This window comes from Kaistia dalseonensis, from assembly GCF_030814715.1.
Lineage (GTDB): Bacteria > Pseudomonadota > Alphaproteobacteria > Rhizobiales > Kaistiaceae > Kaistia > Kaistia dalseonensis.
In genome coordinates, this window is sequence record NZ_JAUSVO010000004.1 from 229,033 (window position 1) to 343,436 (window position 114,404).

104 protein-coding genes, 1 tRNA gene and 1 pseudogene (2 of these 106 only partly in view) are annotated in these 114,404 nt (G+C 64.8%); 48 read left to right on the forward strand and 58 right to left on the reverse strand.

The features are described 5' to 3' along the window. The 5 genes in view from QO014_RS14900 to QO014_RS14920 are tightly spaced (at most 52 nt apart) and all read right to left on the reverse strand, a layout consistent with a single transcriptional unit that may run on beyond the window. Positions 1-1,017 carry the 5' portion of a Gfo/Idh/MocA family protein gene (locus QO014_RS14900; RefSeq protein WP_266349516.1) on the reverse strand. It extends 405 nt beyond the left edge of the window, so 1,017 of the gene's 1,422 nt are visible here — the first part of the coding sequence; the start codon lies at positions 1,015-1,017; its stop codon lies beyond the left edge, outside the window. Positions 1,018-1,042: 25 nt separating this feature from the next. Beyond that, the gene (locus QO014_RS14905; RefSeq protein WP_266349517.1) at positions 1,043-2,089 is read right to left on the reverse strand and encodes a sugar phosphate isomerase/epimerase family protein; all 1,047 of its coding nucleotides are present in this window, start codon (positions 2,087-2,089) and stop codon (positions 1,043-1,045) included. A 52-nt stretch (positions 2,090-2,141) separates the two neighbouring features. Next, entirely contained in the window at positions 2,142-2,543 is a 402-nt protein-coding gene (locus QO014_RS14910; RefSeq protein WP_266349518.1) for a cupin domain-containing protein, read from the reverse strand. 47 nt (positions 2,544-2,590) lie between these two features. Further along, the gene (locus QO014_RS14915) at positions 2,591-3,421 is read right to left on the reverse strand and encodes a phosphoenolpyruvate hydrolase family protein (protein WP_266349519.1); all 831 of its coding nucleotides are present in this window, start codon (positions 3,419-3,421) and stop codon (positions 2,591-2,593) included. A gap of 11 nt (positions 3,422-3,432) precedes the next feature. Further along, complete coding sequence (locus tag QO014_RS14920; protein WP_266349520.1) at positions 3,433-4,626, reverse strand: Tm-1-like ATP-binding domain-containing protein; 1,194 nt, start codon at positions 4,624-4,626, stop codon at positions 3,433-3,435. A gap of 196 nt (positions 4,627-4,822) precedes the next feature. On the opposite strand from QO014_RS14920, the gene QO014_RS14925 reads away from it, so the two are divergent. From QO014_RS14925 to QO014_RS14955, 7 genes are all read left to right on the forward strand, one after another. Next, the gene (locus tag QO014_RS14925; RefSeq protein WP_266349925.1) at positions 4,823-5,539 is read left to right on the forward strand and encodes a TetR/AcrR family transcriptional regulator; all 717 of its coding nucleotides are present in this window, start codon (positions 4,823-4,825) and stop codon (positions 5,537-5,539) included. 70 nt (positions 5,540-5,609) lie between these two features. Further along, complete coding sequence (locus tag QO014_RS14930; protein WP_266349926.1) at positions 5,610-6,923, forward strand: ABC transporter substrate-binding protein; 1,314 nt, start codon at positions 5,610-5,612, stop codon at positions 6,921-6,923. A gap of 289 nt (positions 6,924-7,212) precedes the next feature. Then, positions 7,213-8,118: a carbohydrate ABC transporter permease gene (locus QO014_RS14935; RefSeq protein WP_266349521.1), complete on the forward strand. Its 906-nt coding sequence runs from the start codon at positions 7,213-7,215 to the stop codon at positions 8,116-8,118. 1 nt (position 8,119) lies between these two features. Further along, positions 8,120-9,076, forward strand: coding sequence for a carbohydrate ABC transporter permease (locus QO014_RS14940; protein WP_266349522.1), 957 nt, complete (start codon positions 8,120-8,122; stop codon positions 9,074-9,076). 12 nt (positions 9,077-9,088) lie between these two features. After that, a complete protein-coding gene (locus tag QO014_RS14945) occupies positions 9,089-9,277 on the forward strand; it encodes a hypothetical protein (RefSeq protein ID WP_266349523.1) in 189 nt (62 codons plus the stop codon). A 4-nt stretch (positions 9,278-9,281) separates the two neighbouring features. Then, complete coding sequence (locus QO014_RS14950) at positions 9,282-10,397, forward strand: ABC transporter ATP-binding protein (RefSeq protein WP_266349524.1); 1,116 nt, start codon at positions 9,282-9,284, stop codon at positions 10,395-10,397. 10 nt (positions 10,398-10,407) lie between these two features. Next, positions 10,408-11,514, forward strand: a complete 1,107-nt coding sequence (locus tag QO014_RS14955) for an ABC transporter ATP-binding protein (RefSeq protein ID WP_266349525.1) — start codon at positions 10,408-10,410, stop codon at positions 11,512-11,514. A 929-nt stretch (positions 11,515-12,443) separates the two neighbouring features. Here the strand turns inward: QO014_RS14955 and QO014_RS14960 are convergent. From QO014_RS14960 to QO014_RS15005, 10 genes are all read right to left on the reverse strand, one after another. Continuing rightward, positions 12,444-13,193 carry an SDR family NAD(P)-dependent oxidoreductase gene (locus tag QO014_RS14960; RefSeq protein ID WP_266349526.1) on the reverse strand — a complete coding sequence of 250 codons (750 nt, stop codon included), beginning with the start codon at positions 13,191-13,193 and terminating at the stop codon, positions 12,444-12,446. A 2-nt stretch (positions 13,194-13,195) separates the two neighbouring features. After that, positions 13,196-13,510 (reverse strand): L-rhamnose mutarotase, encoded by a 315-nt coding sequence (locus QO014_RS14965; RefSeq protein ID WP_266349527.1) that lies wholly within the window; start codon positions 13,508-13,510, stop codon positions 13,196-13,198. A 9-nt stretch (positions 13,511-13,519) separates the two neighbouring features. After that, positions 13,520-14,299 carry an acetoacetate decarboxylase family protein gene (locus QO014_RS14970; protein WP_266349528.1) on the reverse strand — a complete coding sequence of 260 codons (780 nt, stop codon included), beginning with the start codon at positions 14,297-14,299 and terminating at the stop codon, positions 13,520-13,522. After that, entirely contained in the window at positions 14,296-15,102 is an 807-nt protein-coding gene (locus tag QO014_RS14975; RefSeq protein ID WP_266349529.1) for an SDR family NAD(P)-dependent oxidoreductase, read from the reverse strand. Before QO014_RS14975 ends, QO014_RS14970 begins: the two co-directional genes overlap by 4 nt. Then, a complete protein-coding gene (locus QO014_RS14980) occupies positions 15,099-15,911 on the reverse strand; it encodes a sugar phosphate isomerase/epimerase family protein (RefSeq protein ID WP_266349927.1) in 813 nt (270 codons plus the stop codon). The genes QO014_RS14975 and QO014_RS14980 overlap by 4 nt, the downstream gene beginning before the upstream one ends. 6 nt (positions 15,912-15,917) lie before the next feature. Next, entirely contained in the window at positions 15,918-16,961 is a 1,044-nt protein-coding gene (locus QO014_RS14985) for a Gfo/Idh/MocA family protein (protein ID WP_266349530.1), read from the reverse strand. Continuing rightward, complete coding sequence (locus QO014_RS14990) at positions 16,958-17,671, reverse strand: FadR/GntR family transcriptional regulator (RefSeq protein WP_266349531.1); 714 nt, start codon at positions 17,669-17,671, stop codon at positions 16,958-16,960. The genes QO014_RS14985 and QO014_RS14990 overlap by 4 nt, the downstream gene beginning before the upstream one ends. Before the next feature lie 27 nt (positions 17,672-17,698). Next, the gene (locus tag QO014_RS14995) at positions 17,699-18,694 is read right to left on the reverse strand and encodes an ABC transporter permease (protein ID WP_266349532.1); all 996 of its coding nucleotides are present in this window, start codon (positions 18,692-18,694) and stop codon (positions 17,699-17,701) included. A gap of 13 nt (positions 18,695-18,707) precedes the next feature. Next, a complete protein-coding gene (locus tag QO014_RS15000) occupies positions 18,708-20,234 on the reverse strand; it encodes a sugar ABC transporter ATP-binding protein (protein WP_266349533.1) in 1,527 nt (508 codons plus the stop codon). A gap of 71 nt (positions 20,235-20,305) precedes the next feature. Beyond that, the gene (locus QO014_RS15005) at positions 20,306-21,505 is read right to left on the reverse strand and encodes a sugar ABC transporter substrate-binding protein (protein WP_266349534.1); all 1,200 of its coding nucleotides are present in this window, start codon (positions 21,503-21,505) and stop codon (positions 20,306-20,308) included. Positions 21,506-21,715: 210 nt separating this feature from the next. Here QO014_RS15005 and QO014_RS15010 point away from each other — a divergent pair, with 210 nt between their 5' ends. The 3 genes from QO014_RS15010 to QO014_RS15020 are packed head-to-tail and all read left to right on the forward strand — an operon-like array spanning position 21,716 to position 24,982. Beyond that, a complete protein-coding gene (locus QO014_RS15010) occupies positions 21,716-22,837 on the forward strand; it encodes a mandelate racemase/muconate lactonizing enzyme family protein (RefSeq protein ID WP_266349535.1) in 1,122 nt (373 codons plus the stop codon). A gap of 11 nt (positions 22,838-22,848) precedes the next feature. After that, entirely contained in the window at positions 22,849-23,499 is a 651-nt protein-coding gene (locus QO014_RS15015) for an SGNH/GDSL hydrolase family protein (protein WP_266349536.1), read from the forward strand. A 37-nt stretch (positions 23,500-23,536) separates the two neighbouring features. Beyond that, complete coding sequence (locus tag QO014_RS15020; protein WP_266349537.1) at positions 23,537-24,982, forward strand: arabinose isomerase; 1,446 nt, start codon at positions 23,537-23,539, stop codon at positions 24,980-24,982. Positions 24,983-25,048: 66 nt separating this feature from the next. On the opposite strand, the gene QO014_RS15025 is transcribed toward QO014_RS15020, so the two are convergent. Then, entirely contained in the window at positions 25,049-25,324 is a 276-nt protein-coding gene (locus QO014_RS15025; RefSeq protein WP_266349538.1) for a hypothetical protein, read from the reverse strand. 425 nt (positions 25,325-25,749) lie between these two features. Here QO014_RS15025 and QO014_RS15030 point away from each other — a divergent pair, with 425 nt between their 5' ends. From QO014_RS15030 to QO014_RS15050, 5 genes are all read left to right on the forward strand, one after another. Next, entirely contained in the window at positions 25,750-27,348 is a 1,599-nt protein-coding gene (locus QO014_RS15030) for an ABC transporter substrate-binding protein (RefSeq protein WP_266349539.1), read from the forward strand. Positions 27,349-27,423: 75 nt separating this feature from the next. After that, positions 27,424-28,428, forward strand: a complete 1,005-nt coding sequence (locus QO014_RS15035) for an ABC transporter permease (protein WP_266349540.1) — start codon at positions 27,424-27,426, stop codon at positions 28,426-28,428. Beyond that, a complete protein-coding gene (locus QO014_RS15040) occupies positions 28,425-29,279 on the forward strand; it encodes an ABC transporter permease (protein WP_370877151.1) in 855 nt (284 codons plus the stop codon). Before QO014_RS15035 ends, QO014_RS15040 begins: the two co-directional genes overlap by 4 nt. After that, the gene (locus QO014_RS15045; RefSeq protein WP_266349541.1) at positions 29,272-30,126 is read left to right on the forward strand and encodes an ABC transporter ATP-binding protein; all 855 of its coding nucleotides are present in this window, start codon (positions 29,272-29,274) and stop codon (positions 30,124-30,126) included. Before QO014_RS15040 ends, QO014_RS15045 begins: the two co-directional genes overlap by 8 nt. Next, a complete protein-coding gene (locus tag QO014_RS15050; protein ID WP_266349542.1) occupies positions 30,123-30,830 on the forward strand; it encodes an ABC transporter ATP-binding protein in 708 nt (235 codons plus the stop codon). The genes QO014_RS15045 and QO014_RS15050 overlap by 4 nt, the downstream gene beginning before the upstream one ends. 107 nt (positions 30,831-30,937) lie before the next feature. Here QO014_RS15050 and QO014_RS15055 read toward each other — a convergent pair whose 3' ends face one another. After that, complete coding sequence (locus QO014_RS15055; RefSeq protein WP_266349543.1) at positions 30,938-31,354, reverse strand: OsmC family protein; 417 nt, start codon at positions 31,352-31,354, stop codon at positions 30,938-30,940. A 320-nt stretch (positions 31,355-31,674) separates the two neighbouring features. Here QO014_RS15055 and QO014_RS15060 point away from each other — a divergent pair, with 320 nt between their 5' ends. Both QO014_RS15060 and QO014_RS15065 read left to right on the forward strand, forming a co-directional pair. Then, positions 31,675-33,648, forward strand: a complete 1,974-nt coding sequence (locus tag QO014_RS15060) for a phospholipase D-like domain-containing protein (protein ID WP_266349544.1) — start codon at positions 31,675-31,677, stop codon at positions 33,646-33,648. Between the two features lie 20 nt (positions 33,649-33,668). Beyond that, positions 33,669-34,565, forward strand: a complete 897-nt coding sequence (locus QO014_RS15065; RefSeq protein ID WP_266349545.1) for a hypothetical protein — start codon at positions 33,669-33,671, stop codon at positions 34,563-34,565. 133 nt (positions 34,566-34,698) lie between these two features. Here the strand turns inward: QO014_RS15065 and QO014_RS15070 are convergent, their stop codons facing one another. The 6 genes from QO014_RS15070 to QO014_RS15095 all read right to left on the reverse strand — a co-directional run bounded on the left by QO014_RS15070 (position 34,699) and on the right by QO014_RS15095 (position 40,496). Beyond that, the gene (locus QO014_RS15070; RefSeq protein ID WP_266349929.1) at positions 34,699-35,397 is read right to left on the reverse strand and encodes a DUF2161 domain-containing phosphodiesterase; all 699 of its coding nucleotides are present in this window, start codon (positions 35,395-35,397) and stop codon (positions 34,699-34,701) included. 52 nt (positions 35,398-35,449) lie between these two features. Beyond that, positions 35,450-36,127 (reverse strand): spermine/spermidine synthase domain-containing protein, encoded by a 678-nt coding sequence (locus QO014_RS15075; RefSeq protein ID WP_266349546.1) that lies wholly within the window; start codon positions 36,125-36,127, stop codon positions 35,450-35,452. A 168-nt stretch (positions 36,128-36,295) separates the two neighbouring features. After that, positions 36,296-37,384 (reverse strand): Gfo/Idh/MocA family protein, encoded by a 1,089-nt coding sequence (locus tag QO014_RS15080; RefSeq protein ID WP_266349547.1) that lies wholly within the window; start codon positions 37,382-37,384, stop codon positions 36,296-36,298. A 204-nt stretch (positions 37,385-37,588) separates the two neighbouring features. After that, positions 37,589-38,743: an ABC transporter substrate-binding protein gene (locus tag QO014_RS15085; protein WP_266349548.1), complete on the reverse strand. Its 1,155-nt coding sequence runs from the start codon at positions 38,741-38,743 to the stop codon at positions 37,589-37,591. Between the two features lie 78 nt (positions 38,744-38,821). After that, positions 38,822-39,667: an ABC transporter permease gene (locus QO014_RS15090; protein ID WP_266349549.1), complete on the reverse strand. Its 846-nt coding sequence runs from the start codon at positions 39,665-39,667 to the stop codon at positions 38,822-38,824. Between the two features lie 7 nt (positions 39,668-39,674). After that, a complete protein-coding gene (locus QO014_RS15095; protein WP_266349550.1) occupies positions 39,675-40,496 on the reverse strand; it encodes an ABC transporter ATP-binding protein in 822 nt (273 codons plus the stop codon). 311 nt (positions 40,497-40,807) lie between these two features. Here QO014_RS15095 and QO014_RS15100 point away from each other — a divergent pair, with 311 nt between their 5' ends. After that, complete coding sequence (locus QO014_RS15100) at positions 40,808-41,737, forward strand: MurR/RpiR family transcriptional regulator (RefSeq protein ID WP_266349551.1); 930 nt, start codon at positions 40,808-40,810, stop codon at positions 41,735-41,737. A gap of 78 nt (positions 41,738-41,815) precedes the next feature. Further along, positions 41,816-43,594, forward strand: coding sequence for an NAD(P)/FAD-dependent oxidoreductase (locus QO014_RS15105; RefSeq protein ID WP_266349552.1), 1,779 nt, complete (start codon positions 41,816-41,818; stop codon positions 43,592-43,594). 35 nt (positions 43,595-43,629) lie between these two features. On the opposite strand, the gene QO014_RS15110 is transcribed toward QO014_RS15105, so the two are convergent. The 3 genes from QO014_RS15110 to QO014_RS15120 are packed head-to-tail and all read right to left on the reverse strand — an operon-like array spanning position 43,630 to position 48,518. Beyond that, a complete protein-coding gene (locus QO014_RS15110) occupies positions 43,630-44,187 on the reverse strand; it encodes a TetR/AcrR family transcriptional regulator (RefSeq protein ID WP_266349553.1) in 558 nt (185 codons plus the stop codon). A 36-nt stretch (positions 44,188-44,223) separates the two neighbouring features. Then, complete coding sequence (locus QO014_RS15115; protein WP_266349930.1) at positions 44,224-47,370, reverse strand: efflux RND transporter permease subunit; 3,147 nt, start codon at positions 47,368-47,370, stop codon at positions 44,224-44,226. Then, complete coding sequence (locus tag QO014_RS15120) at positions 47,370-48,518, reverse strand: efflux RND transporter periplasmic adaptor subunit (RefSeq protein ID WP_266349554.1); 1,149 nt, start codon at positions 48,516-48,518, stop codon at positions 47,370-47,372. The genes QO014_RS15115 and QO014_RS15120 overlap by 1 nt, the downstream gene beginning before the upstream one ends. An 88-nt stretch (positions 48,519-48,606) precedes the next feature. Here QO014_RS15120 and QO014_RS15125 point away from each other — a divergent pair, with 88 nt between their 5' ends. Then, entirely contained in the window at positions 48,607-49,299 is a 693-nt protein-coding gene (locus tag QO014_RS15125; RefSeq protein WP_266349555.1) for a TetR family transcriptional regulator, read from the forward strand. Between the two features lie 34 nt (positions 49,300-49,333). On the opposite strand, the gene pobA is transcribed toward QO014_RS15125, so the two are convergent. Continuing rightward, the gene (pobA, locus tag QO014_RS15130; protein WP_266349556.1) at positions 49,334-50,506 is read right to left on the reverse strand and encodes a 4-hydroxybenzoate 3-monooxygenase; all 1,173 of its coding nucleotides are present in this window, start codon (positions 50,504-50,506) and stop codon (positions 49,334-49,336) included. 126 nt (positions 50,507-50,632) lie between these two features. Here pobA and QO014_RS15135 point away from each other — a divergent pair, with 126 nt between their 5' ends. After that, a complete protein-coding gene (locus tag QO014_RS15135; RefSeq protein ID WP_266349557.1) occupies positions 50,633-51,508 on the forward strand; it encodes a helix-turn-helix domain-containing protein in 876 nt (291 codons plus the stop codon). Here the strand turns inward: QO014_RS15135 and QO014_RS15140 are convergent. The 5 genes from QO014_RS15140 to pcaD form a co-directional block, all read right to left on the reverse strand. Then, on the reverse strand, positions 51,490-52,557 hold the full coding sequence (locus QO014_RS15140; protein ID WP_266349558.1) for a 3-carboxy-cis,cis-muconate cycloisomerase: 1,068 nt from the start codon (positions 52,555-52,557) through the stop codon (positions 51,490-51,492). The genes QO014_RS15135 and QO014_RS15140 overlap by 19 nt on opposite strands. An 88-nt stretch (positions 52,558-52,645) precedes the next feature. Then, positions 52,646-53,272, reverse strand: coding sequence for a protocatechuate 3,4-dioxygenase subunit alpha (pcaG, locus tag QO014_RS15145; RefSeq protein ID WP_266349559.1), 627 nt, complete (start codon positions 53,270-53,272; stop codon positions 52,646-52,648). Continuing rightward, positions 53,272-54,015, reverse strand: coding sequence for a protocatechuate 3,4-dioxygenase subunit beta (gene pcaH / locus QO014_RS15150; RefSeq protein ID WP_266349560.1), 744 nt, complete (start codon positions 54,013-54,015; stop codon positions 53,272-53,274). The genes pcaG and pcaH overlap by 1 nt, the downstream gene beginning before the upstream one ends. A 28-nt stretch (positions 54,016-54,043) precedes the next feature. Continuing rightward, positions 54,044-54,445, reverse strand: a complete 402-nt coding sequence (gene pcaC, locus QO014_RS15155; protein ID WP_266349561.1) for a 4-carboxymuconolactone decarboxylase — start codon at positions 54,443-54,445, stop codon at positions 54,044-54,046. Beyond that, entirely contained in the window at positions 54,438-55,232 is a 795-nt protein-coding gene (gene pcaD / locus QO014_RS15160; RefSeq protein WP_266349562.1) for a 3-oxoadipate enol-lactonase, read from the reverse strand. The genes pcaC and pcaD overlap by 8 nt, the downstream gene beginning before the upstream one ends. Positions 55,233-55,358: 126 nt before the next feature. On the opposite strand from pcaD, the gene pcaQ reads away from it, so the two are divergent. Next, entirely contained in the window at positions 55,359-56,279 is a 921-nt protein-coding gene (pcaQ, locus tag QO014_RS15165; protein ID WP_266349931.1) for a pca operon transcription factor PcaQ, read from the forward strand. Between the two features lie 24 nt (positions 56,280-56,303). On the opposite strand, the gene QO014_RS15170 is transcribed toward pcaQ, so the two are convergent. From QO014_RS15170 to QO014_RS15205, 8 genes are all read right to left on the reverse strand, one after another. Continuing rightward, positions 56,304-57,746 carry an aldehyde dehydrogenase gene (locus QO014_RS15170; RefSeq protein WP_266349563.1) on the reverse strand — a complete coding sequence of 481 codons (1,443 nt, stop codon included), beginning with the start codon at positions 57,744-57,746 and terminating at the stop codon, positions 56,304-56,306. 57 nt (positions 57,747-57,803) lie between these two features. Next, positions 57,804-58,589: a coniferyl-alcohol dehydrogenase gene (locus QO014_RS15175; RefSeq protein ID WP_266349564.1), complete on the reverse strand. Its 786-nt coding sequence runs from the start codon at positions 58,587-58,589 to the stop codon at positions 57,804-57,806. Between the two features lie 36 nt (positions 58,590-58,625). Beyond that, positions 58,626-59,681, reverse strand: a complete 1,056-nt coding sequence (locus QO014_RS15180; RefSeq protein ID WP_266349565.1) for a branched-chain amino acid ABC transporter permease — start codon at positions 59,679-59,681, stop codon at positions 58,626-58,628. Then, positions 59,678-60,574, reverse strand: a complete 897-nt coding sequence (locus QO014_RS15185; protein ID WP_266349932.1) for a branched-chain amino acid ABC transporter permease — start codon at positions 60,572-60,574, stop codon at positions 59,678-59,680. Before QO014_RS15185 ends, QO014_RS15180 begins: the two co-directional genes overlap by 4 nt. After that, on the reverse strand, positions 60,574-61,299 hold the full coding sequence (locus tag QO014_RS15190; protein ID WP_266349566.1) for an ABC transporter ATP-binding protein: 726 nt from the start codon (positions 61,297-61,299) through the stop codon (positions 60,574-60,576). Before QO014_RS15190 ends, QO014_RS15185 begins: the two co-directional genes overlap by 1 nt. Further along, the gene (locus tag QO014_RS15195; RefSeq protein ID WP_370877152.1) at positions 61,296-62,048 is read right to left on the reverse strand and encodes an ABC transporter ATP-binding protein; all 753 of its coding nucleotides are present in this window, start codon (positions 62,046-62,048) and stop codon (positions 61,296-61,298) included. The genes QO014_RS15190 and QO014_RS15195 overlap by 4 nt, the downstream gene beginning before the upstream one ends. 74 nt (positions 62,049-62,122) lie before the next feature. Then, a complete protein-coding gene (locus tag QO014_RS15200) occupies positions 62,123-63,382 on the reverse strand; it encodes an ABC transporter substrate-binding protein (protein WP_266349933.1) in 1,260 nt (419 codons plus the stop codon). A gap of 96 nt (positions 63,383-63,478) precedes the next feature. Then, positions 63,479-64,930, reverse strand: coding sequence for an aldehyde dehydrogenase (locus QO014_RS15205; RefSeq protein WP_266349568.1), 1,452 nt, complete (start codon positions 64,928-64,930; stop codon positions 63,479-63,481). A gap of 324 nt (positions 64,931-65,254) precedes the next feature. On the opposite strand from QO014_RS15205, the gene QO014_RS15210 reads away from it, so the two are divergent. The 14 genes from QO014_RS15210 to QO014_RS15275 all read left to right on the forward strand — a co-directional run bounded on the left by QO014_RS15210 (position 65,255) and on the right by QO014_RS15275 (position 79,125). After that, positions 65,255-66,184 (forward strand): helix-turn-helix transcriptional regulator, encoded by a 930-nt coding sequence (locus QO014_RS15210; RefSeq protein ID WP_266349569.1) that lies wholly within the window; start codon positions 65,255-65,257, stop codon positions 66,182-66,184. A 76-nt stretch (positions 66,185-66,260) separates the two neighbouring features. Then, positions 66,261-67,748 (forward strand): AfsR/SARP family transcriptional regulator, encoded by a 1,488-nt coding sequence (locus QO014_RS15215; protein ID WP_266349570.1) that lies wholly within the window; start codon positions 66,261-66,263, stop codon positions 67,746-67,748. Positions 67,749-67,872: 124 nt separating this feature from the next. After that, a complete protein-coding gene (locus tag QO014_RS15220; RefSeq protein WP_266349571.1) occupies positions 67,873-69,159 on the forward strand; it encodes a cytochrome P450 in 1,287 nt (428 codons plus the stop codon). Between the two features lie 69 nt (positions 69,160-69,228). Continuing rightward, a complete protein-coding gene (locus tag QO014_RS15225; RefSeq protein WP_266349572.1) occupies positions 69,229-70,332 on the forward strand; it encodes a PEP/pyruvate-binding domain-containing protein in 1,104 nt (367 codons plus the stop codon). A gap of 34 nt (positions 70,333-70,366) precedes the next feature. Beyond that, positions 70,367-72,175 carry a PEP-utilizing enzyme gene (locus QO014_RS15230; protein WP_266349573.1) on the forward strand — a complete coding sequence of 603 codons (1,809 nt, stop codon included), beginning with the start codon at positions 70,367-70,369 and terminating at the stop codon, positions 72,173-72,175. Positions 72,176-72,233: 58 nt separating this feature from the next. Continuing rightward, a complete protein-coding gene (locus QO014_RS15235) occupies positions 72,234-72,839 on the forward strand; it encodes an HD domain-containing protein (RefSeq protein ID WP_266349574.1) in 606 nt (201 codons plus the stop codon). A gap of 16 nt (positions 72,840-72,855) precedes the next feature. Next, positions 72,856-74,301 carry an aldehyde dehydrogenase family protein gene (locus tag QO014_RS15240; protein WP_266349575.1) on the forward strand — a complete coding sequence of 482 codons (1,446 nt, stop codon included), beginning with the start codon at positions 72,856-72,858 and terminating at the stop codon, positions 74,299-74,301. Next, entirely contained in the window at positions 74,298-74,912 is a 615-nt protein-coding gene (locus tag QO014_RS15245; RefSeq protein WP_266349576.1) for an HD domain-containing protein, read from the forward strand. Before QO014_RS15240 ends, QO014_RS15245 begins: the two co-directional genes overlap by 4 nt. Continuing rightward, positions 74,909-75,670, forward strand: coding sequence for an SDR family NAD(P)-dependent oxidoreductase (locus tag QO014_RS15250; protein ID WP_266349577.1), 762 nt, complete (start codon positions 74,909-74,911; stop codon positions 75,668-75,670). Before QO014_RS15245 ends, QO014_RS15250 begins: the two co-directional genes overlap by 4 nt. 13 nt (positions 75,671-75,683) lie before the next feature. Then, complete coding sequence (locus tag QO014_RS15255) at positions 75,684-76,007, forward strand: 2Fe-2S iron-sulfur cluster-binding protein (RefSeq protein WP_266349578.1); 324 nt, start codon at positions 75,684-75,686, stop codon at positions 76,005-76,007. Then, positions 76,004-77,266: an NAD(P)/FAD-dependent oxidoreductase gene (locus tag QO014_RS15260; protein WP_266349579.1), complete on the forward strand. Its 1,263-nt coding sequence runs from the start codon at positions 76,004-76,006 to the stop codon at positions 77,264-77,266. The genes QO014_RS15255 and QO014_RS15260 overlap by 4 nt, the downstream gene beginning before the upstream one ends. A gap of 307 nt (positions 77,267-77,573) precedes the next feature. Beyond that, the gene (locus QO014_RS15265; protein WP_266349580.1) at positions 77,574-78,191 is read left to right on the forward strand and encodes a uracil-DNA glycosylase family protein; all 618 of its coding nucleotides are present in this window, start codon (positions 77,574-77,576) and stop codon (positions 78,189-78,191) included. Between the two features lie 145 nt (positions 78,192-78,336). Continuing rightward, positions 78,337-78,723: a CrcB family protein gene (locus QO014_RS15270; protein ID WP_266349581.1), complete on the forward strand. Its 387-nt coding sequence runs from the start codon at positions 78,337-78,339 to the stop codon at positions 78,721-78,723. 12 nt (positions 78,724-78,735) lie between these two features. Then, positions 78,736-79,125 carry a CrcB family protein gene (locus QO014_RS15275; protein WP_266349582.1) on the forward strand — a complete coding sequence of 130 codons (390 nt, stop codon included), beginning with the start codon at positions 78,736-78,738 and terminating at the stop codon, positions 79,123-79,125. Positions 79,126-79,410: 285 nt separating this feature from the next. On the opposite strand, the gene QO014_RS15280 is transcribed toward QO014_RS15275, so the two are convergent. Together QO014_RS15280 and QO014_RS15285 are read right to left on the reverse strand one after the other, a co-directional pair. Beyond that, complete coding sequence (locus tag QO014_RS15280) at positions 79,411-80,325, reverse strand: CDP-diacylglycerol diphosphatase (RefSeq protein ID WP_266349583.1); 915 nt, start codon at positions 80,323-80,325, stop codon at positions 79,411-79,413. Positions 80,326-80,460: 135 nt separating this feature from the next. Next, positions 80,461-81,025: pseudogene (locus QO014_RS15285) on the reverse strand (transposase); the annotation flags it as partial. Between the two features lie 170 nt (positions 81,026-81,195). Between QO014_RS15285 and QO014_RS15290 the strand changes: the two are divergent. From QO014_RS15290 to QO014_RS15300, 3 genes are all read left to right on the forward strand, one after another. After that, positions 81,196-82,854, forward strand: coding sequence for a Na+/H+ antiporter (locus tag QO014_RS15290; protein ID WP_266349584.1), 1,659 nt, complete (start codon positions 81,196-81,198; stop codon positions 82,852-82,854). 220 nt (positions 82,855-83,074) lie between these two features. Then, positions 83,075-83,593: a redoxin domain-containing protein gene (locus QO014_RS15295; protein ID WP_266349585.1), complete on the forward strand. Its 519-nt coding sequence runs from the start codon at positions 83,075-83,077 to the stop codon at positions 83,591-83,593. Then, a complete protein-coding gene (locus tag QO014_RS15300) occupies positions 83,590-84,111 on the forward strand; it encodes a DsbA family protein (RefSeq protein ID WP_266349586.1) in 522 nt (173 codons plus the stop codon). Before QO014_RS15295 ends, QO014_RS15300 begins: the two co-directional genes overlap by 4 nt. Before the next feature lie 122 nt (positions 84,112-84,233). Here the strand turns inward: QO014_RS15300 and QO014_RS15305 are convergent, their stop codons facing one another. Further along, the gene (locus tag QO014_RS15305) at positions 84,234-84,929 is read right to left on the reverse strand and encodes a response regulator transcription factor (RefSeq protein WP_266349587.1); all 696 of its coding nucleotides are present in this window, start codon (positions 84,927-84,929) and stop codon (positions 84,234-84,236) included. Positions 84,930-85,066: 137 nt separating this feature from the next. Here QO014_RS15305 and QO014_RS15310 point away from each other — a divergent pair, with 137 nt between their 5' ends. Both QO014_RS15310 and QO014_RS15315 read left to right on the forward strand, forming a co-directional pair. Next, a complete protein-coding gene (locus QO014_RS15310; RefSeq protein WP_266349588.1) occupies positions 85,067-87,118 on the forward strand; it encodes a sensor histidine kinase in 2,052 nt (683 codons plus the stop codon). A gap of 470 nt (positions 87,119-87,588) precedes the next feature. Beyond that, complete coding sequence (locus QO014_RS15315) at positions 87,589-95,952, forward strand: cadherin-like beta sandwich domain-containing protein (protein WP_266349589.1); 8,364 nt, start codon at positions 87,589-87,591, stop codon at positions 95,950-95,952. Between the two features lie 252 nt (positions 95,953-96,204). Here the strand turns inward: QO014_RS15315 and QO014_RS15320 are convergent. Beyond that, positions 96,205-96,280: transfer RNA gene (locus tag QO014_RS15320), tRNA-Ala, on the reverse strand. A gap of 157 nt (positions 96,281-96,437) precedes the next feature. On the opposite strand from QO014_RS15320, the gene QO014_RS15325 reads away from it, so the two are divergent. Together QO014_RS15325 and QO014_RS15330 are read left to right on the forward strand one after the other, a co-directional pair. Continuing rightward, the gene (locus tag QO014_RS15325) at positions 96,438-96,728 is read left to right on the forward strand and encodes a YggT family protein (protein ID WP_266349590.1); all 291 of its coding nucleotides are present in this window, start codon (positions 96,438-96,440) and stop codon (positions 96,726-96,728) included. Positions 96,729-96,748: 20 nt separating this feature from the next. Further along, positions 96,749-97,045, forward strand: coding sequence for a DUF167 family protein (locus tag QO014_RS15330; protein ID WP_266349591.1), 297 nt, complete (start codon positions 96,749-96,751; stop codon positions 97,043-97,045). A gap of 4 nt (positions 97,046-97,049) precedes the next feature. Here the strand turns inward: QO014_RS15330 and QO014_RS15335 are convergent, their stop codons facing one another. The 4 genes from QO014_RS15335 to typA all read right to left on the reverse strand — a co-directional run bounded on the left by QO014_RS15335 (position 97,050) and on the right by typA (position 100,638). Continuing rightward, positions 97,050-97,517, reverse strand: a complete 468-nt coding sequence (locus tag QO014_RS15335) for a DUF3828 domain-containing protein (RefSeq protein ID WP_266349592.1) — start codon at positions 97,515-97,517, stop codon at positions 97,050-97,052. 5 nt (positions 97,518-97,522) lie between these two features. Next, the gene (gene ppa / locus QO014_RS15340; protein WP_266349593.1) at positions 97,523-98,053 is read right to left on the reverse strand and encodes an inorganic diphosphatase; all 531 of its coding nucleotides are present in this window, start codon (positions 98,051-98,053) and stop codon (positions 97,523-97,525) included. 114 nt (positions 98,054-98,167) lie between these two features. Further along, complete coding sequence (locus QO014_RS15345) at positions 98,168-98,680, reverse strand: GNAT family N-acetyltransferase (protein ID WP_266349594.1); 513 nt, start codon at positions 98,678-98,680, stop codon at positions 98,168-98,170. Between the two features lie 137 nt (positions 98,681-98,817). After that, a complete protein-coding gene (typA, locus tag QO014_RS15350; protein ID WP_266349595.1) occupies positions 98,818-100,638 on the reverse strand; it encodes a translational GTPase TypA in 1,821 nt (606 codons plus the stop codon). A 308-nt stretch (positions 100,639-100,946) separates the two neighbouring features. Between typA and QO014_RS15355 the strand changes: the two genes are divergently transcribed. Continuing rightward, positions 100,947-101,342 (forward strand): MarR family winged helix-turn-helix transcriptional regulator, encoded by a 396-nt coding sequence (locus QO014_RS15355; RefSeq protein WP_266349596.1) that lies wholly within the window; start codon positions 100,947-100,949, stop codon positions 101,340-101,342. Positions 101,343-101,391: 49 nt separating this feature from the next. On the opposite strand, the gene phnD is transcribed toward QO014_RS15355, so the two are convergent. Both phnD and QO014_RS15365 read right to left on the reverse strand, forming a co-directional pair. After that, a complete protein-coding gene (gene phnD / locus QO014_RS15360; protein WP_266349597.1) occupies positions 101,392-102,333 on the reverse strand; it encodes a phosphate/phosphite/phosphonate ABC transporter substrate-binding protein in 942 nt (313 codons plus the stop codon). Between the two features lie 9 nt (positions 102,334-102,342). Further along, positions 102,343-103,320, reverse strand: a complete 978-nt coding sequence (locus QO014_RS15365; RefSeq protein ID WP_266349598.1) for an adenosine deaminase — start codon at positions 103,318-103,320, stop codon at positions 102,343-102,345. Positions 103,321-103,585: 265 nt separating this feature from the next. Between QO014_RS15365 and upp the strand changes: the two genes are divergently transcribed. Continuing rightward, positions 103,586-104,215, forward strand: coding sequence for a uracil phosphoribosyltransferase (upp, locus tag QO014_RS15370; protein WP_266349599.1), 630 nt, complete (start codon positions 103,586-103,588; stop codon positions 104,213-104,215). Between the two features lie 40 nt (positions 104,216-104,255). Here upp and QO014_RS15375 read toward each other — a convergent pair whose 3' ends face one another. Further along, positions 104,256-105,077, reverse strand: coding sequence for a transglutaminase-like domain-containing protein (locus QO014_RS15375; RefSeq protein ID WP_266349600.1), 822 nt, complete (start codon positions 105,075-105,077; stop codon positions 104,256-104,258). A 114-nt stretch (positions 105,078-105,191) separates the two neighbouring features. Between QO014_RS15375 and moeB the strand changes: the two genes are divergently transcribed. Further along, positions 105,192-105,935 (forward strand): molybdopterin-synthase adenylyltransferase MoeB, encoded by a 744-nt coding sequence (gene moeB, locus QO014_RS15380; protein ID WP_266349601.1) that lies wholly within the window; start codon positions 105,192-105,194, stop codon positions 105,933-105,935. Here the strand turns inward: moeB and QO014_RS15385 are convergent. Continuing rightward, on the reverse strand, positions 105,920-106,114 hold the full coding sequence (locus tag QO014_RS15385; protein WP_266349602.1) for a hypothetical protein: 195 nt from the start codon (positions 106,112-106,114) through the stop codon (positions 105,920-105,922). The two genes, moeB and QO014_RS15385, sit on opposite strands and share 16 nt — an antisense overlap. A gap of 165 nt (positions 106,115-106,279) precedes the next feature. Between QO014_RS15385 and QO014_RS15390 the strand changes: the two genes are divergently transcribed. Further along, the gene (locus tag QO014_RS15390) at positions 106,280-107,338 is read left to right on the forward strand and encodes a LacI family DNA-binding transcriptional regulator (RefSeq protein WP_266349603.1); all 1,059 of its coding nucleotides are present in this window, start codon (positions 106,280-106,282) and stop codon (positions 107,336-107,338) included. Here the strand turns inward: QO014_RS15390 and QO014_RS15395 are convergent, their stop codons facing one another. Beyond that, positions 107,339-108,334 (reverse strand): 2-hydroxyacid dehydrogenase, encoded by a 996-nt coding sequence (locus QO014_RS15395; RefSeq protein WP_266349604.1) that lies wholly within the window; start codon positions 108,332-108,334, stop codon positions 107,339-107,341. A gap of 210 nt (positions 108,335-108,544) precedes the next feature. Between QO014_RS15395 and QO014_RS15400 the strand changes: the two genes are divergently transcribed. Continuing rightward, the gene (locus QO014_RS15400; RefSeq protein WP_370877153.1) at positions 108,545-109,117 is read left to right on the forward strand and encodes an SH3 domain-containing protein; all 573 of its coding nucleotides are present in this window, start codon (positions 108,545-108,547) and stop codon (positions 109,115-109,117) included. A 78-nt stretch (positions 109,118-109,195) separates the two neighbouring features. Here the strand turns inward: QO014_RS15400 and irrA are convergent, their stop codons facing one another. The 5 genes from irrA to QO014_RS15425 form a co-directional block, all read right to left on the reverse strand. Continuing rightward, positions 109,196-109,648, reverse strand: coding sequence for an iron response transcriptional regulator IrrA (gene irrA / locus QO014_RS15405; RefSeq protein ID WP_370877161.1), 453 nt, complete (start codon positions 109,646-109,648; stop codon positions 109,196-109,198). 207 nt (positions 109,649-109,855) lie between these two features. After that, the gene (locus QO014_RS15410) at positions 109,856-111,442 is read right to left on the reverse strand and encodes an alkaline phosphatase D family protein (protein ID WP_266349605.1); all 1,587 of its coding nucleotides are present in this window, start codon (positions 111,440-111,442) and stop codon (positions 109,856-109,858) included. A gap of 106 nt (positions 111,443-111,548) precedes the next feature. Beyond that, a complete protein-coding gene (locus QO014_RS15415) occupies positions 111,549-112,769 on the reverse strand; it encodes an argininosuccinate synthase (protein ID WP_266349606.1) in 1,221 nt (406 codons plus the stop codon). Positions 112,770-112,843: 74 nt separating this feature from the next. Then, complete coding sequence (locus tag QO014_RS15420; RefSeq protein ID WP_266349607.1) at positions 112,844-114,373, reverse strand: ArnT family glycosyltransferase; 1,530 nt, start codon at positions 114,371-114,373, stop codon at positions 112,844-112,846. Next, positions 114,370-114,404, reverse strand: partial view of a phosphatase PAP2 family protein gene (locus QO014_RS15425; protein WP_266349608.1) — the 3' end only. The gene runs 820 nt beyond the window's last position; only the last 35 of its 855 coding nucleotides appear in the window; its start codon lies off the right edge, out of view; the stop codon is at positions 114,370-114,372. The genes QO014_RS15420 and QO014_RS15425 overlap by 4 nt, the downstream gene beginning before the upstream one ends.

Here is a 114,404-nt window from a genome sequence, read left to right on the forward strand (position 1 = left end):
CAGGAAATCGGCGACCTGATGCACGAAGGAGTGCTCGTAGCCGAGTATCAGCCCCGGCACCCACCATTTGCCGAGATAGGGATGCTCACCATCGGTGACGAGGATCGACGTCCAGCCGCGCAGTGCGCCGGGGGTGCGATGGTCGAACCAGGAAACGCGGTTCAGATCGTGCAGATCCCAGGCAAACGAGCCGTTTTCGCCATTGATTTCAAGCGTATAGGCCGCCTTGTGGCCGCGGGCGTAGCGGGTCGATTCAAAGGTGCCGAGCGAGCCGTTCGAAAAATGCGTGAGCACCGCCGCCGCATCGTCGATGCCGACCTTCTGCATCTTGCCGGTCAGCGCGTTCTTCCGCTCCTTGACGAAGGTCTCCGTCATGGCGGTCAGGTTCTTGATGTCACCATTGATCCAAAGCGCGGTATCGATGCAATGGGCGAGCAGGTCGCCGGTGACGCCCGAGCCGGCGGCGTCGACATCGAGCCGCCACGTCGCGGCGCCGCCTTGCGGCACATCGGGCGAAATCGTCCAGTCCTGCAAGAACTTGGCGCGATAGTGATAGATCTTGCCGAGCAGGCCCTGGTCGACGACCTGCTTGATCAGGCTGACCGCCGGGACGCGGCGGTAATTGTACCAGACCATGTTCGGCACGCCGGCCTTCTCGACGGCTTCCACCATCGGCAGGCCTTCTGCGGTGGAGCGGGCGAGCGGCTTTTCGCAGGTCACCATCTTGCCGGCCTTGGCGGCGGCGATCGCGATCTCGGCATGGCTGTCGTTCGGCGTGCAGATATCGATGACGTCGATGTCTTTGCGCTCGATCAGCTTTTTCCAGTCGCTCTCGACGCTTTCATAGCCCCACATGGCAGCGAAGGCGTTGGCCTTCTCGTTATTGCGGGCGGCGACCGCCTTCAGGACCGGGCGATAGCCGGTGTCGAAGAAGTGCGAAACCTTGCTCCAGGCGTTGGAATGGGCGCGCGCCATGAAGCCATAGCCGACCATGCCGACGTTCAATGTTGTTGCCATTTTGTTGCCTCCCCGGCCGCTTTTGTTAGTCTTCGCGCCAGCCATGCGCCTCGCGCACCTTGATCATGGCGCCGAGCACATTGTTCCAGGTCTGCTGGTCCTCCATCACGCTGTTGGGGAACATGCAGCCGTCCCAGGCGATGTGGCGCATGCGGCGGGTGAGGTTGCCCTCGCGGTCGCGCAGCCAGTATCCGGCGTGCTTCGGGATATCGAGTCGGCCGTTCGGATCGGTGACCTGGCAGTGGCGGCCGGTCTTCTCATGGTCGCCGGAGCCGAAGACGGTGCCGTCATTCTGCGCGACGTGGAAATCCATCGTCCAGGGCCTGAGCGCATCGGCGACCTTGCGATAGGCAGCGTCGAGCGTGGCCTTGTCGGACCAGTCGTAATCCTTGGGCAGGATGCGATCGGCCTCGGCATTGTAGCCGAGCGTGTAAAGCATGGAGTGGGCCATGTCGGCCTGGAAGCCGACGACGCCGGGGCGATCGACGAGCTCGAGCAGCTTCACCATTTCGCGCCAGGAATGCATGCCGCCCCAGCAGATCTCGCCTTCCGCCACGAGATACTCGTCATAATCCTCGGCGACGTCGGCGGCCTCCGAGAAGGTCTGGGCGATCAGCCTGGTATTGCCGACCGGATCCTTGTCCCAGGCCTCGACGCCGACGGAGGAATCGATCCGGATGCCGCCGGTCGGGCGGATGCCGAGGTCGCGCATCTGCCGGCCGATGGCGCAGGCCTTGCGGACCTGTTCGACGAAGCGCTTGCGATCATCGGCCGAGCCCATCGCCGAGCCGCCGCCCGCGCCGCCCCAGATCGGCGCCACGAAGGAGCCGACCTTGAGGCCATAGCTCGCAATATGGTCGCTCATCCGCTTGACCGCGTCGGGATCGCTGTCGATGTCGAAATGCGGCGCGGTGATGAAGAGGTCGATGCCGTCGAACTTGACGCCGTCCACCTCTGCATTGGCGGTCAGGCGAAGCAGCGTGTCCAAGGGAATGATCGGCTCGGAATCGCCGCCCTTGCCGACGACGCCCGGCCAGGCGGCATTATGCAGCTTCGGATAGTTGTTGGTCATCGGATCCTCCCAGATCGCTCTGTCTCGGGCGGATGTTTCTCCGCCCCGGCTCTTACGGCCTCAGTTCATTCCACGGCGCTTCCGCCGCCACGTCAACGAGTTCGTAACCGGTGGGGCCGACGCAGGGACCGAGGATCGCCACGATGCGGGCGTCGCCGGCCCCGACATTGAACGAGGCGTGGACCATGTCGGCCGGGATAAAGGCGGCGTCGCCCGCGCCCAGCACGCGCTTGTCGCGGTCGATCCACTGCTCGACCGAGCCGGCGACGACGTAGATCACTTCCTCCTGGTCGGGATGCTTGTGGAAGTTATGACCCTTTCCCGGCGCGAGCGTCACATCGATGACGGTCAACTGGCCGGCGCCGGTCGTCGGCGGATGGCTCATCCAGCGCAGCTTGCCCCAGTCGAGTACTTCCTGCGCTGTATCCTTCGCGATGACGAACGTGCCGGCCATGTCTTCCTCCCTCTGGCGTCCTTTTGGCGGCGGACGGGCGTTCCTCCCTAGAACGCCAGCCCCTTGAACCGCCGCGTCTGTTCGGTCAGCGCATCCTCGACCGGGATGCGCTCCATGCTCGATGCGCCATAGAAGCCGTGGCAGCGGGCGCAGTTCTGCAGGATGAACTCGGCGTGCTCGGGAAGCGCGATCGGGCCGCCATGGCAGAGCACGATGATATCGGGGCGCACCTTGAGCGCGGCCTCCGCGATCGCATCGATCTCGCCGACGCAGCTCTCGAGCGTCTTTGCGGATGTCACGCCGATCGAGCCGCCGACGGTGACGCCCATATGCGCGACGATCACGTCGGCGCCGGCCTCCGCCATGGCGCGCGACTCGTCGGGATTGAACACATAGGGCGTTGTGAGGAGGTCGAGCTGGTGCGCCGCGGCGATCATGTCGACCTCGAGCCCGTAGCCCATGCCGGTCTCCTCGAAGCTTTGCCGCATCACGCCGTCGAAGAGCCCGATGGTCGGGAAGTTCTGCACGCCGGAAAAGCCCATATGCTTCAGCTCGGCCAGGAATTGCGGCATCAGCACGAAGGGGTCGGTGCCGTTGACGCCGGCGAGCACGGGGGTGCGCTTCACCACCGGCAGCACCTCATGCGCCATGTCCTTGACGATCTCATTGGCATTGCCATAGGCGAGCAGGCCCGCGGCTGAGCCGCGCCCGGCCATGCGGTAGCGGCCGGAATTATAGATGATGATCAGGTCGATGCCGCCGGCTTCCTCGCATTTGGCCGAAAGGCCCGTGCCGGCGCCGCCACCTATGATCGGCACGCGCCGGCGCACCATGTCGTGGAATTTCGCGAGGATGTCCTGGCGGGGAATGAGAGGCATCCGCCTTCCTTTCAAATCGCTATGTCACGAAAATGCCGGACGATCGCATCGGCGAAGTCCGGCTCATTGATGTGCAGCGGGAGGCGCTGCACAATGCGGTTGCCCGTCTGGTTCACGGTCTCTTCGATCGTCGCGAACAGGATCCGGTCCGCCTCGGGATCGTGGAAGGCACCGCCCTCGATATCGAGCGCGGAGACGCCTTTTTCCGGGATCAGGAAACGAACGGGACCCTGGCAGGCATTGAGTTTTTCCCCGATGAAGAGGCCGAGCTGGCGGTTTTCCTCCGCCGTCGTGCGCATCAGCGTGATGTTCGGGTTGTGCCGGTAGAGGTTGCGGCCGCGATAGCGCTCGGGCACCTGGTCGAAGGCCCAGAAATTGACCATGTCGAGCGCGCCGACGGAGCCGACATAGGGAATGCCCGTCCGCGCGATCGCGCCGAGCCGATCGGCGCCAGCCGATAATACGCCGCCGAACAGATGATCCGCGATCTCGGTCGTCGTGACGTCGACCACGCCGACGAGCATGGCGCTGTCGACCAGCTTCTCCATGGCGCGCCCGCCTGTTCCCGTCGCATGGAAGACAAGGCAGTCATGATCGGTGCGCAGCTTCTCGACCACGCGCGTGACGCAGGGTGTCGTGACGCCGAACATGGTGAGGCCGATCGCCGGCTTGCCGCTCGCCTCCGTCACGGCCTGGCCCACCATGCCGACGATGGCGTGGGCGGCATTCTGCAGCACGACACGGGAGATCCGGTTCAGTCCCGCCAGATCGGTGACCGACGGCATCATGACGATGTCGGAAACGCCGACAAAGGGGCCGACATCGCCGGCGGCGAGCGTCGAGACCATCAGCTTCGGCAGCCCGATCGGGAGCCCCCGCATGCCCGCCGTCACGATCGACGTGCCGCCGCCGCCGCCAATGCCGATGATGCCGCCAATATCCTCGCGCGAGGCGATGAAGCGCGCGAAGGCCACGCCCATGGCCTCAACCGCGACGCCGCGATCCTCTGAGCTGAGCACGCCCGCGGCGCCATCGGGATGAAAGGCCGCGACTTCGGCGGCGGGAATATCGACCGCCGTGGTCGGAGGCCGCGTGCCGACATCGACGACCGTGACCGGGGCGCCAACCGCCACGATCGCCTCGCGCAGAAAGGCCAGTTCCTCGCCCTTCGTATCCGCCGTGCCGACCAGATAGATCCGCCGCATCGCATCTCCGCGACATTGTCGCTCGTCGAGGGGGAGAGCTGCGCGAGGCCAAGCGAAACCGGTGGCCGAAGCGGTGGCTACGGCGTGCGAAACCAAGGAATTTGCTGGCCTTTTAGCCCTTCGATCGTCCTCCCCGGCCGTCGAAAGACTGGAATTTGTCTTTGCTTTTATTTTGAGACATGCGTATCGTATTGGTATGGCAATCTCAGGTCAAGAGCCCCTTCTCAAGCCGTCCGCCAAGCCCCCGATGGAGAAGGGGCCGCGCGGCCGCATGAAGAGGCTCATGCTCGATACGGCCATCCGGTTGATGCAGCAGGGCGGTTCGCCCTCGGTCAGCGAGGTTGCGGAGGCCGCCCAGGTCTCGCGTGCCACCGCCTATCGGTACTTTCCGAGCCAGGCGGCGATGATCCAGGCGGCCGTCGATGACGCGCTCGGCCCGGTGCTCGACTGGACGACGGTGGAACGGGACGCGGAAAAGCGGGTCGCGGATCTGTTCGGTTTCGCCTATCATAGGATGCAGGCCTTCGAGGCGACCCACCGGGCCGCGCTGCTTCTGGCGCTCGATCAGTGGCAGCGGCGTCAGGCGGGAACTCTGGGCGACGAACCGCGCGTCGTGCGCGGCAATCGCAAGGGCCTGCTCAAGGCCGCGGTCGAACCGCTCGCCGCCGAGATCGGCAGGCCGGCGACCGACCGCGTGACACAGGCGCTCTCGCTCCTGTTCGGGATCGAGGCGATCATCATCTTGAAGGACATCTGGGGCCTATCCGCCAAAGAAGCGGAAGACGTCGCCAGTTGGGCCGCCAAGGCTTTGATAAAGACAGCGGTCGAGGAGGCGGGAGAGGAGCCCGCCCCCGAAGCGCCCAGAGAGAAGAAGGACCAGAAGAAACCGCGCAAGAAGGGCGCCCAGGCCTAGGGAACGGGCCGGGCATGCTGCCAACCCTGCGGAATTGCGGCAGCGGAGGAACAGGGAGGAGAAGAGCATGTTGAGGAAATCCTTGGCAGGATTGCTCGCGGGCGTGGGCATGACCCTCGCCGGAGCCGCCACAGCGCATGCGGAAGATCTGACGATCTTCTGGGCCGAATGGGACCCGGCCAATTACCTTCAGGAACTGGTGAACGAATATGCCGCCGAATCCGGCGACACGATCACGGTCGAGACCACGCCCTGGTCCGACTTCCAGACCAAGGCCTTCACCGAATTCAACGCCAAGGGTGACGCCTACGACATGGTGGTGGGCGACAGCCAATGGCTCGGCGCGGGCTCGACCGGCGGGCACTATGTCGACCTGACCGAGTTCTTCAAGAAGAACAAGCTCGACGAGGTCATGGCACCGGCGACGGTCAAGTACTACGCCGAATATCCCGGCAATAGCGGCAAGTACTGGGCCGTGCCGCTCGAGGGCGACGCCGTCGGCTGGGCCTATCGCAAGGACTGGTTCGAGGATCCGAAGGAGAAGGAGGCGTTCAAGGCCAAATATGGCTACGAACTCGACGTTCCCAAGGATTTCAAGCAGCTGCGCGACATCGCCGAGTTCTTCTATCGGCCGGACGAGAAGCGCTACGGCATCGCGATCTATACCCAGACCACCTATGACGCGCTCGCCATGGGCTTCGAGAACGCGCTGTTCTCCTATGGCGGCGAGCTCGGCGACTACACGACCTACAAGGTGAAGGACATCATCAATTCACCGGTCGCGATCGAGGCGCTCGAGGCCTACAAGGAGCTCTACAAGTTCACGCCGCCGAACTGGGGCAACACCTTCTTCCAGGAAGACAATCAGGCCATCACCGAGGGCCTGGCGGCGATGAGCATGAACTATTTCGCCTTCTTCCCCTCGCTCCTGAACGAGGCGACCAATCCGAACGCCAAGGTCACGGGCTTCTTCGCCAATCCGGCCGGACCGCGCGGCGACCAGTTCGCGGCACTCGGCGGCCAGGGCATCTCGATCGTTTCTTATTCGAAGAAGCAGGATGCGTCGATGAAGTTCCTGGAATGGTTCATCAAGGATTCGACCCAGAAGCGCTGGGCCGAGCTTGGTGGCTACACGGCGAGCCAGGCGGTGCTGAAGTCGCCCGAATTCCAGAACGCCACGCCCTATAACAAGGCCTTCTACGAGACCATGTTCAAGGTGAAGGACTTCTGGGCGGTGCCGGAATATGCGGAGCTCCTGACCCAGCTCAACAACCGGCTCGGACCCTATGTCGTCGGCGACAAGGGCACCGCGAAGGAAGCGCTCGACGGCCTCGCGGACGACTGGACCGCGACCTTCACGAAATACGGCCGCTACACCAACTGACGATACGCACAGGTCCGGGCGCCGCGGCGCCCGGATCGCCTTCGCTCTGTCGGAAGGCTTCCTCGCGAAGCGCCGGCTGCCGACCTGTTCCGTCATCCCCGCGAAAGCGGGGACCCATCCAGCCTGAGGCGGCCGCGCGATCGGTGCTCCGGCTGGATGGATCCCGGGTCTCCGCTTCGCTGCGCCCGGGATGACGGAGGGTGGCGAGGGGCGGTCAGGAGAACGGCCGCGATCATCGAAGAATCGCGCCGCAACCAAAAGAATGTCGTCTTCTCGGGAGGAGCCATCCGTGGCAACTGCAGTCATGACCAGGCTGGATCCGCAGTCACGCGCCGCGGCGCGCGGATGGAGCGATCTGTCGATCCGCAATCTCTTCATCCTGCCGACGATCGCCTTCCTGATCGTCTTCAACATCTTTCCGCTGATCTATTCGCTCGGCTATTCCTTCACCGATTATCGCGCATCGACCAATGCGCCGGCGAATTTCATCGGACTTGCCAATTATCGCGACCTGCTGAACGACGATTTCATCTGGAACAACTTCATCGTGACGGCGAAATACGTGCTTGTCTCGGTGTCGGGGCAGGTGATCGTCGGCTTCGGCATCGCGCTGCTTCTGAACCGCGCCATTCCCTTCAAGGGCCTGATCACCACGCTGCTCCTGCTGCCGATGATGATGTCGATGGCGGTGGTGGGCCTGTTCTGGAAACTGCTCTACGATCCGTCCTGGGGCATCATCAACTATGTGTTCCGCCTCGGCGATTTCGCCTGGCTGTCGAACCGCGATGCGGCGCTCTATGCGGTCGCCATTACCGATATCTGGATGTGGTCGCCCTTCGTGATGCTGCTTTCGCTCGCCGGCCTCTCCGCCGTGCCGAAGCATCTCTATGAGGCTGCCGCGATCGACCGCGCCGGCACATGGTACACCTTCACGCGGATCACGCTGCCGCTGGTCGCCCCGATCCTGCTGATCGCGATCATCTTCCGCACCATGGAAGCGTTCAAGACCTTCGACCTCGCCTACATCATGTCGAGCCAGGACACGACCGAGCTGATCTCGATCAAGCTCTACAAGATGGCGTTTCAGGAATGGCAGACCGGAAAGTCTTCCGCGCTCGCCTATATCGTCCTGATCATGGTGCTGGCGATCACCAACATCTACGTGAAATACCTGAACCGCGTGAAGGAGCGCTGAGATGGCCGCCGTCAAATCATCCGGCGCGCTCGTCGGCAACCGCCTCGCGATCACCGCCATACTGGTGATCACCATCGTCTTCCTTGCACCGATCTACTGGATCGCCTCCACCGCCTTCAAGCCGCGGGCGCTCGCGACCACCGTGCCGCCGACCGTGTTCTTCCAGCCCGAGATCACACCCTTCATCAAGCTGTTCGTGAAGCGCGTGCAATTGACCAAGCCGGTCGATCCGGCCGTCTATGAGGCGGCGCCCTGGTGGGAGAAGCGCATCTTCGACAATGGCGAGCGCGTGCTCCGCACCGGGCCGAATGTGCAGCTTTCGGCCTATCCGAGCCGCTTCATGAACAGCCTGATCATCGCCATCACCTCCACGGTGCTGGCGGTGGGAATGGGCACGTTCACCGCCTATGGCTTTTCGCGCTTCAAGATCAAGGGCGAGCAGGACCTGCTCTTCTTCATCCTCTCGACGCGCATGCTGCCGCCCGTCGTGGTCGCGATCCCGATGTTCCTGATGTATCGCGCCGTCGGCATGACCGACACGCATATCGGCCTCATCGTTCTCTATACCGCCTTCAACCTCTCCTTCTCGGTCTGGCTCATGAAAGGGTTCATGGACGAGATCCCGAAGGAATATGAGGAGGCGGCGCTGGTCGATGGCTATACGCGCATGCAGGCCTTCTTCAAGATCGTGCTGCCCGAGGCCGCGACCGGCATCGCCGCCACCGCCGTGTTCTGCTTCATCACGGCGTGGAACGAATATGCCTTCGCGCTGATCATGACCAACCGCCGCGCCCAGACGGCGCCGCCCTTCATTCCCTCGCAGCTCGGCTCCGGCGTCATCGACTGGACCGTCATCGCGGCCGGAACCTTCCTGTTCCTGCTGCCCGTCGCGATCTTCACCTTCGCGCTCCGTGGACACCTCCTGCGTGGTGTCACCTTCGGCGCGATCCGCAAATAGGGGGAGGGCAGCATGACGCTTCAGCGCCTCAGCGCCCGCTATATCGAACCGATCTCCATCGCGCTGATGGTGATCGGCATCATCGCCCTCTGCCAGCCCTGGCACAGGGGCCTGCACAGCTATGGCGCGACCATCACGCTGGTCGGGCTGATCGGCTTCTCGGTCTTTTCCCGCTTCAGTCCCGGCGCGGCGAAGGAGTAGCCCCATGGCAGAGATCGTGCTCCGCGACGTGCAGAAATATTTCGGCGCCGTCCACATCATCAAGGACCTGAACCTCACCATCGCCGACCGCGAATTCGTCGTGCTGCTCGGACCATCGGGCTGCGGCAAGACGACGACGCTCCGGGCGATCGCGGGGCTCGAGGAGATCAGCTCCGGCGAGATCCTGATCGACGGCAGGCCGGTCCATGACCTCGAGGCCTCCAACCGCGACATCGCCTTCGTCTTCCAGCTCTACGCGCTCTATCCGCATCTGACCGTGTTCGAGAACATCGCCTTTCCGCTCCGCGCCACCGGCGAGAAGCGGTCCGAGGTCGAGAAACAGGTGCGCGAGGTCGCCCGCGCGCTCGATATCGTGCATCTGCTCAAGAAGCGGCCCTCCGCGCTTTCCGGCGGCGACATGCAGCGCGTCGCCATCGGGCGGGCGCTGGTCCGCCGGCCGAAGGCGATCCTGATGGACGAGCCGATCGGCGCGCTCGACGCCAAGCTGCGCGAGGACATGCGCACCGAGCTGAAGCGTCTCCACATCGAGAACAAGGCGACTTCGGTCTATGTCACGCATGACCAGGTCGAGGCGATGTCGCTCGCCGACCGCATCGTCGTCATGAATGAGGGCATCCTGCAGCAGGTCGGGACGCCGACCGACGTCTACCAGAATCCGGCCAATCTCTTCGTGGCGCAGTTCATCGGCAGCCCCGTCATGAACATCGCCAAGGCGACGCTGGCGACCGAAGGCGAGCGTTCGGCGCTGGTGCTGGGCGAGAACGGCGACGCCTTCCCCATGCCGGCGGAGCTGAAAGGCCGCCTGACCGCGCGGGGCGGTCCCTTCGGCGATCTCAAGATCGGCATCCGCCCCGAGGGGGTGCTCGTCGCGCATGAGGCGGGGGAAGGCTTCGTGCCGCTCGAGGCGCATCTGATCGAGCCGCTCGGCGCCTATGACATCGTCGATCTCAAGGTCGGCGGCTCGTTCCTGCGCGCACGCACGCGCTCCGGCTTCGTGTCCGGGCCGGGCGAGCGTGTCTTCGCCCGGCTCGACGAGACGCAGACGCATTTCTTCGACACCAAATCGGGGCAATCGCTCCAGATCCGGCTGGGAGCGTGAGGAAACCGACATGGCCCATGTGAAGCTCTCCCGCATCACCAAGACCTTCGGCGCGCATACGGCACTGCGCGATCTCGACCTCGAGATCCGGGACGGCGAGTTCTTCGTGCTGCTCGGGCCGACCGGCGCCGGCAAGACGACAACGCTCAGGCTGATCGCCGGCCTCGACAAGCCGACCTCCGGCCGTGTCGAGATCGGCGGCGTCGATGTCGGCGAATGGGGCGCGGCCGAGCGCGACGTCGCGCTGGTGCTGCAGCAATATTCGCTCTATCCCCGCTATACGGTGCGGCAGAACCTCGAATTCCCGCTGAAATCGAATGTTCGCCGTCTGCCGCAGTCCGAGATCAACGACCGCGTCGCCCGCGCGGCCAAGACGCTGCGCATCGAGCATCTGCTCGATCGCAAGGTCGACCGGCTCTCGGGTGGCGAGATGCAGCGTGTCTCGATCGGCCGCGCCATCGTGCGCTCGCCGCGCATCTTCCTGATGGACGAGCCGCTTTCGAACCTCGACGCCAAACTGCGCGAGGCGCTTCGGTCCGAGCTCAAGGACCTGCAGATGAAGCTCGGCGCAACCTTCCTGTTCGTGACGCACGACCAGATCGAGGCGATGTCGATGGGCGACCAGGTGGGCGTGCTCAATGGCGGCAAGCTCGTCCAGGTCGGCACACCCTATGAGATCTACCATCATCCGCGCGACATCTTCGTCGCCGGCTTCGTCGGCTCGCCGGCGATGAACCTCGTCGATGCCGAGATCGACGACCGCCGCATCCGCATCCCGTCCGCCCGGCTCGACCTGCCGCTCGACGCGCGCGGCGACGGGCGGCTCGGCCATGTCCGTGGCCCGGTAACGCTCGGCATGCGCGCGGAAGATATCCACGTCGATCCGAGCGGCCCGATCGAGGCGCGGATCTACGGCGTGGAAAATCACGGCGTCGAGAAGATCGTGACGCTCAAGACGGGCGAACTGATCTTCAAGGCGACGACCTCGGCCGCGACGCCGACAGAAATCGACGCCCCGCTGCGCCTCGCCTGGGACCAGGGCCGCATGCACGCCTTCGACCGCGCAACCGGCACCAGCGTCTCCGAACGCGCGGCAAGGCTGCCGGAACTGGCTTAGGACGCACGCGCCTGACGGCATCGGAAGAGATTTCGATCCTGCTGGCTCGGGGTCTGGGACGCTGACAGAGCGATGACGGAAAGAGGGCCCGATCTCGTCTGAACGACCCGCGGGGCGTGTCGTCGCGCCAAGCCTTGCCTGTACAGCGTGGGGCTGCGGCCGGCTTGGAGCGATGGCGATCTCGACTGCAACGAAGGAACAGCAGTGGTCGCACCTGCCGGCCGCTGGCTTCGGCATGGGAGTCATTGGACTGCCCGCACCTTCATCACGAAGCGCTTCGCACAAGCTCCGGATCACATGCCGCCATCCCCGGTGCAGAACTCTGGGCATTGGGGTGGCTATATCTCGGTGTGCGATCCGGCGTTTCCGGTGCCGCCTTGAGAAGCGAAATGCAAGCTCGGCAACCGGGCGACAACGTTGGAGCCGGATCACATCGGCTTCTTCGGTCTGCCGAGGCCTGCCAGTGTGAGTGGTATCGCCGATGTATGAGTTTGCAATTCAACAATTAATAGTTGATCGGATTGATTGATTCTTGTCAAAGACATCCCACAATCTGCAACTCAAGGACGATTTTCTACTCCTGTTCTTGTTCGGATCGGCAATTAAGGATTGCTTTTCCTGTCATTGCATACTAATTGGAGTAGGGGCGGGATTTTGTTAACCATTGGCGTTAGTCAACTTGGTGGTCGCAACGCAAGATGCTCTTGATTCTGTTTCCGTCGCTGAAGTGGCCCCTCTTCTGGCTTGGGGAACGCGAGGCTGTTGATCAGGACCTTTCGTTCAGGCGGAACGTCTGGGTCGGCGCGGTGCTGATAAGCGTCCTCGCCTGGATCGGAATCATCTGGAGCGTCATCGCGTTCTTCAGCTGATAGCCGGTGATCTGGTCCGACTGAGCGGCCCCGAACCGGGAGCGGTCGGTCGCTTGGTGATCAGCCGGCCAAGCCGACGCGCTTTCTGAAGTCCTGGTCGCGAATGTCGATCTCGCGTCCTGCCAGATCGTCGGCCTCCTCAGTGCAGAGATAGGCGATTGCGCGGGCCGGATCTGCCGGGTTCGCCAGTGATTCACGCGGCAGCCGGCTCACCGGATTGATGCCCGATGCGCGGATTTCCGCCTGCATGCCCGTATCAACCACTCCCGGCGCGAAGCCGAAGGAGCGGATGCCGCGTCCGCCATATTCAAGCGCGATCGAGCGGGTCAGCATGGCGAGGCCGGCCTTGGCGGCACAATAGGCGCTCCAGCCTTCGAGCGGCTGATGCGCGGCGCCGGAGGAGAGATTGACGATCCGGCCGCCGCTCCGCCTCAGCATGCCCGGCAGCACGGCGCGCGTGACCGCCGCGGCGCCGACCAGCGTCGTCGATATGTTCGCCGCCCATGCGGCGGGATCGGTCTCGTGCAGCAGACCGATCGGCTGGACCATCCCCGCATTGTTGACGAGGATCGTGACCGGGCCGAGAGCAGCCTCGACGCTGGCGATGGCCTGCTCGACCGACGCCTGATCGGCGACATCGCAGGCAACGGCATGCGCGCTCCCGCCGATCTGCCGCGCGATCGCTTCCGCGTCGGCCAGATGCCGTGCCGACACCGCAACGCGGTAGCCCCGGCCTGCGAGATGCAGGGCGGTTGCAGCGCCGATGCCGCGCGCCGCGCCCGTTACGAGGACGATCTCTCCATCCGACATGATCAATCCATGTGCCATTGCAGCGGCAGCAGGAAGGGAAAGCCCGTCCGCTCGTCGCTCTCGATTTTCATGATCGGCGCCATCGAGGCGCCCCAGCGCGCATTGACCGGGTCATCCTTCAGGATGGCGATGGTCTTTTGCAGATCGTCGGTCTCGAAATAGCCGATGAGCTTCAGGCCGAGGCGGAAGATCGAATAGTTGCGGATGCCGGCGGCCTTGAGCGCCTCGGTCATCTCCGGCCAGATTTCGTCGTGACGCTGTTTGTATTCGTCCTCATAGCCCGGTCGGACTTCCAGCACCCAAGCATAATGTCCCATGGTCGCTCCTCAGGCGAGATAATCGTGAACGATGCGGCCGGGCACGAGCGTGAAATCGGCACGCCAATGCATGCCGTCCAGCATGTCGACCACGGGCAGGCGATGGATCGGCGCCTGCGCGTTCGGGCGAAGCTCGACGGTACACGGGCCGCTCCAGCATTCGTGCACTACGACCTCGGCCAGTCGCCGCGCCGTCAGCTGGCGGATCGCCGGGCGGGCGTCGATATGGTCCACGACCTTCAGGTTGATGTTCTCGGCAAAGTCGAAATGGCGCGTCAGGCTTGCCAGCGTATCGCGGCGCTGCTTGTAGGGCAGGGTGCCCGTCAGAATGTCGATGCCATTGCGGGCGACCGTTCCGACCACCAGATCGCCGCGCATCTCGAGCTTCGGTTCGCCGAGCTTCTTGGGCTGGCCGTGCATTTCGCGGCCATGCACGACGCCGACATCGGAAGAAAGGAACAGATAGGGCGAATAGGAGCCCTCGACCACGCCGGGCAGGCGGCAGCCGATCGATACATTGCTCTCGCCATAGGGGCCGAGCCACTCCGTATCGTTCATCTTGTAGACATGGGCGAGGACGATGTCGCTCGTCGGCTCCAGTGGCGGCGGCAGAAGGCGGGCAACCGCTTCCTCCGTGGTGCGCCACACCAGAGTCAGCACCTCGACATTGCGGAATGTGAAGGGGAAGGGCGGCACCGTCGGCGCATCCCAAGGCGTCGAGAAGCCGGGCGAGAGGATGTCATCGATCGTCAGGCGGTCGAGCCCGCCATTCCGCAGATCCTTGCTCATGCCGTCGGCTCCTTGGCGAAGCGCGCCTCCTTGGGCGGCGCCACGCCATAGCCGACGAAACCGCCGGTCACATTGATCAGTTCGCCCGTGACGAAGGAGGCCCCCGGCGAGACGACGTAGGAAACGGCGGCCGCGACATCGGCCGGCCGGCACCAGCGCCCGACCGGAATGGTCTTCAGGACCTGTGCTTCGAAGGCCTCCCAGCTGAGGCCGAGCTTTTCCGCCTTCTCGCGAAACTGCTTCTCCATGCCCGTGCCCGGCCCGACATGGCCTGGCGCGACGCCATTGACGGTGACGCCATAGGCCGCTAGTTCGACGGCGAGGCACTGGGTCAGGCCCCAGAGCGCGTTCTTCGAGGCGATGTAGGCGCTCGAATAGGGATTGCCGAAATTGAGCCGGGTGATGATGTTGACGATGCGGCCACGCTCGGCCGCCATCATGGCGCGCGCCGCGGCGCGGCAGGCGAGAAACGGTCCGCGCGTATTGACGCGCTGGATGCGGTCCCATTCCTCGGGCGTCGTATCGACGACAAGCTTCTGCAGATGGATGCCTGCCGCATTGACGAGCGCGTCCAGGCGGCCATGGCGCGCGAGCACACCCTCGAAAGCGGCCTCGACCGAGGCCTCGTCGGTAATGTCGAGGCCCACGGCCTCGCCACCGATTTCGGCGGCGACCGTTCCGGCCTTCGCCATGTCATGGTCGGCGGCGATGACGTGGAAGCCATCGGCCGCGAGGCGGCGCGCGATCTCCGCGCCGATGCCGCCGGCCCCGCCCGTCACGAGCGCAATGGCGCGGTCCGTCATGAAAGCCACTCCCAAACAAGGTCCCTGAGGTCGATCGTCTCGGTCAGCACGTCGTCGTGCAGCCCGTCCATATAGTCCTGATGCACATATTCGAGCGTCAGATAGCCGTCATAGCCGGCCGCCCGCAGCGTCCCGAGCATGGCGCCCATATTGATGGTGCCGAGCGAAAGCTTGCTTTGCAGCACGCCCGGCCGCGCCTGCCGCAGATGCACATGGGCGGCATGCGGCGCGAGGACGTCGATTTCCTCCTGCCGATAGCCGAGGCAGACGAAGTGGGCATAGTCGAGCGTCAGCTTCAGTCCCGGCACGCGGTCGAGCAGGTCGAGCACGAGTGTCGGCGTCTCGATATAGGAATGGACATGCGGCTCGATGGTGAGCGTGATGCCGCCGTCGCCGGCAATGTCGACGAGATGGCGGAGGCTCTCGGCCGAAGCGGCGAGCGCATCGGCGCGGTTCTGCCCGCGATTGATCACGCCCGGCAGCACGAACACCGTAGGCACGCCGGCCTGCTTGGCGAAGCGGACGACCTGGCGGAAATCGGCTTCATTGGCGGCGCGATGCGTGGGGTCGGCCAGGTTCCGGTCGGCCAGGTTGTCGCCGAACAGATGATAGAGGTTCGGCAATTCGACGCCGAGGCCGAGCACCTTGTCCGCGACGCGCTGCGGATCGGCGACCAGCGCCGCCTTGTCGAGCGCCGGGCGAAAGAAATAGCCGAGGTCGAGCGCGCCAATGCCGAGCACGGAGGAGAGCCCGGCGGCCTCCTTGAGCGTGCAGCCGCGCAGCGACCATGAGGCGAGCGAGAGCTTCATCACCGGTCAGACCTTCTCCATGCGGCCGCTGGCGGCCGAACGGTACATGGCATCGAGCACCTCGACCGCCCGCATGCCGACAAGGCCGGGGGAGGGATTGGGCGGGGTGCGGCCCAGGCAATAATCGACCAGCAATCCCACCGGCCGGGTGCAGCTATAGGCGCCATCGCCGGGCTGCATCGGGACGATGACATCCGTGCCGTCGCGGCGGCTCACCTCCAGCCGCTCGCGCTCGATATCGAGCAGCAGCATGCCTTCGGTTCCGAAGATGCGCAGGTCGATCTGGAAGCTGCGATGCTTCGGGACCGTGGACGCGCCGGAGAGCGACGCAGTCGCGCCATTGGCGAAGCGCACGACGGCCGCGTCGTAATAATCGACACCGGCTGGCGAACGGCCGACCGCCGCGAAGACTTCGGCCGGATCCAGATCGGCGATCTTGAACAGCAGCCCGAGCGCATGGACAAGCTGGCCCCAGCCATAGCCACCGGCCCGTTTCGGATCGGCCCAGGTGGAGGCCGGCGGGCGGAACATCGCCCCTTCCGTCTCCTTCATCGGCTGGCCGGCCATCAGGTCGTCGAGCGCCGAAGCCATCTGCAGCACGACATGCTCGACCCGGCCGATCCTGCCCTCGACAATGAGCTCGGCCGCGCGATCGCTGTAATCCTTGAAGTTCCAGCCATAGGGCACGATCACTTCGCGCCCATGGGCCTTGGCCTCGGCGACGATGTCGCGGGCGTCCGAGGCCGTGGTCGCGAGCGGCTTTTCGACCAGCACGTGACAGCCGGAGCGGATCGCGGCGATCGCATGCTCATGATGCAGGACATGCGGGGAGGCGATGATGACGCCGTCGAGCTCGACGGCCCCGAGCATCTCGCGATAGTCCTCGAAGCCATGCGGAATGTCGAAGCGGGCCTGCAATTGCGCGAGTTCGTCGGCGCCCAGCCGGTTGACCGCGACGAGTTCGCAATCGGGATTGCTCTTCAGGAGCGGAATGTGGTTTTCGACTGCCCACCAGCCGGCGCCGATAATGCCGATCCGTGCGGGTCTCATGGCTTCATTTCCATAGCGGCAACCGTCGATTGATGAACATTGGCCATGTGGCGGATCATGCCTTCCTGCGCCGCGTCGGGATCGCGCGCCGCGAGCGCCGACACGATGATCTCGTGATCGGCAAAGGACTGAGACAGGACGCCCGGTGTCTCCGCCGCGATCCGCCTATATTCCATGCCGAGCACGTAGAGCGAGGTCGAGACACGCACGAGGAACGGATTGCCCGTCGCTTCGGAGATGGTGCGGTGAAACTCGACATCCGAGACACGAAAGCCGATCGGGTCGGCGAGCAGGTCGCGCTGCACGATCAGCAGGTTCTTCAGCCGGTCAATATCGGCATCGGAAATCCGCTCCGCCGCCATGCGGCCGATGGCGCCGTCGATCAGGCGGCGCGACTCGTAGAGCGCGTTGACGTTCTCTTCGTTGAGGGTGATCAGAAGCTGCAGCGGGCCGAGCAGGTCGGAGGCCTCGAGCGAGGTGACATAGATGCCGCCACCCTGCCGCACCTTGAGCACGCCCAGGATCTGGAGCCCGCGCAGCGCCTCCCTGACACTCGGGCGGCTGACCTGCATCAAGGTCGCGAGCTCGCGCTCGGGCGGGAGCTGGTCACCCGGCTTCAGATTCTTGGTCCGCACCAGGTCGAGCAACTTCTTGGCCACCTGCTCGGCGACGGAACTGCGTTCGATGGGTGCGAAATCCGATGAGCTCACGTCCGATATCCTTCTCGCCCCATTCAATTATTCGCCCAGGGCGCGGGTGCGGATCTGGTCGAGGCTGACAGCCAGCATGAGCACGACGCCGCGTGTGACGTCCTGCCAGAAGCTCGATACGTTGAGAAGGGTAAGGCCGTTATTGAGCGTGCCGAGGATCAGCACGGCAACCAGCGTGCCCCAGACGCTGCCCCGGCCGCCATTGAGGCTCGTGCCGCCCAGGATGATCGCGGCGATCACGGTGAGGAGTTGCGCGCCGGCAGCGTTCGGGCCGGCGGCACCCAGCATGGCGCCGAGCACCGTGCCGGCGATCGCGCCGGAGACGGCCGATATCACATAGAGGCTGATCAGCGTCTTCTCGAGCGGGATGCCGATCAGGCGCGCCGCTTCGGCGTTGCCGCCGGCGGCATAGATGAAGCGGCCGAAGCGCATGCGCGTCATCACCACCCAGAGGACGAGGAACATCGCCATCATCAGGATGAACGGGACGGGAACGCCGAAGACGCGCCCCGCGCCGATCCAGTTGAAGCCCGGGACGCTCAGCGGACGGGTCAGGCCGCCGGTGAGCACCAGCGCGATGCCGGAAATGATGCTCATCATGCCGAGCGTCACGATCAGCGGGTTGAGCCGGAGGCGCGTCGTGAACAGGCCGTTGATGACACCGATGATGGCGGCGACGACGAGCGCGATCGCAACGGCAATCCAGATCGGGATGCCGGCCGTGTAGAGCATCGAAATCACGACGCCCGTCAGCCCAGCGATCGCGGCGACCGAGAGATCGAGCCCGCCGGCGATGATGAGCGGCGTCCCGGCTGCTGCCATCAGGCCGATATAGGCGACGTTGCCGCCGATCTGCAGCATGTTCCTGAGCGTCATGAAGAAGGGCGACAGCACGGAAAAGATCAGGACGAGCAACAGATAGAACACGCCGAGCATGGCGACGCCGGACCAAGGCCGCCCAAAGAGCGCGGCCATGCGCTGCCTGGTGCTGGTGGCGGGGGAGGTATCGAGAGCACGGGCCATCAGTTGAAATCCCTCAGGCTGCCGAAAAGGCAGGATCATTGCCGGTTGCGGCCATCAGCTCGGCCGGCTTGGCGCCGCGCGTGAACTGGCCGACGATGCGTCCGCGGTCGAGCACGAGGGAGCGGTCGCTGACGCCCGCCACCTCCTCGACATCGGAGGAAAGGATGAGGACGGCATAGCCGCGATTGGCGAGCTCGCGCAGCTTGCCGTAGATCTCGCGCCGCGCGCCGACATCGACGCCGCGGGTCGGCTCCTCCAGGATCAGGAGCTTGACGCCCTCGACGAGCCAGCGTGCGATGCAAACCTTCTGCTGGTTGCCGCCGGAGAGCGTGCGGAGCGTCTGCTCGGGCCCACGCGTGCGGATGCCGAGATCCTCGATCCAGCGTTTGGCGTGGCGCGATTCATCGCTTTGCGAGACGAAAAGGCCGCGCTCGAAACGCTCCTGGAAGGAGAGGGCGATGTTCTCGCGCACGGTCAGATCGGCGATGATGCCTTCCTTCTTGCGCTCTGCGGCGACGAAGCCGATGCCGGCGAGCTTGCCGGCGCGCGCCGAGCGCGGCCTGTAGACCTGCCCGCCGAGGCGAACCTCCGAACCCTTGACCGGTCCGAGCGCGCCATAGAGCGCGCGGCCCAGCACCTCAACGCCCGAGCCGACGAGGCCGAATATGCCGAGGATCTCGCCCTGGCGGACGGTGAAACCGACCTCCTCGATCTTGCCGGGAATGGAGAGGCGGTCGACATGCAGGATTTCTTCGCCGGCCGCGATCGATGCGCCGACGTCATAAAGGTCGTCGACCGTGTTGCCGAGCATGGCGGCGAGCACATCGGCGCGGCTGGTCCGGGCGGTCGCGAAATTGCCGGCATTGCGGCCATCGCGCAGCACGACGATGCGGTCCGAGATTTCGAAGACCTCGTTCAGATAATGCGAGATGTAGATGACGGAGACCTGGCTCGCCTGCAGGCGGCGGATGATCTTGAAGATCATCTTGGCTTCCTGCTCGGTCAACGCGGCCGTCGGCTCGTCCATGACGAGGATGCGCGCCTTGCCGGCGAGCGCGCGCGCGATCTCCACGATGCGCTGCTCCGCCACTGGCAGGTTCTTGACCAGTTCGTCCGGCGCGATGCTGGGAAAACCGAGCTGGTCGAGAAGTTCGCGCGAACGCCGCCGCATTGCATCGCCATCGACCTGGTTGAGGCCGAACCTGCGCCGTATCGGCATGTCGCCGAGGAAGATGTTCTCCGCAACCGTCATGTCCGGCATGACGGAAATTTCCTGCGGCAGGAGCTTCACGCCGGCAGCGACCGCTTCGCTCGGCGAGCCGAACACGACCTCCTCGCCGTCGATCCGGATCGAGCCCGCGTCGCGATTATAGAGGCCGGTCAATATCTTCATCAGGGTGGACTTGCCGGCGCCGTTGGAGCCGAGCAGCGCAACCACTTCGCCCGGGTCGACGGTCAGGTCGACATCGGCGAGGACGGGAACATTGCCGAAAGACTTGCCGATGCCATGCATACCGAGGCGCGGAATCGTGGTCGCCATCAGTCTCACCTTGAGAATTCGGGAAATGGTCCGGCGGGACCTTGCTGTCCCGCCGGCTCGTCGAATGCCGATCAGTTGGTCGGGATCAGGTTCTGGTAATCGGCGAGATCGGGCAGCTTGCGGATCTCGGCCAGATGCTGCTCGAACGCGGGCTGCGGGAACTCGAACTTGATCGGATCCTTGCCTTCGGTGCAGGCAAACTTGTCATAGAACTTGCAGATATTGTCCTTTGTTACCATGACGTGGTTCACGAGGACGGTGTCCGGCACCGACTTGCCGGCGAGTTCCATCAGCGCGAGCGGGATCAGGTAGTTGCCATAGCGCTCGGGGAAGTAGCCGACCGATGCGACGAAGCTGGGCTCGTCGACCATGGTCTGGAGTTCGTCGGCGCCCATGCCCACCACGATCAGGTCAGCCTCGCGGCCGGCCTGCTTCACGGCGCGCATCATGCCGGTGGCAGCCTGGTCGTTGATCGCCGTCACCATGATCGGCGCGCCATCGGGAATACGGCCGATGACGTTGTTCATCTGGGTGAAGCTCTCTTCGAGCGTGTTCTTGGTGTCGATCTTGATGATGTGATCGGCCGGGAAGCCCGGTACGGCGGCTTCGAAGCCGGCAACCTGGCCACCGGTACGCATGGCCGGGATCGCGCCCGACTGCGGCAGTTCGCCGACGACGAAATAGCCGGTCTTGACCTTGTCGGCACCGAACTTGGCGATTGCGGCCTGACCGAGATAGGCGCCGCCCATGAAGCCGGAGCGGGGATTGTTGGCGCCGAAGAAGGTCGCGCCCGGCATCGGAATGTCGATCGCGACGACCTTGGTGCTGGCGTCGTTCATCTTCTGCATGATCGTGGCGCCGAAATTGGCGTCGGTCTGGAATTCGATCACATAGTCCACCTGCCGCTGCAGGAAGCTCTCGGCATTGGCGAGCGCGGTCGCGCCGTCGAGGCGGTTGTCGGCGACCTGCATCTCGACGCCGGCAGCCTTGGCGTTGTCGAGAATGCCGTTCTCGACCTTGAGGCAGAACGACACGTCGCGCTGCAGATTGGCGAAGCCGATGACGAGGTCCTTGCCATTGTTCGGCTTATGGGCGGCCGTGGCGTCGGCGACCATCGCCTTCAACTGATCGGCGCTGAGCATCGCGCCATCGAAATTGGCAGGATCGAAGCCGTGGAAATCCTCGGCATAGGCGGCACTGGCGAGCAAGGCGGTGAGCGCCGCCGCCCCCAGGGCGCGGCGCAGGAATGCGGACGGAATCCGAGCGTTCATTGGCAAATTCTCCTCCCTCAAAGAGCCTTTACAATTGGTAAGGCCAATTTCTTATTGTGTTTAGACTGGCACGACTTTTCCACTGCCGCAAGCGGGTCAGATTAAAAATTGGCCTTACCAATTCGGTTGACGCGACGCGTCCGCTGCGTCTAGCCTTTCGACAAATCGGACCGCGCGGAACAAGCGCGGCGGAGGGAGGACGAGAACGCCATGCAGATGAGCGGCGCCGAATGTTTCGTGCTGCGCTGGCCCGAGCCGAATGATTTCGGCCATGAGCGCATGACGCTGCTGCTGCGCATCGACGGCGCCGCGGGCCTGTCGGGCTGGGGCGAGGCCATCGCCATGTGGCCGGAAGCGATCAAGGCAACTCAGATCCTGATCGAGCAGGGCTTCCTGCCTCTGCTCAGGGATCGCGACATTGGCGATGTCGAAGCCTGCTGGCAGGCGATGAAGGCGCAGAGCTGGTGGTATGGCGAGGGCGGTATCGCCTCGATCGCCATATCGGCGGTCGACATGGCGCTCTGGGATCTGAAGGCGAAGGAAGCCGGCAAGCCGCTGGTCGCGCTATTCGGCGCGGTGCATGAAAGCCTGCCCGCCTGCGCCAGCCTGCACGTCAACCAGGCGACGATCGAGGCGAGCGTCGCCGAGATTTCTGGCCATATCACGGCGGGCTTCAGATCGACCAAGCTCGGCCTCGGCAAGCGTGGCCTCTCGCGGGCCGGTCGCGATCCCGATTACGACGTTGCGCTCGTGGCGGCACTCCGCGCCGCGGTCGGTCCCGATGCGGGCATCATGGTGGATGCCGGCAACGGCACGAAATGGGACGTCGATACCGCGATCCGCACCGTCCGGCGCATGGAGGAACAGGCGATCGCCTGGATCGAGGAGCCGTTCAATCCGATCGACGTTGAGGCCCACAAGGCCCTGGCGGCGGCAATTTCCACGCCGTTGGCCGTTGGCGAGCGCGAATACACGCTGGCCGGTTATCGCCGCTGGCTCGACACGGGCATTGTCGATGTGTTCGGGCTCGACCCGGCGCGCATCGAGGGCGTGACGGGTTTCCGCCGTGCGGCCGCCGCGATCGAGGCCGAGGGCAAGGTCGTCAACGCCCATGCCTGGAGCACGGCCGTGCTGACGGGCGCGAGCCTGCATTTGTCGCTCGCCTCGAAGACAGCCGAACTCTTCGAGTTGAAGCCCCTGCCGGGTCCGATGCAGTTCGATCTCGTCGAGGACCCGTTCTGGCATGTAAACGGCCTCGTTTCCGCGCCTGATCGTCCTGGCCACGGCGCCGAGCCGCGCACCGCCATTCTCGAACGATACCGCCTTTCCTAGGAGCGTCGCCGATGAAGACCATTCTCGCCTATGGCGATTCCAATACATGGGGCGCGGAACCGCAGCCCTATCGCGGCGGCGGTGGGCGTTTCGCGCCGGACAAGCGCTGGCCCGGCATCGTTCGCAAAGCGCTCGGCGCGGACATCATCGTTGCCGAGGAAGGCCTGAACGGCCGCACCACCTGCCTCGATGATCCGGTCGAGGGCGCGCACAAGAACGGCAAGACCTTCCTGCCCGTGGCGCTCGAAACCCATGCGCCGATCGATCTCGTCGTCATCAAGCTCGGCACCAACGATCTGAAGGCGCGGCTTTCCATGCAGGCCGGCGATATTGCCGACGGCGCGGGCAAGCTCGTCGATATGGTGCTGCAATCGGCGGCCGGGCCGGGCGGCCGCGCGCCGGCCGTGCTGCTCGTCGCGCCGGCGCCGCTGTCGAGACTGTCCTGGCTGGCCGAGATGTTCTCCGGCGGCGCCGAGAAATCCCAGAGGCTCGCGGCCGAGTTCGATCGCGTCGCCAAGGCGCGAAGCGTCGCCCTTCTCGATGCCGGATCGATCGTCACCTCGAGCGAGATCGACGGCATTCATCTGGACGAGGAGGGCCAGCGCGTCCTCGGCCTTGCGATCGCGGAGCGCGCTCGCGCGCTGCTCGGTCTCGGCGACTGAAGCCAGAAGGCCGCAAAGGCCCAGCGGGAGCATGCTCATGACGGATCAGAATGTGGGATATGACAGGCTGAAGGTCGGCTTGTTCGGCATCGGACTCGATACTTACTGGCCGCAATTTGCCGGGCTCGAGGACCGGCTGAAGGGCTATGTCGATCGGGTGGCCGACAAGCTCGCCCGGCCGGGCGTCGACGTCGTCAATCTGGGGCTGATCGACAATCCCGAAAAGGCGATGGTGGCGGGGCATCGGTTCCGCGCGGCCGATGTCGACGTGATTTTTCTCTATGTCACGACTTATGCGCTCTCCTCGACGGTGCTGCCGGTCGTGCAGCGTGCCAAGGTTCCCGTCATCATCCTGAACCTGCAGCCGGAAGCGGCGATCGATTACGCGACCTTCAACGCGATGGGCGACAGGACGAAGATGACGGGCGAATGGCTCGCCTATTGCGCCGCCTGTCCCGTCCCCGAGATCGCCAACGTCTTCCGCCGCGCGGGAGTCGATTTTCACCAGGTCACCGGTGTCCTCGACGGTGATCCGATCGTCGAGCGCGAGATCGAGGCCTGGATCGAGGCGGCCCGCGTCGCCCATGTCATGACGCACAACCGGCTCGGCCTGATGGGCCGGTACTATAACGGCATGCTCGACATCTATTCCGACACGACGGCCCAGGTGGCGACCTTTGGCGGCCACCTCGAGATCGTCGAGATCGACGAACTGGCGTCGCTCAGGAAGCTGGTCACCGAAACCGAGACGGCGGAGCGGGTCGCGGCTTTTCAGGCTGAGTTCGCGATCCAGCCCGATTGCGACCCGGCCGAAATCGCCCGCGCCGCGCGCACCTCGGTGGCGCTCGACCGGCTCGTCGAGAAGCACAAGCTCGGTTCACTCGCCTATTATTATGAATCGGTGGCCGATCACGACCACCAGGACGTGATCGCCTCGGTCATCCTCGGCTGTTCCTACCTCACCGCGCGCGGCGTTCCGGTTGCGGGCGAATATGAGGTCAAGAACGCGCAGGCGATGAAGATCATGGATGCCTTCGGCGCCGGCGGGTCCTTCACCGAATATTACGGCATCGATTTCAACGACGACATCGTGCTGATGGGCCATGACGGGCCGGCGCATATTCGCATCGGCGAAGGCAGGACCAAGGTCCGCCCGCTCAAGGTCTATCATGGCAAGGTCGGCGCCGGCGTCAGCGTGGAGATGTCGGTCAAGCACGGCCCGGTCACGCTGCTATCGGTGGTCGAGGATGGCCATGGGCGCATGAAGCTTCTCACCGCGGAGGCCGAGTCGGTGCCTGGCCCGATCCTTGAGATCGGCAACACCAACAGCCGCTATCGCTTCGCGATCGGCGCCCGCGCCTTCGTGGAACGCTGGAACGCCGAGGGGCCCGCGCATCACTGCGCCGTCGGCATCGGCCATATCGCCGACAAGATCGAGAAACTCGGCCATCTGCTCGATCTGCAGACGATCCGGATCGGCTGATCCAAAGGCGCGGAAAGCGCCCGGGAGATTGGCTCCCGGGCGTCCCGCGCCGGTGTCATCCGTCGATCAGTAGGACGACGAATTATCGTCGGACTCGGGATGCGGGTTGAAGGCGCCGATGCCGTGCGAGCCGCTATAGGTGACGCCGACCTGCTGGCCGGGAAGCAGGCCATAGAGAACGGCGCCATTGGAGAACTGGAATGTCTCGCCGGTCTGGAGCTGGAGCATGCCGGTCGCCGGGCTCACACGCAGGACGGTTCCCTCGATCTGGTCGGCAGCGAATGCGGGCGTGACCTGGGCGATCAGGGCCAGCGCGGCAGCCGTCATGAGAAGATTGCGCATTGCTTTTCCCCTATCTGGTTGGAGCCGAAAGGCCATCGTCACCGGATCGGACAAGAGCTCCGTTCAGAGGCCCTCGGGTGATAGTGAGCTGGCGCCGCAGCTTCCGATTGCCAATCACGGATGTGTCATCTGGGGATGACAAGGCGAACGGGTATCGCGGTGGCATTGACGATCGCCCCGGGCTCTGTTCCGATCGTCGCCTGCGCTGCACGCTCTACGATGAAGTCGTCGCGCGCTCGCCTTTTCGTCGATCGAACATTGCTGCGCTAGTCGGATAAATTGAAATGCTTTACCTCTCGCAGTGATGGACGAAATCTTATCGTGTTGCCTGTTCCGCTCGGCCCTGGTCTGCCGACCTCTGATCGATACCGATCGGTGGGCGCTCGCCATGTTGAATGCGGATCGCCAGATTGCGGAGAGATAGAATGAATTTACGAGCCCTGCGGACTCTCGCGACCGCCGGCGCGCTGGTCGCCCTGACGGTCGGCATGCTGCCCGCAAAGGCCGCGACGCCGGCCGACGTCCTTGTCGTGGCGCAGTCCATCGACGATGCGGTGAGCTTCGACCCGGCCGAAGGCTATGAGCTGACGCCGTTCCACACCTTCAACAATGTCTACCAGCGCCTGGTGCAGACCAATCCGACCGACGGCAGCAAGCTCGAGGGCGGTCTCGCCGAGAGCTGGGAGCAGGCAGCGGACGGCAAGAGCATCACCTTCAAGCTGAAGGATGGCGCCAAGTTCGCATCCGGCAATCCGGTCCGTCCGGAGGATGTCGTCTATTCCTTCGTCCGCGCGACCAAGCTCGGCAAGACGCCGGTCTTCATCCTGCAGGAGCTTGGCTGGAAGCCCGAGAATATCGAGAGCCTCGTCTCCAAGGTCGACGACAGCCACGTCAAGGTCGGCTGGGCGGCCGATATCGGCTCCAATTTCGCGCTCGCCATCCTGACCGCGCCGATCGCCTCCGTCGTCGACGAGAAGGAAGTCGCGAGCCACGCCACGGGCGATGATTTCGGCAATGCATGGCTGAAGACGAATTCGGCCGGCAGCGGCCAGTTCTCGATCAAGGCCTACCAGCCGCACGAGGCGCTGGTGCTTGCCGCCAACCCGACTTCGCCGGCCGGCGCGCCGAAGGTGAAGAGCGTCATCTTCAAGAATGTGGCCGACGCCTCCGCCCGCCGCCTGCTGATCGAGCAGGGCGACGCTGATATCGCGCGCGATCTCGGCGCCGACCAGATCGCCTCGCTCGCCGGCAAGCCCGGCATAGTCGTCGAGGCGACGCCCTCGGCGCAGCAGGACTATGTCATCATCAACAGCGCCAACAAGGACGTGCCGGCGCTCGGCAATCCGGCGTTCTGGGAAGCCTCGCGCTATCTCGTCGATTATGACGGCATCGCCAACAAGCTGCTGAAGGGCCAGTACATCGTCCACCAGACCTTCCTGCCGGAAGGCTTCCCGGGCGCGATCTCGGAGAACCCCTTTACGCTCGATCCGGCCAAGGCCAAGGCGATCCTCGAGAAGGCCGGCCTCAAGGACGTCAAATTCAAGCTCACCGTCTCCAACCAGCCGCCCTTCACCGACATCGCGCAGTCGCTGCAGGCAAGCTTCGCGCAGGGTGGCGTGACGCTGGAGATCGAGCCGGTCGTGGCGAGCGAGCTCTATGGCAAGCTGCGTGCGCGCAACTATGAGGCTGCCGCGCTCTACTGGTTCCCGGACTATTTCGACGCGAACTCCAATGCCGCCGCCTTCGCCTATGGCCGTGGCGATGAGGGCCCGCATACGGTTGCCTGGCGCGCCGGCTGGAATATCCCCGAGATCAGCGACCAGACGCACGCCGCCGTTGTCGAGCAGGATCCGGCCAAGCGCGCTGCGCTCTATGGCGAGATCCAGCGCGAAGTGCAGAAGAGCTCGCCGCTCGTCTTCATCCTGCAGGCGAAGGACCAGATCGTGCTGCGCGACAACGTCAAGGGTTATGTCCAGGGCATCAATGCCGACCAGGTCTTCTTCGGTCAGGTCGAGAAGCACTAATTGTCCGACGCGACCGTCCAACCGGACTCCCGCTCTGCTTCCCGCCGGCGCACGCGCCGGCGGGAAGTTCGTTTTGTGCTGGGTTTCATCAACTGGATCGCCTCGCTGCTGATCGGGCTGCTGGCCCTGTTGCTCGTCACCTTCGCTTTCACCCACATTGCGAGCATCGATCCGGTCATCCGCATTGTCGGCGACAAGGCGAGCCAAGCGACCTATGACGCCAAGCGGGCCGAGCTCGGCCTCGACAAGCCGCTGCCGCAACAGTTCCTCGTCTATGCGGGCCAGGTTCTCCGCGGCGATCTGGGCACCTCCTGGTCGACAGGGCAGCCCGTCGCCAGCGATCTCGTCCGCGTCTTCCCCGCCACTTTCGAGCTCGCGACGGTCGCCATCATCATCGGCGGCACGCTCGGCGTCGGCCTCGGCCTGCTCGCCGGCCTCTGGCCGGGCGGATGGCGCGATTCGCTCGTGCGCGTGATCTCGCTGCTCGGCTATTCCGTGCCGATCTTCTGGCTCGGCCTTCTGTCGCTGCTGCTCTTCTATGCCCGGTTGCACTGGTTCGGCGGTCCGGGCCGGCAGGATGTCGCCTTTGAATTCACGACCGAGCGGCGGACCGGCATGGTCCTGATCGATACCTGGCTCTCCGGCGATATGGGCGCGTTTCGCGACGCCATCTCGCATATCGCGCTGCCGGCGCTGGTGCTGGCCTTCTATTCGCTGGCCGGTATTTCGCGCCTGACGCGCACGGCCGTTCTGGAGGAACTGGGCAAGGAATATGTCGTGACGGCCCGCGCCAAGGGCGCCGGGCAGTTCCGGATCATCTTCCGCCATGTCCTGCCCAATATCCGCGCCTCCGTGATCACGGTGGTCGCGCTCTCCTATGCGGTGCTGCTCGAAGGCGCGGTCTTCACCGAGACCGTCTTCGCCTGGCCCGGCATTGGCCGCTACCTGACCATCTCGATGTTCGCCGCCGACGTTCCCGCCATTCTGGGCGGTACGCTCGTCATCGGCGTCTGCTTCATCATCCTGAATACCCTGACCGACCTGATCGTCGGCGGGCTCGATCCGAGGCTGAAGCCATGACGATGACCGCCGTCTCGCCAAGGCGCCTCAGCCTCTGGCAGCTCGCAAGCCGCTCGCCATCGGCGACCGCCGGCGCGACCATCCTGGCGCTGATCCTGTTCGTCGCCGCCTTCGCGCCCTGGCTCGCGCCGTATGATCCCTATCAGCAGGATATCAACATCCGTCTCGCCGCCCCGTCCGCCGCCCATTGGCTCGGCACGGACGGCTTCGGGCGCGATATCCTTTCGCGGCTGATCTACGGCACGCGGCCGACGCTCTTGATCATCTCGTTGGTCGCGGTCGTCATGGCGCCGCTCGGCACGGCCATCGGCATCATCGCCGGCTATTATGGCGGCATCGTCGAGCGCGTGCTGATGCGCTTCACCGATATCGTCATGTCGTTTCCGCGGCTGATCCTCGCCTTCGCCTTCGTCGCGGTGCTCGGCCCGGGTCTCTTGAATGCCGCGCTTGCGCTCGCGCTGACGAGTTGGCCGCCTTATGCGCGGCAGGCGCGCATCCAGACCCGCACCATGCGCAAGAGCGACTATATGGCCGGCGCCGAAATGGTGGGCATTCGCGGGCCGCGCCTGCTGTTCGGCCATGTCCTGCCGATGGTCCTCCCATCCACCATCGTGCGGGTCGCGCTCGATCTCGCCGGCATGGTGCTGATCGCCGCCGGCCTCGGCTTCATCGGCCTCGGCGTGCGGCCGCCGACGGCGGAGTGGGGCACCATGGTCGCAGATGGCACCCCTGTGATCTTCGACCAATGGTGGGTCGCGGCGACGCCGGGCTTCGCGATCCTCATTGCGAGCCTCGCATTCAACCTTCTGGCCGATGGCCTTCGCGATCTCCTGGACCCCCGTCATGGCTGAACCCGCTGCCCCTCCCATCCTGGATGTTGCCGATCTCAAGGTCAGCTTCCCGCGTGAAGGCGCCGGCGATGTGATCGTGCTGCACGGGGTCTCCTTCAAGGTCGGTGTCGAGCGGGTCGCCATCGTTGGCGAATCCGGTTCCGGCAAGACCATGACGGCCCGCGCGATCATGGGGCTCGTGCCGCCGCCCGGCCGCGTCGGCGCGCGCCGGCTCGTGCTTGACGGGATCGATCTCGCCGCTGCCGATGCGCGGAGCTGGAACCGCATCCGTGGCGCGAAGGTCGGCCTCGTGCTGCAGGATCCGCGCTTTGCCTTGAACCCGCTCCACACCGTCGGCCGCCAGGTCGAGGAGCCCTTGTTGCTGCACACGAAGCTGTCGCGGTCCGAGCGGCGCGAACGCGCGCTCGCCATGCTCGCCGCCGTCGGGCTCGACAATCCGCGCGAGGTCTACCGGCTCTATCCGGGCGAGCTTTCCGGCGGCATGGGCCAGCGCGTGATGATCGCGACCATGCTGATCTGCGGCCCGAGGCTGCTGATCGCGGACGAGCCGACCTCGGCGCTCGACCACGACCTGCGCGACCAGATCCTCGCTTTGCTCGCCCGACTGGCGGAGGAGCACGCCATGGGCCTGCTGCTGATCAGCCACGACCTGCAGCAGGTCGCCCAATTCGCCGACAGGGTGCTGGTCATGTATGGCGGGCGGGTCGTCGACGAGCGGCCGGCTTCCGAGCTTTCGCATTCGACCGAACCCTATACGCGTACGCTCTGGTCGTGCCGCCCGTCGGCGGCGACCTATGGCACCCGGCTGCCGACGCTCAATCGCGCGGATCTCGAGGTGCAGGCGTGACGGCGGCGGTAGACGTTCAGCGGCTGGAGGTCTCTTTCGAGCGCGATGGCGGCGACGTCGCCGCCGTGCGCGGCGTCGATTTCACCGTTCGCGCCGGCGAGACCTTCGGCCTTTTCGGCCCGTCCGGCTGCGGAAAATCGACCGTGCTGCGTGTGCTGGCCGGCATCCAGCGCGAATGGTCGGGTCGCGTCTCGGTGTTCGGCACGCCCTATGTGGCGCGCCGGCACCTGACCGGGCAGATCCGCCGCGACGTGCAGATGGTGTTCCAGGACCCTTATGCCTCGCTGCATCCGCGCCACACGATCAGGCGGGCCCTGGTCGAGCCGTTGCAGGTCAATGGCATCCCCGATGCCGAACGCCGCGCCAGCGCCGCGATCGCCGAAGTCGGGCTGCCGCCGGATGTTGCCGGGCGCACGCCGAATGCGCTCTCAGGCGGTCAGCGCCAGCGGGTGGCGATCGCCCGGGCCCTGCTGTTCCGTCCCCGGCTGCTGCTGCTCGACGAGCCGACCTCGGCGCTCGACATGTCGGTGCAGGCGGAAATCCTCAACCTGCTCAATGATCTGCGCGCCGCGCATGCCATGAGCTTCATCCTGGTCAGCCATGACATGGACGTGGTTGCGCATATGTGCGACCGGGCGGCGACGATGCGCAAGGGCGAGATCACGGGCATCCTCGACAGGGCAGGGCTTTCCGCGCTTGCCTAGATCATCTCTGCGTTTCACAACAACGCCGAGATGATCTATCTATTTGATTTGTAACGCTTCCTTAATGCGAACCGGTATCCACTTCGCTCGGAAGCGCTATCAGGCGATCAGTGACCGTTCGTCACGAAGGCCGGGGTGTTCTTCAGCGTATTGCTGACGGTGCAGAGTTCCTCGGCCCGTGCGATCAGCGCCGTCTTGGTCGCCTCGTCGAGTTCGCCCACGATGTCCAGCGTGATGTCGAGCTTGTCGACGCGCGACGGCGCGTCGGCGGCCTTCTCGCCACGGACGGCGGCGTTCACGCTCTCGATCCGGTCGAGCACGCCCATTTCGTGCGCGGCCATGCGCGCGCTCACCACCAGGCAGCCCGCGACGGCTGCATAGAGCAGGTCGATCGGGCTGAAGGCGGGATCCGACGATCCGGAATTCAGCGCCACGGTCCCGCCGGTCGCGCTGGTGACACTTGCCGGCCCATGCCGTCCGATGACCGCGCTGGCGCCCGTCGGCCGCACCTTGACGTTAACCACTCACATTCTCCATGCCTTGCGCCGCAACAGGCGGCGAGCCCGAAGATAGGCATTGGCGGTCGATCGGGACAGGGGGCACGGCCTCGCCCGGGAAACATGGACGGCCCGGCACGCAATGTCGGGCATGGTCGCGGCGATCGGTTCGGGCGAATATATTGCGCCGGCTTATTATATAGTCCGACCGTCTCTTGTGTTGGGGTGGCCGGATACCATCGACCTTGACTTCACTACTTTTGCGTGCAAATAATTCTGTTAGTGTTCCAAGTCTCAATTGCCGCGAATACATTTATGCCAGCGAGACATGACCTCGGGGGGTGTCCATGGTCGGTATCGTTTCCGCTTTTGCGTGCGCGAACAACGAGATTGCGTCGATAGCCTGGGATATAGACGGCAAGATCGACGGTTGCCTCGGTTTTGAAGTCACGCGAGTCTATCTCAATCCCGACGGGACGGTCGCCCTTCGCAATGGCGTCGAAGATCGCGTGCCATGTGCGTCCTGGGTTGCCTTCAAGGGTCAAAGGAATCCGCATTGGCTGCCGCAGCATACCGGCATCTGGCCTATACAGAAGCTGACTTGGCGCGACGTGACCCTCCGCAAGAGGCGGGACCAACTTGCACGGCGGCCAGACGAGGTTCACGTGCGTTACGAGATCCGCGCCGTGGGCGATTTCCGGTCTGATCTTCCGCCCGCTCCCGATCCGACGCCAAGGGTTGTCTCGGTCACAAAGCGTGACGCGCAGGGACGGCCTGTGAAGGATGACCAAGGCAATCGGGTCAAGGTCGATGTGAAGGCTTATGAGGGGGCGCCTCGTCCGCTCAGCTATCTCGGTCCAGCGATCTCGACCAATGCGATCCTGGTCACGCGCCGTCGCGGCGCCTTCCAGTCGACCTTCACCAACGGCATTCTTGCGGCGCAATGGCTGAGCAATGTCCTGCTCGACGACGGAAAGATCGAGCCGGATGAACTGATCAACAAGATATCCGACCCGCATGATCCGCACCGCAAATATCTTGCCGGTGACGTTCTGCCTCTTCTTCACGAGCTGTTCGAGCGGCCTGGGGAGTTTTACCTGGCGCTGTACGAGCTCGACGACAGGGAATTGCTCGATCTCCTCATGACCCATGGTGCGCGGATCCATCTGATCCTGGCCAACACGGCCGAGGAGAAGGGCGTCTGGGACGTTCGCAACGCTTCCGCACGGAGCGCTCTCGTCGCGGCCGGTGTCGATATTCAGCACAGGATGTTCAACAACACCACGCAGATCGGCCACAACAAATTCGTCGTTCACGTTTCGCTCGATGGCGCGCCGCGATCCGTCTTCACCGGCAGCACGAACTGGACATCGACCGGTGTTGCCGGCCAAACCAACAATGCGCTCCTCATCGAGGACGGCGCGGTGGCCGGCGTCTTCCTCGACTATTGGAAGCGTATGAAGCTCGATGCGCTGCCGATCCCCGATCCGCTCGGCGCAACGATGAAGGATAGTCAGCAGGGTTCGACGTTCCGGGATTCCAACGTCAAGGTCTTCCCAGCGGCACTCGCGAACGGCGCCACGGTCGATCTGTGGTTCTCGCCCAATATGCGCGGACGTGCCAAGGGCCAAAAGACACCGCCAGACCTATCGGACGTCTACCGCCGCATGCGTCTCGCCAAGGACGTTATTCTGTTTCTGGCCTTCTACCCCGGCCAGAGCGGCAAAGACTGCATCATCGGCGAGGCGGTCGATATCGGCCTGAAGGATCCCCGCTTGATCGTCAGCGGGGCGGTGTCGAGCCCGCAGGCGATGCCGAACTACAGGCCCAGGAAGAAGAACGATCCGGATGATCCTTCCGACGATGAGACGAGCGATTCGCCGAACGTCTTCAGTGAGAAGAATGTATCGATCGTTCGGGCGGCCAAGATCGACGACAAGCAGTTGCTCGGCGATTTCGGACTGGAAATGCTGGCCGCCCGTGGCAATGTCGGCGCCATCGTTCATGACAAGCTGGTGGTCATCGACCCTCTTTCGCCCGAGTGCACCGTCATTCTCGGCAGCCACAATCTGGGCTTCAAGGCCTCCTACGCCAATGACGAGAACATGGTGATCATCACCGGCGATCGCGAGATCGCGCTCGCCTATGCGGTCCATATCCTCGATGTCTACGATCACTACCGCTTTCGCGCCGTTGAGGCTGAGCTTCGGCGCAAGGGAAGAAAGGGCTGGTCAGGGTTTCTGGATACCGACGACAAATGGCTGGACGGCTATGTGGCCCATGAGAAGGGCGCCCTGACGCGCTATTTCGCGCGCGGCTAGCCCATGATCGACCGTGCCCTGTGTCCGAACGTCCCGAGGCGACGATGCCGGATCTGAGTTGCCTCAAGGCCCGTGAGTACAAGCTTCTCCTGAAGCCTGAACGGTTTGCCTGGCCGCCGGACGGCGATCAGGCGAACGCGTTTCTCGACGACTTGCGATCGAACCTGAACGCCTCTTTGCCAAAGGTTCAGATCAGGAAGTGGTTTGCTCCTCTTGAGCCGAGGCGCGTCTCATTCTGGGATACGAAGTCGCATCATCTCTATGCCGCAGGCTATTCCCTGCGGCGACGGTCGTCGCTTTCCAAAGAGGGGGCGACCTTCGACAGTGATGAGCTCACCTTGAAATTGAGGACGCCGGATCTCTTCATCGCGCTCGGAACGACTCTGGCCGCTCAGGACGATGCCGCGAGGCTCAAGCTTGAGGAGGATATTGCGCCCCTCGAAGTCGCCGCCGTGGGGCCGGCCGGCGAGACGTTCGTGGCCATCGCCGAACAGCGCTCGATCCGCAGCCGTTGGGCGTTGTCGGCAAGCCGTGCGCTGCTGCCGGATGAGGCGCCACATGGCTTGAATGATCTGCATGCGCTGTTCGAGTCGACCGCTCGGTATCTGCCCGTGATCGACGAGTTAGGCTCGCCGATGATTCAAGGGCGGGCCATCGAAGAGCATGTCTTCAAAGGGCCCACGATCGATTTCGCCGATGACTATCAGGGCAGCCTCTGCCTGACGCTCTGGAATCGGGTCGACGATCCGTCGAAGGTGTTCGTCGCAGAAGTATCGTTCCGCTGCGATCTCATGAAGGGCGAGATGCCGGCAAAAGTCGCGCGCCGCGCGCTCGACCTGTTCGTGATGATGCAGAATGCCCAACAGCGTTGGATCAACACGGTGCAGTCGAGCAAGACGCTTCTGGCGCTCCCATAAAGGCACCTGCGTCCGATGTCGGGCGCAGCCTGACGGGCATCCGCGCGGGCCCGGTTCGCCAGTTGTCCTGGGAAGGCCGGTCATAGCGAATGCGGCGGCTTTCATCAGCTCAGAATGCGAGATGGGTCGCTGTCTACGCATCGGTCGCGCCGGCCACCTCCGCTGACCTTTCCATCGTGGGCAGTGTCGTCGGCCAGCGTTGGAGGGCCTGGTGTCCGGTTTCGGTGAGCGTGTAGATGCCGCGTTCGGCGCGGGCGAACCAGCCATAGACGTTGTCGAGCAGGATGCGCGCAGCGTCGGGCGCGAGCGGGCGGAGATCGCGCGGCCGTCCGGGGCCTGCTGCGAGCGCCGCAGCGCAGAGCAGCGCGCGCTGGCGATAGGCGGTCATGATCGGTGCCTTCGCGCCACCGCCGACAGCCGGGTCGCCTTGCCGGCGGCGATGTTCGCGCACCAAGCGGGAGCGGCGGCGCGTATCCTTGCGCGGCATCGGCGCTTCGGGGCTGACGATGATGCTGACCTCGCCGGATTCGGCGACGCCGAGCATGCCGAAACCGAGGCGGCGGCAAAGATTGCGGAAGCGTGCATCGCTCTCGCGCCCCTTGCCCAGGCGCGACATGCGCGCGGCGAGCCACACCTCGTCGCAGGCGGCGGCGCGGTCGACGGCTTGCAGGACCAGTTCGAGATTGAAGGAGAGCTTGAGCTCCCCGATGACGACCAGCGGCGGCTCACCCTCGGAGAGCGCCAGCAGATCGCAGCCGCCGACCTCGCCCTTGACCGTGAAGCCGAGCCCTTCCAGGAATGTCTTGACCGGCAAATAGAGCGTTGTTTCCAGGACCGTTCTCCGATCGGGCTCGGGCTGCCCTGATGTAGCGCAGCGCGAGCGTTCAGGCAGGCTTGGTCGCCATCCAGATGATGTGCCGGGCGCCGCGGCCAGCGCCATTCGCCCGCACGGGGATTTCCTCGACCGCGAAGCCGGCGCGGCGCAGGCGCTGCGTGAAGGCGGCATCGGGCGCGGAGGACCATACGGCGAGTACGCCGCCAGGCTTCAGCGAAGCACGCGCGGCTGCAAGCCCATTCAGGTCATAGAGCGCATCATTGGCCTTGCGCGTCAGTCCGGCGGGACCGTTATCGACGTCGAGCAGGATCGCGTCATAGGCCTCGCGCGACGAGCGGATCAGCCGGCCGACATCGTTCTCCGCGATCGTGACGCGCGGGTCGTCCAGGCTGTCGCCGAAGATCTCGGCCATCGGGCCGCGTGCCCATCGCACCACCGCCGGAACCAGCTCCGCCACGGTGACCGCGGCGTCATCGCCGAGCGTCTCGAGCGCCGCGCGCAGCGTGAAGCCCATGCCGAGGCCGCCGATCAGCATCACCGGCCGCGCCCGGTCGGCGATGCGCGCGCAGGAAAGGGTCGCGAGCGCCTTCTCCGAGCCGCTCAGGCGGCTGTTCATCAGCTCGATCGGACCCAGCATGATGGAATATTCGCGGCCGCGCCGTTTCAGGCGGATCGCGCCGCCGCCATCGGGCATTTCGGCGACGTCGAGTTCTTCCCAGGGGATCACGGATCGTTCTTCGGTGTTGGCCAGCGCATCGGGCGAGTCATTTTGCGCCGACCATAACGCGCCTTCAATCGAGGGGCCACCGATGACGCGCAACAGACGCGCGCGGAGGAGGATCGGCGTTCGCAGGGCGTGTTCGCCCCTATCGCACGCCGACCATTCTCGTCTTGATCAGGCCAGCTCGATCGCGCGCTTCTCGTTGATCGACTGCTCGGCCGCCAGAACGATCCGCAGGCTGTTGACCGCGGCGTCCATCGATTCCGTCAGGTCGAGGTCTTCCTGGATGGCGCGCAGGAACAGCGCCTGCTCGCGGTCGCAGAGCTCCTGGTGGCCGGGCTCGTCTTCCATCGAGATCAGCTCGTCCTTGCGGACGAAGTTCTTGTCCGGTCCGACCTCGGCATAGTGCACCTTCAACGCGTCGGTCTTGGTGTGGCGGTCGATATCGGCCGAATCGGAGACTTCTTCGGTCGTGTCCTTGCCCGATTCGCTCTGTCCCGCGACGATGGAGACCGCGCCCTTCGGGCCGACCACGTCCTTCACGAAATAGGCCATTTCGCTCATCATCGGGCCCCAACCCGCCTCGTACCAGCCGACGGAACCGTCATCGAAGGTGACGTGCAGATGGCCATAGTTCGGCTGTGCCGCCTCGGCCCAGAGCTTGGCGCCGATGCCATGGACGCGCACCGGCTTCGCGCCGGTCAGTTGGCACATGACGTCGACATAGTGAACGCCGCAGTCGACGATCGGGATCAGCGAGTCGATCAGGTTCTTGTGCCAGGTCCAGGCCGGGCCGCTGCTCTGCTGGTTCAGGTTGAGCCGCATCACCAGTGGCTTGCCGAGGCCCTGTCCGAGCTCGATGAACTTCATCCAGGATGGGTGAACGCGGAGGATATAGCCGAGCACCAGCTTGCGGTTCTTTTCCCGAGCGAGTGCCACCACCGCTTCCGCATCCGCGATATTGGTGGCGATCGGCTTCTCCATGAAGACATGGGCGCCGGCATTCAGCGCCTTGATCGCATAGTGCGCGTGGGTGTCCGGATAGGAGTTGATCGAGACCGCGTCCGGCTTCGTTGCGGCCAGCGCCTCGTCGAAATCCTCATAGAGCGGATAGCCTGCAAGATAGTCCGGCAGCGTCTTCGACTTGATCGTCCGGCTCATGATGCCGACGATTTCGAAGCCCGGATTACGGTGATAGGCGCTCGCATGCGAGGCGCCCATATTGCCGAGGCCAACGACGAGGACCTTGACTGTATCGGGCATGCGTTCCTCCCTGAGTGGCTGTTCGAAAACCCACTCGACAATTGATCAAGCCGATCATCCTCACCCCCCGCCGTCATCCCGGGCTTGACCCGGGATCCATCAAGGCCTGAGACGCTTCAGGCCTTGATGGATCCCCGCTTTCGCGGGGATGACGGCAGAGTTTTGCGGATGACGGCGGAGTTTGGACCGGCGGTCCAGCAAGAACTACTTGATAGCCTGGTCGAACATGTGCGCCTTGATGGTCTCGACATCGACCTTGGCGAAGGCATCCGTCAGCTTGTAGCCGTCGGCGTCCGCCTTGACCTTGGCCTTGTCGAAATCATTCGCACCGCTGATCAGCTCGTTGGTGCAGACGTCCTCGGCCTTCACTGGCGAGGTGATCTGGCCGAGCTTCAGCGTGACGTCGAAGAAGGCCTGCCAGCTCGCCATGTCGTGCCAGCCCCAGCCGCCGCGCTTGGCCATGTCGCCACGGAAGACGTTGATCTGCTCCAGGATCGAGGTAGTGCCGAGCTCCGGGCCAAGATTGGTCGCAAGCGTCGGAAACTGCTCGAACACGGCCTCGACCGCGGCGCGCGGGTTCTGGTAGCCGAATTCGAGGCCCATCGCCCAGGCCTTCAGGTATTTCTCCAGGAAGACCTTCTTGTCCGGGTCTTCGAGATCGGCTGCGCGGATCACGAAGGTGTTGGCCGGCAGCGGCGAATGCTGGACGCCGAGCCAATATTCGAAGTCGAGCCCCTTGGCGATCCATTCGGCGCGCAGGCCCTCCCAGGAGAGCGCGGCGTCGCCCTGGCCCGCCTGCAACGCGGTCGCCCAGGTCGGCCAGCCGGCCTCGACATATTTGACCTTCGTCACGTCGACGCCTTGCACGGCGAGCATCGGATCGACGATCGACTGCCAGGCGGCGGAGCCGAGCAGGATGGTCTTGCCTTCGAGTTTCTTCAGATCGTTCGAGCCTTCTCCCTTGCGGAAGGCGATCGAGAACGTGTCGAGCGCGCCCATGTGGAACACGCTCTTCAGCTTCATGCCGTTCTGCAGCGCGAAGGAGAACACGCCGGGCGAAGGGAAGCCCATATCGGCCTGGCCGACGTCGACGAACTTGACCGTCGCCGTGCCGTCGGACGGGCCGGGCTGCATGTCCGTGTTGAGGCCATCGAAATAGCCCATCTTCTTGCCCGCCCAATAGGGGAAGTCATCCAGCACTTCGAGCGTGCCGCGGGGCGAGATCCAGGTGAATTTCTCGTAGGGCGTGGCATAGGCCCGGCCCGCAGCGCCCAGCGTCGTCGCAGAAACAACGCCGGCGGCCGAAACCTGGAGGAAGATGCGGCGGGTCATGCCGCCGGGAAGGGAAGGCTTGGTCATGGAATACCCCGGTTGGTGTTGCGCTTCTTGGTGTCCCTGCAGTACCGCCAGCCGGTTTCCGGTCAGGCGGGTCGTTCGTCAGGCCTCCCAGCTCGCCCACTTCTTCCCGATCAGGAAGAAGAGCACGTAGATGAGGATGCCGAGAATGGAGAGGATCAGCACGACCGCGAAGAATTGCGGCATCTGGATCATCGAGGAATAGGAGGTGAGGCGGTTGCCGAGGCCGAAGCCGCCGCCGACCATTTCGGCGCCGACGGCGGTCAGCAGCCCGAAGATCGAGCCAATCATCAGCCCGACCAGGATCATCGGCAGCGCCATCGGCGCGCGGATCTTCCAGAAGATCTGGATGGTCGAGGCGCCATAGGAACGCGCGAGCGCGATCTTGCCGGGATCGACCCGGCGGAAGCCGGTGGCGGCATTGATCATCACCATCGGGCCGGCGGCGAGCGCGACCGCAATGATGCGCGGCGTATAGCCGAAGCCGAAGCGCAGGATCAGCAGCGGCACCAGCGCGAGCATCGGCGTGGTGACGAGCAGCAGGATATAGGGCGTCACCACCTTCTCGACGAAGGGAAACTGCGTGATCACGGCGGCCATGACCAGCCCGACCACGGCGCCGATCGCAAAGCCCGACAGCAGTTCGACGAGCGTATATCCCAGATGCGGCAGGATCAGGTGGAAGTCGCTGATCAGCGCCAGGCCGATCTGGCTTGGCTTGGGCAGCACATATTGCGGCACGGCGAACACGTTGAGCAGGATTTCCGTGCCGCCGATGATCACGACGGCGACGAGGATGATCGCCAGCACCTCGGCCATCGACTTGATGCCGGGGCCGGAGGCGAAGGCCGAGAGATTGGTGATGCCGACATCCTGGCCATCGCCGGATTTCGTCTTGAACTCGGGAATGGCGTCGATATCGCTCACGCTCGCCTCACTTTGCGGCCTGGAAAACGGGGGCGGATGGGGTGCTGAAGCGGCTCTTCTGGTCGCCGACGATCTCGCGCTTGATCGCATTGGTGAGGTCGAAGACCTCCTTGGTCGCCATGATGTCGAGCGAGCGGGGCCGTGGAAACGGCACGGGATAGATGTTCGCGACGCGGCCCGGCCGCGCGCTCATCACGACGACCCGGTCGGACATGAAGATCGCTTCCTCGATCGAATGGGTGATCAGCACGATCGTGGTCGGTCGATCGAGCCAGATCTGCTCGACAAGGCGGTTCATCTCTTCGCGGGTGAAGCTGTCGAGCGCGCCGAACGGCTCGTCCATCAGCAGCACCGAGGGCTTGAACGAGAGCGCCCGTACGAGCGCCGCGCGCTGGCGCATGCCGCCTGATAGCTCGCGCGGGAAGCGGGCGCCAAAGCCTTCGAGCCCGACCATCTGGAGCAGTTCGTCGATCCAGACGCGGTCCGGCTTCGTTCCCTTGATCTCGAAGGGGAAATTGATGTTGGCGTCCAGATTGCGCCAGGGAAGCAGGTTCGCCTCCTGGAACACCATGCTGATCTCGGGGTTCGGGCCCTTGACCGGCTTGCCATCCAGCAACACCTCGCCTGCGGTCAGGCCATGCAGGCCGGACATCGACCAGAGGAGAGTGGTCTTGCCGCAGCCCGACGGACCCACGATCGACACGATCTCGCCCGGCGCGACATCGAGACTGCAGCGATCGATGGCCAGAAGGTCGCCTGAGCCGGTCGAATAGACCTTGGTGGCGCCGCGCACCCTGAGCTTCGGTTGGACTGAGCTTTGAGCGTTCATAACCCCTCGCGCCTGGTCTCTCGCCGCCGTCCGTCCGGGGTCGGAACATGCCTGCACCCATACGGAAGGTCAGTCTGTAACTATCCTACCTAGCGAGTCAAGCGGCCCTGCCCAGCCTTTCGGCGCTGGCTGGAATTGACCGATTAGTCAGCATCTTGCATCTTGTCAGGCGTGTGACTTTCCTACATTCTGCCCAGTGAGGATGCAGCAATCAGGGTTTGCATGACCTTCCGGGTGCACGTGTTTTCCTGGACGCGGGACAGATCGAGCATGGTCAATAACCAGTCGGACCGCATGCCGGGGAGGCTCGCTTGACCGAGATCGCGACCGATCGTTCGAGCGAGTTCGGCTATGACAAGCCGATCCCCGACATCATTTCCCAGATCAAGGACAGCTATGCCGAACTCCGCCCGGCCGAGCGGCGGGTCGCAGACATCGTGCTCGCCGATGTCGCCTTCGCCGTCGATGCCAGCAATGCCGAGATTGCGCGCAGCGCCGATGTGAGCGAGCCGACCGTGACGCGTTTCTGCCGCGCGATCGGGTGCGAGGGCGTGCGCGATTTCAAGCTCAAGCTCGCCCAGTCCGTGGTGGTGGGCCGGCTCTATCTGATGCCGGGCGGGGGCGCGCCGGAGCCGACGGAAGACGGCTCGCCGATGTGGAATGCCGTCTTCGGCGAGGCCCGGAACGCGCTCAATATCGTCGAGCGGCAGATCGATCCGGCCGAAGTGGTCAAGGCGGCCGAACTCATCGCCTCGGCGCACCAGATCGCCGTGTTCGGCCTCGGCGGCAGTTCCTCGGCGCTGGCGCAGGAGACGCAGTACCGGCTCTTCCGCTATGGCGTCGTCGTCTCCGCCCATTCCGACCCCTATGTCATGCGCATGACTGCTTCGACGCTGAAGCCCAACGATCTGGTCATCGCCATTTCGGCCACCGGTCGCACCCGCGAAGTGGTCGAGGCGGTGGAACTGGCGCGGCACTATCGCGCCAAGACCATCTGCATCACAGCGCCGGAGACGGATCTCTCGCGGGTCTGCGACGTGAAGCTGACGGTCGATATCCCGGAATTCCCCGATACGATGAAGCCGACCGCGTCGCGCTTTGCCTTCCTCGCTATCATCGACCTGATCTCTGCCGCCGCGGGCTACCGGCTCGATGCCTCGGCGCGCGAGACGCTGCGTCGGATCAAATACACCGTGCTGTCGCATCGCGGCGGCAAGGAACTCGAGCCGCTCGGCGATTGAGCGCCGGTTCGGCCGCGCAGAACTTCGTTTTGAAAGGTGGCGTCACCAGACCGCCCGTTTGATCGCAGGGACTGATCAATGCTCGACAGCGCTCCGCCGACCGACATCTCGGCCTGGTTCGACAGCTTTGCACGCCATCTCGCCGCCCGGGACATCGACGGATTGCTCGAACTGTTCACCGAGGATTGCTATTGGCGCGATATCGTTGCCTTCACATGGAATGTGAAGACATTGGAGGGCAAGCCGGCGATCCGCGCCATGCTCGAAGCGACGCTGGTCTCGACGACGCCCTCGGCCTTCACCATCACCAACACGACGCAGCGGAGTGGCGTGCTGGAGGCGTGGTTCGATTTTGAAACCGGGGTCGGTCGCGGGCAGGGGATCGCGCGCTTCGATGATGGCCGTTGCCGCACCATCCTGACCACCCTCCAGGCCTTGAAGGGTCATGAGGAGGCGATCGGCGCATCGCGTCCCCTGGGCGTGCGCCACGGCGCCGACCGCAACCGCCGCACATGGACCGAGCGCCGCGCCGCCGAGGAGGCCGAACTCGGTTCGACCCGCCAGCCCTATTGCCTGATCATCGGCGGCGGGCAGGGCGGCATCATGCTCGGTGCCCGGCTGAAGCAACTGGGCGTTCCCGCGATCATCGTCGAGAGGAACGCCAAGGCCGGCGATTCATGGCGCAACCGCTATCGCTCGCTCGTGCTGCATGATCCCGTCTGGTACGACCATCTGCCCTATATTCCGTTCCCTCCACACTGGCCGGTCTTCACGCCCAAGGACAAGATGGGCGACTGGCTGGAGAGCTACGTCAAGCTGATGGAGCTCAACTACTGGACCGGCACCGAGGCTGTCAGCGCGCGCTACGACGCGGCCGAGAGGCGCTGGACCGTCGAACTCCTGCGCGACGGCGAACCGGTGACGCTGAAGCCCGCCCAACTGATCTTCGCGACCGGCGCCTATGGCCCGCCGCGTTTCATCGACCTGCCGGGAGCCGGCGACTTCGAAGGGCAGATCCTGCATTCGAGCCAGTATTCGGATGGGAGCCGATACAAGGGCAAGCGCGTCGTCGTCATCGGTGCGGCGAGTTCCGGTCATGATATCTGCGTCGATCTCTGGGAGGCCGGTGCCGACGTCACCATGGTTCAGCGTTCGCCGACCACGGTCGTGCGCTCCGAAACGCTGATGGACCTCGCCTTCGATATCTACTCCGAAGCCGCGGTCGAAGCAGGCATCGATGTCGACAAGGCCGACCTGATCGCTGCCGCGACCCCCTTCGCGCTGCAGCCGCCGGCGCAGCGCGCGCTCTATGAAAAGATCCGCGCCCGCGACGCGGATTTCTACCGGCGCCTCGAAGCCTCGGGATTCCTGCTCGATTTCGGCGAGGACGAGACCGGGCTGATGATGAAGGCCTATCGGACCGGCTCGGGCTATTATGTCGATGTCGGCGCCTCGGAGCTGATCATATCTGGCGAGATCAAGGTCAAGGCCGGCGTGCCGATCGAGCGGCTGACGCCGGCCGGCATCCGCTTCGCCGACGGCACTGAAATTCCGGCCGACGTCATCATCCAGTCGACGGGTTTCCAGTCGATGCACGAGATGGTGGCGAAGATCGTCGACCGCGAGACGGCGGATGCGGTCGGCCCATGTTGGGGCCTCGGCTCCGGCATGCGGGGCGATCCCGGCCCCTGGCACGGCGAGCTCCGCAACATGTACAAGCCGACGGCGCAGGAGGCGCTCTGGTTCCAGGGCGGCAATCTCGCTTTGTCGCGCTTCTTCTCGAAGTTCCTGGCCCTGCAATTGAAGGCCCGCTACGAGGGGCTCGACACGCCAGTCTATAGCCCACCGCTGCAATGATCCTTCACCCCCGGCTGGCCGGGCGTGATCGGCGGTCAGGCGTGGTCCGGTGATGGGCCGCGGCCGACCCGCGCGCGTTGGCCCTCGACCGGATCGGGCTGGAAGAGGGAGATGTCGAGCAGCCTCAGCCCGAGAATGCCGAAGAGCAATATCAGCCCGTCATTCATCAGTGCGCGCGGAACGCCGGCGGTTATCTGTCTTTGCGCCATGTCGGCCAGCCGGGCACGGTAGGCCTGGCGGACCTCGACATTGCTCATCGCGACCAGCGCGACCGCATGGGGCGATTGTGGCATGCCTTCCAGCTGCTGCTGGCATGCCACGGGGCGCAGATTCCTGGTCTTGCGCAGCGTCGCCTGCAGATCGACCATCATGTGCTCGATCTCGGCGATCGAGCGGTCGATCAGGGCGTCGACGAGGTTTTCCTTCGACGGAAAGTGATACAGCACACCGCCCTTGCTGCGACCGGCTTCATGGGCGACGGCATCGATCGTGAGGGCAGCACTGCCGTGCTTGCCGATCACGGCCTCTGCCGCCGCCAGAATGTCTGCGCGGCTGTTGGTCCGCCGCGCACAGGCCATGGTGAGGTTGGGCATTCACGTCGTCACAGCGCTACCGACAAGCCATCATCGTCAGGCATTGGCTTCCGCCCCCTTGTGCTCGATCGCCTCGGGCTTCGCCGCCGCCTTCTTCCCGTCGCGCCCGCCGATCAGCTTGTAGAAGAGCGGGATGAAGAAGGTCGCGATGAAGGTTGCGGCCAGCATGCCGCCGATGACGCCGGTGCCGATCGAGTGTCGGCTCGCCGAACCGGCGCCGGTCGAGATCGCGAGCGGCAGCACGCCGAGGATGAAGGCGAGCGACGTCATGACGATCGGGCGGAAGCGGAGCTTGGCCGCTTCCAGCGCGGCGTCGAAGGCGCTCATCCCTTCCTGCCGCTTCAGGACGGCGAACTCGACGATCAGGATCGCGTTCTTGGCCGCGAGACCGATCAGCGTGACGAGGCCGATCTGGAAGTAGACGTCATTGCTGAGGCCTCTCAGCCAGATCGCGAGCAGGGCGCCGAAAAGGGCGAACGGCACGGCGAGGATGACGGCGAGCGGCAGCGACCAGCGCTCATACTGGGCGGCCAGGATCAGGAACACCATGATGATGCCGAAGATCAGGGCCTGCGAGCCGGCGCCGCCGGTCGCGATTTCCTGGTAGGCCGAGCCGGTCCAGGCGAGCGTGTAGTTCGCCGGCAGCGTTGCCGCCGCCACCTCGCGCATGGCCGCCAGTGCCTGGCCGGAGGAGTAGCCCGGCGCCGGATTACCCATGACCTTGGCGGCGGGGAAGTTGTTGAACCGCTCCAGCAGGTCGGGACCGATGGTCCGATCGACGGTCACGAGAGCGTCGAGCGGGATCATGCTGCCGCTATTGGAGCGCACGAACACCTGGCGCAGATCTTCCGGCTTCTGGCGGAAATTCGCCTCCGACTGCAGCTTGACCTGGAAATTGCGGCCGTAAAGCGTGAAGTCGTTGACGTAGAGACTGCCGAAGGTCGCCTGCATGGTCGAGAAGATCGAGGTGAGCGGCACGCCGAGCGCCTTGGCCTTCTCGCGATCGACATTGATCTTGTACTGCGGAATGTTGGTCGCCATCGTCGTGCGAACGCCGGCGAGTTCGGGCCGCTTGGACGCCGCCGCCACGAGCGCCTGCGTCGTGTTGAACAGCGTTTCAGTGCCCGAGCCGGAGCGGTCCTGCACATAGAGCTCGAAGCCGCCCGTCGTGCTCAGCCCCTGGATCGGCGGCGGGTTGAAGGCGAGCACCATGCCGTCCTCGACGCCGGCGTTCATGCCCATGATGGCGCCGGGCATGTTGCGCGCGTCGAGATCGGGCGTGGTGCGCTCGGACCATTCCTTGAGCTTGACGAAGGCCGCACCGGCGCTCGGAGACTGTGTACCGGCGAGCAGGTCGAAGCCCGAAATCGAGAGCACATGGTCGACCGCCGGATGCTTCAGCCCATTGTCGGTCACGGCCGACATCACGGCCTCCGTGCGCGACAGGGCTGCCGCCGGTGGCAGGATGCCGACCGCCAGGATGATGCCCTGGTCCTCCTCCGGAACGAGGGCACCCGGGATCTTCATGAACAGATAGCCCATGGCGCCAATGATGATGGCGAAGATCAGGACGCCCATGGCCGCGCGCTTGAGGAAGAAGCGGACGCCGGCCGCATAGCCGGCGGTCAGCCTGTCGAAGAAGCGGTTGAACAGGCGGAACGGCGCCCATGGCTCGCTATGGCCGGGCTTCAGCAGCAGGGCGCACAGCGCTGGCGTCAGTGTGAGGGCAACGATGCCCGAGAGCGTCACCGAGACGGCGATGGTGATGGCGAACTGGCGATACATCTCGCCCGCAAGGCCGCCGGTGAACGCGACCGGAACGAACACGGAGACGAGCACCAGCACGATCGCGATGACGGGACCCGTCACCTCGCCCATGGCCTTGATGGTGGCCTCCCGGGGCGAGAGCTTCTCCTTCGTCATGATGCGCTCGACATTTTCGAGCACGACGATCGCGTCATCGACCACGATACCGATCGCGAGCACGAGGCCGAACAGCGTCAGCAGGTTGATCGAGAAGCCGAGCGCCCACATGCCGGCGAAGGTGCCGAGGATGGAGACCGGGACCGCGATCAACGGGATCAGCGTTGCGCGCCAGTTCTGCAGGAAGACGAAGACGACCAGGACGACGAGGATGAGGGCCTCGATGAAGGTATGGATGACCTCGTTGATCGATTCCTGGACGAAGAGGGTCGTGTCGTAGGGGATCTGGTAATGGACACCCTCGGGCATGCGCGTGGCGAGTTCGTCCATGCGCTCCTTCACCGCAGCGATCGTGTTGAGCGCATTGGCTCCCGGCTGCAGATAAATGGCGAATGGCACGGTCGGCTTGCCGTCGAGTGACGCACTCAGCGAGTAGTCCTGCGCGCCGAGGTCAATGCGTGCCACGTCGCGAAGGCGGAGCGTCGCGGCATTGGAATCCGAGCGCAGGATGATGTTGCCGAACGCCTCGGCGTCGGGCAGGCGCCCGTCCGTCGTGACCGCATAGGAGAAGGAGAGCTTGCCGGCCGTCGGCGGGTCACCCACGCGGCCAGCGGCATATTGCTGGTTCTGCTCGGCGATCGCGTTCGAGACGTCGTCGGTCGTCAGCCCGTATTGCGCCAGCTTGTCGGGCCGCAGCCAGACGCGCATGGAGTAGTTCTCGCGGCTGAAGAGGGTCGCGTCGCCGACGCCGGGCGTGCGCTTCATCTCGTCGATGACGTTCAGCAGCGCGTAATTGGCGAGGTAGATGGAGTTATACTGCGGATTGTTGGATGTCAGCGCGACGACCGCGAGAATGGAGCTCGACTGCTTGTTGACGGTCACGCCGAGGCGCTGGACCTCGGCCGGCAGCGCGGCGACGGCGCGCTGGACGCGATTGTTGACGTTGATCGTCGCCTGATCGGCATCCGTGCCGGTGGCGAAGGTCACGATCAACCGCAGCGAGCCTGAACTCGAACTGATCGAGTTCATGTAGAGCATGTTCTCGACGCCGTTGATCTGCTCTTCGAGCGGCGCCGCCACGGTCTGCGTCAGCACGTCCGCGCTCGCGCCGGGATAGGTCGCGGTGACGACGACCTGGGGTGGCGTGAGCTCGGGATATTGGGCGATCGGCAAAACCCGCATCGTGACGATGCCGGCGAGCGCGATGATGATGGATATGACCGCCGCGAAGACGGGGCGATCGACAAAGAAGCGATTCATCATTCGGCCTGCGCGGTTTGGACGATGGTCTTGGAGGCCGCCACGGGGGAGCCGGGGCGCACCTTGATGACGCCCGACGTGATGATGCGATCACCGGATTTGAGGCCGCTGGTGACGACCCAGCCGCCCTCGACCGATTGGCCGAGCTCGATCGGCGCGATCGCCGCCACGTCCTTGTCGTCGATCGTATAGACGAACTTGCCCTGCGGACCCTGGAGGACCGCAATCTCCGGCACGACGATGGCCGACGGAATGGTCATGCCCGTGACGGTGACGCGCACGAACTGGCCGGGGATCAGCCGCATGTCGGGATTGGCGAAGACGGCGCGGGAGAGGATCGTGCCCGTCTGCGTGTCGATGCTGGAGGAGGTGAAATCGATAGCGCCGGACTTGTCGTAGGCCGTCTCGTCGCCAAAGGTCAGGCTGGCCGAGAGCTTGACGTCCGTCAGATCGTGGCTTTCGACGATGCGACGGATCTCGGCCGCATTGGCATCGGTGAAGGAGAAGGTGACGTAGACCGGGTCGAGCTGGGTGATCTTGGTCAGCAGGCTGCCGGTGCTGATCAGGCTGCCCTCCGGCAGGACGTCGAGGCTCGTCACCCCATCGATCGGGGCACGAACCGTCGCATAGTCGAGATTGATCTGCGCCGTCTTGAGCTGAGCGTCGGCCGCGGCAACGGAAGCCTCGGCGAGTTCGACCGCTGACAGGGCGTCGTCGCGCGCCTTCTGGGTTCCGACCTGACGATCGAAGAGCTCCACCGCGCGGGTCTTGTCGCGATTGGCCTGCGAGAGCTGGGCCTGGGCGGTCTGCACCTGCGCCGCAGCGCGCGCGACATCGGCCTCGTAGGTGGTCGGATCGATCTGGAACAGCACATCGCCGGCCTTGACCCGCGCGCCTTCGACATAGGCGCGCTGTTTCAGGATGCCGCCGACCTGGGCGCGGACCTCGACCTCGCGGAACGCGGAGACCCGTCCGGCATAGGTGTAGCTGAGCGGAACTTCGCGCGCATTGACCGTGGTGACCTCGACATTGGGCGGCGGGGGCGCGCCGGGCGTCTGTGCGGCGGCAATTTGCGCTCCCGCAATCAGGAAGCTGACGCCGAGGCCTATGATGGATAAATTTCGGCTGATCTGGTGGGGCAGATTCATGACACTTTACCGGAAAAAGGAGTGGGGTCGCCTTATTGCATTGCAGCATATATACCGACAAGAATGTATGTAAAGGGAAGGACGCCGGATGAGACGAACCAAATCGGAGTCTGAGGAAACGCGGCAACGCATTCTGGACGCTGCGGAAACCGTATTCCTCGAAAATGGCGTGTCCGGAACGTCGCTGGAGCGCATCGCCAAAGCAGCCGCGGTCACGCGCGGCGCGATCTACTGGCATTTCTCGGATAAGCAGGAGCTGTTTGCCGCGATGATCGAGCGTGTTCGCACGCTGCATGGCTGCTTGATCGAACGGGAACTGACCGGGATGGAGGATCCACTGACCTTCATCGCCGGGCGGGCGTATCAGATCGTCAACCTATTCGAGAGCGATGCGCATATGCGGCTCGTCTATAAAATTATCGTGACCCGCTGCGAATATGTCGGCGAGATGCAGGAAGCGCTCGTCCTTCAGCGCTCGCTGCACGAGACGATGATCTCGGTTTTCCGCCGGGCCTTCGACGTCGCGGAGGCAAATGGCGAACTCGGCCGGGAATGGACCGCCGAGACCGCAACCGCCACGCTGACATGCTTTCTCTCCGGCATGCTGAACGACTGGCTGCGCTACGAGTTGACCGGCGCATTTCCCGATACGATGCGCCGCTCGCTCAAATGCCTCGCCATGTCGTTCCGCAGCGGCTGTGTGCAGGCGCCGCCGACAAGTGAGCCGTCGCGGGTCGCCGAGCCCGCCATGGCGTTCGGAGAAACACGGACGCCCGGCTGATGTCAGCCGGGCGCCGCCGGGGGGCTGTTCGTATCTAGTAGGGCAAGCCGACATAGTTCTCGGCCACGCCGGCTGAGCCCACAGTCGAGTTGGCGATATGGTCGAATTCCGCCCGCTGCATGCGCTGCTCGAACGGCGTATTGGCCGGGAACTTGTGCAGCAGGCCCGTCATCCACCACGAGAACCGTTCGGCCTTCCAGATCCGCGCCAGCGCGCGCTGGGAATAGGTGGCGATGCCCGTATCTGACCTGTCGCGATAGTGCTCGATCAGGCTCTGCGAGAGATAATGGATGTCGCTGGCGGCCAGGTTGAGACCTTTGGCGCCGGTCGGCGGCACGATATGCGCGGCGTCGCCGGCGAGGAATAGGCGCCCGAAGCGCATCGGCTCGGCGACGAAGCTGCGGAGCGGCGCGATGCTCTTCTCGATCGAGGGACCGACCGTCACGGCCGCCGCGACGTCTTCCGGCAGCCGCCGGCGCAGTTCGTCGAAGAAGCGCTCGTCCGACCAGTCCTCGACTTCTTCGTCGAGCGAGACCTGCACGTAGTAGCGGCTGCGCGTCGCCGAGCGCATCGAGCAGAGCGCGAAGCCACGCTCCGCGCTGGCATAGACGAGTTCATGCGCGGCGGGCGGCACGTCGGCGAGAACGCCGAGCCAGCCGAAGGGATAGACGCGCTCGAACTCCTGGATCGCGCCCTCGGGCACGGAGCGGCGGGAGACGCCGTGGAAACCGTCGCAGCCGGCGATGAAGTCGCAGGCAAGCTCCGTCCGAACGCCGTCCTTGACGAAGGAGACGCGGGGCGACGCGCCGTCGAAATCGTGCAGCACGACATCGTCCGCCTCATAGATCGTCGTGGCGCCGATGCCCTCGCGCGCCACCATCAGGTCGTGCGTCACTTCGGTCTGACCATAGACGGTGACCGTCTTGCCGCCCGTCAGCCCCTTCAGGTCGATGCGATGGCGGCGGCCGTCAAAGGCGAGCGAGAAGCCGTCATGCACCAGACCCTCGCGGTGTAGCCGCTCGGCGACACCCGCTTCCTCCAGCATCTGCACCATGCCCTGTTCGAGCACGCCGGCGCGGATGCGGGAGAGCACATAGTCGCCGCTCTTGCGCTCGATGATGACGTTGTCGATGCCCTGTCGCGACAATAGCTGGCCGAGCAACAGTCCGGCCGGGCCGGCGCCGATAATGGCTACCTGGGTCCGCATGTTCTTCCTCCCTCGTCGATGCGGCTCGCGCCTGCATCGTTCAATGGTCGGAGTTTCGTCCGATCACGGCTTGACGTGAATGGAGCATTCGCGCAGCCTATTGGACAAATCGAACATGGACCTCCAATGTCGACCGCTAACGTCCCGGCTTATTGGCTCTATGGCGAACGCCGCGGAGATCGCTTTCCCGACGCGCTGCACATCGAGACGATCAACGCCCGCAGCGCGATCAACAATTGGCGCATCCAGCCGCATCGCCATCAGGACATGCATCAGTTCTTCCTGATCGTCGCGGGCGGCGGCCGGGCGCGGATCGACGGTGTCGATCATCGGCTCGCACCCGGAACGGCAATGCTGATCACGCCATTCGTCATTCACGAATTCTGGTTCGAAGCGGGGACGATTGGCTATGTCGCGAGCGTCGCGGAGGTGATCCTGCGGCGCTTGTTCGAGCGAGAGCCGATGACGATGCAGACTCTTGCGGGTCCGCGGGTGCTGGATCAGCCGCTCGATCGGCCGGAAGTCCAGGAATTGCTGGCCGCCATGCAGGCTGCGCTCGCCGAATTCGGGCGCAATGCCGGCGGGCGCGAAATCGCGCTTTCAGCCCATGCGGCCTTGCTGGCGACCTGGTTTGCCCGCGCGGCGAGCCAGGTGTCGCGCTCGCTCGAGCCCTCGGCCGACGGGCGTATCGCCCTCGTCCAGCGTTTCGTCGCCCGCGTCGAGGCCGATTTCCGCAGCCACCAGCCGCTCGATGCCTATGCCCGGCAGCTCGGCGTGTCGGTGCCGCATCTGACCCGTTGCTGCCGCGAGACGCTCGGCCATCCAGCCATCCGGATCATCCACGACCGGCTCATGATCGAGGCGCGACGCTATCTCGTCTACACCTCGATGAGCATATCGCAGATCGCCTTCGGACTTGGATTTTCCGATCCAGCCTATTTCTCGCGCTTCTTCGCCGCGCGGGCCGGCTTGTCGCCGTCGGATTATCGCGCCGCCGGCTGAACGATCGAAGCGTCCGGCATGAAATTGAGCGCCGCGATCAACTGCCGGGCATGCCCCAGCGCGGCGCCCGTCGTGATCGCCATCTGCGACAGCACCAGCCATTCCAGCGTCCAGGCGGCGCCGGATCGTTCGTTCTCGTGCACGAGCGCCTGGTGGAGCGTGCCGACGAGCCCGGCATTGTAGCGGGCGAGAGCGGTCAACACCTCCGCCGCGACCGGGTTCGACTTGTGCGGCATGGCGGACGAACTGCCGCCGCCGGCGATCCGCACGGCGGCGATCTCGTTTTGTGCCATCAGCGCGACGTCGGCGCCGATCTTCCCGAGCGTGCCCGAGACCAGCGAGAGCCAGCCACCCAGTTCGGCGATGCTGTCGCGGGCCGTGTGCCAGGCCGGTGCCGCGCCGAGGCCGAGCCGCGCGGCCAGCCTCTCCGCGATGAGATCGCCCTTGCCATCGAGACCGGAGCGATTGCCGACCGGGCCGCCGAACTGGACGATGAGCAGACGTGGCGTGATTTCGGCCAGCCGGACGCGATCGCGCTGCAGCGGCCGCAGCCAGGTGTCGAGCTTGTCGGCGGCCGTGAAGGGGAGGGCCCGTTGCATGCGCGTCTGCGCCATGAGGGCGGTCTCGCCATGCGCCGTTTTGAGGTGTTCGAGCGCCTCGATCATGCCGGCAAGGCGCGCATCGAGTTCGGCGACGAGCGCCTTCAGCCGCAGGACCAGGCCGGTATCGACGACATCCTGGCTGGTCGCGCCAAAGTGCAGCCATTTGCCGTGCGGCTCGGCCACCGCCTTGCGCAGCAGCGCGACGAAGGACGGTCCGACGACGCCGTCCTTCGCCATGCCGGCGCGCAGCGCGTCGAGCGGTGGCCGGAAGCTATGGCACGCCGCCTCGATCGCGGCGGCGGCCTCCGGCGGGATGATGCGGGCCTCCGCTTCGGCGCCCGCGAGCGCCGCCTCGAAGGCGAGCATGGCCTCGATCTCGCGGTCTTCGGAAAAGAAGGCCTCGATCGTGGCGTCGCTGGCGATTGCGTCGAGTAGAGTTGCGGTCATGGGTTCGGTGTGTTCCGGGCCAGGGCGGAAAGGTCTGCGGGGGGGGGCGGCGGCAGGAGGATTGGTGTCCTGCGCCGCCCCGCGCCTCTCATATATCGAAGAAGATCGTTTCCTTCTCGCCCTGGAGATGGATGTCGAAGGTATAGGTCGGGACGCCGCTTTCCACCGAGCGGGTCGCGATCAAGGTCGGTATTCTGCCGCGATGCTCGATACGGCCCAGCACAGGATCGGCAGCGTTGGCGGTCTCCTCGTCCTCGAAATAGAGGCGCGTATGGAGGCCGATATTGATGCCGCGCGCGACGACCCAGAAGGTGATGTGCGGCGCCATGGGCCGGCCGTCGAAATAGGGGGCCGAGCCGGGCTTGATCGTCTCGAAGCGATAGAGGCCCGTCACGCCGTCGACGGGCTGGCGCGCCCAGCCGGTGAAGGCCGGATCGGCCGTGCCGCGATGCTCGCCACGCCCCGGATAGAGGCCGTCTGCATCGGCCTGCCAGATTTCGATCAGCGCATCCTTGAGGAGATTGCCGCCGCCATCGATCACATGGCCGGTTACGACGATCCGTTCGCCCTTGACGGCGGCGGGAACCGGTTCCGAGCCCAGATCGGCGGCGTAGACGCCGTTGATGCCGATGAAATTCGGGTTCGTGCCGATATGGACATAGGGGCCCGCGGTCTGCGACGGGCTCTCTCTCAGTCTTCCGAGCTTCTGGACCATCAATTGCCCTCCTTGCGGTTCTCGAACATGGTCGAGCGACGCCCGCGCAGCACGATGTCGAACTTGTAGGCGAGCGTATCCATCGGCAGTGATGCCTCGCGGTCGAGCGCTGCAACCAGCGTTTCCACGGCCTCGCGGCTCGGTATGCTCTGGACGATCGGGCACTGCCAGATCATCGGGTCGCCCTCGAAATACATCTGCGTGATCAGCCGTTGTGCGAAGGCATGGCCGAAGATCGAGAAGTGGATATGCGCCGGCCGCCAGTCATTGACGCCGTTCGGCCAGGGATAGGCGCCCGGCTTGATGGTGCGGAACCAGTAGCGGCCTTCCTCGTCGGTGATGGTGCGTCCGCAACCGCCGAAATTCGGATCGATCGCCGCCAGATAGGTCTCTTTCTTGTGGCGATAGCGACCGCCGGCATTGGCCTGCCAGAACTCGACGAGCGCGCCCGCAACCGGCCGGGCATTCTCATCGAGAACGCGGCCATAGACGATGGTGCGTGGGCCGATCGGGTCGCCCGTGGTCGCGAAATTGCGGATCAGGTCGTTGTCGAGCGGCCCCAGCATGTCGTGGCCGAACACCGGACCCGTCATCTCGGAGATCGTATTGCCGAGCGAGAGCAGGGCATTGCGGGGCGAACGCAGCACCGAGGTCTTGTAGTCGGGCGTAAAGGCCGGCGGATGCCACGCTCGGTCACGCTGGAAGAATGCGCCGTCCTGATAGGATGAATTCTCGTTTCGCATGATGGGACCTCCTCCCGATCTCGCGCCGTCAGCCCTTGGTCTTGGCCTCGGCGTCCATGTCCGCATAGGTTTTTGCGGCAATCTTGAATGCGTGGTTCGCCGCCGGCACGCCGGCATAGATCGCGACGTGCAGCAGCGCCTCCTTGATGTCGTCCATGCTGGCGCCGGTGTTGCGCGTGGCGCGGACATGCATCGCGACCTCGTCATGGTGGCCAAGCGCGGCCAGAAGCGCGATGGTGAGCATGGAGCGCTCGCGCTTGCTGATCGTCTCGCGCGACCAGACCGAGCCCCAGGCACTTTCGGTGATCAGCGTCTGGAAGTCGGTGTTGAAGGGCGTGGTCGATGCCACGGCCGCGTCGACATAGGACGCCCCCAGAACCGCGCGGCGCGTCGCCATGCCGGTCTTGTAGCGATCCGTCGGTTCAGACATGGCCGTTCTCCTCGAGATGGCGGGCAATCAGGGCCGCGAGAGCCGCCGGCTGCTCGACGGGCGGAATGTGGCCGCAGGATGCGATGGTCTCGAACCGGGCGCCCGGGATGCGATCCGCCGTGGCGCGCACGAGGTCCGGCGGCGTCGAGAGATCCTGGTCACCCGCGACGACGAGGGTCGGAGCGGCGATGGTGCAGATCCGCTCGGTCAGGTCCGTGTCGCGGATCGCGGCGCAACTACCAACATAGCCCTGCGGCGGCGTTCGCAGCAGCAGGTTGCGCCAGCCGGCGAGATCGACGGGGCGTGTATCGCGGAAGTTCGGCGTGAACCAGCGCTCCATCACGGCGTCGGCGATCGGCGCGAGGCCACCATTTCGCACTGCGTCGATCCGCGCGGCCCAGCTATCGGCCGTGCCGATCTTGGCCGCCGTATCGGCGAGGACGAGCGCCGCGAGCCGCTCCGGAGCACGCAGCGCCAGATTCTGCGCGATGAGCCCGCCGATCGAGAGCCCGACCAGCGCAAAACGCCCGAGGCCCAGACGGTCGGTCAAGGCGAGCAGGTCGTCGGTGTGGTCGTCGATCGAATAAGGCCCGGCCGGCGCATCGGAAAGGCCATGGCCGCGCTTGTCATGGAGCACGATCCGCCAGCGCGTCCCGAGGCGCGCGGCGACGTCGTCCCAGATGCGAAAATCCGTGCCGAGCGAATTCGCAAAGACGATTGCGGGCGCGTCGGACGGCCCTCTCTCGGCCCAGTGGATCACCAGATTGTTGAGCAGCGAAAACGCCATGGCGGATCAGGGTCCGTTTGATGAAAACAGGGAAAGGATAAATCGTGGCGGATATTCATGTAAAATGACATTATCGATCATTCATATAACTCCGGAGTTATGATGATCGACCGGGCGCGCGGCGACATTGTCGATGGGCGGATCAAGCTCCGTCATCTCGTCTGCTTTCTCGAAGTGGCGCGATTGAAGAGCGTCGTACAGGCTTCGTCCGTGCTCGGGCTGAGCCAGCCGGCGGCGTCCAAGACGATCCAGGAGTTGGAGGCGATCCTCGGCGTCGAGTTGTTCGACCGGAGCCGGCGCAACCTGATCCTCACGAGCTATGGCGAGGTGTTCCAGCGTTATGTCGGCGCCAGCCTGACCTCGCTCAAGCAGGGCGTGCGCTCCATCGGCCAGGCTGAGAGCGTCGTCGCGTTCACCGTCGGCGCGCTGCCGACCGTCTCGGCCAGCATCCTGCCATCGGCGGTCGTGCATTTCACGGCGCGGCGTCTCGGCATGCGGCCCCGCATCATCACGGGTCCGAATGCCTTCCTGATGTCCCAGCTGCGCGTCGGCGATGTCGATCTCGTCATCGGTCGGATGGCCGAGCCGGAGGCGATGCGTGGTTTCGCCTTCGAGCATCTCTATTCGGAGGCGATCGCGCTGATCGTCCGGCCCGGCCATCCGCTGCTGGCGACGCCGAGCTTCGATATCGGCGCGATCGGTGCGTTTCAGATGCTGATGCCGCCGCCCGGTTCGATCATCCGGCCGATCGTCGATCGCTTTCTGGTCGCCAATGCGATCGGCCCTCCGCGCGGCGGCGAGATCGAAACGGTGTCGGATGCCTTTGCGCGCAGTTATGTCCGCACGACGGATGCGGTCTGGATCATCTCGCAGGGTGTCGTCATCGACGATGTCGCGCATGGCCTTCTCGCAATGCTGCCGGCCGACACCTCGGACACTCTGGGTCCAGTCGGCCTGACCACGCGTGCCGATACGCCGCCGACGCTTCCCGTGCAGCTTTTCGCCCAATCGGTGCGCGAGGTGGTGGCTGATCGCGCCGGCCCGTGACGAGCCGGCGCGATCGGCGCGCTTTCAGAACGGATAGTGCTGCGGGCCTTCGATGGTCACCCAGCGCAGCTCCGTGAACTCGGCGATCACCGCCTTGCCACCGAAGCGGCCATAGCCGGAGGATTTCACGCCGCCGAACGGCATCTGCGCCTCATCGGCGACGGTTGGTCCGTTGATGTGGCAGATGCCGGTTTCGAGCCGCTTCGAAACGGCAAGCGCGCGCTTGATGTCCTGTCCGAACACCGCCGAGGAGAGGCCGTATTCCGTGTCGTTGGCAACCCGCACGGCCTCGTCGACGCCATTGACGCGGACGATCGGCTTGACGGGGCCGAAGGATTCTTCGGCGTAGATGCGCATGTTCGGCGTCACGCGGTCGATCACGGTCGCCTCAACGATCGTGCCATTGCGCTTGCCGCCGGCGACGACGACACCGCCCTTTGAAACCGCGTCGGCGATCAGCTCGTCCATCCGCTCGGCCGCCTTCATGTCGACGAGCGATCCGAGCACGACATGACCGCGCGGATCGCCGGCCGGCAAGGAAGCCGCCTTGGCCGCGAACTTCGCGACGAATTCATCGGCGACCTTCTCGTCGACGACGAAGCGTTCCGTCGACATGCAGATCTGGCCCTGATTCATGAAGGCACCGAATGCGGCAGCGTCGACCGCCTGGTCGATATCCGCATCATCCAGCACGACGAACGGTGCCTTGCCGCCGAGTTCGAGCAGAACGGGCTTCAGGTGTTCGGCCGCGAGCTTGGCGATGATCTTGCCGACCTTCGACGAGCCGGTGAAATTGACGCGGCGCACGGCGGGATGGGCGATCAGGGCCTCGATGATGGCGGGCGCATCGGCCGGGGCGTTGGAGATGACGTTCACCACGCCCTTCGGGAAGCCCGCATCGTTCAGGACCTGGCCGATGAGATGATGCGTGCCGGGGCAGGCCTCGGACGAGCGCAGGATGACGGTGTTGCCGCAGGCGAGCGGAGCGGCAATGGCGCGCACGCCGAGAATGACCGGCGCGTTCCAGGGTGCCATGCCGAGCACGACACCCGCCGGCTGGCGGATGGCGAGCGACAGGATGCCGGGCTTGTCGGAGGGAATGACCTCGCCAGTGATCTGGGTCGTGAGCGCGGCGGCCTCGCGCAGGATGCCGGCGCCGAGATGGACGTTGAAGCCAGCCCAGGGGGTGGTCGCGCCCGTCTCCTCGAGCATCAGCCTGATGAAGTCGGCCGCGCGACTTTCGAGCAGGTCCGCCGCCTTCAGCAGCAGCGCGCGCCGTTCGCCGGGGCCGGTCTCTGACCAGCTCTCGAACGCCTTGGCGGCCGAGGCGACGACCGTTCCGACATCGGCGAGGCTTGCTGCGGCGGCGCTGGTCGCGACCGCCCCGGTCACGGGGTCTTTGCGGTCGAATGTGGCGCCGGAGGCGGCGTCCGCCGCTTCGCCATCGATGATGAAGCCGATTTTCATGGTTCTCTCCTTGTCAGGATGCCAGCCATACAGGGCGGGCATGGACGCGTCGCCGGCTCAGAAGCCGATGACGTCCGCATTGATGGAAGCTTCCAGTCCGCCATCGACCGGCAGGTTGGCGCCGTTGATCCAGCGGGCGCCGTCGGAGGCGAGGAACAGGATCGCCGGGGCGATGTCGGGCGCGCTTCCCGCCCGGCCGACGCGCGTGATGTCGCTGTCGACGCGCGCATCGCCGAAGACCTGCCGGAACTCCTTGAGGATCGGCGTCGTGACCGGGCCGGGGCTGACCGCGTTGACGCGAATGCCGCGATCGCGGAACAGGCTCTGATGGGCGGCGCGCTGCGTCCAAAGCAGCAGCGCCTCCTTCGAGACCGGATAGCCTTCGCCCTCAGCAATGGCGAATTCCTTCACGATCTCCTCCGGGTCCGGGAATCCCTGCACGCCGACGAGGCCCTTGGCCCGTTCGAGATTGGCGCGCCAGCCATAGCCGGCGATCGAGGCGACGTTCACGATGGCGCCGCCCTCGCGAAGGCGCGGCGCGACGGCCTCGGACAGAGCCCGGAGACCATAGAAATTGATCGCGATCGTCTTGGCGTCGCCGAGCGTCCCCGAAACGCCGGCCACATTGGCGAGAGCGTCGATGCGCTGCGGCAGGCGCGAGACCAGATCCGCGATCGATGATGGCGACGACAGGTCGGCCTCGATGAAGGACGACATCGTGCCTGCTGGCAGGCGCTGGTCGACGCCGATGACGTCGGCGCCCAGGGCCAGCGCGAGCTCAGCGGTGCGGGCGCCAATGCCGGACGATACGCCGGTGATGAGGATGGTCTTGCCGAACAGCATGGTTCTGCCTTTCGTTACTGTTGTCTTGAATGGAAGCTAGGACGTGCCGGCCGAAGGCGCTGCGCCGTCATTCGGAATGGCCGTCCGGGCTGCCGGCCGGATGCCGAGGATGCGGTAGCCGAGCGGCAGCAGGTTCAGGCCATAGCGCCGCTCCAGCCAGCCCCATATGCCGCGTGGCACGAAGAGTGAGAAGATGAGGGCCGTGGCGCCGAGCCCGACCAGGTACCAGACACCGCTCGCGCCGAACCAGGCTTCGATCAGGAAGAAGATCAGCGCGCCCAATATGGCACCCTCGAAGGTGCCGAGGCCACCGACCAGCACCATGAAGATCATGTAGGCCGTCCATTGGACACCGAAATAGGTCTTGGGCTGGAAGGTGATCGCGGTGGCGAGCCAGAGCGCGCCGGCGAGCGCGGCGCCGAAGGCGGCGAAGACGAAGATGATCCGCTTCGTTCCCATGACGCGCACGCCCAGTGCGGCGGCGGCCTCCTCATTGTCGCGGATCGCCTGGATCGCGGACCCGATGCGGCTCCTGAGCAGGACGAACAGGATGACGAGGATGACCGTCATCGAGCCGAGCGCGACCCAGTAGTTGAGCGCGTGCCGGGTATCGGCCTCATAGGCGTTGAGCGCGATCAGCGAGGTGCCGGTCTCGCCCTGCACGAGGCTATCGAGATTGACGAGCAGGTGACAGAGCTCGGCCACGACCCACATGCCGATCGCGAATTCGCCCCCCTTGAGCCGCAGCATGAAGCTGGAGATCGGCAGCGAGACGGCCGCGATGATGACGGCCGCAAGGATAAGCGACGCGTAGACATTGACGCCCGCATCGGCGAGCCGCACGGCGGCATAGGCGCCGAGGCCGAAGAAGGCCTGCTGACCGACGGAGACGAGGCCGCCATAGCCGGCGAGCGCGTTCCATGTCACGGCGAGGATGACGTAGATGAAGAGCGTCGTCAGCTTGTCGATCGCGTTGTTGTCGAAGAAGAGCGGCCCCGTCGCGAGGATGGCGAGAACGATGGCCGCGCCGAGGATGGATATGCGCGAAAGCGGGGTCCATCGCTCGACCCGGATGGCTGGATCCTGGCTCATGCGGAACGCCTTACGGTTTTGCGGAACGTGGTGCCGATCGTGTCGAGATGGAGACGTCCGAACAGCACGGCGAGGAAGACGGCGTGGCCGGTGATCAGGAAGCCCTGCGGGCTGATCTGGGCGCCGACGCTCTGGGCGACGCCGAGCACGATGCCGCCGATGAGCGTGCCCCAAAGTGAGCCGGCGCCACCAATGACGGCCGCCTCGAAGGCGAAGATCAGCTGCGGTCCGCCGGCATAGGCATCGAAGGTCGCCCGCATGCCGAGGAAGGCGCCGGCGATGCCCACGGTCACGAGGGCGATGGCAGCGGCCGCGGCGTTCACACGCTTGGCGTTGATGCCGATGAGGCCGACCGTATCCGGATCCTCGGCCGTGGCTCGGATCGCTCGTCCGAGCTGTGTCCGGGTCAGGAAAAGCTGCAATCCGCCGAGAATGATGATCGCCGTCACGAAGGTCAGCGCAGCGAGCTTGCCGATATAGATGTCGTCGGTGATCGACCAGCTGTCATAGGAAAGCTCGTCGATGAAGGGTGCGAGCGAGCGCGTATCGGCGCCGAACTGCTCAAACAGCAGATTGTCGACCACGATCGACAGGCCGAAGGTCGACAGGATCGGCACCAGCAGGCCGCCGCGCTGGCTCCGCTCCAGGATCGTTCGTTGCAGGACCCAGCCGAGCGCCGCCATGGCAGGCAGCACCAGGATCAGGGCCGTGAACGGATTGAGCCCATATTGATCGGCGAGCACGAACAGCGCGAATGCGGCGACGATGGCGAGGCTGCCATGCGCCAGATTGATCATGCGCATCACGCTGAACATGAAGGAAAGACCACAGGCGATCACCGCATAGTAACCACCGAGCAGGATGCCCTGCACGATCTGGTTGACCCAAATCATCATGCGTGCACCCTCCCTTTTGCACTGCCGAGCCCGAAATAGGCTTCGGAAACCTGCTCGCGCGTGATCTCGCCGCGCTTGCCTTCCAGCACGATCTTGCCTTCGAGCATGCAGACGATGCGATCGGCGACACGCATGGCCCGGCGCAGATCCTGCTCGACCAGGATGATCGTCGTGCCGCCATGGATGAGGGTGTCGAGCGAGGCATAGACGCGGTCGACCGCGAGCGGCGACAGGCCGAGCGAAACTTCGTCGAGAAGCAGGATCTCAGGGTTGGTCATCAGCGCACGGCCGATCGCCGTCGCCTGTTGCTCGCCGCCCGAGAGGTTGCCCGCCTTGGCCTTGCGGCGCGGCACGAGATTGGGAAACGCCTCGAAGACGCGATCGATGGTCCACGGCCCCTTGCGGCCGGCCGAGCGTGCGAGGATCAGGTTTTCCTCGACCGTCATCTGGCTGAACAGGCGCCGGCCTTCCGGCACGAGCGCGACGCCGAGCCCGACGCGGCTATGGGCCGGAATATGCGTGATATCCACGCCGTCGAAATGCACGCTGCCACCAGCCGGCAGATGGGCGCCGGCAATGGCGCGCAGCAGTGTTGTCTTGCCGGCGCCGTTGGCGCCGACAAGCGCGACCGTCTCGCCTTTTTCCACGGTGAGATCGACGCCGCGCACCGCCTGGAGCAGGCCGTGGCGAACATCCAGTTTCTTGATTTCGAGGAGGCTCATTCCGCGCTTCCTCCCAGATAGGCCTCGACCACGGCAGGCGTCTTCATCACCATGGCGGGATCGCCATCGGCAATGATGCGGCCCTGGTCCATGCAGATCAGTCGATCGGCCACTTCGAGCAGGATGTGGACGATGTGCTCGATCCAGACGATGGCGATGTTGCGCCGGCGGAGTTCGCGGATCGTGGCGACCAGTTCGTTCGCCTCCCCGTCGGTCAGTCCGCCACCGATTTCGTCGAGCAGCAGCAGCTTGGGATTGGTCGCGAGCGCCCGCGCCAGCTCGAGCCGCTTGCGGTCGAGCAGGCCGAGCGTCTCGGCGCGGCGGTTCGCGAGATGGAACATGCCGCAGAGGCGCAGCGAATCCAGCGCGCGCTCATAGCCTTCCTCGCGGGCGAAATTGCCGCCATTCGCCGCCGCGACGAAGACGTTCTCGAACACGGTCATGCCACCGAAGGGCCGCGGAATCTGATGCGTCCGAACGATCCCACGCCGGCAGCGTTCCGATGCCGGGACATCGGTGACGTCCTCGCCGAGAAAATTGATCGTGCCGCTTGTCGGCGGATGTGCCCCGACGAGCACGCTCAGGAAGGTGGTCTTGCCGGCGCCGTTTGGGCCGACAATCCCGACCGCCTCGTCGGCGCGCATGGAGAAGTCGATCTGGTCGAGGACGACGAGCGCACGGAAGCGCTTCTGAAGTCCCGTGACCGTGATGATCGGCTGGCCTTTTGCCTCGCTCACGCTTTGATCCATTCGGGTCTGCTCTGTCGTCGCGACAGGAAAGGGAGAGGGTGCCTCCCGCACCGATATGCGGGAGGCCAGTCCGGTCAGCCGTTGAGCGGCAGCAGCTTGGCACCGACAGGCACGTTGGGATCCGTCACGTTCTCGGTCACGACATAGTCGAGCTTGAACTTCGAACCCGCCGGCGCCTTGACCCATTGCGTGCCGATGATCGGGCCCGGCGAGACATTCGGGACGGGACCGCTGCCGAAATCGACCTTGCCGCCGATCGTCGTCGTCTTCAGCGAGCCGATCGCCTTGGCGACTTCTGCCTTGTTCTTCGGATCGGTGCTGGCCTGAAGGGCCGAGACGCCGGCATCAAGCAGAGAGAGCGTCGCGCCCAGCTGCTGGGTCCACTGCTTGCCGCTCGCCGCCTCATAGCCATCGGCCAGTTCGGGGCCCGTCACGCCGGTCAGGGTCGAGGTATAAGGGAACGTCTTGTGCCAATAAGCGGCGCTCGAAATGTTGAAGCCGATATTGCCGAGCGCCTCGATGCCGTCGGGGAACAGGCCGGTCTTGGCGACCTGGCAGATCTTCAATTGCCGGCGCAGGCCCTGCTGGGCCGCCTGGCGCCAGAACGCGGCGAAATCAGGCGGGATCGGGAAGGACGAGAAGATCTCGATCTTCTCTTTCTTGAACTGGGCGATCTGGGCCGAATAATCGGTGGTGCCGTCCTCATAGGGGCCGGGATCGACGATCGTGAAGCCATCCTTGGCGAGCAGGGGCGCCAGATTGGCGCGCACCGCATTGCCGTCGGCATCGTTGGGATAGAGAACGCCGACCTTCTTGTTCGTCTCCAGCAGGTTCCACTGCGAGACATAGGTCTTGTGGAATTCGCCGACGCCGAAGCCGAAATGATAGGTCCATTTGAAGGGCGAGGGCTCGCCCGGCTTCGCGCCACGGCCGAAATACCAGGCTTCCCACGGCATGACCGTCGAAAGGCACGGCACGCCGGCGGCTTCGCAGGCGTCGGCAACCGGGTTGATCGTCTCCGGCGTCGAAACAGCCAGGATCAGATCGACCTGATCGCTGTTGATCAGCGATTTCGCCAACTGGCTGGCGCGCGACGGGTCCGACTGGGTGTCGACGTCGATGATCTGGACTTCATAGGTCTTGCCGCCGATCGCGAGGCCCTTGGCGAGCGCCTTGCGGGCGAGATCGAGCACATAGCCGTCCGTCTGGCCGAAGCCGGACAGGGCGCCCGTGCGCGGGCTGACAAAGCCGACCTTGATGACATTCTCGGCGCCGGCCGCGAATACTCTTCCCTGCGTCGCGAGCATCAGGCCACCGGCCCCGATCCCGGCCATCAGCTGGCGGCGGTTCGGGCGCAGGCCCGTCAGATTGATCAGATGACTGGACATTCGTTCCTCCCTCTTCGTTCCCGATGCGTCGAAGGCCCGACGCTAGATCGGGTAGCTTCCCGGCTGGCTCGAAACCGTGATCCAGCGCAGTTCCGTGAATTCCGGAATGGCGGCGAGGCCGCCGAAACGGCCATAGCCGGAGGCCTTGACGCCGCCGAACGGCATCTGCGCCTCGTCGTGCACGGTCGGGCCGTTGATGTGGCAAATGCCGGATTCAAGCCGTTTCGCCACGTCGATGGCGCGCTTGACGTCGCGGCTGAAGACGGCGGATGAGAGCCCGTATTCGGTGTCGTTGGCGACCCGGACCGCCTCGTCGACGCCGCGCACGCGCACGACGGCGACGACCGGCCCGAATGATTCCTCCGAATAGATCCGCATGGCCGGCGTCACGCGGTCGATCACCGTCGCGTCCATCAGCGTGCCGTTGGCATGGCCGCCGACGCGCAGGACCGCTCCCTTGGAGAGCGCGTCCTTGACGAGGGAATCGATCCGTTCGACCGCATCGAGCCCGACGACCGCGCCGAGCGGCGTCGTGCCGCGGCGCGGGTCGCCCGCCACCAGCGTCGCCGCCTTCCTGGTCAGTCTGTCGACAAAGGCATCGGCGACCTTCTCGTCGACGACGATGCGCTCCGTCGACATGCAGATCTGGCCCTGGTTCATGAAGGCGCCGAACGCGGCGGCGCTGACGGCTTCGTCCAGATCGGCATCATCGAGGACGACGAACGGTGCCTTGCCGCCCAACTCAAGCAGGACGGGTTTCAGATGGCGCGCGGCGACCTCGGCAATGACACGGCCGACGCGCGTCGAGCCGGTGAAGTTGATCCGGCGGATCGCGGGATGCGCGATCAGAGCCTCGACTACGCGCGCGGCATCGGCGGGCGCATTGCTGACGACATTGACGACGCCCTGGCCCAATCCGGCATCGCGGAAGGCTTCGCCGATCAGGCGGTGCGTGGCTGGGCAGAGCTCGGATGCCTTGAGGATGACGCTGTTGCCGCAGGCGAGCGGCATGGCGAGGGCCCGCACGCCGAGAATGACCGGCGCATTCCAAGGCGCCATGCCGAGCACGACGCCCACGGGCTGGCGCATGCCGAACGCCATCATGCCGGGTTTGTCCGACGGGATCATCGTGCCGGCGACTGCCGTCGTGAGGCTGGCCGCGTCGCGCAGGATCGCGGCGCCGAGGGTCACGTTGAATTCGGCCCATGCGGCAGTGGCACCGGTTTCCTCCGCCATGGTGGCGATGAACGCCGCCCGGCTCGCCTCGATCCTGTCGGCGGCCAGCATCAGCTTGGCGCGCCGTTCGCCCGGACCGAGGGCAGACCATGCCGGATAGGCCGCCGCTGCCGCCGAACCCGCCGCTGCGGCATCCATCAGCGTCGCCGCCGCAGCGCGGCTCGCAACCTCGCCGGTAATGGGATTGAGACGTTCGAACGCGCCGCCATCCGAAGCCGGCAGGTCTCGACCGCGCAGAAGCAACGGAACATCAAGCACAGCGTCCTCCTCCGACGACAGGCCACAGAAATCCGGCCCCGAAAACGATCGTTCCCGGGCTCATTGACAACGCCGAACAGTCCGCTCACGTCGCTAGAACGTTGGCGGTGAAATCTCTCTTTTGACGAAATGGACGGATGCTTCGCGCTTGCTCCTCGAAAGGCGATAGCTCGTCCGACGTTCGTTCCTCCGACCATCCAGTTCTTTGGCTGGATTGACGATGATCAGTAAGCCTCAGTCCAGCCAAAGGAGGAATGCATTATTCTCGACATAAATGGGATTTTTCTGGATGATAGGGTGTGTTTCGCTGACGAATGATCCGCAATGCCCCCTCCACCCCGTCCTTCCATCGCCACATTGCGGCCCGACCGGGTCCTGCGCGCCGATGCCGCCGTAGTCGCGTCCAGGATGGAGACGGCCCTTGCAGAGCGTACCTGGTCGATCGCCGAGCGCGCGCATCGCCGGCACTGCCAGCTCTTCTTCGTCCTGCATGGCCGCGCGATCTTCACCGGCGTGGATGGCCATGTGATGGATCTGCTCGCGCCCGTCATGCTCTGGCTGCCGCGTCCGGTCGCCGGGGAGTTTCGGCTGGAGGCCGGCAGCGATGGCGTGACGGCCATGATTGCCGAGGATTTCGTCTGGCGCGTGATTGGCGACAGCCCGGTCGCGGCGCATCTCAGGCCGATGCTGGAGCGGGCGGTGGTGGCGCCGGGCGAGCGGATCGCACCGCAATTGGCCGAGATCGGCGCCTCGCTGAACGCGCTCGTGCGGGAATCGCGTGAGCCGCAGGCAGGCGGCGCCGCGATGATGGCGCTTCATTTCGGCATCGTCATGCTTCATCTCTGGCGGGCATCGGGGCGCGGCACCGCGACGACCCAGCGCGGCAGCGGCGTCGCGACGGTCCAGCGGTTCCGGCAATTGGTCGAGCTTCATTATCGCGAGAATCTCGGCATCGACGAATATGCCGACCGGCTCGGCGTCACCCGCGCCCATCTGCACGATGCCTGCCTGCGCGCGACACAGGAGACGCCCCTGGCGCTCGTGCATGTCCGCCTGCTGGAGGAGGCGCAATCGCGCCTCGAGCAGACTGATCTGTCGGTGGAACAGATCGGGTACAGCCTGGGCTTTCGCGATCCGAGCTATTTCAATCGGTTTTTCAAGCGCTTGTCGGGAATGACCCCGGGCGCCTACCGGCAGAGGGGCCCGGTCGCCGCCTCTCCACGGGAGCCCGCCTCCTTCGCCGCCTGGCCGTGAGGCCGATCATGCCGCTCTTGCATATCCGTGGCGGCGTGATGATCTGGGGCGCATGGGGCAGCAGGGAGTGAGGGGCTTGGACGCCACGAGCATCGCCCATTTCTTCGATGATCAGCGCGGGCTCTACGGCGCTGTCGCCCTTCTGTTGCCAAAACTGCACGCAAACGTTGCTCTTCTCGTCGCCGGACCCGACCCTCTCCCCATGCCGGAGGACGCCGCGCGACTGATGGTGCGCTCGGCCGAGCAACTGGGCTTCCTGACGGCGCCGATTTCCTTTTCGCGCATCCGGTCCAATCTCAAGGATTGGGCGTTGTCGGCGGCGGCCGGTTCCGGCAAGCGGCGCGGGGCGACGGTGCTGATGGTCGATATGGGTTGGGCGATGCGCACCACCTCGGCCGCCGCCAATCTCCCGCTCTGGCCGGCGACCGCGATGGAGTTCGCGCGCGAGACCGGGATGACCATCGTCTCGCTCTACAACCGCAAGACCCTGCTCGACGAACATCTGATGCTCGGACTGCGCGGGCACCCCAAGGTGCTGACGGCGAGCGGCCTCAGGGCCAACCCGCACTGGCTGCCGGCGGAAATCGCCGCGCGCGGAACGCTGCGCCAGCAATTCGACCATTGGCTCGCCGGCCTCTCCAATGCGCCGCCGCCGGCCAGCGTGCAGCCGGCGGCCTTGCCACCGCCCGCGCAGGGGGGCATCAGCTTCCCCGACTGGCTCGACCGGACACCGGACCCCGCCGCGATCGCCGAGGGCGGCGAGCGGGAGCGGTGGAAGATCCGCTGCTTCGGGCGCCTGCGCATCTACCGGAACGACGGTACGATGGTGAACTGGACCGTGAAGGGCGGCGCGACCCGCAAGACGAAGACGCTCTTCGCCTATCTGCTGCACAAGGGCGGGCAGGGCGCCGGCATCGACGAACTGGCCGACCTGCTCTGGCCCGAGGCCGAGACCTTGGAGCAGAGCCGCAACCGCCTCTACCACACGGTCCGCTCGCTGCGGCTGGCGCTCGGCGGGAGCGACGCCGAACCGGACCGCTCGCCGATCCGTCGCGAGGATTCACGCTACCTGCTCGTCCCGCCGGAAGGCAGCTGGATCGATATCGCCACCTTCGAGCAGCTCTGCCGGCAGTCCGACGGGCACATCCGCGCGGGCGAGGATGACGAGGCGCTGATCTGCCTGGAGGCGGCCGACCGTCTCTATACGGGCGATCTCTTCGAGGATGTTCCCGCCGATTATGCCGATGATGGCGAGCGGGACTGGTGCTTCAGCCGCCGCTTCTGGTTCCGGCAGATGTTCGTTCGCGTCCAGCGCGATGCCGCGCGGATCCAGCGCAACAAGGGCGACTTCAAGGCCGCGCTCTTTCACTGCCAGAAGGCGCTCTCGCTCGATCCCGTCAGCGAGATGGCCCATGAAGAAGCGATGCGGGTTCTGCATGCGCAGGGCCGGCGGGAAGCCATCGACCGGCAGTATCAACTCTACATCGCGGCCCTCGGCCGCCTCGAGGGCCGGCCCGCGACGCCGGCGCTCAAGGGGCTCTATGAGCGCCTTCGCAGCGCGTGAATGAAAATGATGGTGCCGGCGCTCAAGAACCAAAGAAAAACCAAAGATCGATCCCTAGATTGGTGATCGAGGAAGCGATCCGGGGCCGAAAGGCCATGAGGCCGGAGCGCTGAGGGAGGAAGTCATGAGCTCAAGCTTTGCCGCGCCAGCGCGCGGCTGTCCTGTTCATGGTGTCGCCGCCGGCCATGCGGATGTCGCAGGCGATGCATTCGATCCGTTCGATCTGACGGATCCGTTTCCATTCTATGCCGAGGCCCGCCGCGACGAGCCGGTGTTCTACTCCGAAGATCTCGGCTGCTACGTCGTCATGCGCTATGCCGACATCAAAGCCGTCTTCGACGATTGGCAGACCTTCTCGTCCGAAAACGCCCAGGCGCCGCTGCGCCCGATCGCCGACGAGGCGAAGCAGGTGATGAAGGAGGGCGGCTTCACCGCCTATTCCGGCCTCTCCGCCCGCATCCCGCCGGATCACACCCGTATCCGCAAGATCGTCCAGGGCTGCTTCGGGCCGAAGCGCTTCAAGTCGATCGAGCCGCAGATCCGCGCCATTGTGGAGCGTGCGATCGACGGCTTCGCCGATCGCGGCGAGGCGGACCTGCTCGCGAGCTTCGCCTATGACGTGCCGGCGCTGGTGCTGTTCCGCCTGCTCGGCGTGCCGGACAGCGATGTGCGCATGGTCAAGGACTGGGCGGTCAGCCGTGCGCTGCTGACATGGGGCAATCTCTCGCCGGCCGAGCAGGTGCCGCATGCCCACAACATGGTGCGCTACTGGGATTATTGTCAGGCTCTGGTCGCCCGCAAGCACCAGACGCCCGAGGACGATCTGCCCAGCGACCTGATCGCGTTGCAGACCGACGGCGCCCCGATCTCGGACCATGAGATCGCCTCGATCTGCTACAGCCTGCTCTTTGCCGGGCATGAGACCACGACGACGCTGATCAGCAATGCGATCCGCGAATTGCTCGGCCATGGCTCGTCATGGGCGGATCTGCGCGACAATCCGGCGTTGATCGCCAATGCGATCGAGGAGGTGCTGCGGTTCAGCCCGTCCATCGTCGCCTGGCGGCGCCGCGCCAAGGCCGACGCGACGGTGGGTGGCGTGCCGATCCCGGAAGGGTCCAATCTCCTGCTCGTCATGGGCTCGGGCAATCGCGACGAGGATGTCTTCGCCAATGGCGAGGTGTTCGACATTCGTCGGACCAATGCGCGCAATCACATCTCGTTCGGCTACGGCATTCATTTCTGCCTCGGCTTCCAACTGGCCAAGCTCGAGACGGGCATAGCGCTGGAGGCCCTGGCGCGACGGCTGCCCAATCTGCGGCTGAAGCCGCAGGAAATGGCCTTCGTCCGCAACATCTCGTTCCGCGTGCCGACCGCCGTGCTCGCGTCATGGGATCGACCCGCGTCCTGAGGATGCCGCGGGTCCAGCAGGCCGACGAGGCCGCAGGGCTTTCCGACCCCACCGGAGGAGTTTCATCTGATGTCCGCATTCGATACCCGGAATCTATCCGGGACCAGCTACATCATTCCGTTCGACGGCGCCGTCGCGGCTGATTTCGATCGCATGGGCGGCAAGGGCGCGAGCCTCGCCCGCATGACGGCGGCAGGCGTCGCCGTGCCCGCGGGTTTCTCCGTCGCGACCGATGCCTATGCCGACATGCTGCGCGCCGATGGCCTCGGCGACGAGATCGCGGCCCTGATGGCCGCGCTCGATATCGACGATGTCGCCGACCAGGCCCGCAAGTCCGATGCGATCCGCGCCGCCATCACCGCGCGTCCTGTGCCGGAGCCGGTCGAGCAGGCGATCCGCGCCGCCTATGGCGCACTCTCGGCCCGCTTTGGCGGCGATCTGCCGGTGGCGGTGCGCTCCTCTGCCACGGCGGAAGACCTGCCGGATGCGAGCTTTGCCGGCCAGCAGGACACCTATCTCTGGGTCGTCGGCGCGGATGCCGTGATCGATCGCGTCCGTGCCTGCTGGGCCAGCCTCTTCAATGCGCGGGCAATCGCCTATCGCGCCAAGAACGGGCTCGGCGATGTCGGCGTGTTGATGAGCGTCGCCGTGCAGAAGATGGTCGATGCCCGCTCCGCCGGTGTCGCCATGACGCTCGATCCGGTGACGGGCGACCGCTCGCGCATCGTGATCGATGCGGCCTTCGGGCTCGGCGAGCCGGTCGTTTCGGGTGACATCACGCCCGACAATTTCGTGCTCGACAAGGTCCTGCTCGCCATCGCCAAGCGCAATGTCGCCCACAAGGATTTCGAGCTCGTCGTCGACCGGGCGGCCCGCTGCACGGTCGAGCGGGTGATTGAGGCCGAGCGTCGCTCGCTCTCATCACTCTCCGATGCGGAGATCGTCGCGGTTGCCCGCCTCGCCAAGGCGCTCGAAAAGCAGATGGGCTGTCCGCAGGACGTTGAATGGGCGATCGACCGCGATCTGCCCGAGGGCGAGAACGTCGTCGCGCTGCAGAGCCGTCCCGAGACGGTCTGGAGCCGCAAGGCCGCGTCGCGGCCGAAGACCGGCTACGTGACGGGCATAGAAGGCGTCCTCGGCACGCTGCTTTCGCCGGTCCAGACCAAGCAATGAACCAGACGGGATCAATCCCGCAGGAGGAGAACCCATGACGAAGCACGCCCGCTTTCCCAGCCCCTATGATCTGCCGCCCCCCAAGGGCGCAGAGGACTGGAAGGGCCTCTATCCCTACTATCTGACCTTCAAGGACAAGCTGCGCAGCGAAGAGGACGCCAAGTTCTGGTTCTGCGACGCGCAGCATTGGCCGAGCCCGTTCAAGCCGTTCGACGCCATCACGGTGGAGTTCGCGGTCAAGTGCCTCGGCCAGTACAATACGCGCCATTACATGGTGCCGCCGGCCAATGGCGTCGAATACCGCATCCATAACGGCTATTGCTATATGAGCCCGGTCGCGGTCGCGCCGGAGCTGATCGCGGCCCGCGTGCCGCAATTCATCGAGCGCGCCGGCCATTATTTCAACAATTGGGACGCCCTGCTCCAGAACTGGGACAAGAAGGTTCGCGCCAACATCGCGGATATGGAGGCGATCCACTTCGAAGCGCTGCCGGAAGCCGTGCCGCTCGAATGGATCAAGGACGGCATCGGTCTCGACAACACCTATGCTCTCAATGAGAGCTATGATCGCCTGATCCAGCTTCTCTACAAGACCTGGCAGTATCACTTCGAGTTCCTCAATCTCGGCTACGCCGCCTATCTCGACTTCTTCGGCTTCCTGAAGGGGCAGTTTCCCAGCATCCCCGACCAGGCCATCGCCAAGATGGTTCAGGGCGTGGAAGTGGACCTGTTTCGGCCGGATGACGAACTGAAGAAGCTCGCCCGTCTCGCCGTTGAACTGGGCGTCGATACGGCGCTGGCGAGCGGAACGGTCGAGGAGGCGTTGGCCGCCGTCGGGCAGACGCCGAAGGGCGATGTCTGGCTCAAGGCCTGGAAGGACGCTCAGGACCCCTGGTTCAACTTCACCTCGGGCAATGGCTTCTATTCCGACGACAAGTACTGGATCGACCATCTCGACCTGCCGCTCGGCTATATCCGCGACTACATCGTGCGGGTGAAGCGCGGCGAGACGATCGAGCGTCCGATCGCGGCGATCGCCGCCGAGCGCGAGCGGATCACGGCCGAATATGCCGAACTGCTCGACGATGAGGCGCGCGCCGCCTTCGAGGGCAAGCTCGGCCTGGCGCGCACCGTCTTCCCCTATGTCGAGAACCACAATTTCTACATCGAACATTGGTCGATGAGCGTGTTCTGGCGGAAGATGCGCGAGCTCGGCCAGATCCTGCACGAGGCCGGCTTCTGGAAGAACCCGAACGACATCTTCTACCTGACGCGGCAGGAGATACGCGACGTTCTCTTCGACTATGGCAATGGCTGGGCCGTCGGCGCGAAGGCGGCGGGGCCTGACTACTGGCCCGAGGAGATCGAGCGGCGTGCCGCGATCATGGCGGCGCTGGCGACGCAGCCGCCGGAACCGGCGCTGAACGAGCCGCCGGCCGTGATCACCGAGCCGTTCACCATCATGCTCTGGGGCATCACGACCGACCGGATCAATGCCTGGCTCGGCGATGACGACACGACCGGGCGCTTCACCGGCATGGCGGCCTCGCCGGGGCGGGTCGAGGGCAAGGCGCGCGTCATTCGCTCCGCCTCTCAGCTCGACGAGATCGAGGATGGCGAGATCCTGGTCGCGCCCGTCACGGCGCCGAGCTGGGCTCCGGTCTTCGGGCGGATCCGCGCCATCGTGACCGATGTCGGCGGGATGATGTCGCACGCCGCGATCGTCTGCCGCGAATATGGCCTGCCGGCCGTGACCGGGACCGGCAATGCCAGCTCGCGGATCCAGAACGGCCAGATGCTGCGCGTGGACGGCACGACGGGCGAAGTCACCCTTCTCTTATGATCGGCTTTGCGGGCGGCGTGCATCGCCTCGCCGCCCGCATCATCCAGGGCAACGGACCATGTTGAACACCCACATCGACGAGACACGCTACGATGCGGTCTGGCGCGCTTCGGAAACCTATATGCGCGCCCGCAAGAACGACGTGCATGTGCCGCTGTCCTATGGCTTCGCCGAGAAGCTGCTCCAGCATCATCCCGATGCCGACCGCGACATCGTGCTGCTCGCGATCCTGCTGCACGATATCGGCTGGTGGTCGATCGATGCCGAGGAGATCTTCACCAAGGGCTTCGGGCCCAACATGATGGAATCCGACGTCCGCTTTCTGCACGAGGCCGAGGGCGTGCGCCTCTCGCGCGAGATCCTCGAGGCGCTCGGCTGGCCCGAGGCGACGATCGCGGCGGTCGGCACGATCATCGACGGCCATGATACGCGGCGCGAGCCGCGCTCGCTCAACGATCGCATCGTGCGCGATTCCGACAAGCTCTGGCGCTTCACCGTCACCGGCGTCTCGGTCGCCTGCGACTGGTTCAAGATGACGCCGCATCAATATGCCGATCGGCTCGAGCGCGATGTCGCGCTGTTGATGGAGACCGATGCGGGTCGCGCCATGGCGGAGGCGGAACTCAGCGCCACCCGGCGGATCCTGAAGCTGCACCTGCTCTGACCAAGCGAGAACTGTGATGGACATGTTCATCGACGGGGCGTGGAGCGCCACCGCGACCGGCGCGACCCGCGCCATTACCAACCCCGCCACCGGCGCCGTCATCGACACCGTGCCCTGGGGGACGGCGGAGGACGCCGACCGCGCCATTCGCGCCGCCGCCACCGCCTTTGCGAGCTGGAAGCGTGTTCCGGTCGAGGAGCGCGCGCGGCTGCAGCATCGCGCCGCGGCGGCGATGCGTGAGGCGAGCGAGGAGATCGCGCGTCTGCTGTCGCTCGAACTCGGCCGCCCGCTCAAGGGCGCGCTGCAGGAAGTGCGCCGCGCCGCTGATCTGCTCGATGTCTATGCCGAGGAGGGGCTGCGTCTCACCGGCGAGATGCGCCAGTCGGCGCTGCCGGGCGAAAAGGTGTTCGTGACGCGGGAGCCGGTCGGCGTCGTGGTCGCCATCACGCCCTTCAACTATCCGATCAACCTGCTGGTGTTCAAACTCGGCGCCGCGCTGATCGCCGGCTGCACGATGGTCGCGAAGCCGGCCGACGACACGCCGCTTTCGACGTTGAAGCTCGCGAGCGTCCTGCACGCGGCGGGCCTGCCCAAGGGGGTCTTCAATGTGGTCACCGGCCGGGGCAGCGAGATCGGCTCGGCGCTGATCGCGCATCCCGTGCCGCGCAAGGTCGCCTTTACTGGCGGGACCGAGGCCGGCAAGAAGATCGCAGCGCTGGCGGCGCAGACCATGAAGCGCGTGACGCTGGAACTGGGCGGACAATGCCCGGCCATCGTGCGGGCCGACGCGGATCTCGGCGTCGCGGCACGGGCGATCGTCAATCACGCCTTCGCCAATTCCGGCCAGTTCTGCTACCGCGTCAATCGCGTCTATGCCCATCGCAGCATCTACGAAGCCTTGCTGGAGGGACTGGCGGCGCATGCTTCGGCGCTGACGATCGGCGACGGCCTCGCCGGCGATGTCTCGATGGGGCCGCTGGTCAACGAGAAGATCTATGCCAACAGCGCCGCGCAGATCGCCGATGCGCGGGCGAGGGGCGCGCGGATCCTGACCGGCGGCGGCCGGCTTTCGGGCGATCCCTACGACAAGGGCTTCTTCCTGCCGGCGACCGTCATCGCCGATGCCGATCACAGCATGAAGGTGATGACCGAGGAGACCTTCGGGCCGGTCATCGGCGTCATGCCCTTCGACAGTGATGTCGAGGCGGTCGAGCGTGCCAACGAGACGCGCTATGGCCTCGCCGGCTTCGTCTTCAGCGGCGATATCGGCGTGGCGCTGACCATGGCCGAGGAGATCGAGGCGGGCTCGATCTGGATCAATGACATCCATCGCTCGCGCCACGACGTGCCGTTCGGCGGCATGAAGGAAAGCGGCGTCGGCCGCGAGAAGGGGCATTACGGCGTCGAGGCCTATCTCGAATACAAGACGACCTATCTCTCTTATCGCGGAGCGCTCGCATGAGCCTGCTTCTCCCGCGCGACACCCCGCTCTGGAACCTCGCCCGGCCTTATCTCGATGTGCGCTCGAACGATGCGCACACGCTCTATTCCTATCGGCTGGGCATCGCGCTGCTGCGTGTCCATCCCGAGGCCGATGGCGCGATCGTGCTGCCGGCGATCGTGCTGCACGATACCGGCTGGAAGCTGATGCCGGCGGAAAAGCTCGCCGCCGCGGTCGGGCCGTCGCCGCTATATCCCGAGTTGCAGCGCGAGCACGAGATCGCCGGCGTCGCCATTGCGCGCGACATCCTCGCAACCGTCGGCGATCCCACGATCCCGGTCGAGCCGGTACTCGCCATCATCGACGGCCACGACACCCGCGCCGAGCCGCATTCGATCGAGGATGCGCTGATGAAGGACGCCGACAAGCTCTGGCGCTTCACGGCCCATGGCGTCGCCACCATTGGCGGGTGGTTCGATACGCCGGCGCAGGAAACCGTCGCGATGCTGGAAAGCTTCGTGCTGCCGAAATTCTGCACGAGCGCGGGCCGGACCATGGCCGAGGCGCTGCTGGCGCAGGCCCATGCGGCGGCGCATCTGGATCAGGCCCTCGGAGAGGTCAGCGCGACATGACGAGCCTCGAACTGAACGACAAGACGGTGGTGGTGACCGGTGCGGCGGGTGGCCTCGGCCGCGCCTTCGCCGAGGCCTTCGCCAAGGCCGGCGCGCGGGTCGTCGCCGCCGACGTCAACAAGGCCGGCGCTGAGGAGACGGCGGCGCGGATCGAGGCGGATGGCGGTTCGGCGCTCGGCTGCGTCGTCGACGTTACGCGGCAGGAGTCCGTCGCCGCCATGGTCGAGGCCGCCGAGGCCTATGGCGAAGGCATCGATGTGCTGGTCAACAACGCCGCGATCTATGCCGGCCTGAGCCGCCGCCCCTTCGACGAGATCGAGGAGGGCGAGTGGGACCGCGTCATTGCGGTCAATCTGAAGGGCGTCTGGCTCTGCACCAAGGGCGTCGCGGCCTCGATGCGCGGGCGCGGGCAGGGGGCGATCATCAATGTCTCCTCCGCGACGGTGATGAGCGGCTCGCCGCAATGGCTGCATTACGTCACTTCGAAGGGCGGCGTCATCGCCATGACCCGGGCGCTCGCCCGCGAGCTCGGCGATGACCGCATCACCGTCAACGCCATCGCTCCGGGCTTCACGCTGACCGAGGCGAGCCTCGGCCTGGTGGAGGATGCCGAGCAATATGGCGTCATGCGCGGCGCGCTCAAGCGTGCGGCGCTCTCCGACGACATGGTCGGCGCCGCGCTCTTCTTCGCCTCGGCGCATGCGAGCTTCATCACCGGCCAGACCCTCGTGGTCGATGGCGGCCGGCAGTTTCTCTGAACGAGGGCGCACCATGACGACAATCACGTTCATCCAGCCGGATGGAGCGGCGCGGGAAGTGGTCGCGAAGCCGGGCGAGAGCGGCATGCAGGCCGCGACACGGGCCGGCGTCGAGGGCATTATCGGCGAATGCGGCGGCTCCTGCATGTGCGCGACCTGCCATGTCGAGGTGGCGCCGCAGGATATCGGCCGCCTGCCGCCGCGCGACGATATCGAGCAGGAGATGCTGGAGAGCATTCTCACCGACGTGCCAGAGGGCAGCCGTCTCTGCTGCCAGATCAAGCTTGTGCCCGAGCTGGACGGCCTCGTCCTGCACGTCGTGGAGATCGCCGGATGAGCATCGAGCGGATCGTCATCGTCGGAACCGGGCATGCGGGCACGCAGCTCGCCGCCAGCCTGCGCCAGGATGGTTATGCGGGTGCGATCGCGCTGATCGGCGACGAGACGGATCTGCCCTATCACAAGCCGCCTCTGTCCAAGGCCTTCCTGAAGGGTGGCGAGGCCGAGCTCCAATTGCTGCGGCCGGAGGAATTCTACGTCAAGAACCGGGTGGAACTGATGCTCGGCCGGCGCGTGGCGGCGATCGGTCCGGCCGAGCATCGGGTAGCGCTGGATGATGGCTCGACCATCGCCTATGACCGGCTCGTGCTGGCGACGGGCGCGCGGCCGCGCCTGCCTGCCCTTCCGGGCATCGATCTCGGCGGGGTGGTGGCGCTCAGAAACCGCGCCGACGGCCTGATGCTGCGCGCGGCGACGGTGGGCGCGGAGGATGTCGTCGTCATCGGCGGCGGCTTTATCGGCATGGAACTGGCGGCGACCTTCGCGGCGCTCGGACGAAAGGTGACGGTGATCGAGGCCGCGCCGCGCATCCTGGGTCGTGCCGTCGCGCCGCAGATCTCCGAGCATCTCGCTGCTAGCGCGGTCGCTGCCGGCGTTCGTCTCCTGACCGCCACGACATTGCGCGGCCTTGAAGGCGACCAGGGGCGCGTCAGCCATGTCGTGACGGCGAATGGCGAGCGCATAGCGGCGCAGGTGGTGGTGGTGGGCATCGGCGTCTTGCCTAACCAGGAGCTCGCCGAGGCAGCCGGTATCGCCTGCGCAAACGGCATCGTCGTCGATCGTTCGTTCCGCACGAGCCATCCGGACATCTTCGCCATCGGCGATGTCGCAAGCTATGAGCACTGGATGGCCGCTCGGGTCCTGCGGCTCGAATCGGTCCAGAACGCGACCGATCAGGCGCGCGCCGTCGCCAAGAGCCTGCTCGGCATGCCGGCGGATTATCGCGCCGTGCCGTGGTTCTGGTCGGATCAGGGCGACGCCAAATTGCAGATGGTCGGCCTCTCCTTCGACGCCGACGAGCATGTCGTGCGTGGCGAGAGCGGCGCGGGCAGCTTCTCGGTCTTCCATTATCGCGCCGGGCGGCTGCTCGCGATCGATTCCATCAACCGGGCGGCCGACCACATGCTTGGCCGCAAGATGCTGGCCGCCGGATTCTCGCCGCCGCCCGCCGCCGTGCGCGACCTGTCGGTGGATCTGCGGGCGCTGGCCGAGGCGGCCCTGGCGGAGCGCGCCGCGCCCGTCATTGCGGGCGCCTAAGGCCGGCCGGTCGCATGGAGGGCTCAGCCCGCAGGCCATTTCAGTGCAATGTCGAAAGATCGGCGGGGTCGCGTGGGCCATTATCATTGGGTGCCCGGGATGACCGCCATTTGATGCGATCGTCCGCCATTCATGCCCGTAGAGCTCCTTCCTCCCCGCGACGGGCGTGGATAACTCCGAGGCTGGCCCTATCCCCCCGGGGAAGCCTCGATGCCAAAGGAGATCGCGTTCCGGCGGCATCCCGGGCAGCAGCGCGCCCCGTGCCCTCCCGCGCCCCGATCCTCCGGCGCGCGTGCGACGCGACGGGATGCGGGTCGCAAAATCGACGCCGATGTTCTATCTGCAGCGCGTGAAAACGCTCGATTCCCTGCTGCTCGACGTCCGCGCCTGCCGTGCCTGCGCCGATCTTCTGCCGCTTGGGCCCCGGCCCGTACTCCAGATTTCGGAGACTGCGCGCATCCTGATCGCCGGTCAGGCGCCGGGCACGAAAGTGCATGAGAGCGGCATTCCGTTCGCCGATGCTTCGGGCGATCATCTGCGCGAATGGATGGGGGTATCCCCGGACGAATTCTACGATGCGAGCCTGATCGCGATCGTGCCGATGGCGTTCTGCTATCCCGGACGGGCGCCAGGCGGCGGCGACGCGCCGCCGCGTCCGGAATGCGCGCCCCTCTGGCGGGAGGCGTTGCTTGCCCATCTGCCGAACCTCCGATTGACCCTGCTCGTCGGCACCTATGCCCAGGACTACGCGCTCGGGCGCGGCACGATGACCGAGCGGGTACGGAATTTCCGGGGCCAGCCTGCCGGCATCTTTCCGCTGCCGCATCCATCCTGGCGATCGCGTCATTGGGCGGCACGCAATCCATGGTTCGGGGCGGAGGTGCTGCCCGCGTTGCGCCTTGCCGTTCGATCCGCCCTGGCGTGAAGGCGAAATCAGGCCCGGGCTTGCGATCGCTCGGAACCTGCCGCGCGAACGTGCGCATGGGAAATCCAAAGGAAGGGGCGACGGACTAGCTTGTCCTCGGACGCGTGCGCCGCGCATTGATGGTGCTCGAGCAAGAGGCTGAGCCATGACTCCTCTCGACCTGGCATGGGTCTGTCTCGGCGGTGGACTCGGATCGCTGCTGCGATGGTGGGTCGGGCGAATGGTCGGCGAGCGCTATCATGGCGATCTGCCGGTCTCGACGCTCCTCATCAATGTCTCGGGCGCATTCGTGATCGGCTATCTGTCGGTCCGGCTCGGCGTCGATTGGCGCGACCGATACAGCACCGCCGTCATGGCCGGGCTGCTCACGGGCGGGCTCGGCGGCTACACCACCTTCAGCACCATGCAACTCGATGCCGCCACGCTGACACGACAAGCACCCGGGCGCGCGGTCTCCTACCTCGTCATTTCGATCGGCGCGGGGCTCGCCGCGGCTGCGCTCGGGGCGGCACTCGCCCATGTCTCCGGCTGAGCGGAGAAGGACATGATCAACACCATCATCCTGGTCTTTGTCGGTGGCGCGATGGGCGCCCTGATCCGAGAATTCCTGATGATCGGCGTTCCGCCGGTCGCCGACGGCTTTCCGCTCGACATCCTCGTCGCCAACATCGCCGCGACATTCCTGCTCGGGCTGACCGCCGCTTTCCATGCGCGGAAGATCGTCACCGACAGCGTCAACACCCTGGTCGGCACCGGCATCATGGGCGGGCTCTCGACCTTCTCGAGCTTCGTCTATGGCGCGGTCGTCCTGATCGGCGCCTCGGTGCAGAGCGCGCTGGTCGCCATCCTCTATCTGCTGGTCAGTGTCGCGCTTGGCTATGTCGCGATCACGCTAGGATTGCGCATGGGCGGCGCCGGCTCAGCGAGGCCATGACCGGGACCAGACATATTATTTTGCCGGCATAATAATGGCGAAGGGATGTGGTCTCAGCAGGCGAAATCGATCGCGGGCGCTGGCATGTCCGCGTCAACGCCGAGGCGCAATATGCGATCAATGCTGGTCAGGGGGATACGGGCCTAGCCGAACAGTGCAGTCGCAGCGCAAGCCCGGCCTTGCCGTCACGCCGGATGTTCAGTCCCCGTATTTGACGAATCGGATCGCGCGTGAACCGATCGTTGTTGATTCCGAGCGGCGCAGGCAATCGAGCACGGCATCGTATCATCGCAAGTGACAGGCCGCCGGTTGGCGGTAGTTGAGTTCGATGCGATCGAACCGCTCGGCGGCGAGGAGCCATAATCCCCGCCCATCGTCGGTCACCGCCGCCACCACGCCATGGAGCGGGAGATCGGCACTGCCCTGCGGCAGCATGCTGCGGACGATCGCCGACACATCGATCCCGGCGAAGGGATTCGCTCCCGCTGGGACAGCGACGAAATGCACGTGAAAATCATAGCCGTTGATACGAGCATTCGCGGCATCGCGCGCGAGATGGGCCAGTGCGACCCTGTAGGCCGGCTTCAGCGTGCCGATATGGATGTGAAACTGATGCTGCCCGCGTGTCGTCGCCGGCTGGATCGCGAAGGCAAGATCGTTCTTCGGAAAGGCTGGCACGACGAAATTCTGAGAGGCGAAATAGGCGTCGCGCCAATAGTTCTGTCCGGCATAGCCGGCGACATCTTCGATTCCGGCAACCGGTTCGATCGCCCAGAGCAGGAAGCGGCAGTTCTCGCCGCGCGCAAACGGATAGCGCGCCGAATCACGATGACGCGTGTCGTACTGCAAGAAGAAGCTCTGGCCGCCCTCGTCGTGGCGCACGAACTCCCCTTGGCGGTCGGCGCAGCGGCCGGCCGCGCAGGCCTGGGACCACAGAAACCGGTAGACGGCGCAGGTCCGGGCGGACGCATTGACCGGATCGGCGCAGGAACGGCACTGAGCCGCCGCCTTGTCGTTATTGTTGGCCTCGGGCGGCGAAATCCAGTGCTCGGCCTGATCGGGGCCGAACGGGCAGGCGCGCGTCGCCGGCTCACGCGCACCGGACGTTGCCGGGACCATGCCGAGGGCCAGACAGAAGCATACCAAGGCAAGCAGCGCGCGCGCCGCCGCGCGAAACGGCCTGCCCAGGATATAACTCATGATCGTCCATCCAGATGCCACGGCTTCGGCTACCGGGCCGGCTTTCGGCAGCGAAACGGGAACACGTCGTCCGATACCATTTCAATTCTATACTATGAAGTCGATTATTATATATATTTCATTCAATATTCGAAATACGACAACGTCGCCGGCCTTGAGTTCCGGGACGAGGACCTTGGAAACGTAGGTCTCGAAGGCCGTCCGGTTGATGGCGCCGTCCAGAACCCACGGAGCGATGAAGCCCCGCAGCGTGAGTGCGCCGACGAAGGTCGTGGTTTTCCAGTGACCATGGGGGACACCGACACGGAGCCGTTCGCCGCGCCGGCAGCGACCATGCCGGCGCGGCATGTTGGCGGTAGCCCATGTTTCATCGATGAAGACGAGCTTCTCCGGATCCTGGTCCAGTTGACCCTCGAACCACGCCTCGCGACGCTTCAGCACGTCGGGCCGGACCTGCTCGCTGGCGTGCGCGGTCTTTTTTGCGGGTGACGGCGTGCCGGGCGAAGAAGCGCTGGATCGTGCCGTAGCCCAAGACGAGGCCCTTCGCCGCCAGGCGTGCCCGAACCGCTCGATGGTGGCGTCGCGGTCCGGTCCCAGCGCCTCGAGGACGAGCTCGTGATGAGCCTCGATACGATCGAGCGCCGGTCCCCGCCCAGGCCTTCGGGCGCGGAGTGCCCTGTTCGCGCTCCCGCATCCTCGATGCCGAACAGCCGCTGCTTTCGAATGCGGTCGTGCTCGGTCTCCGCTCCGTACTCACCTCCTGAGAGCGCCGGCTTTGTCTCCTCGGCAGGGCGCGCCCGGCGTGGCATCCCGAAAGACCTGGAACGCTGCCGGCCTTAGTTCGCTTGGCGACGCGTCAAGGGTTCCAGCATGATCAAGCTCGAGGCCATCCTTGTCCTCCTTCTCGGAGTGGTCGTGACGCATTGGTGCGCGCAGGCGCTCCGTGGCCGGCTCGCGCTGCCCATCATCCAGATCGCCATCGGCGCGCTGATCGGCCTGAAGACCGGTCTCAGCCTGCAGCTGGAGCCGGAACTCTTCTTCGTCCTGTTCCTGCCGCCGCTGCTTTTCCTCGATGGCTGGCGCATCCCCACCGAGGACTTGAAGAAGAGCGCCGCGACCGTGCTCTCGCTCGCCTTCGGCCTCGTCTTCTTTACCGTGCTCGGCGTCGGGCTGCTGCTGCATCTCCTCATCCCGCCAATGCCGCTTTCGGTCTGCTTCGCGCTGGCCGCGGTGCTCTCGCCGACCGATGTCGTGGCGGCCGGCGCCATGATGGCGAACATCAAGGTCCCGCAGCGCATGCTGCGCATTCTGGAGGGGGAGGCTCTCTTCAATGACGCCTCCGGCCTCGTCTGCCTGAAACTGGCGACATCGGCCACCTTGACCGGCGCCTTCTCCCTCTGGGATTCGGTCGGCACGCTCGCCTGGACCGCCATTTGTGGTGTCGCCATCGGCGCCGCTTCGACCGTGCTCGTTTCGCGCACCAAATCCTGGATGGCCTCCCGGCTCGGCGAAGAGACCCCGTCGCAGATCCTGATCAGCCTGCTGACGCCCTATGGCGCCTATCTGATCGCCGATCAGCTCGGTTGCTCGGCCGTTCTGGCCGCGGTCACTGCGGGCATCGTGATGAGCAAGCTCGAGATCGGTGGCATCGTGCTGCCCGTCACCCGCGTGAGCCGCCGATCCGTGTGGGAAACACTGCAATTTACCCTGAACGGCGTCATCTTCCTGCTGCTCGGCGAACAATTGCCGGGCATCCTCACGCATCTCAGCGCCAGCATGACGGAAGACGGACATCGTGGCGTCGGCTGGCTCGGCTTCTACATAGCCAGCGTCACCCTCGCGCTCGCGGCGCTGCGCTTCGTCTGGGTCTGGGTGACCGGCGCGATCTGGCTCGCCCGACAGAGCCAGCCGGGCAAACGGAGGCTGGATCCGAACTGGCGCTTCGTCGCGGCCATGTCGACGGCGGGCGTGCGCGGCGCCATAACGCTTGCCGGAGCGCTGAGCCTGCCGCTGGTCCTGCCGGATGGCTCGCCATTTCCCGCGCGCGATCTGGTGATCTCCATTGCGGCAGGCGTCATCATCGCCTCGCTGGTCTTTGCCAATCTGACTTTGCCTGTCCTCCTGCGGGGGCTCCGCCTGCCTGCAGCCGCGCCCGACGGTCGCGAGGAGAGCGCGGCCCGCATCCAGTCGGCGCAGGCGGCCCTTGCAGCGCTCGCCAAGGCGAGAGGCCAGAATACCAAGCAGCCGGAAGGGTTCCTCGCGGCTGCGGCTGGCATCGCGGAGCAATATCAGCGGCGGATCACGCAGTTGCGGCCCGAGACCACCGTCGACGCGGACGGCGCCACGATCGACATTCGGGAGGCGCTGCAACACGAGCAGTCCCTCCGCCTGCTGGCGATCAAGGCGGAGCGCGCGGCGATCATCGGCATGGCGCGGCAGAGCCAGATCTCCGACAGCCTGGCGAAGAGGATGCTGCGCGAGACCGACCTCGCAGAGACATCCTATGACGCGGCGTCCGAGGCGGTCTGAGGATGGCGCGCCGCCTCGGCCAGATACGCACGTATGATCGCGCTGACCCAATGTTGGATAGGGCGGCCGCGCGTAGGGCTCTACCCTTCGGCCAGGCCAAGAGATGGCGACGGCGCGCCGTCGCCGCACCATTCCACCCCTGTTGGACGGAGACCACAATGACCCATTCCTTGCCGCAACGGCGCCTGATGGCGGTGCGGCCCTGTCCTGAGAGGCTATCATGAGCGCAGAACCCGCCGCAGCGCCGCCAAGCGCGCTTCAGCCGGGCCAGCCGGCTCCCGATTTCACACTGCCGTCGACACCCGATCAGCAGCTGTCGCTCTCCGACCTCAAGGGTCATCCGGTTATTCTCGCCTTCTTTCCGGCGGACTGGAGCCCGGTCTGCGGCGACCAGATGAGCCTCTACAACGAGGTCCTGCCGGAGTTTCGGCGCTATGGCGCGCAACTCGTCGGCATCTCGACCGATGGCGTCTGGTGCCATGCAGCCTTTGCCGAGCAGCGCCATCTGCATTTCCCCCTCCTTGCCGATTTCGAGCCGAAGGGCGAGGTCGCGCGCCGCTATGGCGTCTATCGCGTCCATGAAGGCACGTCGGAACGGGCGCTGTTCGTCATCGACGCTTCGGGCCTGATCCACTGGAGCTTTGTGTCGCCCGTCGGGCTCAATCCCGGCGCGGACGGCATCCTCAACGCCCTCGACACGCTGGTTGAGGCCCCTCAGGAAACTGGAGTTCACCCATGACAACGCTCACACCCGCCGTCAGCGCCGACGATCATGCAGAGGGCCCCGCGGACGCACCGGTCACGCTGGTCGAATATGGGGACTATGAATGCCCCTATTGCGGCGCGGCCTATCCGGTCGTGAAGGCGGTCCAGCGCGCGATGGGCGATCGGCTCCGGTTCGTGTTCCGGAACTTCCCCATCACCGAATCCCACCCCCATGCCGGCCACGCGGCCGAGTTCGCCGAAGCGGCCGCCCGGATCGGACGGTTCTGGGAAGCGCATGATCTGCTCTACCAGCACCAGGATGCGCTCGATGACGCCTCGCTGATTTCCTATGGCGCCAAGATCGGCCTCGATCGCTCGGCGGTGGTTGCGGCCTTTGGCGGCGAGCAGGATGACCGGATCCGTCGGGATTTCAGGGGCGGACTGCGCAGCGGCGTGAACGGTACGCCGACTTTCTTCATCAACGGCCGGCGCTATGATGGCGAGCGCGACGTGCAGAGCATGGTCGATGCCCTGAACGACGCGGCGCGGTAGCCAGGCCGATTCTGGCTGGCGGCACGGCGGGACAGCCCGCTTTTTCCAATATCTTCGACGACATCGGATGGCGGCACGCCCGTTCCGGTGTCGCCAGACCGAGCTGTACTCGATGCCCGGCGCTAAACGATCTTCTTCAGATTGCCGACGAAGCGAACGCCGATGGTGTGAACGACCAGGAACGGAAGGTCTATCTGGGCCTTGCTGGCCTTGTCCTTGAGGCGTCGCAGCGCGGCATCCAGCCCCCGGTGGTTCGGGCCGGGCGCGCCGTAGCCCATGACCGAGGCGAGATAGGATCGCGAAAGCGGCTTTTCCTTCGCCTTCTCGAACATCTCCAGCAACATGACCTCCTTGCCGGTCAGGACGAGGAGCTTGTCATCCGGCGAAATCAGCAACTTGCGGGCAACGTCCAGCCGCCAGGTCAATCCCTCCGGGCCGGGCCGCGGACGGTGCGCGCGGGACTGGATGACCCGCTTGGCCAGATTGCGAACGGCCAGCACGAGCTCGCCATTGTCGACCGGCTTGGTCAGATAGAGATCGGCGCCCTCGGTATATCCCCGCAGGCGATCCTGGCGCCCTGCGCGCGCCGTCAGGATGATGATCCCGGGACGATCATCCTGGCCGCCAATATCATGCGCCAGCTCGAAGCCACTTGCGTCGGGCAGGTTGATGTCGATGATTGCAACATCAACTTCACTCATGGCGATGGCCGTGCGGAATTCGGAGCCGGTTGCGGCTTCATGCACGGTCAGGCCGTTCAGACGCAGGTTTTCTGCGAGGCCTTCGCGAAGCTCGATGTCATCCTCGACAAGCAACACATGCGCTGCCTGCGGTTCGGGATTTGGGATTTGAACGGGTGACCCTTGCATCGCCATGTCAGCCGGAGATCTCCTTGCGTCAGCCTTCCGGCGAACGAAGCCGTTCGTAACCCTTATTGTCGGTGTATCCAGACTACATGACCCAGCGTCAATCGCGAAACGCTTCTGCCTTTGCCTTTGCGGCCATCCTCATCATTCTGCTGCTGGTCGCGCTCCACGCGAAGGCGGAGGATGCTGCGTCGCGGGCGTTTCCGACCATGGCGGTCGCGGTCCTCAAGGATCGCCCGGGCACGATGACGCTCGACGATGTCCGCAGCGAGGGAGTCCGCAAGGACTTCAAATCCATCAGCGGCAGCAGCATCAATTTCGGCTATACGCGCGATACGATCTGGCTGCGGCTCGACATCCGCTCGACCGAGAGCCGCGAGATGCTGGTCTCGCTGACGCCGAACTTCGTGGATTTGATCGACGTCTATGTCCTTCCCCCCAATGGAGGGGCAGGCGCGCCGGTCCATTACGCCATGGGCGATCACCGCCCTCTCTCCGACGACGCCTTGTCCGGATTGGACAATGTCGTCCCGATCGCGCTGGAAGCCGGGCAACTGACCGAGGTCTTCGTGCGAGCGGCCGCGACCAACTCCGTGATGACGCTGCAAGCATCGCTCTATTCTCCGACGGATCATACGAGCAGGACATCCGTCTCGAGCCTTATCTTCGGCTGGTGGTTCGGGGGAATGACGATCCTGCTGATCATCCAGCTCGTATTCTTCTACTATAATCGCATGCCGGCATTTGCTCTGCTGGCCGTGTCGACCTTCTTCGCCATGATGGTGTATTTCGGCACGCTCGGTCTCTCGCGGATCTTTCTCTTCCCATCGGGCGGAGAGGGAAACGACATGTTCACCGCGATCGTGAGCTGGCTCGGTATCAGTGCCAGCGTGCTGGCGGCCCGTTCGATCCTCGACGTTCCCGGCAAGGCACCCTGGGTCGACCGGATATTCATCGCCGGCGCGTTGATCGGCGCGGCGGGCGGTGTATTGGCGCTGGTCGGCTACAATATTGAATTCGGTCCGTTTGCCCATTTGACGATCGTCATCGTGGTGCTGACCGGGGCGGTTCAAAGCATGCGCACCATCGAACCGTCGGATTCGAGCACCAAGCTCCGCGCTGCCGCCTTTCTCGTCCTGGCGGTGGGCGTTCTCTTCACCATGGCGCAACGATCGGGTGTCGTTCCGTTGCCCGATTGGGTCGCGCATGGTTATGCGGCGAGCACCGTGATGCACTCTGTTCTCCTGACCGGTGCGTTGGCCGTTTATTTGCGCACGTCGGAGGTGATGAGCGCCCGGATCACGCAGGAAGCCCTCGCCATGGCGCGCGATGCCGAGGGACGGGCGATTGGCCTCGTCGAGGAGAGGACGCGCGATCTCGCTGTCGCGAAATCGGTCGCCGAGGAGGCGCTCGCGGCGGAACTGGCATCCAAGGAGCAGCAGATCCGCTTTATGGAGGTGATCAGCCACCAGTACCGCACGCCGCTGGCGGCGGTCCAAACCCATATCTCCAACATCGGCATGTCGCTGCCGAAGGACGATGCCGCCAACAGGCGGCGTCTCGACCGCGTGCGCAAGGGAATCGCGCGTCTGGTGGAGGTGCTGGAGGTCAATCTTTCGAGAAGCCGATTGCAGGGCAGCGCGTTCGAACCCCGCCTCGAACGACATCTCGCCGTGCCGTTGCTGGAGGCGGCGGTGGCGCGTGCGCGCGACCTGCTGCAGATCGAGCTGACCTGCGTGGTGGCTCCCGATGCCCGGCACCAGATTGTGGAGGCCGATACGGACATGTTGGAGATCGCCGTCATCAATGTTCTCGAAAACGCCGCCAAATTCAGCCATCCGGCCTCCAAGGACGCGATTTCGGTGGGTGTTTCGGTGACTGGCGATGCCCTGGTCATCGAGATCGCCGATCAGGGAATCGGAATTCCGGACGGGGAACTGCCGCGTCTGCTGGAGCCGAATTTCAGGGCCTCCAACGCAACGAAGGTACCCGGAACAGGAACCGGACTGTCGCTCGTGGCACGGGTCGCGGCCACCCACAGAGGCAAAGTTGAGGTCCGATCGACGCTTGGCGTGGGCACGACCGTGCGCATGCTGATCCCCCTAGCTGATCGGGGCCGCCCCAGTTCCGGTGCCGCATAGGGCGTATCGTCCGCCGCCCGCAGGCCGGAGCGCCCCGCGCAAACCGGGCGCCGGCCCGAATCGCCGGCAAGCAATACAGAAAACAGCTGCTTCAATAATCGCTCTGGTTCCTGGCCTCATAGGCGCCGGCTTACGCAGCTGCGTCCTCCGGCTTACGCAGCTGCTGAATGGAACGATATGTAACGAAAGGGAACGGTTTTCGTGCCCATTGCGCGACAGTCTGCAGAAATGATGGCGATCACCGTCTGCCGGTTGGCGAAGGCTTGGAGCCGGACGCTAGAGATGCAGCAATCATATCGAGGGTGCGTGCAGAACGATGGTCCAGCGGCGGATCGGGCAATCGTCTTTACCACCTGAGGCGATGACGGCATTGCCGCGGGCAGGCGGCGCAGATCGGGCGGGGCATGATGACGGCAATTGCGAATCGGGCGAACAGCTTCCGAGCCTTTCATTGCGTCCGTCTCGGTCTGATGGCCTTCATCGCCGCCTTCTGCTTCCTCGCCACAAGCGCGAACCCGGCCGCCGCAGCTTCCGTCGCGACACTGTCGAGCCTGAGCCTGAGCGTGGGGACACTCGATCCGGTCTTCTCGCCGGGGGTGACCAGCTACAGCGTCAATGTTCCAAACCTGACCACGACGATGACGGTAACGCCGACGGCAACCGACTCCGGCGCCACGATCAAAGTCAACGGTGTGTCGGTCGCCTCCGGCGGCAGTTCGAAGCCGCTCGATCTGAGCGTGGGCGTCAACACGATCGAGATCGTCGTCACGCCGACCTCGGGACTGCAATCGACCTATACGATTGCGGTCACCCGCCTTAAGCCCTTTCTGATTGCACCCGCCGCGGCCACGACATTTTACGCCCCCCTCGGTGCGCCGTACCAGACCCAGATCACGGCCAGTGGTGGACTTGCGCCCTACAGATTCGAGCTTCGCAGCGGCAGCGATAATTTCGCGAGCCTGTTCAGCGTGTCGACGGATGGCATCCTGTCGGGAACCGCGACCATCTCCACCACCTGGACAATTTCAGTGCTGGCTACCGACGCGCTGGGAAGCACGTCGATAGGCTCCTACAATATGGTCTCGCTGAAAGACGGCGAAGCGTTCGCCGTCAGCCCGGCTGAAGGCCTTCTCAGTCAGGGCAGCGTCGGCTCGGCTTACAGCGTTCGCTTCAGTGTGAACCCAGGCTCCGCCTCGGATCTCACGCCCTCCATAGCCTCCGGAAGCTTGCCGCCCGGCCTCACCATCAGTCTCATCGGCACGAGGCTGGCGATCAGTGGCACGCCGACCGCGCCCGGCCGCTACACCTTCGTTGTCAAGTTCAGCAAGGTCGACAGCGCGATATACCGGGAATATACGATCGCGGTCGATCCGACCTCGGATGCTCGCCTGTCGGGCCTCAACTTGAGCGCCGGCAGTCTCACCCCGACCTTTGCCTCGGGCACGACCAGCTATAGCGTCGACGTTCCCAATGAAACGACAACGACGACGGTGAGCCCGACAGCCGTGGATGCCGGCGCCGCGATCAAGGTCAATGGCACGCCGGTGGCGTCAGGCGCCACCTCCGGCGCGATACCGCTCGATGTCGGCGCCAATGCGATCACAGTCGCGGTTGCGGCGTCGGACGGGGTGACGAGCGAGACCTATACGGTGACGGTCAACCGCGCCGCTCCGGCATCGACGGATGCGGCGCTGTCGAATCTGGGCCTGAGCGTCGGCAGCCTTGATCCCGTCTTCGCATCGGAGACGACGCGTTATAGCGTCAACGTTCCCTATAAGACGACCACGATGATGGTGACGCCCACGGCCACAGATGCCGGCGCGACCATCAAGGTGAACGGCACATCGGTCACATCAGGCGTCAGCTCGGGGGCGCTCGCTCTGAGCGTGGGCGTCAACACCATCGAGATCGTCGTGACGCCGACCTCGGGACCGCCATCGACCTACACGATCGCCGTCACGCGTCTGGAGGATCTCGACCTCACACCCGCTGTGTCAACGGTATTCACGACCAAGGTCGACACGCCGTTTCAGACCCAGTTCACTGCGAGCGGCGGGCTTGGACCCTACACATATGAGCGTGTCAGTTCGTCTCTTTTGCCGGCAAGTATGTTCAGCGTGTCGGCGGATGGCGTCCTGTCGGGAACCGCTTCGATCGCCGCCTATTGGCCATTCTCGGTGCGGGCCACCGATGCGCTGGGCAGCACAGTCGTGCACAGCTACACTTTGGCATCGCTGAAAGATGGCGAGGCTTTCGGTGTCAATGTCCCTGAAGGGCTGCTGTCTCAGGGTAGTGTCGGCGCGCCTTACGGCGTTCGGTTCGGGGTAAGCACCGGCGTCGTTTCGAGCGTTACGCCATCGATCTCTTCCGGGAGTTTGCCCCCCGGCCTGACGATCACGCGCGTCGGGGAGAGGATGGCAATAGATGGAACGCCGACTGAGCCCGGCCGCTACACATTTGTCGTCAAGTTCAGCAGGACCGACAGCGAAATATTCCGACAATATACGATATTGGTGGATCCGGCCTCTGACGCCAGCCTTTCGGACCTGAGCTTGAGCGCCGGCGCATTGGAACCGGCCTTCGTCTCGTCAACGACGGGCTACAGCGTCGACGTCCCGAACGAGACCGCGGCCACCACGGTGACGCCCACGGCGAGGGATGACGGCGCGACGATTACGGTGAACGGCTCGCCGGTTACCTCTGGAGGTAGTTCCGGCGCTATCAGTCTCGATTTGGGCGCCAATACCATCACGGTCGCGGTAACGGCCGAGGACGGGGTGACGAGCGAGACCTATACGGTGACGGTCAACCGCGCCGCGCCGGCATCGACGGATGCGACGCTGTCGAATCTGGGCCTGAGCGTCGGCAGTCTCAGCCCGGCCTTCGCATCCGGCACCACGAGCTACAGCGTCATGGTTCCGTATCTGTCCGCGACGATGACGGTCACGCCGACAGCGACGGACGCCGGCGCGACGATCACGGTCAACGGCACGTCCGTTACCTCTGGAGGTAGTTCCGGCGCAACCAGCCTCAAGGTCGGCGCCAACACGATCTCCATCGTCGTCACGCCGCGCTCCGGCCCACAAACCACCTATACGGTCGTCGTCACGCGGCTCGCTCTCATGGGGATGACCTCGAGCGGCAGCTCCACCTCGAACTTCACCGGAAAAGTGGGTGTGCCGGTCGAGATCCAATTCTCCGGCTACGGCGGATTGGCACCGTATACCTATGAGTTCGTATCGTCGACCCAACTGCCCGAGAACACATTGAGCCTGTCGGCGGATGGCGTCCTGTCAGGGCCAATTCCCATCTCCACCTATTGGACGTTCTCCATCCGCCTCACCGACGCGCTGGGAGACACCTATCTCGGGCAATATACTTTTGCAGCCTTGGCCGATGACGAGACGTTCACCATCAGGCCGCCGGAAGGCCCGTTGCCTGAGGGTCATGTCGGCGTTCCCTACCAACTCCCATTGGTGGCCATGCCGGGCGGCTTCTCCGACATCACGCTATCCATATCTTCGGGAAGCATGCCGCCTGGTCTGGCCCTGGCCGGCGCCGCATCAAGGCGGTCGATCGCGGGAACACCCACCGCGCCGGGCTCATACAGCTTTGTCCTCAAATTCAGCAAGACCAGTGGCGATCTATACCGGGCCTATACGGTCCTCGTCCGTTCGACCTCGGATGCGACTTTGTCAGACCTGAGTCTGAGCGCCGGCGCGCTTGAGCCAGCCTTCGCTTCGGGTACGACGAGCTATAGCATCGACGTGCCGAACGCGACCGCGACCACGACGGTGACGCCCACGGCAACGGATGTTGGGGCCACGATCACGGTCAACGGCACGCCGGTCAGCTCAGGCAGCAGTTCCGGCGCGATCGACCTCGATGTAGGCGCCAATACGATCACGGTCGTGGCGACGGCCGAAGATGGCGTGACGATCGAGACCTATACGGTGACGGTGAACCGTGCGGCGCCGGCCTCGACGGATGCAACGCTGTCGAGCCTGAGCCTCAGTGCCGGCGCGCTGGAACCAGCCTTCGCTTCGTCCACCACGAGCTACAGCATCGATGTGCCGAACGAGACCGCGACCACGACGGTGAGCCCGACGGCAACGGATGCTGGGGCCACGATCACGGTCAACGGCACGCCGGTCACCTCGGGCGGTAGTTCCGGCGCGATCGATCTTGATGTCGGTGCCAATACGATCACGGTCGCGGTCACGGCCGAGGACGGGGTGACCATCGAGACCTATACGGTGACGGTGAACCGTGCGGCGCCGGCCTCGACGGATGCGACGCTGTCGAGCCTGAGCCTCAGTGCCGGCGCGTTGGAGCCAGCCTTCGCTTCGTCGACGACGAGCTACAGCATCGACGTCCCGAACGCGACGTCGACCACGACGGTGAGCCCGACAGCGACGGATGCCGGTGCGACGATTGCAGTGAACGGAACGCCCGTCACCTCCGGCAGCAGTTCGGGCGCCATCAGCCTCGATGTCGGCGCCAATACGATCACGGTCGTGGCGACGGCCGAGGATGGGGTGACGATTGAGACCTACACGGTGACGGTGAACCGTGCGGCGCCGGCCTCGACGGATGCGACGTTGTCGAGCCTGAGTCTGAGTGCCGGCGCGCTGGAGCCAGCCTTCGCTTCGGGTACGACGAGCTACAGCGTCAATGTTCCGTATTTGGTGGCGACCATGCGCGTGACGCCCACGGCGACCGATGCCGGCGCCGTCATCACGGTCAACGGAACACCGGTCACCTCGGGCAGTAGCTCTGATGCGCTCGACCTCGCTGTGGGGGCCAATACGGTCGAGATTGTCGTTACGCCGGTCTCGGGACCGACATCGACCTATACGGTCATCGTCACGCGCCTGGCGGCGCTCGTCATCGCGCCCGACTTGTCAACGGTATTCACCGGCCAAGTTGGAACACCGTATCAGACACAGTTCACAGTCAGCGGTGGCGTTGCGCCCTACACTTTCGCAATTTTCGGCTCGTCTCAATTGCCGGCAAGCATGTTCAGCCTGTCGGCGGATGGCGTCTTGTCGGGCACCCCGACGATTGCGACGACCTGGCCGTTCTCGGTCTTGGCCACCGACGCGCTGGGCAGCACGGTGGTGGGCTCCTATAGTTTTGCCGCGCTGGCGGACGGAGAAGCGTTCACCGTCACGCCGGCCGCGGGGCTTTTGCCCGACGGAAGTGTGGGCTCGGCCTACACCGTCCGGTTTACCACCCGTCCTGGCGTGACTTCGGATGTCACCCCTTCGATATCGTCCGGAAGCCTCCCGCCCGGCCTGACATTCGGATTCGCTGGCACAAGGCTGTCGATAGCGGGAACACCAACCGCGCCCGGCCGCTATACATTCGTAGCCAAATTCGGCAGGGCGGACGGCGATATCTATCGGGAATATACGATCGCCATAGATCCGAACTCGGATGCCCGCCTGTCGGGCCTCAGTCTGAGCGCGGGCGCGCTGGAGCCGGCCTTCGCCCCATCCACCACGCGCTACAGCATGGACGTGCCGAACGAGACGGCGACCACAACGGTGACGCCGGTGGCGGCTAATGCCGGCGCAACGATCGCGGTCAATGGCGCGCCGGTCGCCTCGGGCGGCAGTTCCGGCGGGATACCTCTCGACGTCGGCGCCAATACGATCACGGTCGAGGTCGCGGCGTCGGACGGCGCGACGAGCGAAACCTATACGGTGGCAATCAACCGCGCCGCACCCGCCTCAACGGATGCGACTTTGTCGGACTTGAGTCTGAGCGCCGGCGCTTTGGAGCCAGCCTTTGCCTCGTCCACGACGAGCTACAGCATCGACGTGCCGAACGCGACGTCGACGACAACGGTAAGTCCGACGGCAACGGATGCTGGGGCCACGATCACGGTCAACAGCACGCCGGTTACCTCTGGAGGTAGTTCCGGCGCGATCGACCTCGATGTCGGCGCCAACACGATCACGGTCGTGGCGACGGCCGAGGATGGGGTGACCAGCGAGACGTATACGGTGACGGTGAACCGCGCCGCTCCGGCCTCGACGGATGCAACGCTGTCGAGCCTGAGCCTCAGTGCCGGCGCGCTGGAGCCAGCCTTCGCTTCGGGTACGACGAGCTACAGCATCGACGTGCCGAACGCGACGTCGACGACAACGGTAAGTCCGACGGCAACGGATGCTGGGGCCACGATCACGGTCAACGGCACGCCGGTTACCTCTGGAGGTAGTTCCGGCGCGATCGACCTCGATGTCGGCGCCAACACGATCACGGTCGTGGCGACGGCCGAGGACGGGGTGACCATCGAGACCTATACGGTGACGGTGAACCGTGCGGCGCCGGCCTCGACGGATGCAACGCTGTCGAGCCTGAGTCTGAGTGCCGGCACGCTGGAGCCAGCCTTCGCTTCGTCCACCACGAGCTACAGCATCGACGTCCCGAACGCGACGTCGACCACGACGGTGAGCCCGACGGCGGCGGATGAAGGCGCCACGATCACGGTCAACGGAACACCTGTCACCTCCGGCAGCAGTTCGGGCGCCATCAGCCTCGACGTCGGCGCCAACACGGTCACGGTCGCCGTGACGGCCGAGGATGGGGTGACCAGCGAGACCTATACGGTGACGGTGAACCGCGCCGCTCCGGCCTCGACGGATGCGTCGCTGTCGAGCCTGAACCTCAGTGCTGGCGATCTTACCCCAGCCTTCTCCGCGTCCACGACGAGCTACAGCGTTGACGTTCCGAACGCGACGTCGGCGACAACGGTAAGTCCGACGGCAACGGATGCTGGGGCCACGATCACGGTCAACGGCACGCCGGTCACCTCTGGAGGCAGTTCCGGCGCGATCGACCTCGATGTCGGCGCCAACACGATCACGGTCGTGGCGACGGCCGAGGACGGCGTGACGATCGAGACCTATACGGTGACGGTGAACCGTGCGGCGCCGGCCTCGACGGATGCAGCGCTGTCGAGCCTGAGCCTCAGTGCCGGCACGCTGGAGCCAGCCTTTACTTCGTCGACGACGAGCTACAGCATCGACGTCCCGAACGCGACGTCGACCACGACGGTGAGCCCGACCGCGGCGGATGCCGGGACCACGATCACGGTCAACGGCACGCCGGTCCGCTCCGGCAGCAGTTCCGGCGCCATCAGCCTCGATGTCGGCGCCAACACGATCACGGTCGTGGCGACGGCCGAGGATGGGGTGACCAGCGAGACCTATACGGTCGTCGTGACGCGCCAGACGGCCTCGACGCTCGTGATGACACCAGCCAGCGGGTCCCGGCTGCCGCAAGCCATGGCCGGCGAAGACTATTCCTTCGCGATCACCGCGACCGGCGGGGTCGGGGCTGTCCTGTTCCAGACCGTGGGCGGCGCGTTGCCGGACGGCATGATCCTCAACGTATCGACCGGCGCACTGTCCGGTCCGCTCGGCGACAACACCGAAGGGGACTACAGCTTTACGATCCAAGCCAGCGACAGGAATGGCAATACGGCGACGGCGAGCTACCAACTGACAGTCGGGGATCGGGTCGTCACGGTTTCGGACTATGAAATCACCGTGCCGGAAGGCGAAGCGCCGCCGAACTTGGATTTGACCCGTGGCGCAACTGGGGGGCCATTCCTCGATGCGCGGATCGTCTCGGTGCAGCCGCGCAATGCCGGCGAAGCCAAGATCGTCGATACGCAATATGCGCAGGCCAGCGGGTCCACGCCGCTGCAGTTCTATCTCAAGTTCATCCCCAATCCGGCCTATTCTGGCCAGGCCAGGGTGACGTTCCAACTCACCAGTTCGCTGGGCACCTCCAATGTCGGGAGTGTCACCTATAATCTAAGCTATGACCGCGTCGTGGTCGCGGCCGCGATCGACACTCTGGTGCGCGGCTTCGTGCAGACGCGACAGAACCTGATCGCCTCGACGATCAAGGTGCCAGGACTGGTCGAGCGTCGCCGCATGGCGACGGCGACAAGCGCCACGTCGTCGGACCTGTCGCCGTCCTATGATGGCCTCAGCTTCAACTTTTCCACCAGCCTGAGCCAGATCACGGCAGCCACCAGCGCAGGCGATCGCCCGGCCGGCGCGGCGGCCTATTCGGCGCCCTTCAACATGTGGATCGACGGAACGTTCGCGGTCCATAATCGGGAGGAGAACGGCAACCAATGGGGCAGCTTCGGCATGGTGTCGGCCGGGGCGGACTATCTGGTCAGCGAGAAGGCTCTCGTGGGCCTATCCTTCCACTTCGACCGGATGACCGATCCGACCAATGGGGATGACCAGATCACGGGCAATGGCTGGCTCGCGGGGCCCTATGCTTCTTTCGAAGTCGGCAGTGGCGTCTATTGGAATGCGAGCCTGCTCTATGGCGGCTCTTCGAATTCGATCGAAACCGATTTCTGGGATGGATCGTTCGACTCGCGGCGCTGGCTGCTGGACAGTTCGATCGATGGTGAGTGGCAACTCGACGACGTCACCACCGTCACGCCGAAACTGCGGGCCGTCTATCTCAATGAGGACGTCCCTGACTATGATGTGCAGAACGGCATTGGCAACCTGTTGGCTGTTCAGGGCTTCGCGACCGAACAGTTGCGGGTCAGCCTCGGCGCGGAAATCACGCGGCAGTTCGCGCTCGGGGATGGCTCCCTTCTCGCGCCGAAACTGGGTCTCACGGGCGGCTTCGCGGGGCTCGATGGTTCGGGCGCCTTCGGCCAGATCTCTGCGGGGCTGAGCCTCAACACGCCGACCGCCTGGACGGTCGATGGCGGGTTCCTCTTCAACATCGAAGGTGACGGCCAGATGGCGGTCGGTGCAAAAGCCGGCGTGGGGGTGAAGTTCTGACGTGTGGCCAAACGACGTCTGGCCCGGAGCCGCGTGGTCCAGGGGAAGCGCGGCCCGGAATGGTGTTTCTTGCCGTGGATGCCGCATTGCGGCTGAAAACGCCATACCACGCGCTTCGTGCATCGGGTCGAAGCCCGTTCCACGGGCTCACCAGACGCGATGTTTTCGAACACCAAACATCCCGCAAGGCACGAGTTCATGGCTCGGAAGACCGAGGCCAGGGATACGGTGCCAAATATCGGAAGGTATAATTGGTGGAGCCGAGGGGAATCGAACCCCTGACCTCTGCAGTGCGATTGCAGCGCTCTCCCATCTGAGCTACGGCCCCGTCGCTGAGCGACGGGCGCCATTTAGGGTGTGGCGCCCATCGCTGTCAAGCTTCTGCTCCTGCCTCATTTCGCATGCGGCGAGCGGGTTGCAGGGCGGTCGGTGCGCGGCTACATGAAGGGACGTCCGCTTCCTCCGCGATTGCTACCGGGAACCCAATGCGCGCCATTCTCGACGTCGTCATGATCGCCCTCAACCTCTATTGGTGGATCGTGATCGCCAGTGCGATCTTCAGCTGGCTCTATGCCTTCGGGGTGGTCAATCCTCGCAATCAGGTCGTCTCGTCGATCGGCAATTTCCTCTACCAGGCGACAGAGCCGGTATTGCGGCCGATTCGCCGTGTGGTGCCGACGCTAGGTGCCATCGACATCTCGCCGGTCATCCTGCTGCTCGGCGTCATCCTGATCCAGCAGGTCATCATCCGCTACATCTACCCCTACGTCTTTTGAGCGACCGATTCTTCCGCTGCGTGGCGGATGGCGCGCTGCTCGACGTGCGGCTGACCCCCAGAGGCGGGCGCGACCAGATCGATGGCGTGGGCACCCTGTCAGACGGCCGCCGCGTGGCGCTGGCGCGCGTGCGCGCCGTTCCGGAGAAGGGGGCGGCCAATGCGGCGCTCGAACTACTGGTCGCCAAGTCGCTCGATTGGCCGCGTTCCGCGGTGAGCGTCGTCGCGGGCCACACGGCGCGGCTGAAGACCGTCCGCCTCGTCGGGGATGCCGTGGAACTCGCTCGTAGGCTGGAGGCGCTCGCCCTGAAGGGCTGAGCGCTCAGTGCGTATAGAGCCCGCGCAGCGAGCCTTCGCTCCAATGGATATCGGCGATGCGCCAGCCCTTGGCCGTTCGCACCATATCAATGTCGATCGCCTTTGCCTCGCCCATATTGTCGAAGGTGACATGGCCGGACGCGCTGTCCGGTCCGCTGGCATCGGTGGTGGCCTTGAGATTGGCGAGGTCCCAATCCTGGGCGTCGACGAAGGGATCGCCGTTGAGCTCCGGCAGATCGTCGACTTCGGCCGCCTGCGCGGCGTCGTCATTGATGAGTTTGGCCAGCGTCGGCTCGAAATAGCGTTCCACCGTCGCTGGGTTGTCGAGCGGCACGCCCATGCCGCCCTCGCCGGTATAATGGCTGTAGATTTCGGCCAGGAAAGCCCCGGCGGTCTCTGCCGCCAGGGCCGGTGCCGTTGCCAGTGGCGCGGCTGCAAGGAGGGTCAGGACGCTGCGCCGCGTGGGGTCCACGGACGTCAGGCCTTCTTGGCGCGCTCGATCGCGTCGACGATCAGCGATTCGGCCTCGGCGAGATCGCCCCAGCCTGTGATCTCGACCCACTTGTTCTTCTCGAGATCCTTGTAGTGGCGGAAGAAGTGCTCGATCTGCTGCAGCGTGATCTCGGGCAGGTCCTTGTAGCTCAGGACCTTCTCGTAACGCCGCGTCAGCTTGTTCGACGGCACGGCCAGGATCTTCTCGTCTTCGCCGCCCTCGTCGCGCATCTTCAGCACGCCGACCGGGCGGCAGTTCATGATCGCGCCGGGGACGATCGCACGCTGGTTGGCGACGAGCACGTCTATCGGGTCACCGTCACCGCAGAGCGTGTGCGGGACGAAGCCGTAATTGCCGGGATAGCGCATCGGCGTATAGAGGAAGCGATCGACGTAGAGCGCGCCGGCTTCCTTGTCCATCTCGTACTTGATCGGTTCTCCGCCGACGGGAACCTCGATGATGACGTTGATATCCTGCGGGGGATTCTTGCCGATCGGAACAGCATCGATGCGCATGAAAGATTTCCTTGGGTGAGAACGAGGCTGTCTTAAGCGGGGCGCCCGTCATCGGCAAGGATGAATTGTTGCAGCGCGTCGAAGGCCGTGCGGCCGTCGCTTCCGAGCGCGGCCTCAGCCGCGCGCAAAGGCGAAGGCGACCTTGGCCAGGGTGGCGTTGCCGAAGCGTTCGCTGCCGCGCGCCACCTTGCGTCCACCGGCGTTCTTGTAGAAGCGGCAGGCGCCTTCATTGTCGGCGAGGGCCCAGACGACGGCGGAATCGAAGCCATGGCGCAGAAGTTCCCGCCGCGCCGCCAGGAAGAGGCGCGAGCCGAGGCCGACGCCCTGATATTCGGGCCTCAGATAGATTTCATAGACTTCGCCGCGCTGGATCAGATTGCGCGCCCGGTTCGGACCGAAGGTGGCATAGCCGACCACGGCGCCGCCGACATCGATCACCAGAATGCCGGTTCCGCGCCGAATGGCGCGATGCCACCAGTTCGGACCGCGCCGCACGATCATGCGGGTCAGTTCGCGTGCGGGGATCAGGCCGTTATAGGCCTGACGCCAAGCACTATCATGGACTGCGGCTATCGCTTCCGCGTCACTCGCTTCAGCCCGGCGGACACCGATCGACAGAGTGCTCATGTCGATCAAGATAGGACCGCTTTTCGCTTCGCGGAAGAGGGTTTGTCGCAGTTTGGAAACGCTCTTTGGAACGAAGTGGCCGGGACGTCACAGCAGCGCTTTCACGCCAGCGCGACATCCCGGGCCATTTCGCTCGATCAGGCGGTCTTGCTCGAACGATCGGCGCGCTTGCGCTCCGTCGGATCGAGGATCGTCTTGCGCAGGCGCACGGATTTCGGCGTCACTTCGACGAGTTCGTCGTCCGAGATCCAGGAGAGCGAGCGCTCCAGCGTCATGCGGATTGGCGGGGTGAGGCGAACCGCCTCGTCCTTGCCGGCCGAACGGACGTTGGAGAGCTTCTTGCCCTTGAGGACGTTGACCTCGAGATCGTTGTCGCGCGTATGCTCGCCGACGATCATGCCCTCATAGACCTTCCAGCCGGGCTCGATCATCATCGGGCCGCGATCTTCCAGGTTCCAGAGCGCATAGGCGACGGCCTCGCCGGATTCGTTCGCGATCAGCACGCCGTTGCGGCGGCCGGCGATCTCGCCCTTGTAGGGAGCATAGGCGTGGAACAGGCGGTTCATGATCGCCGTGCCACGCGTATCGGTCAGCAACTCGCCCTGATAGCCGATCAGGCCGCGCGTCGGGGCATGGAAGACCAGACGCAGGCGATCGCCGCCGGAGGGGCGCATCTCGATCATCTCGGCCTTGCGTTCGGCCATCTTCTGCACGACGACGCCGGAATGCTCCTCGTCCACGTCGATGATGACTTCCTCGATCGGCTCCAGCGTCTGGCCGCTCTCGTCCTTCTGGAAGACGACGCGCGGGCGCGAAACGCCGAGTTCATAGCCTTCGCGGCGCATGTTCTCGATCAGGATGGCGAGCAGCAATTCGCCGCGGCCCGACACGATGAAGGCGTCCTTGCCGGCCGATTCCTCGATCTTCAGCGCGACATTGCCTTCCGCTTCCTTCATCAGGCGATCGCGGATCATGCGGCTGGTGACCTTGTCGCCTTCGGTGCCGGCGAGCGGGCTGTCATTGACCATGAAGGTCATGGAGACGGTCGGCGGATCGATCGGCTGGGCGGCGATAGGCTCGTTGATCGAGGGGTCGCAGAAGGTGTCGGCGACGGTGCCCTTGGTCATGCCGGCAATCGCGACGATGTCGCCCGGGACGCCTTCCTCGATCGGCTGGCGCTCGATGCCGCGGAAAGCGAGGATCTTCGAGACGCGGAAGCTCTCGACGGTCGAGCCGTCCTGCGACAGGACCTTCAGCATCTGCGTCGGCTTGACCGTGCCGGACGTGATGCGGCCCGTGATCAGGCGGCCGAGATAGGGATTGGCTTCCAGAAGCGTGCCGATCATGCGGAACGGACCGTCCTCGACATGCGGCTCCGGAACGTGCTCGAGCACGAGGTCGAAGAGCGGCGCCATGCCGGCGTCATGCGAGGCGTCAGGCGAGCGGCCCATCCAGCCCTGCTTGGCCGAACCATAGAGGATCGGGAAATCGAGCTGCTCGTCGGTGGCGTCCAGGGCGGCGAAGAGGTCGAAGACCTCGTTCACGACTTCCTGGATGCGCGCGTCGGGCTTGTCGACCTTGTTGATCGCGACGATCGGCTTCAGGCCGACCTTGAGCGCCTTGCCGACGACGAACTTCGTCTGGGGCATCGGGCCCTCGGCCGCATCGACAAGAACGATCACGCCATCGACCATATTGAGGATGCGCTCGACCTCGCCGCCGAAATCGGCGTGGCCGGGGGTGTCGACGATGTTGATGCGGACATCCTTCCAGACGATCGATGTCGCCTTGGCGAGAATGGTAATTCCGCGCTCTTTTTCGATGTCGTTCGAGTCCATGACACGTTCAGCGACGCGCTGATTGTCACGGAACGAGCCCGACTGCTGCAGAAGCTTGTCGACCAGCGTGGTCTTGCCATGATCGACGTGCGCGATGATGGCGATATTGCGTAGGGTCATTTGTGAATCCGAATAGGCGGCGGCGCCGAGAGGAGCTCGTCACGGCCGGTCGATTTTGCGGCGCAAAATGCTCGAAACGCTTTGAAAACGCAACCTCGATCGAACATGACGCCGATATTGGCGATCCGGGGTCATGTCCTGAAGGTTACAGGGCGTTCAATTTGCGCGCATACGTTGATCACGTTATTGACTAGAAAAATCAAATTCTATATTATATGGACAACGTATAATCTGTATAGGGGTGTCACCTTTTGGCTGCGACCATAGAAGATCCGCTTGGTTTTGTCCTGGTCGACGTCGCGCGATTGTTGCGCAGACGCTTCGAAAAGGCGTTGGAAAATGGCGGGCTCGGTCTAACGGTCGCAGAGGCGCGCACGCTCGCCTTCATCAGCCGACGTCCCGGGCTTCGTCAGTCGACGCTGGCGGACGAGCTCTGTGTCGAGCCGATGACGCTGGTGGGCTTTCTCGATCGGCTTGAGGCTGCAGGCCTCGTCGAGCGCATCCCCGACCCGGCCGATCGTCGGGCGAAGCTGATCCGCCTGACGCCCAATGCCGCCAGCATGGTCCGACGCATTCGCACGATCGGCAAGTCTGTCCGCGAAGACGCGGAACGCGGCATTGATCCCGAAGTCGTCGAAACGTTGCGCCTCACCTTGCTCCGCATGCAGGACAACATCCTGACGAGCACTGAAGTCGTCTCCTGAATCCTGACCGCACGGGCTGCGGCGTAGCGCGTGGCGCTGCCGACATGGACTATGGCTGGTCCGTGAAGGTGAGGGAATCCGATAGGCGCGCCGCGGCGAGCGACGCGGCAAACCGTCGGTACAGCAAGGGATCGGCTTCCACGAAGCCCCCGGAGAAGCCTGCCTCGACGGCGTCATAGGCTTCCGGCGCAGAGGCCTGCAGGCTAAGCAGCGTCTGGAGGATCGCGGCGCGTGCCTCGGGTGGCAAATCGGTTCTCACGACATGCGGGCCGAACGGAACCAGGTCCGATTGCCAGATCAGCCGAAGCGGGGGCAGGGGTTCGGCTCCATCGACCGGAATATTGCCGAGAGGACCGCTGCCAGAGGCCCGGCTCATCGGGTCAGGCGCGGTCGACCAGGCAACCGCAAGATCGGCCTCGCCGGCAGCCAGCGTGTCCAATGCCGCCTTCGCGTCCTTCGTCTCAATGATGCGAGCGAAATACTCATCCGGCTCGATACCTTCGGATGCGAGTCCGGCAAAAGGCGCAATCCGGCCCGACAGCGAATCGCGGGCGCCGATCGCGAGCCGCGCGCCCTTGGCGTCAGCGAGCGTGCGGATCGGGCCATCCTCCTTCGCTACGATCATGGCGCGAAAACCACGCGAGCCGGCATCGGTGACCGGCTGGGCAATCGGTTCGCCGCAGTGGCAGCGCTCATCTAGCGCGACAAAGGCCAACGACGACAGGATCGCATATTGGATGCGCCCGCTCGCTTCGGCCTCGATCAGCGCGCTGTAGCTGCGAGCGGGGAAGAGCTCCACCGGCACAGCCAATCCAGATTGGAGCTGCCACCGAAAGCTCTCCAATCGTGTGACCGCATAGGATGGATTCTCGCCTGCCAGGAAGCCGACCCGCAGGACCTTCAGATCATCGCGCCAGCCGGCCGCGGCGGGCTGGGAGAAGATGATCGCCGCGGCGATCATCGAGCCGACGAACGATGCGGTGCGGCGCATGAAATCTCCTCAGTCCGTCAGTCTGGCGAGAAGGCGGGATCGCGTTGCCTCGTCGACAAAGGCTGCTTCGACGGCGGTCCGGTTGATTTGAGCGAACTCGGCCTCGTCAAATTGCTGGTCGTGCTCGAGCCACTCATATTCCGCGCCGATGGACGAGCCGAAATAGGGCGGATCGTCGGAACTCACCGTGACCCTGACGCCCGCCTCCATCAGTCTGCGGAAGGGATGGCTGGCAATATCGGGGTAGAGGCCGAGCGCAACATTCGAGCCGGGGCAGAGCTCCAGCACGACCCCCTCGCTCACAATGCGTTCGACCAGCGCCGGATCCTCGATCGCGCGGACGCCATGCCCGATGCGGCTTATGTTCAAATGGTCGAGCGCCGCGCGCACGCTTTCCGGGCCGCAAAGTTCCCCGGCGTGGGCCGTGAGCCCGAGACCCGCTTCGCCCGCGATCCGGAAGGCATCGATGAAGTCGCGCGGATGATGCATCCGCTCGTCGCCGGCGACCCCAAATCCAGTGACCAGCGGATGCGGCTCATTGGCGGCGATTTCCGCGGCGGCGCGCACACGGTCCGGTCCGAAATGGCGCACGCCAGTGGCGACCATGCGGCCGACGATGCTCGTTTCAGCCTCGGCGTCCAGAATGCCCTGAGCGAGCCCGCCGACATAATCCGCATAACTGAGGCCGGAGGCGAAGCCATGGTCGACCGAAATGAAGACCTCGCCGTAGATCGCGCCCTCGGCTGCGATGGAGGTGAAATGGGTGAAGGTCAGGTCCCGGAAGTCCTCCGGCGTCCGAAACACGGCCGAGGCCTGGTCATAGGCCCCGAGGAAGGAGCTGAAATCATGCCAGAGGAACTGGCCCTCCGCGTCGAAGAGGCCGGGAAGATCGATACCGTTCCGTGCCGCCACGCGTTGCACCAGCGCGGGAAACGCGGCGCCTTCGACATGGCAGTGCAGTTCCACCTTGGGGCGAAGGACGCTCATGCTCCGCGCCTCGCGCAGTCACGGACTGTCGCGGCCGAGGCCGTGCGAAAGGTTGCGGGGAGGGGGGTGGAACGAATCGGTCGGGTGCAGCACATGGCGCTGAAGGCTCCTAAGGGGCGGCAAGTTTAGGACGGGCCGACGGCAGCGGGCAAGATCATGCCAGTTCAGGGCCGATCGGCGGGGACAAAGTGCTCCCGATCACGGCAGACGTTTGCAGCGCGAAAGCGGCGCGCTAGTTTGTGCCATCCAGCAAGAGAGGCGAGCAATGAACAGCGTAACGGTGATCAACCATCCCCTGGTCCAGCACAAGCTGACCATCATGAGGGACAAGCACACCTCGACAGCCGGTTTCCGCCAGCTTCTGCGCGAGATCGCGACGCTGCTCTGCTACGAGGTCACGCGCGATCTCGAACTGACGACAACCACGATCGAGACGCCGCTCGCCGAGATGAAGGCGCCGACGCTCGCCGGCAAAAAGCTCGTCTTCGCCTCCGTGCTGCGAGCCGGCAACGGACTGCTCGAAGGCATGCTGGATCTGGTGCCGGCGGCACGTGTCGCCCATATCGGGCTCTATCGCGATCCCAAGACCCTGACGGCCGTGGAATACTATTTCAAGGCGCCGGACGATCTCGATGAGCGGCTGACCGTCGTGGTCGATCCGATGCTGGCCACCGCCAACTCGGCGATCGCGGCCATCGACCGGCTGAAGGAGCGCGGCGCCAAGGATATCCGCTTCGTCTGCCTGCTCGCCGCGCCTGAGGGCATCAGTCGCTTCCATGGCACGCATCCCGACGTGCCGGTCTTCACCGCATCGATCGACAAGCAGTTGAACGACAAGGGCTATATCATCCCGGGCCTCGGCGATGCGGGCGACCGGATGTACGGCACCAAGTGATAGAAGGACGTGATCCAGGACTGTTTGCCGAGGCCGCCGGTCAGGCGGCCGCGGCCTGGGTCACTTCTTCCGTGATGACGGTGAACTGGACGAGCGCCGCACTGCCGAAGCTGTTGGTGATGGCGACATCGGTTGCATCACGACCACGCGCCATGACGATGCGCCCGATGCGCGGCTTGTTGTGGCGCGCATCGAATGTGTACCAGCGACCGCCCAGATAGGCCTCGAACCAGGCGGAGAAATCCATCGGGGCCGGGTCATGCGGCACGCCGATATCGCCGAGATAGCCGGTGCAATAGCGGGCCGGAATGTTCATGGCCCGGCAGAACGCGATCGAGAGATGGGCGAAGTCGCGGCAAACGCCCGTTCCTTCGTTATAGGCTTCGAGTGCCGTCCGCGTCGGGCGGGCCAGTGGATAGCTGAAACGAAGATGACGATGCACATAGTCGACGATCGATTGAACGCGCGTCCAGTCGGCGGGGAGATGGCCGAAGATCGACCAGGCCAGGTCTCCCAACCGATCGGTCTCGCAATAGCGGCTGCCGAGGAGGTAGACGAGGCATTCGGAGGGCAGCTCCTCGACCTTGTGGATCGGTGCATGCGGCACCACGGGATCAGGGACGCCGGGGTCGGCGATCAATCCGTCAGCCTGCAAATGCGTTCGTCCCTGCGGCAGCACGGCGCGGCTGACGCGATTGCCGAACCCGTCGACATAGCTGTCGATGGCGATGCCGCGATCCGACCGCAGCGTATCCGGGCGGATCAGGTTGCCTTCGCGCGACGGATGGACGCTGAGCGCCATCAGGGTCGGGGTCGGTTGCTGGCAGTCAAAGGCTATGTCGAAACCAATGCGAATGTGCATGTCATCCTCTCGAAGTGCTGAAACATTGCAGGCTCAATGTCGGAGGATGGTTGTGTGTTCCCGAAAGACGTGCAGCCTCTCGTCAGGGCAGGCTCCTGCGCCTAGATAGGACGGATGATGTTCTCAGCCGAAGAAGTCGAGCGCTATGCACGCCATCTGGTTCTCGCCGAGGTCGGCGGTCCGGGTCAGCAGAAACTGAAAGCGGCCAGCGTTCTCGTTGTCGGTGCCGGCGGGCTCGGTGCTCCCGTGATCCAATATCTCGCGGCCGCCGGTGTCGGCCGGCTCGGCGTGGTCGATGACGACGTCGTCTCGCGTTCGAACCTGCAGCGACAGGTCCTGTTCGACACTGCCTCGATCGGCTCGGCCAAAACGGAAAGCGCCCGCGACGCGGTTTCGCGCCTCAATCCCCACGTCACGGTGATTCCTCATCCTGTTCGTCTCGACGCCGGAAACGTCGACGAAATCCTCGCAGGCTATGACGTCATCGCCGACGGATCGGACAATTTCGAGACCCGGTTCCTTCTCGCCGATCGCTGCGAGGCGCTGCGGAAGCCGCTGGTCACGGCGGCCGTGGGCCGTTTCGACGGTTCGATCACAACCCTGTTGCCTTGGGAAAACACAGATGGCCGCGCCAATCCGGGCTATCGCGATCTCTTCCCCGCGCCTCCGCCGGCTGGCCTGCTGCCCAATTGTGCCGAAGTCGGCATATTGGGAGCGCTGGTCGGATTTGTCGGCAGTCTGCAGGCGACCGAAGTGCTGAAGCTCATCCTCGGCATCGGCGAACCTCTCATCGGCCGATTGCTGCTCGTCGACGCCCTGTCGATGCGCTTCGAGACGATCCGCTATCGCCGCCGCTGATGGTTCGCCGGAAACTGATGCGAAGACATCAACGCCGCGGCACCGGCATTCATAGCGATGATGAGCACAGACAGCGGGTCGAGAAGACGGCGCGGCCGGGCTTCCGCTTCGGTCGGGGCCTCGATTTCCTCGAACCGGTCGCGATACATGGACTTGAAGAAATAGCTGGCGGGAATCATGGTTAATCCTCTCGATTCAGAGATAATGAATCGATTCAATTTGTGTTCAGCCGGACGCTTTGAACCGGTTCAATCTAGGCTTGAGTGGATACGCCGTCAAGGGGAATTTGAACCGATACAAGCAATGAGGTAGCGTCGGATGCCAAGGGGATGGACGTGAAGCGAATGATCAAGCTCTCGGATGTGGCGAAGGCTGCCGGCGTGTCGCAGGGCACGGCTTCGAACGTCTTCAACAGGCCGCAGATTGTTCGGCCGGAAGTGCGGGAAAAAGTCGAAGCGGTCGCCCGGGAGCTCGGCTATTCCGGTCCTGATCCGAAAGGCCGCCTGCTTAGGGCCGGAAAGGTGAATGCGATCGGGGTCGCGACTGCCGAGCCGCTGTCCTATTTCTTTGACGATCCGTTCGCGCGCGTTCTGATGTCGGGCATTTCCGAAGCGCTCGATGTGCATGGCGCCGGCATCTCATTGGTCTCGTCAGCCAATGACGAGAAACTCGCCTGGAACATCCAGAGCGCCATCGTGGATGGCTTCATTCTCCTTTGCATCGAGGGTGGCAATCGTCTTGTAGAGCTGACCCGCGATCGGAAATTGCCGTTTGTCGCGCTGGAACTCGATACAGACGACGAGACGATCGCCCAGATCGGCATTGATGATTTCGACGGAGCGCGCCGTATCGCCGAACATGTCGTCGATCTGGGGCATCGAGAGATCGCTGTTCTGTCGCTGCAACTGGTCGACGATCGAACCGGCCGCGTTACGCCCGACCAGATCGACACCGCGATCTACTCCGCAACGCGGGATCGTCTTCGCGGCTATTTCGCATCGCTCAAGGCCGCCGGGATCGATACGGATGCCGTCCCGGTCTATGAGACCGAGAACGATCGCAAGAGCGTCAACGCCGCGCTCGAGGCACTCTTCGATGGCAGTGCAACCCATCCGACCGCCTTGATCGCCATGTCGGACCGCGCCGCGCTGTTCGCGATCGAGTGGCTGCGGGGCAGGGGAGTGGCCGTCCCGGAGGACGTATCGGTGGTCGGTTTCGACGGCGTGCCAGAAGGCGCCTTCTCGGACCCGCCGCTCACGACCGTGACGCAGCCGATCGCGGCCATGGGTCGGCTGGCGGTCCAGATGATCCTCGAGGGGCCCAGCATGGCGCGTCGTCAGATGCTCGATGTCGAGTTGACGATTCGCGCTTCGACCGCGCCGCCGCGCGTACTGGGAGCGTGATCAGAGCATCGAAGGCAGCACGCGGTCCGGCGGCTTGTGACCATCGAAGAAGGCGCGGATGTTGATCAGCACCTTTTCGCCCATCTCGATGCGGCCTTCGATCGTGGCGGATCCCATATGGGGGAGCAGCACGACCTTGCCCTTGGCGGCGAGGCGCAGCAGCTTCGGGCTCACGGAAGGCTCGTGCTCGAATACGTCGAGGCCGGCCCCGGCGATCGCATCGGCCTCGAGCAGTCGCGTCAGCGCCGCCTCGTCGATGACTTCGCCGCGTGACGTATTGACCAGATAGGCCTCTGGCCGCATCAGCTTCAGCCGGCGCTCGGAGAGCAGGTGATAGGTGCCGGGCGTGCGTGGGCAATTGACGGAGATGATATCCATGCGCGCCAGCATCTGGTCGAGGCTGTCCCAGTAGGTTGCCTCCAGAGCCTCCTCGACCTCGGGCGCGACCCGATGGCGGTTATGATAGTGGATCGAGAGACCGAAGGCCTTGGCCCGGCGCGCGACCGCCTCGCCGATCCGACCCATGCCGACAATGCCGAGACGCTTGCCGGAAATGCGGCGGCCGAGCATCCAGGTCGGTGTCCAGCCGGCCCAATCCCGGTCGACATCGAGCACGTGCGCGCCCTCGACCAGCCGGCGCGGCACGGCGAGGATCAGCGCCATGGTCATGTCAGCCGTGTCCTGGGTCAGCACGCCCGGCGTATTCGTGACGACGATGCCGCGCGCCAGGGCCGTCTCGACGTCGATATGATCGAAACCGTTGGAAAAGCTGGCGATCAGCCGCAATTGCGGCCCGGCCTCCGTGATCAGGGTGGCGTCGATGCGGTCGGTCACAGTCGGCACCAGCACGTCCGCTGTCTTCACGGCCTCGACCAGTTCGGCGCGGCTCATCGGCCGATCGTCGATGTTGAGCCGGGTGTCGAAAAGTTCACGCATCCGCGTCTCGACGGCGTCCGGCAGGCGCCGCGTTACGATGACGTGGGGCTTCTTCTTCATGGGACTGCGAGCCTCTCGTTGAGGGCGTGTTAACCACGGGCCGGTGAAACTGACCTCGACGGCTGGCATCGCCCTCCTGCGCTCGATCATACGCGAAGCGCATCGACAGATACGAGACTACCGATGCTTCAGCCTTCCGGAAAGATGGCGGTCCTTCAGGGCGGGCGGCGAAGAGGGATGGTGGCGGCGATGACAATGCGGGATATCGGGGTGAAGGCTCGGAAAGGTGCGGCGCTCAGCCGGCGCCAGATCGGGAAATGCCTCGGTCTGGCCGCTGCAACGCTGCTGGCGACGGCGCATGGTGGCGCGCAGGCGCAGGCCCAGGGTGCTGCGGGCGCCGCAACCAAGCTCGGGCCGAGCGGATTGCCGCTGCCGCGTTTCGTGTCTTTGAAGGCCGGCCGCGTCAATGTGCGCGTCGGGCCGGGGCAGGATTATCGTGTCTCCTGGGTGTTCACCCGCTCGGGCCTGCCGGTCGAGGTCGTGCAGGAATTCGACACCTGGCGCCGCATCCGCGATTCGGATGGAACGGAGGGCTGGGTCTTCCACAGCCTGCTCGTCAGCAAGCGCACGGCCGTGGTCGCGCCCTGGGAAACCGGTGACCCGCTCCCGATCCGCGCCGAGCCGAATGATGCGGCGGAGATCACTGCCTATCTGCAGCCGAAGGTCGTCGGCACCGTCACGGCCTGCGAGAACGGCTGGTGCCGATTGGTCGATTCGCGTTTCAGAGGCTGGATCCGCCAGGATCGGCTCTGGGGCGTCTATCCCGATGAGACGATCGACTGATCGACGAGCGATCCGCTCAAGCAAAAGGGCCCGACGGGGCCCTTTTTCATGTCGATCTGCTAACGGCGCCGATCTCGATCACGCATCCTTGCGGCGGAGTCGGACAATGATGTCCACACGGGCAATCTCCATGCCCGGCATCGGCTCGGGCAGATCCTCCACGCGGAGGTTCGACATCGGAATATCGACGACCTGATTCTCTCCTTCGATGAAGAAGTGATGATGGTCCTCGGTATTGGTATCGAAATAGGTCTTCGAGCCGTCAACGGCGACTTCGCGCAGCAGTCCGGCCTCGGTGAACTGGTGCAGCGTGTTGTAGACGGTCGCGAGCGATACCGGCACGCGGTGGCCCATGGCCTCTTCGTGCAGGCCTTCGGCCGAGATATGGCGGTTGCCCTCCGCAAAGAGGATTTCGGCGAGAGCGAGGCGTTGACGCGTCGGGCGCAGGCCGGCCGAACGCAACATCGTGCGAACTTCCGACACTTTCTTGTCGGCTGCTCGATTTGCCTTCCTGACCAGATCCATACGCATGCGTCGCCCGTCCATCCTCTTGCCGTGCACCATGCCCGGCATCCTGCGCACGCCTACCAGACGCGCGGTATACAATTCTAACCTAACTTTCTTGTGCAGGTTTAGCAACTGCTCCCTTCAAGATAAGGCCGATCGTGCCGTTCGAACAGAGGCGACACCGAAGCCGGAAGCCGGTCATCGGTGTCGCGGATCGCAATTTGCAGATCGTCAGGCGTTTTTGGGCTCGAGATCGATCGACCAGAGCGCGTTGTCGGCGGTATCGCGCAGCGTCACCGTCATGACACGGCTATCCGCCGCGATCGCCACATGGCCGAAGAACTGCAGCCCCGATGCGGGCGACAGATTGACCTGACCCTGCGGCGGCGCCTTCACGAACTTCACTTCCGGACCGAAGGTCATGTCGAGATCGTTCGGGCCGAAGGTGCCGGCATGGATCGGACCCGAGACGAATTCCCAGAACGGATCGAAATCCTGGAAGGCGGCCTTGTTCGGATCGTAGTAGTGCGCGGCGGTATAGTGGACGTCGGCGGTCAGCCAGACGGTGTTGCGGATCTTGGCCGCCTTGATGAAGCGCAGCAGGTCAGCGAATTCGAGCTCGCGGCCGAGCGGCACACCGGCATTGTTGTTCGAGACGGCCTCGAAGCCCTTGCCCTTGTTGTCGACGAAATTGTCCCAGACGACGAGCGACAGCGGCATGTCGGCGGCGATCACCTTCCAGGTCGCCTTCGAGGCCAGGAGCTCGCGCTTCAGCCAGGCGAGCTGCTCTGCGCCGAGGAACGCCGCGACGCCGCCTTCGACCGGCTCCAGATTGTCGCCATTCGGACCGCGATAGGTGCGCATGTCGAGCATGAAGACGTCGAGCAGCGGGCCATAGGCGATCTTGCGATAGACGCGCTGCGGCTCGACCAGCGTGGTCGCGATCGGCATGTATTCGTGGAACGCCTGCGCGGCGCGGGAGGCCAGGACGCGGATGTTCTTCTCGGTATAGGCGTTGCCGAGGACCTTCGAATCCGACCAGTTGTTCGTCACCTCATGGTCGTCCCACTGGGTGATGACGGGCACGTTCGCGTACAAGGCGCGGACGTTCTTGTCCATGAAGTTGTATTTGTACTGGCCGCGGAATTCGTCGAGCGTTTCCGCAACCTTGGACTTTTCCGGCGTGACGACGTTCTTCCACTTGGTGCCGTCGGGCAGGTCGACCTCGGCCTTGACCACGCCATCGGCATAGACGTTGTCGCCGGAGTGGATGAAGAAATCCGGATTGTGCTTCAGCATGGTCGAGTAGCCGATCATGCCGCCGGCATCCTCGTTGATGCCCCAGCCCTGGCCCACCGTATCGCCCGACCAGACGAACGAGACGTCGCGCAGGCCGGCCGGCGCGGTACGGAAATGGCCGGTCAGCGGCTCGCTCGCCGCGTTGACGTCGCCCAGATTGTTGAAACGGACGCGGTAGAAGATCTCCTGGTCGGCCGGCAGGCCCTCGGCCAGGATCTTCACGGTGTAGTCGCTGTCGGGCGCCGCATAGAGCGTCGGCAGCGCATGCGCGTCCTTGAAGCTCTCGGTCGTCGCCCATTCGAACACCGCCTGGGCCGGACGATCGGTGCGCGACCAGAGCACGGCGCGGTCGAAACCGACATCGCCCGACTGGACGCCATGCGTCACGACAGGCCGGTCGGCGGCGCGGCTGATGCCGGGCATTGCAAGGCTGCCGCCGACGGCGAGCAGGCCGGTGGCGGCGCTCGATTGAAGAAAGCGGCGGCGGGACAGCCGGTTTTCGGTCACGCGCAGGGCCATGGATCCATCTCCTCAGATATTGGAAGAGTTCCAGAATGGCCCAGGCGGATGACGGGCGCGTGGCCGTCGCATGAAGCTGCGATGACCACGCGCCCGCAGGTCAGTCTCAGGCGTCGCCGAGCTTCTTGCGCGCGGCGAGCGTGCGCAGGCGCAGCGCGTTCAGCTTGATGAAGCCGGCCGCATCCTTCTGGTCATAGGCGCCGCGATCGTCCTCGAAGGTGACGAGGGCGTCGGAATAGAGCGACTTCGGCGAGGAACGGCCGACGACGATCGTGTTGCCCTTGTAGAGCTTGAGCCGGACCGTGCCCTCGACATGCTCCTGGCTCTTGTCGATCAGGGCCTGCAGCATCTCGCGCTCGGGAGCGAACCAGAAGCCGTAATAGATCAGCTCCGCATAGCGGGGCATGATCGAATCCTTCAGATGCGCGGCCTCGCGGTCGAGCGTCAGGCTCTCGATGGCGCGGTGGGCGGCGAGCAGGATCGTGCCGCCCGGCGTCTCGTAGATGCCGCGCGACTTCATGCCGACATAGCGGTTCTCGACCAGATCGAGCCGGCCGATGCCATTGTCATGGCCATATTCGTTCAGCTTGGTCAGCAGGGTCGCAGGCGACATATGCACGCCATTGATCGAGACGGGATCGCCCTTCTCGAAGCCGATCTCGATATAGGTCGCGACATCGGGCGCATCCTCGGGCGCAATGGTGCGCATGAAGACGTAGGGCGGCGGCTCCTGCGACGGGTCCTCCAGCACCTTTCCTTCGGAAGAGGAGTGCAGGAGGTTCGCATCGACCGAGAACGGCGCCTCGCCGCGCTTGTCCTTCGCCACCGGAATCTGGTTCTTCTCGGCGAAATCGATCAGGTCGGTGCGCGACTTGAAATCCCAGATCCGCCAGGGCGCGATCACCTTGATGTTGGGATCGAGCGCATAGGCGGAGAGCTCGTAGCGCACCTGGTCGTTGCCCTTGCCGGTCGAGCCATGCGCGACCGCGTCGGCGCCGACTTCATGCGCGATCTCGATCAGGCGCTTGGCGATCAGCGGGCGCGCGATCGAGGTGCCGAGCAGGTAAGTGCCCTCGTAAAGCGCATTGGCGCGGAACATCGGGAAGACGAAATCGCGGACGAACTCCTCGCGCAGATCATCGATATAGATCTGCTTGACGCCCAACAACTCGGCCTTCTTGCGCGCCGGCTCGAGTTCCTCGCCCTGGCCGAGATCGGCCGTGAAGGTGATGACTTCGGCATTATACTGCTGCTGAAGCCATTTGAGGATGATCGAGGTATCGAGCCCGCCGGAATAGGCGAGGACGATCTTCTTGATGTCGGACATTTGGGAACGGTTCCGCGAGAAGGGAAAGGGATGCCCGGCTTATAGACCCGGCCTTTCGAGCCGGCAACACCGCGTCAGTCCGGGTCCTGGCACAAAGGGACCGTCTGCAGCGGGCCGCGCAGCCCGTCGAGCCGGTAGAGGATATAGTCGCGCCACGAATTGACCCCCGTCGGCACGCGCATCATGCCGAGGAGCTTGATGTCGCTGAAGAAGGGCGCCAGATGGTCGGGCATGGCGCAATCGGCGACGAGCAGCGCCGGCCCCTGCGGCGGATGATCGACCGTGCTCATCGTCAGCTCGAAATGATGATCGGGCGAGGGATCGTCGGGCCAGACCGTCAGGTTGAAGCCCTCATCGCGCAGGTAGTAGAGCAGTTCCGCGATCTCGGGCCGCTCGGTCGTGATGATGTTCTTCGTCCCGGCCTCCTTTGCCGCGACCCGCAGCCGGTCGGCGAGATCGTGCCAGCCGATCATCGCCTTGAAGAGATCGCCCGAGCGCGAGAGATAGGGCGTGTGCAGCACCGGCGCGAAGGCGCCGCCGACCGAAACCGCGACCTGGGCGAACAGCCCGAGCGCGAGGCCGATCGTGATCCAGCGCTCCTGGCGCATGCGCAGCAGAACCGCCGTGCCGATCACCGCCGCGCCGACGAAGGCGGCGGCGCCCCAATTGGCATTGGTGCGGGTGAAGAAGCCGGCGCCGGTGACGACGAGGCTGACGGGGAGCGAAAAGGCGAGCACGACCCGGTCGCCATCGCGGTCGCGGCCCTTCCAGACCTGCCAGGCGGCGATCAGCAGGCCCGCGAAGATGACCGGCCCGATAATGCCGAATTGCGAGGCGAAGAAGCCGAGCGCCCCGAGCGGCTGGAAATGGAAGCCGCTGCCTTCGATGTTCTCGCCCGTATGCGAGAAGGTGACAAAGCTGTTGGCGAAGTTCCAGAGAATGTTCGGCGCGATCATCAGTACGCCGATCAGGATCGCGAGCGCAAAGCGGCGCGACAGAACGACGGCGCGCGACGGCCTGTCGAACACGGCCGCGATCAGCGCGCAGCCGACGAAGTAGATCATCGCATATTTGGCGAGCAGCCCGAAGCCGATCGCGACCCCGAGCAGCACGGCGAAGCCTAACTCCGCATCTTCGCGCAGCCGCAGGAACGCGTAGAGGCCGAGCGCCCAGCAGAAGAGCAGCAGCACGTCGGTCGACATGATGCCGGAGGAGAGCGCCACGCCCGGCGCGAGCGCGAAGCCGAGCGCCGCGAAGAAGCCCGTCCGCGCGCCGTAAAGCCGGCGTCCGGTGGCGTAGATGATGAGCGCCGAGCCGCAATGGAAGAGCGGCGCCGGCAGGCGAACGGCGAATTCGCTGTTGCCGAAAAGCGCGCTCGCAAGCCCGATCACCCAGGCGATCAGCGGCGGCTTCGAATAATAGCCGAAGGCGAACTGGCGCGACCAATCCCAATATTGCGCCTCGTCGACCTGCAGGTCGGTCGCCGAGAATGCCAGCGCCACAAGGCGCGCCAGCGTCAGCAGGCCGAGGATGAGCGCCAGCCGGCCGAGGCCGAAGCGCGCCGTCTCGCCGGCGGAATCGCTCGTGGCCACGCTCGCCCTCATGCCTTGCGCTCCGGCCCGTCCTTGTGCGCAC

Excerpts from the sequence above, each read along its gene's own strand:
- QO014_RS14905 (WP_266349517.1), bottom strand. The coding sequence starts at position 2,089 with ATGACCAACAACTATCCGAAGCTGCATAATGCCGCCTGGCCGGGCGTC.
- QO014_RS14910 (WP_266349518.1), bottom strand. The coding sequence starts at position 2,543 with ATGGCCGGCACGTTCGTCATCGCGAAGGATACAGCGCAGGAAGTACTC.
- QO014_RS14915 (WP_266349519.1), bottom strand. The coding sequence starts at position 3,421 with ATGCCTCTCATTCCCCGCCAGGACATCCTCGCGAAATTCCACGACATG.
- QO014_RS14920 (WP_266349520.1), bottom strand. The coding sequence starts at position 4,626 with ATGCGGCGGATCTATCTGGTCGGCACGGCGGATACGAAGGGCGAGGAA.
- QO014_RS14925 (WP_266349925.1), top strand. The coding sequence starts at position 4,823 with ATGGCAATCTCAGGTCAAGAGCCCCTTCTCAAGCCGTCCGCCAAGCCC.
- QO014_RS14940 (WP_266349522.1), top strand. The coding sequence starts at position 8,120 with ATGGCCGCCGTCAAATCATCCGGCGCGCTCGTCGGCAACCGCCTCGCG.
- QO014_RS14945 (WP_266349523.1), top strand. The coding sequence starts at position 9,089 with ATGACGCTTCAGCGCCTCAGCGCCCGCTATATCGAACCGATCTCCATC.
- QO014_RS14950 (WP_266349524.1), top strand. The coding sequence starts at position 9,282 with ATGGCAGAGATCGTGCTCCGCGACGTGCAGAAATATTTCGGCGCCGTC.
- QO014_RS14955 (WP_266349525.1), top strand. The coding sequence starts at position 10,408 with ATGGCCCATGTGAAGCTCTCCCGCATCACCAAGACCTTCGGCGCGCAT.
- QO014_RS14960 (WP_266349526.1), bottom strand. The coding sequence starts at position 13,193 with ATGTCGGATGGAGAGATCGTCCTCGTAACGGGCGCGGCGCGCGGCATC.
- QO014_RS14965 (WP_266349527.1), bottom strand. The coding sequence starts at position 13,510 with ATGGGACATTATGCTTGGGTGCTGGAAGTCCGACCGGGCTATGAGGAC.
- QO014_RS14970 (WP_266349528.1), bottom strand. The coding sequence starts at position 14,299 with ATGAGCAAGGATCTGCGGAATGGCGGGCTCGACCGCCTGACGATCGAT.
- QO014_RS14975 (WP_266349529.1), bottom strand. The coding sequence starts at position 15,102 with ATGACGGACCGCGCCATTGCGCTCGTGACGGGCGGGGCCGGCGGCATC.
- QO014_RS14980 (WP_266349927.1), bottom strand. The coding sequence starts at position 15,911 with ATGAAGCTCTCGCTCGCCTCATGGTCGCTGCGCGGCTGCACGCTCAAG.
- QO014_RS14985 (WP_266349530.1), bottom strand. The coding sequence starts at position 16,961 with ATGAGACCCGCACGGATCGGCATTATCGGCGCCGGCTGGTGGGCAGTC.
- QO014_RS14995 (WP_266349532.1), bottom strand. The coding sequence starts at position 18,694 with ATGGCCCGTGCTCTCGATACCTCCCCCGCCACCAGCACCAGGCAGCGC.
- QO014_RS15000 (WP_266349533.1), bottom strand. The coding sequence starts at position 20,234 with ATGGCGACCACGATTCCGCGCCTCGGTATGCATGGCATCGGCAAGTCT.
- QO014_RS15005 (WP_266349534.1), bottom strand. The coding sequence starts at position 21,505 with ATGAACGCTCGGATTCCGTCCGCATTCCTGCGCCGCGCCCTGGGGGCG.
- QO014_RS15010 (WP_266349535.1), top strand. The coding sequence starts at position 21,716 with ATGCAGATGAGCGGCGCCGAATGTTTCGTGCTGCGCTGGCCCGAGCCG.
- QO014_RS15015 (WP_266349536.1), top strand. The coding sequence starts at position 22,849 with ATGAAGACCATTCTCGCCTATGGCGATTCCAATACATGGGGCGCGGAA.
- QO014_RS15020 (WP_266349537.1), top strand. The coding sequence starts at position 23,537 with ATGACGGATCAGAATGTGGGATATGACAGGCTGAAGGTCGGCTTGTTC.
- QO014_RS15025 (WP_266349538.1), bottom strand. The coding sequence starts at position 25,324 with ATGCGCAATCTTCTCATGACGGCTGCCGCGCTGGCCCTGATCGCCCAG.
- QO014_RS15030 (WP_266349539.1), top strand. The coding sequence starts at position 25,750 with ATGAATTTACGAGCCCTGCGGACTCTCGCGACCGCCGGCGCGCTGGTC.
- QO014_RS15040 (WP_370877151.1), top strand. The coding sequence starts at position 28,425 with ATGACGATGACCGCCGTCTCGCCAAGGCGCCTCAGCCTCTGGCAGCTC.
- QO014_RS15045 (WP_266349541.1), top strand. The coding sequence starts at position 29,272 with ATGGCTGAACCCGCTGCCCCTCCCATCCTGGATGTTGCCGATCTCAAG.
- QO014_RS15060 (WP_266349544.1), top strand. The coding sequence starts at position 31,675 with ATGGTCGGTATCGTTTCCGCTTTTGCGTGCGCGAACAACGAGATTGCG.
- QO014_RS15080 (WP_266349547.1), bottom strand. The coding sequence starts at position 37,384 with ATGCCCGATACAGTCAAGGTCCTCGTCGTTGGCCTCGGCAATATGGGC.
- QO014_RS15085 (WP_266349548.1), bottom strand. The coding sequence starts at position 38,743 with ATGACCAAGCCTTCCCTTCCCGGCGGCATGACCCGCCGCATCTTCCTC.
- QO014_RS15095 (WP_266349550.1), bottom strand. The coding sequence starts at position 40,496 with ATGAACGCTCAAAGCTCAGTCCAACCGAAGCTCAGGGTGCGCGGCGCC.
- QO014_RS15105 (WP_266349552.1), top strand. The coding sequence starts at position 41,816 with ATGCTCGACAGCGCTCCGCCGACCGACATCTCGGCCTGGTTCGACAGC.
- QO014_RS15110 (WP_266349553.1), bottom strand. The coding sequence starts at position 44,187 with ATGCCCAACCTCACCATGGCCTGTGCGCGGCGGACCAACAGCCGCGCA.
- QO014_RS15115 (WP_266349930.1), bottom strand. The coding sequence starts at position 47,370 with ATGAATCGCTTCTTTGTCGATCGCCCCGTCTTCGCGGCGGTCATATCC.
- QO014_RS15120 (WP_266349554.1), bottom strand. The coding sequence starts at position 48,518 with ATGAATCTGCCCCACCAGATCAGCCGAAATTTATCCATCATAGGCCTC.
- QO014_RS15125 (WP_266349555.1), top strand. The coding sequence starts at position 48,607 with ATGAGACGAACCAAATCGGAGTCTGAGGAAACGCGGCAACGCATTCTG.
- pobA (WP_266349556.1), bottom strand. The coding sequence starts at position 50,506 with ATGCGGACCCAGGTAGCCATTATCGGCGCCGGCCCGGCCGGACTGTTG.
- QO014_RS15135 (WP_266349557.1), top strand. The coding sequence starts at position 50,633 with ATGTCGACCGCTAACGTCCCGGCTTATTGGCTCTATGGCGAACGCCGC.
- QO014_RS15140 (WP_266349558.1), bottom strand. The coding sequence starts at position 52,557 with ATGACCGCAACTCTACTCGACGCAATCGCCAGCGACGCCACGATCGAG.
- pcaG (WP_266349559.1), bottom strand. The coding sequence starts at position 53,272 with ATGGTCCAGAAGCTCGGAAGACTGAGAGAGAGCCCGTCGCAGACCGCG.
- pcaH (WP_266349560.1), bottom strand. The coding sequence starts at position 54,015 with ATGCGAAACGAGAATTCATCCTATCAGGACGGCGCATTCTTCCAGCGT.
- pcaC (WP_266349561.1), bottom strand. The coding sequence starts at position 54,445 with ATGTCTGAACCGACGGATCGCTACAAGACCGGCATGGCGACGCGCCGC.
- pcaD (WP_266349562.1), bottom strand. The coding sequence starts at position 55,232 with ATGGCGTTTTCGCTGCTCAACAATCTGGTGATCCACTGGGCCGAGAGA.
- QO014_RS15170 (WP_266349563.1), bottom strand. The coding sequence starts at position 57,746 with ATGAAAATCGGCTTCATCATCGATGGCGAAGCGGCGGACGCCGCCTCC.
- QO014_RS15175 (WP_266349564.1), bottom strand. The coding sequence starts at position 58,589 with ATGCTGTTCGGCAAGACCATCCTCATCACCGGCGTATCGTCCGGCATT.
- QO014_RS15180 (WP_266349565.1), bottom strand. The coding sequence starts at position 59,681 with ATGAGCCAGGATCCAGCCATCCGGGTCGAGCGATGGACCCCGCTTTCG.
- QO014_RS15185 (WP_266349932.1), bottom strand. The coding sequence starts at position 60,574 with ATGATTTGGGTCAACCAGATCGTGCAGGGCATCCTGCTCGGTGGTTAC.
- QO014_RS15190 (WP_266349566.1), bottom strand. The coding sequence starts at position 61,299 with ATGAGCCTCCTCGAAATCAAGAAACTGGATGTTCGCCACGGCCTGCTC.
- QO014_RS15195 (WP_370877152.1), bottom strand. The coding sequence starts at position 62,048 with ATGGATCAAAGCGTGAGCGAGGCAAAAGGCCAGCCGATCATCACGGTC.
- QO014_RS15200 (WP_266349933.1), bottom strand. The coding sequence starts at position 63,382 with ATGGCCGGGATCGGGGCCGGTGGCCTGATGCTCGCGACGCAGGGAAGA.
- QO014_RS15210 (WP_266349569.1), top strand. The coding sequence starts at position 65,255 with ATGCCCCCTCCACCCCGTCCTTCCATCGCCACATTGCGGCCCGACCGG.
- QO014_RS15220 (WP_266349571.1), top strand. The coding sequence starts at position 67,873 with ATGAGCTCAAGCTTTGCCGCGCCAGCGCGCGGCTGTCCTGTTCATGGT.
- QO014_RS15225 (WP_266349572.1), top strand. The coding sequence starts at position 69,229 with ATGTCCGCATTCGATACCCGGAATCTATCCGGGACCAGCTACATCATT.
- QO014_RS15230 (WP_266349573.1), top strand. The coding sequence starts at position 70,367 with ATGACGAAGCACGCCCGCTTTCCCAGCCCCTATGATCTGCCGCCCCCC.
- QO014_RS15235 (WP_266349574.1), top strand. The coding sequence starts at position 72,234 with ATGTTGAACACCCACATCGACGAGACACGCTACGATGCGGTCTGGCGC.
- QO014_RS15240 (WP_266349575.1), top strand. The coding sequence starts at position 72,856 with ATGGACATGTTCATCGACGGGGCGTGGAGCGCCACCGCGACCGGCGCG.
- QO014_RS15245 (WP_266349576.1), top strand. The coding sequence starts at position 74,298 with ATGAGCCTGCTTCTCCCGCGCGACACCCCGCTCTGGAACCTCGCCCGG.
- QO014_RS15250 (WP_266349577.1), top strand. The coding sequence starts at position 74,909 with ATGACGAGCCTCGAACTGAACGACAAGACGGTGGTGGTGACCGGTGCG.
- QO014_RS15255 (WP_266349578.1), top strand. The coding sequence starts at position 75,684 with ATGACGACAATCACGTTCATCCAGCCGGATGGAGCGGCGCGGGAAGTG.
- QO014_RS15260 (WP_266349579.1), top strand. The coding sequence starts at position 76,004 with ATGAGCATCGAGCGGATCGTCATCGTCGGAACCGGGCATGCGGGCACG.
- QO014_RS15265 (WP_266349580.1), top strand. The coding sequence starts at position 77,574 with ATGCGGGTCGCAAAATCGACGCCGATGTTCTATCTGCAGCGCGTGAAA.
- QO014_RS15270 (WP_266349581.1), top strand. The coding sequence starts at position 78,337 with ATGACTCCTCTCGACCTGGCATGGGTCTGTCTCGGCGGTGGACTCGGA.
- QO014_RS15275 (WP_266349582.1), top strand. The coding sequence starts at position 78,736 with ATGATCAACACCATCATCCTGGTCTTTGTCGGTGGCGCGATGGGCGCC.
- QO014_RS15280 (WP_266349583.1), bottom strand. The coding sequence starts at position 80,325 with ATGAGTTATATCCTGGGCAGGCCGTTTCGCGCGGCGGCGCGCGCGCTG.
- QO014_RS15290 (WP_266349584.1), top strand. The coding sequence starts at position 81,196 with ATGATCAAGCTCGAGGCCATCCTTGTCCTCCTTCTCGGAGTGGTCGTG.
- QO014_RS15295 (WP_266349585.1), top strand. The coding sequence starts at position 83,075 with ATGAGCGCAGAACCCGCCGCAGCGCCGCCAAGCGCGCTTCAGCCGGGC.
- QO014_RS15300 (WP_266349586.1), top strand. The coding sequence starts at position 83,590 with ATGACAACGCTCACACCCGCCGTCAGCGCCGACGATCATGCAGAGGGC.
- QO014_RS15310 (WP_266349588.1), top strand. The coding sequence starts at position 85,067 with ATGACCCAGCGTCAATCGCGAAACGCTTCTGCCTTTGCCTTTGCGGCC.
- QO014_RS15315 (WP_266349589.1), top strand. The coding sequence starts at position 87,589 with ATGGCCTTCATCGCCGCCTTCTGCTTCCTCGCCACAAGCGCGAACCCG.
- QO014_RS15325 (WP_266349590.1), top strand. The coding sequence starts at position 96,438 with ATGCGCGCCATTCTCGACGTCGTCATGATCGCCCTCAACCTCTATTGG.
- ppa (WP_266349593.1), bottom strand. The coding sequence starts at position 98,053 with ATGCGCATCGATGCTGTTCCGATCGGCAAGAATCCCCCGCAGGATATC.
- QO014_RS15345 (WP_266349594.1), bottom strand. The coding sequence starts at position 98,680 with ATGAGCACTCTGTCGATCGGTGTCCGCCGGGCTGAAGCGAGTGACGCG.
- typA (WP_266349595.1), bottom strand. The coding sequence starts at position 100,638 with ATGACCCTACGCAATATCGCCATCATCGCGCACGTCGATCATGGCAAG.
- phnD (WP_266349597.1), bottom strand. The coding sequence starts at position 102,333 with ATGCGCCGCACCGCATCGTTCGTCGGCTCGATGATCGCCGCGGCGATC.
- QO014_RS15365 (WP_266349598.1), bottom strand. The coding sequence starts at position 103,320 with ATGAGCGTCCTTCGCCCCAAGGTGGAACTGCACTGCCATGTCGAAGGC.
- upp (WP_266349599.1), top strand. The coding sequence starts at position 103,586 with ATGAACAGCGTAACGGTGATCAACCATCCCCTGGTCCAGCACAAGCTG.
- QO014_RS15375 (WP_266349600.1), bottom strand. The coding sequence starts at position 105,077 with ATGCACATTCGCATTGGTTTCGACATAGCCTTTGACTGCCAGCAACCG.
- moeB (WP_266349601.1), top strand. The coding sequence starts at position 105,192 with ATGATGTTCTCAGCCGAAGAAGTCGAGCGCTATGCACGCCATCTGGTT.
- QO014_RS15385 (WP_266349602.1), bottom strand. The coding sequence starts at position 106,114 with ATGATTCCCGCCAGCTATTTCTTCAAGTCCATGTATCGCGACCGGTTC.
- QO014_RS15390 (WP_266349603.1), top strand. The coding sequence starts at position 106,280 with ATGATCAAGCTCTCGGATGTGGCGAAGGCTGCCGGCGTGTCGCAGGGC.
- QO014_RS15395 (WP_266349604.1), bottom strand. The coding sequence starts at position 108,334 with ATGAAGAAGAAGCCCCACGTCATCGTAACGCGGCGCCTGCCGGACGCC.
- irrA (WP_370877161.1), bottom strand. The coding sequence starts at position 109,648 with ATGCGTATGGATCTGGTCAGGAAGGCAAATCGAGCAGCCGACAAGAAA.
- QO014_RS15410 (WP_266349605.1), bottom strand. The coding sequence starts at position 111,442 with ATGGCCCTGCGCGTGACCGAAAACCGGCTGTCCCGCCGCCGCTTTCTT.
- QO014_RS15415 (WP_266349606.1), bottom strand. The coding sequence starts at position 112,769 with ATGTCCGACATCAAGAAGATCGTCCTCGCCTATTCCGGCGGGCTCGAT.
- QO014_RS15420 (WP_266349607.1), bottom strand. The coding sequence starts at position 114,373 with ATGAGGGCGAGCGTGGCCACGAGCGATTCCGCCGGCGAGACGGCGCGC.